Origin of the sequence: Undibacterium sp. Di27W, assembly GCF_049340345.1 — a bacterium.
Lineage (GTDB): Bacteria > Pseudomonadota > Gammaproteobacteria > Burkholderiales > Burkholderiaceae_D > Undibacterium.
Map to the genome: position 1 here is coordinate 57,229 of NZ_JBMPOS010000013.1, position 113,955 is coordinate 171,183.

Annotated in this window: 109 protein-coding genes (2 of these 109 cut by a window edge); 62 read left to right on the forward strand and 47 right to left on the reverse strand. The window is 50.1% G+C overall.

Features of this window, described 5'->3' with window-relative positions; translation table 11 throughout:
• Positions 1-1,425: the 5' portion of a DUF2138 family protein gene (locus ACO0LF_RS23315; protein WP_423018363.1), read on the reverse strand. The gene continues 168 nt to the left of window position 1, outside the view; only the first 1,425 of its 1,593 coding nucleotides appear in the window; it begins with the start codon at positions 1,423-1,425; its stop codon lies beyond the left edge, outside the window.
• A 561-nt stretch (positions 1,426-1,986) separates the two neighbouring features.
• Between ACO0LF_RS23315 and ACO0LF_RS23320 the strand changes: the two genes are divergently transcribed.
• Genes ACO0LF_RS23320 through ACO0LF_RS23330 form a run of 3 tightly spaced genes read left to right on the forward strand, consistent with a single transcriptional unit; the run spans position 1,987 to position 6,162 of the window.
• Entirely contained in the window at positions 1,987-3,576 is a 1,590-nt protein-coding gene (locus ACO0LF_RS23320) for a DUF2330 domain-containing protein (protein ID WP_423018365.1), read from the forward strand.
• A 55-nt stretch (positions 3,577-3,631) separates the two neighbouring features.
• Positions 3,632-5,320 (forward strand): DUF2330 domain-containing protein, encoded by a 1,689-nt coding sequence (locus ACO0LF_RS23325; RefSeq protein WP_423018367.1) that lies wholly within the window; start codon positions 3,632-3,634, stop codon positions 5,318-5,320.
• Positions 5,317-6,162 carry an RnfABCDGE type electron transport complex subunit D gene (locus tag ACO0LF_RS23330; RefSeq protein ID WP_423018369.1) on the forward strand — a complete coding sequence of 282 codons (846 nt, stop codon included), beginning with the start codon at positions 5,317-5,319 and terminating at the stop codon, positions 6,160-6,162. Before ACO0LF_RS23325 ends, ACO0LF_RS23330 begins: the two co-directional genes overlap by 4 nt.
• 31 nt (positions 6,163-6,193) lie before the next feature.
• Here the strand turns inward: ACO0LF_RS23330 and ACO0LF_RS23335 are convergent, their stop codons facing one another.
• Positions 6,194-6,850 (reverse strand): glutathione S-transferase family protein, encoded by a 657-nt coding sequence (locus ACO0LF_RS23335; RefSeq protein WP_423018371.1) that lies wholly within the window; start codon positions 6,848-6,850, stop codon positions 6,194-6,196.
• Between the two features lie 143 nt (positions 6,851-6,993).
• Between ACO0LF_RS23335 and ACO0LF_RS23340 the strand changes: the two genes are divergently transcribed.
• Positions 6,994-7,974, forward strand: coding sequence for a helix-turn-helix transcriptional regulator (locus ACO0LF_RS23340; RefSeq protein WP_423018373.1), 981 nt, complete (start codon positions 6,994-6,996; stop codon positions 7,972-7,974).
• 265 nt (positions 7,975-8,239) lie between these two features.
• On the opposite strand, the gene ACO0LF_RS23345 is transcribed toward ACO0LF_RS23340, so the two are convergent.
• Positions 8,240-8,863, reverse strand: coding sequence for a glycoside hydrolase family 25 protein (locus ACO0LF_RS23345; protein WP_423018375.1), 624 nt, complete (start codon positions 8,861-8,863; stop codon positions 8,240-8,242).
• Between the two features lie 230 nt (positions 8,864-9,093).
• Between ACO0LF_RS23345 and ACO0LF_RS23350 the strand changes: the two genes are divergently transcribed.
• The gene (locus ACO0LF_RS23350) at positions 9,094-9,252 is read left to right on the forward strand and encodes a DUF3096 domain-containing protein (protein WP_423018377.1); all 159 of its coding nucleotides are present in this window, start codon (positions 9,094-9,096) and stop codon (positions 9,250-9,252) included.
• A 200-nt stretch (positions 9,253-9,452) separates the two neighbouring features.
• Positions 9,453-10,205 (forward strand): substrate-binding periplasmic protein, encoded by a 753-nt coding sequence (locus ACO0LF_RS23355; protein WP_423018379.1) that lies wholly within the window; start codon positions 9,453-9,455, stop codon positions 10,203-10,205.
• Between the two features lie 101 nt (positions 10,206-10,306).
• Here ACO0LF_RS23355 and ACO0LF_RS23360 read toward each other — a convergent pair whose 3' ends face one another.
• Entirely contained in the window at positions 10,307-10,900 is a 594-nt protein-coding gene (locus ACO0LF_RS23360) for a hypothetical protein (RefSeq protein ID WP_423018381.1), read from the reverse strand.
• Positions 10,901-11,011: 111 nt separating this feature from the next.
• Between ACO0LF_RS23360 and ACO0LF_RS23365 the strand changes: the two genes are divergently transcribed.
• Positions 11,012-12,019: a helix-turn-helix transcriptional regulator gene (locus tag ACO0LF_RS23365; RefSeq protein ID WP_423018383.1), complete on the forward strand. Its 1,008-nt coding sequence runs from the start codon at positions 11,012-11,014 to the stop codon at positions 12,017-12,019.
• 71 nt (positions 12,020-12,090) lie between these two features.
• Here the strand turns inward: ACO0LF_RS23365 and ACO0LF_RS23370 are convergent, their stop codons facing one another.
• From ACO0LF_RS23370 to argF, 3 genes are all read right to left on the reverse strand, one after another.
• Positions 12,091-12,405 carry a pyrimidine/purine nucleoside phosphorylase gene (locus tag ACO0LF_RS23370; RefSeq protein WP_186954131.1) on the reverse strand — a complete coding sequence of 105 codons (315 nt, stop codon included), beginning with the start codon at positions 12,403-12,405 and terminating at the stop codon, positions 12,091-12,093.
• A gap of 81 nt (positions 12,406-12,486) precedes the next feature.
• Complete coding sequence (locus ACO0LF_RS23375) at positions 12,487-13,719, reverse strand: argininosuccinate synthase (protein ID WP_110257440.1); 1,233 nt, start codon at positions 13,717-13,719, stop codon at positions 12,487-12,489.
• Positions 13,720-14,019: 300 nt separating this feature from the next.
• Entirely contained in the window at positions 14,020-14,934 is a 915-nt protein-coding gene (gene argF, locus ACO0LF_RS23380; protein WP_423018385.1) for an ornithine carbamoyltransferase, read from the reverse strand.
• Between the two features lie 519 nt (positions 14,935-15,453).
• On the opposite strand from argF, the gene ACO0LF_RS23385 reads away from it, so the two are divergent.
• The 6 genes from ACO0LF_RS23385 (at position 15,454) to ACO0LF_RS23410 (ending at position 20,730) form a co-directional block, all read left to right on the forward strand.
• Positions 15,454-16,113 (forward strand): SGNH/GDSL hydrolase family protein, encoded by a 660-nt coding sequence (locus tag ACO0LF_RS23385; RefSeq protein ID WP_423018387.1) that lies wholly within the window; start codon positions 15,454-15,456, stop codon positions 16,111-16,113.
• 19 nt (positions 16,114-16,132) lie between these two features.
• On the forward strand, positions 16,133-16,789 hold the full coding sequence (locus ACO0LF_RS23390) for an alginate O-acetyltransferase AlgF (protein ID WP_423018389.1): 657 nt from the start codon (positions 16,133-16,135) through the stop codon (positions 16,787-16,789).
• A 20-nt stretch (positions 16,790-16,809) separates the two neighbouring features.
• The gene (locus tag ACO0LF_RS23395; protein WP_423018391.1) at positions 16,810-18,207 is read left to right on the forward strand and encodes an MBOAT family O-acyltransferase; all 1,398 of its coding nucleotides are present in this window, start codon (positions 16,810-16,812) and stop codon (positions 18,205-18,207) included.
• Positions 18,208-18,216: 9 nt separating this feature from the next.
• Positions 18,217-19,353 (forward strand): alginate O-acetyltransferase AlgX-related protein, encoded by a 1,137-nt coding sequence (locus ACO0LF_RS23400; RefSeq protein WP_423018393.1) that lies wholly within the window; start codon positions 18,217-18,219, stop codon positions 19,351-19,353.
• Positions 19,354-19,405: 52 nt separating this feature from the next.
• Positions 19,406-19,879 (forward strand): 2'-5' RNA ligase family protein, encoded by a 474-nt coding sequence (locus ACO0LF_RS23405; RefSeq protein ID WP_423018395.1) that lies wholly within the window; start codon positions 19,406-19,408, stop codon positions 19,877-19,879.
• Between the two features lie 107 nt (positions 19,880-19,986).
• Complete coding sequence (locus ACO0LF_RS23410; protein ID WP_423018397.1) at positions 19,987-20,730, forward strand: Sir2 family NAD-dependent protein deacetylase; 744 nt, start codon at positions 19,987-19,989, stop codon at positions 20,728-20,730.
• Positions 20,731-20,746: 16 nt separating this feature from the next.
• Here ACO0LF_RS23410 and ACO0LF_RS23415 read toward each other — a convergent pair whose 3' ends face one another.
• From ACO0LF_RS23415 to ACO0LF_RS23435, 5 genes are all read right to left on the reverse strand, one after another.
• Entirely contained in the window at positions 20,747-21,382 is a 636-nt protein-coding gene (locus ACO0LF_RS23415) for an SMI1/KNR4 family protein (protein ID WP_423018399.1), read from the reverse strand.
• A 40-nt stretch (positions 21,383-21,422) separates the two neighbouring features.
• The gene (locus ACO0LF_RS23420) at positions 21,423-21,905 is read right to left on the reverse strand and encodes a hypothetical protein (protein ID WP_423018401.1); all 483 of its coding nucleotides are present in this window, start codon (positions 21,903-21,905) and stop codon (positions 21,423-21,425) included.
• A gap of 89 nt (positions 21,906-21,994) precedes the next feature.
• Positions 21,995-22,900 (reverse strand): ribosome small subunit-dependent GTPase A, encoded by a 906-nt coding sequence (rsgA, locus tag ACO0LF_RS23425; RefSeq protein ID WP_423018403.1) that lies wholly within the window; start codon positions 22,898-22,900, stop codon positions 21,995-21,997.
• Entirely contained in the window at positions 22,900-23,253 is a 354-nt protein-coding gene (locus ACO0LF_RS23430) for a 4a-hydroxytetrahydrobiopterin dehydratase (protein ID WP_423003608.1), read from the reverse strand. The genes rsgA and ACO0LF_RS23430 overlap by 1 nt, the downstream gene beginning before the upstream one ends.
• A gap of 7 nt (positions 23,254-23,260) precedes the next feature.
• Positions 23,261-24,520: a M48 family metallopeptidase gene (locus ACO0LF_RS23435; RefSeq protein ID WP_423018405.1), complete on the reverse strand. Its 1,260-nt coding sequence runs from the start codon at positions 24,518-24,520 to the stop codon at positions 23,261-23,263.
• Positions 24,521-24,562: 42 nt separating this feature from the next.
• Between ACO0LF_RS23435 and orn the strand changes: the two genes are divergently transcribed.
• Positions 24,563-25,159, forward strand: a complete 597-nt coding sequence (orn, locus tag ACO0LF_RS23440) for an oligoribonuclease (RefSeq protein WP_423018407.1) — start codon at positions 24,563-24,565, stop codon at positions 25,157-25,159.
• 146 nt (positions 25,160-25,305) lie between these two features.
• On the opposite strand, the gene ACO0LF_RS23445 is transcribed toward orn, so the two are convergent.
• From ACO0LF_RS23445 to ACO0LF_RS23455, 3 genes are read right to left on the reverse strand one after another with little or no spacing between them, the layout of a single operon-like run.
• Positions 25,306-25,902 (reverse strand): DUF4410 domain-containing protein, encoded by a 597-nt coding sequence (locus tag ACO0LF_RS23445; RefSeq protein ID WP_423018409.1) that lies wholly within the window; start codon positions 25,900-25,902, stop codon positions 25,306-25,308.
• Positions 25,903-25,923: 21 nt separating this feature from the next.
• On the reverse strand, positions 25,924-26,379 hold the full coding sequence (locus ACO0LF_RS23450) for a hypothetical protein (RefSeq protein ID WP_423018411.1): 456 nt from the start codon (positions 26,377-26,379) through the stop codon (positions 25,924-25,926).
• The gene (locus ACO0LF_RS23455) at positions 26,376-26,732 is read right to left on the reverse strand and encodes an FKBP-type peptidyl-prolyl cis-trans isomerase (RefSeq protein ID WP_423018413.1); all 357 of its coding nucleotides are present in this window, start codon (positions 26,730-26,732) and stop codon (positions 26,376-26,378) included. The genes ACO0LF_RS23450 and ACO0LF_RS23455 overlap by 4 nt, the downstream gene beginning before the upstream one ends.
• Before the next feature lie 393 nt (positions 26,733-27,125).
• Here ACO0LF_RS23455 and ACO0LF_RS23460 point away from each other — a divergent pair, with 393 nt between their 5' ends.
• The 8 genes from ACO0LF_RS23460 to ACO0LF_RS23495 all read left to right on the forward strand — a co-directional run bounded on the left by ACO0LF_RS23460 (position 27,126) and on the right by ACO0LF_RS23495 (position 34,826).
• Positions 27,126-28,100, forward strand: coding sequence for a cytochrome D1 domain-containing protein (locus ACO0LF_RS23460; RefSeq protein ID WP_423018415.1), 975 nt, complete (start codon positions 27,126-27,128; stop codon positions 28,098-28,100).
• A gap of 43 nt (positions 28,101-28,143) precedes the next feature.
• Positions 28,144-28,914: a polysaccharide deacetylase family protein gene (locus ACO0LF_RS23465; protein WP_423018670.1), complete on the forward strand. Its 771-nt coding sequence runs from the start codon at positions 28,144-28,146 to the stop codon at positions 28,912-28,914.
• Positions 28,914-29,894: a sterol desaturase family protein gene (locus ACO0LF_RS23470; protein ID WP_423018417.1), complete on the forward strand. Its 981-nt coding sequence runs from the start codon at positions 28,914-28,916 to the stop codon at positions 29,892-29,894. Before ACO0LF_RS23465 ends, ACO0LF_RS23470 begins: the two co-directional genes overlap by 1 nt.
• Positions 29,891-30,703, forward strand: a complete 813-nt coding sequence (locus ACO0LF_RS23475) for an EI24 domain-containing protein (protein ID WP_423018419.1) — start codon at positions 29,891-29,893, stop codon at positions 30,701-30,703. Before ACO0LF_RS23470 ends, ACO0LF_RS23475 begins: the two co-directional genes overlap by 4 nt.
• A 12-nt stretch (positions 30,704-30,715) precedes the next feature.
• The gene (locus tag ACO0LF_RS23480) at positions 30,716-31,516 is read left to right on the forward strand and encodes a competence/damage-inducible protein A (RefSeq protein ID WP_423018421.1); all 801 of its coding nucleotides are present in this window, start codon (positions 30,716-30,718) and stop codon (positions 31,514-31,516) included.
• Between the two features lie 2 nt (positions 31,517-31,518).
• Entirely contained in the window at positions 31,519-32,865 is a 1,347-nt protein-coding gene (locus ACO0LF_RS23485) for a TAXI family TRAP transporter solute-binding subunit (protein WP_423018423.1), read from the forward strand.
• 111 nt (positions 32,866-32,976) lie between these two features.
• On the forward strand, positions 32,977-33,390 hold the full coding sequence (locus tag ACO0LF_RS23490; protein WP_423018425.1) for a hypothetical protein: 414 nt from the start codon (positions 32,977-32,979) through the stop codon (positions 33,388-33,390).
• Between the two features lie 143 nt (positions 33,391-33,533).
• The gene (locus ACO0LF_RS23495) at positions 33,534-34,826 is read left to right on the forward strand and encodes an acetamidase/formamidase family protein (RefSeq protein WP_423018427.1); all 1,293 of its coding nucleotides are present in this window, start codon (positions 33,534-33,536) and stop codon (positions 34,824-34,826) included.
• 57 nt (positions 34,827-34,883) lie between these two features.
• Here the strand turns inward: ACO0LF_RS23495 and ACO0LF_RS23500 are convergent, their stop codons facing one another.
• A complete protein-coding gene (locus ACO0LF_RS23500) occupies positions 34,884-35,141 on the reverse strand; it encodes a hypothetical protein (RefSeq protein ID WP_423018429.1) in 258 nt (85 codons plus the stop codon).
• A 42-nt stretch (positions 35,142-35,183) separates the two neighbouring features.
• Between ACO0LF_RS23500 and ACO0LF_RS23505 the strand changes: the two genes are divergently transcribed.
• Positions 35,184-36,008 (forward strand): helix-turn-helix domain-containing protein, encoded by an 825-nt coding sequence (locus tag ACO0LF_RS23505; RefSeq protein ID WP_423018431.1) that lies wholly within the window; start codon positions 35,184-35,186, stop codon positions 36,006-36,008.
• Between the two features lie 31 nt (positions 36,009-36,039).
• Positions 36,040-36,510 carry a type II toxin-antitoxin system RatA family toxin gene (locus ACO0LF_RS23510; protein WP_423018433.1) on the forward strand — a complete coding sequence of 157 codons (471 nt, stop codon included), beginning with the start codon at positions 36,040-36,042 and terminating at the stop codon, positions 36,508-36,510.
• 22 nt (positions 36,511-36,532) lie between these two features.
• Here ACO0LF_RS23510 and ACO0LF_RS23515 read toward each other — a convergent pair whose 3' ends face one another.
• Together ACO0LF_RS23515 and ACO0LF_RS23520 are read right to left on the reverse strand one after the other, a co-directional pair.
• Entirely contained in the window at positions 36,533-36,874 is a 342-nt protein-coding gene (locus ACO0LF_RS23515; RefSeq protein WP_423018435.1) for a hypothetical protein, read from the reverse strand.
• 114 nt (positions 36,875-36,988) lie between these two features.
• Positions 36,989-38,089, reverse strand: coding sequence for a threonine aldolase family protein (locus ACO0LF_RS23520; protein WP_423018437.1), 1,101 nt, complete (start codon positions 38,087-38,089; stop codon positions 36,989-36,991).
• 128 nt (positions 38,090-38,217) lie between these two features.
• On the opposite strand from ACO0LF_RS23520, the gene ACO0LF_RS23525 reads away from it, so the two are divergent.
• From ACO0LF_RS23525 to ACO0LF_RS23555, 7 genes are all read left to right on the forward strand, one after another.
• On the forward strand, positions 38,218-39,927 hold the full coding sequence (locus tag ACO0LF_RS23525) for a M14 family zinc carboxypeptidase (RefSeq protein ID WP_423018439.1): 1,710 nt from the start codon (positions 38,218-38,220) through the stop codon (positions 39,925-39,927).
• Positions 39,928-40,030: 103 nt separating this feature from the next.
• A complete protein-coding gene (locus ACO0LF_RS23530) occupies positions 40,031-40,246 on the forward strand; it encodes a hypothetical protein (protein WP_423018441.1) in 216 nt (71 codons plus the stop codon).
• Positions 40,247-40,272: 26 nt separating this feature from the next.
• On the forward strand, positions 40,273-42,030 hold the full coding sequence (locus ACO0LF_RS23535) for a GGDEF domain-containing protein (RefSeq protein WP_423018443.1): 1,758 nt from the start codon (positions 40,273-40,275) through the stop codon (positions 42,028-42,030).
• Positions 42,031-42,140: 110 nt separating this feature from the next.
• On the forward strand, positions 42,141-42,410 hold the full coding sequence (locus ACO0LF_RS23540; protein ID WP_423018445.1) for a hypothetical protein: 270 nt from the start codon (positions 42,141-42,143) through the stop codon (positions 42,408-42,410).
• Between the two features lie 223 nt (positions 42,411-42,633).
• Positions 42,634-42,900, forward strand: coding sequence for a hypothetical protein (locus ACO0LF_RS23545; RefSeq protein ID WP_423018447.1), 267 nt, complete (start codon positions 42,634-42,636; stop codon positions 42,898-42,900).
• Positions 42,901-43,017: 117 nt separating this feature from the next.
• Positions 43,018-43,845 carry an SAM-dependent methyltransferase gene (locus tag ACO0LF_RS23550; RefSeq protein WP_423018449.1) on the forward strand — a complete coding sequence of 276 codons (828 nt, stop codon included), beginning with the start codon at positions 43,018-43,020 and terminating at the stop codon, positions 43,843-43,845.
• Between the two features lie 328 nt (positions 43,846-44,173).
• On the forward strand, positions 44,174-44,566 hold the full coding sequence (locus ACO0LF_RS23555; RefSeq protein WP_423018451.1) for a hypothetical protein: 393 nt from the start codon (positions 44,174-44,176) through the stop codon (positions 44,564-44,566).
• Between the two features lie 111 nt (positions 44,567-44,677).
• On the opposite strand, the gene ACO0LF_RS23560 is transcribed toward ACO0LF_RS23555, so the two are convergent.
• The 5 genes from ACO0LF_RS23560 to ACO0LF_RS23580 form a co-directional block, all read right to left on the reverse strand.
• On the reverse strand, positions 44,678-44,893 hold the full coding sequence (locus ACO0LF_RS23560) for a DUF3820 family protein (RefSeq protein ID WP_423003232.1): 216 nt from the start codon (positions 44,891-44,893) through the stop codon (positions 44,678-44,680).
• A 4-nt stretch (positions 44,894-44,897) separates the two neighbouring features.
• A complete protein-coding gene (locus ACO0LF_RS23565) occupies positions 44,898-45,545 on the reverse strand; it encodes a DUF2242 domain-containing protein (protein WP_423018453.1) in 648 nt (215 codons plus the stop codon).
• A gap of 42 nt (positions 45,546-45,587) precedes the next feature.
• Positions 45,588-45,785 carry a hypothetical protein gene (locus ACO0LF_RS23570; protein WP_211324398.1) on the reverse strand — a complete coding sequence of 66 codons (198 nt, stop codon included), beginning with the start codon at positions 45,783-45,785 and terminating at the stop codon, positions 45,588-45,590.
• Between the two features lie 436 nt (positions 45,786-46,221).
• Entirely contained in the window at positions 46,222-46,932 is a 711-nt protein-coding gene (gene hutC / locus ACO0LF_RS23575) for a histidine utilization repressor (protein ID WP_423018455.1), read from the reverse strand.
• Positions 46,933-47,012: 80 nt separating this feature from the next.
• Positions 47,013-47,948 carry a LysR family transcriptional regulator gene (locus ACO0LF_RS23580; protein WP_423018457.1) on the reverse strand — a complete coding sequence of 312 codons (936 nt, stop codon included), beginning with the start codon at positions 47,946-47,948 and terminating at the stop codon, positions 47,013-47,015.
• Between the two features lie 150 nt (positions 47,949-48,098).
• On the opposite strand from ACO0LF_RS23580, the gene ACO0LF_RS23585 reads away from it, so the two are divergent.
• Positions 48,099-48,878, forward strand: a complete 780-nt coding sequence (locus ACO0LF_RS23585) for a 3-oxoacyl-ACP reductase family protein (protein WP_423018459.1) — start codon at positions 48,099-48,101, stop codon at positions 48,876-48,878.
• A 165-nt stretch (positions 48,879-49,043) separates the two neighbouring features.
• Complete coding sequence (locus ACO0LF_RS23590; RefSeq protein ID WP_423018461.1) at positions 49,044-49,850, forward strand: isocitrate lyase/PEP mutase family protein; 807 nt, start codon at positions 49,044-49,046, stop codon at positions 49,848-49,850.
• A gap of 130 nt (positions 49,851-49,980) precedes the next feature.
• On the opposite strand, the gene ACO0LF_RS23595 is transcribed toward ACO0LF_RS23590, so the two are convergent.
• Positions 49,981-50,466 (reverse strand): GNAT family N-acetyltransferase, encoded by a 486-nt coding sequence (locus ACO0LF_RS23595; RefSeq protein WP_423018463.1) that lies wholly within the window; start codon positions 50,464-50,466, stop codon positions 49,981-49,983.
• The gene (locus tag ACO0LF_RS23600; protein ID WP_423018465.1) at positions 50,463-50,870 is read right to left on the reverse strand and encodes a rhodanese-like domain-containing protein; all 408 of its coding nucleotides are present in this window, start codon (positions 50,868-50,870) and stop codon (positions 50,463-50,465) included. The genes ACO0LF_RS23595 and ACO0LF_RS23600 overlap by 4 nt, the downstream gene beginning before the upstream one ends.
• Positions 50,871-51,170: 300 nt before the next feature.
• Here ACO0LF_RS23600 and hutU point away from each other — a divergent pair, with 300 nt between their 5' ends.
• The 5 genes from hutU (at position 51,171) to ACO0LF_RS23625 (ending at position 60,422) form a co-directional block, all read left to right on the forward strand.
• The gene (hutU, locus tag ACO0LF_RS23605) at positions 51,171-52,874 is read left to right on the forward strand and encodes a urocanate hydratase (protein WP_423018467.1); all 1,704 of its coding nucleotides are present in this window, start codon (positions 51,171-51,173) and stop codon (positions 52,872-52,874) included.
• 217 nt (positions 52,875-53,091) lie between these two features.
• Positions 53,092-54,633 (forward strand): histidine ammonia-lyase, encoded by a 1,542-nt coding sequence (gene hutH, locus ACO0LF_RS23610; RefSeq protein WP_423003214.1) that lies wholly within the window; start codon positions 53,092-53,094, stop codon positions 54,631-54,633.
• Between the two features lie 89 nt (positions 54,634-54,722).
• The gene (locus ACO0LF_RS23615) at positions 54,723-55,331 is read left to right on the forward strand and encodes a HutD family protein (RefSeq protein ID WP_423018469.1); all 609 of its coding nucleotides are present in this window, start codon (positions 54,723-54,725) and stop codon (positions 55,329-55,331) included.
• Positions 55,331-56,554, forward strand: coding sequence for an imidazolonepropionase (gene hutI, locus ACO0LF_RS23620; protein ID WP_423018471.1), 1,224 nt, complete (start codon positions 55,331-55,333; stop codon positions 56,552-56,554). Before ACO0LF_RS23615 ends, hutI begins: the two co-directional genes overlap by 1 nt.
• Before the next feature lie 148 nt (positions 56,555-56,702).
• On the forward strand, positions 56,703-60,422 hold the full coding sequence (locus ACO0LF_RS23625) for a DUF748 domain-containing protein (RefSeq protein ID WP_423018473.1): 3,720 nt from the start codon (positions 56,703-56,705) through the stop codon (positions 60,420-60,422).
• A 177-nt stretch (positions 60,423-60,599) separates the two neighbouring features.
• Here ACO0LF_RS23625 and ACO0LF_RS23630 read toward each other — a convergent pair whose 3' ends face one another.
• The gene (locus ACO0LF_RS23630; RefSeq protein ID WP_423018475.1) at positions 60,600-62,234 is read right to left on the reverse strand and encodes a M28 family peptidase; all 1,635 of its coding nucleotides are present in this window, start codon (positions 62,232-62,234) and stop codon (positions 60,600-60,602) included.
• Positions 62,235-62,582: 348 nt separating this feature from the next.
• On the opposite strand from ACO0LF_RS23630, the gene ACO0LF_RS23635 reads away from it, so the two are divergent.
• The 4 genes from ACO0LF_RS23635 to ACO0LF_RS23650 all read left to right on the forward strand — a co-directional run bounded on the left by ACO0LF_RS23635 (position 62,583) and on the right by ACO0LF_RS23650 (position 67,488).
• Positions 62,583-62,975, forward strand: coding sequence for a response regulator (locus ACO0LF_RS23635; RefSeq protein ID WP_423003206.1), 393 nt, complete (start codon positions 62,583-62,585; stop codon positions 62,973-62,975).
• Positions 62,976-64,619: a diguanylate cyclase gene (locus ACO0LF_RS23640; RefSeq protein WP_423018477.1), complete on the forward strand. Its 1,644-nt coding sequence runs from the start codon at positions 62,976-62,978 to the stop codon at positions 64,617-64,619. It abuts the gene before it with no gap.
• Positions 64,620-64,775: 156 nt separating this feature from the next.
• Positions 64,776-65,657, forward strand: a complete 882-nt coding sequence (locus ACO0LF_RS23645; RefSeq protein ID WP_423018478.1) for a phosphatidate cytidylyltransferase — start codon at positions 64,776-64,778, stop codon at positions 65,655-65,657.
• Between the two features lie 28 nt (positions 65,658-65,685).
• A complete protein-coding gene (locus ACO0LF_RS23650) occupies positions 65,686-67,488 on the forward strand; it encodes a bifunctional alpha/beta hydrolase/class I SAM-dependent methyltransferase (protein ID WP_423018480.1) in 1,803 nt (600 codons plus the stop codon).
• On the opposite strand, the gene ACO0LF_RS23655 is transcribed toward ACO0LF_RS23650, so the two are convergent.
• Positions 67,436-68,056 (reverse strand): CDP-alcohol phosphatidyltransferase family protein, encoded by a 621-nt coding sequence (locus ACO0LF_RS23655; RefSeq protein WP_423018482.1) that lies wholly within the window; start codon positions 68,054-68,056, stop codon positions 67,436-67,438. The genes ACO0LF_RS23650 and ACO0LF_RS23655 overlap by 53 nt on opposite strands.
• Positions 68,053-69,246, reverse strand: a complete 1,194-nt coding sequence (locus ACO0LF_RS23660) for a phosphatase PAP2 family protein (RefSeq protein WP_423018484.1) — start codon at positions 69,244-69,246, stop codon at positions 68,053-68,055. The genes ACO0LF_RS23655 and ACO0LF_RS23660 overlap by 4 nt, the downstream gene beginning before the upstream one ends.
• Before the next feature lie 41 nt (positions 69,247-69,287).
• On the opposite strand from ACO0LF_RS23660, the gene ACO0LF_RS23665 reads away from it, so the two are divergent.
• The 3 genes from ACO0LF_RS23665 to ACO0LF_RS23675 all read left to right on the forward strand — a co-directional run bounded on the left by ACO0LF_RS23665 (position 69,288) and on the right by ACO0LF_RS23675 (position 72,818).
• On the forward strand, positions 69,288-70,382 hold the full coding sequence (locus ACO0LF_RS23665; RefSeq protein ID WP_423018486.1) for a hypothetical protein: 1,095 nt from the start codon (positions 69,288-69,290) through the stop codon (positions 70,380-70,382).
• Between the two features lie 2 nt (positions 70,383-70,384).
• On the forward strand, positions 70,385-71,104 hold the full coding sequence (locus ACO0LF_RS23670) for an SDR family NAD(P)-dependent oxidoreductase (protein WP_423018488.1): 720 nt from the start codon (positions 70,385-70,387) through the stop codon (positions 71,102-71,104).
• A gap of 340 nt (positions 71,105-71,444) precedes the next feature.
• Positions 71,445-72,818: a tetratricopeptide repeat protein gene (locus tag ACO0LF_RS23675; protein WP_423018490.1), complete on the forward strand. Its 1,374-nt coding sequence runs from the start codon at positions 71,445-71,447 to the stop codon at positions 72,816-72,818.
• 138 nt (positions 72,819-72,956) lie between these two features.
• Here the strand turns inward: ACO0LF_RS23675 and parC are convergent, their stop codons facing one another.
• A complete protein-coding gene (gene parC / locus ACO0LF_RS23680; RefSeq protein ID WP_423018492.1) occupies positions 72,957-75,284 on the reverse strand; it encodes a DNA topoisomerase IV subunit A in 2,328 nt (775 codons plus the stop codon).
• A 178-nt stretch (positions 75,285-75,462) separates the two neighbouring features.
• On the reverse strand, positions 75,463-77,454 hold the full coding sequence (locus ACO0LF_RS23685; RefSeq protein ID WP_423018494.1) for a DNA topoisomerase IV subunit B: 1,992 nt from the start codon (positions 77,452-77,454) through the stop codon (positions 75,463-75,465).
• A gap of 150 nt (positions 77,455-77,604) precedes the next feature.
• On the opposite strand from ACO0LF_RS23685, the gene ACO0LF_RS23690 reads away from it, so the two are divergent.
• Positions 77,605-78,432: a response regulator gene (locus ACO0LF_RS23690; protein WP_423018495.1), complete on the forward strand. Its 828-nt coding sequence runs from the start codon at positions 77,605-77,607 to the stop codon at positions 78,430-78,432.
• A gap of 102 nt (positions 78,433-78,534) precedes the next feature.
• Here the strand turns inward: ACO0LF_RS23690 and ACO0LF_RS23695 are convergent, their stop codons facing one another.
• Together ACO0LF_RS23695 and ACO0LF_RS23700 are read right to left on the reverse strand one after the other, a co-directional pair.
• The gene (locus ACO0LF_RS23695; RefSeq protein WP_423018496.1) at positions 78,535-79,704 is read right to left on the reverse strand and encodes a vWA domain-containing protein; all 1,170 of its coding nucleotides are present in this window, start codon (positions 79,702-79,704) and stop codon (positions 78,535-78,537) included.
• Positions 79,705-79,759: 55 nt separating this feature from the next.
• The gene (locus ACO0LF_RS23700; protein ID WP_423018498.1) at positions 79,760-80,353 is read right to left on the reverse strand and encodes a GNAT family N-acetyltransferase; all 594 of its coding nucleotides are present in this window, start codon (positions 80,351-80,353) and stop codon (positions 79,760-79,762) included.
• Positions 80,354-80,654: 301 nt separating this feature from the next.
• Here ACO0LF_RS23700 and rpsT point away from each other — a divergent pair, with 301 nt between their 5' ends.
• Positions 80,655-80,918, forward strand: a complete 264-nt coding sequence (rpsT, locus tag ACO0LF_RS23705) for a 30S ribosomal protein S20 (RefSeq protein ID WP_162040741.1) — start codon at positions 80,655-80,657, stop codon at positions 80,916-80,918.
• Between the two features lie 274 nt (positions 80,919-81,192).
• Entirely contained in the window at positions 81,193-81,447 is a 255-nt protein-coding gene (locus ACO0LF_RS23710) for a hypothetical protein (RefSeq protein ID WP_423018500.1), read from the forward strand.
• A gap of 87 nt (positions 81,448-81,534) precedes the next feature.
• Here ACO0LF_RS23710 and ACO0LF_RS23715 read toward each other — a convergent pair whose 3' ends face one another.
• Positions 81,535-82,080 carry a pseudouridine synthase gene (locus ACO0LF_RS23715; protein WP_423018502.1) on the reverse strand — a complete coding sequence of 182 codons (546 nt, stop codon included), beginning with the start codon at positions 82,078-82,080 and terminating at the stop codon, positions 81,535-81,537.
• 393 nt (positions 82,081-82,473) lie between these two features.
• Between ACO0LF_RS23715 and icd the strand changes: the two genes are divergently transcribed.
• Positions 82,474-83,727, forward strand: coding sequence for an NADP-dependent isocitrate dehydrogenase (gene icd, locus ACO0LF_RS23720; protein WP_110257378.1), 1,254 nt, complete (start codon positions 82,474-82,476; stop codon positions 83,725-83,727).
• Between the two features lie 101 nt (positions 83,728-83,828).
• Here icd and ACO0LF_RS23725 read toward each other — a convergent pair whose 3' ends face one another.
• From ACO0LF_RS23725 to ACO0LF_RS23735, 3 genes are all read right to left on the reverse strand, one after another.
• The gene (locus tag ACO0LF_RS23725; protein ID WP_423018504.1) at positions 83,829-84,470 is read right to left on the reverse strand and encodes a response regulator transcription factor; all 642 of its coding nucleotides are present in this window, start codon (positions 84,468-84,470) and stop codon (positions 83,829-83,831) included.
• Positions 84,470-85,834, reverse strand: coding sequence for a cache domain-containing protein (locus ACO0LF_RS23730; RefSeq protein WP_423018506.1), 1,365 nt, complete (start codon positions 85,832-85,834; stop codon positions 84,470-84,472). The genes ACO0LF_RS23725 and ACO0LF_RS23730 overlap by 1 nt, the downstream gene beginning before the upstream one ends.
• A gap of 177 nt (positions 85,835-86,011) precedes the next feature.
• Positions 86,012-86,215 (reverse strand): cold-shock protein, encoded by a 204-nt coding sequence (locus ACO0LF_RS23735; protein ID WP_162021162.1) that lies wholly within the window; start codon positions 86,213-86,215, stop codon positions 86,012-86,014.
• A 397-nt stretch (positions 86,216-86,612) separates the two neighbouring features.
• On the opposite strand from ACO0LF_RS23735, the gene clpS reads away from it, so the two are divergent.
• The 3 genes from clpS (at position 86,613) to ACO0LF_RS23750 (ending at position 89,560) form a co-directional block, all read left to right on the forward strand.
• Positions 86,613-86,921 (forward strand): ATP-dependent Clp protease adapter ClpS, encoded by a 309-nt coding sequence (gene clpS / locus ACO0LF_RS23740; protein WP_110257372.1) that lies wholly within the window; start codon positions 86,613-86,615, stop codon positions 86,919-86,921.
• Entirely contained in the window at positions 86,918-89,218 is a 2,301-nt protein-coding gene (clpA, locus tag ACO0LF_RS23745) for an ATP-dependent Clp protease ATP-binding subunit ClpA (protein ID WP_423018508.1), read from the forward strand. Before clpS ends, clpA begins: the two co-directional genes overlap by 4 nt.
• 75 nt (positions 89,219-89,293) lie before the next feature.
• Positions 89,294-89,560: a hypothetical protein gene (locus ACO0LF_RS23750; protein ID WP_423018510.1), complete on the forward strand. Its 267-nt coding sequence runs from the start codon at positions 89,294-89,296 to the stop codon at positions 89,558-89,560.
• A gap of 51 nt (positions 89,561-89,611) precedes the next feature.
• On the opposite strand, the gene ACO0LF_RS23755 is transcribed toward ACO0LF_RS23750, so the two are convergent.
• Positions 89,612-90,016: an OsmC family protein gene (locus ACO0LF_RS23755; RefSeq protein ID WP_423018512.1), complete on the reverse strand. Its 405-nt coding sequence runs from the start codon at positions 90,014-90,016 to the stop codon at positions 89,612-89,614.
• A gap of 9 nt (positions 90,017-90,025) precedes the next feature.
• Positions 90,026-90,892 (reverse strand): pirin family protein, encoded by an 867-nt coding sequence (locus ACO0LF_RS23760; protein WP_423018672.1) that lies wholly within the window; start codon positions 90,890-90,892, stop codon positions 90,026-90,028.
• Positions 90,893-91,160: 268 nt separating this feature from the next.
• Between ACO0LF_RS23760 and ACO0LF_RS23765 the strand changes: the two genes are divergently transcribed.
• Entirely contained in the window at positions 91,161-91,685 is a 525-nt protein-coding gene (locus ACO0LF_RS23765; protein WP_423018514.1) for an NADPH-dependent FMN reductase, read from the forward strand.
• 679 nt (positions 91,686-92,364) lie between these two features.
• Here the strand turns inward: ACO0LF_RS23765 and ACO0LF_RS23770 are convergent.
• Together ACO0LF_RS23770 and ACO0LF_RS23775 are read right to left on the reverse strand one after the other, a co-directional pair.
• Complete coding sequence (locus ACO0LF_RS23770) at positions 92,365-94,803, reverse strand: ABC transporter permease (protein WP_423018516.1); 2,439 nt, start codon at positions 94,801-94,803, stop codon at positions 92,365-92,367.
• Complete coding sequence (locus ACO0LF_RS23775) at positions 94,793-95,452, reverse strand: ABC transporter ATP-binding protein (RefSeq protein ID WP_423018518.1); 660 nt, start codon at positions 95,450-95,452, stop codon at positions 94,793-94,795. Before ACO0LF_RS23775 ends, ACO0LF_RS23770 begins: the two co-directional genes overlap by 11 nt.
• Before the next feature lie 297 nt (positions 95,453-95,749).
• Between ACO0LF_RS23775 and ACO0LF_RS23780 the strand changes: the two genes are divergently transcribed.
• Positions 95,750-96,490, forward strand: coding sequence for a response regulator (locus ACO0LF_RS23780; protein WP_423018520.1), 741 nt, complete (start codon positions 95,750-95,752; stop codon positions 96,488-96,490).
• Entirely contained in the window at positions 96,487-97,842 is a 1,356-nt protein-coding gene (locus ACO0LF_RS23785) for an ATP-binding protein (RefSeq protein ID WP_423018522.1), read from the forward strand. The genes ACO0LF_RS23780 and ACO0LF_RS23785 overlap by 4 nt, the downstream gene beginning before the upstream one ends.
• A 26-nt stretch (positions 97,843-97,868) precedes the next feature.
• On the opposite strand, the gene dut is transcribed toward ACO0LF_RS23785, so the two are convergent.
• The 7 genes from dut to ACO0LF_RS23820 all read right to left on the reverse strand — a co-directional run bounded on the left by dut (position 97,869) and on the right by ACO0LF_RS23820 (position 105,698).
• On the reverse strand, positions 97,869-98,318 hold the full coding sequence (gene dut, locus ACO0LF_RS23790; RefSeq protein WP_423018674.1) for a dUTP diphosphatase: 450 nt from the start codon (positions 98,316-98,318) through the stop codon (positions 97,869-97,871).
• 56 nt (positions 98,319-98,374) lie between these two features.
• Positions 98,375-99,577: a bifunctional phosphopantothenoylcysteine decarboxylase/phosphopantothenate--cysteine ligase CoaBC gene (gene coaBC / locus ACO0LF_RS23795; protein ID WP_423018676.1), complete on the reverse strand. Its 1,203-nt coding sequence runs from the start codon at positions 99,575-99,577 to the stop codon at positions 98,375-98,377.
• Between the two features lie 17 nt (positions 99,578-99,594).
• On the reverse strand, positions 99,595-100,122 hold the full coding sequence (lspA, locus tag ACO0LF_RS23800; RefSeq protein WP_423018524.1) for a signal peptidase II: 528 nt from the start codon (positions 100,120-100,122) through the stop codon (positions 99,595-99,597).
• 90 nt (positions 100,123-100,212) lie between these two features.
• Entirely contained in the window at positions 100,213-103,077 is a 2,865-nt protein-coding gene (gene ileS / locus ACO0LF_RS23805; protein ID WP_423018526.1) for an isoleucine--tRNA ligase, read from the reverse strand.
• 72 nt (positions 103,078-103,149) lie between these two features.
• Positions 103,150-104,127 carry a bifunctional riboflavin kinase/FAD synthetase gene (locus tag ACO0LF_RS23810; protein WP_423018528.1) on the reverse strand — a complete coding sequence of 326 codons (978 nt, stop codon included), beginning with the start codon at positions 104,125-104,127 and terminating at the stop codon, positions 103,150-103,152.
• Between the two features lie 138 nt (positions 104,128-104,265).
• Complete coding sequence (locus tag ACO0LF_RS23815; RefSeq protein ID WP_110257360.1) at positions 104,266-104,481, reverse strand: hypothetical protein; 216 nt, start codon at positions 104,479-104,481, stop codon at positions 104,266-104,268.
• A gap of 74 nt (positions 104,482-104,555) precedes the next feature.
• Positions 104,556-105,698 carry a methyltransferase gene (locus ACO0LF_RS23820; RefSeq protein ID WP_423018530.1) on the reverse strand — a complete coding sequence of 381 codons (1,143 nt, stop codon included), beginning with the start codon at positions 105,696-105,698 and terminating at the stop codon, positions 104,556-104,558.
• Between the two features lie 216 nt (positions 105,699-105,914).
• Here ACO0LF_RS23820 and ACO0LF_RS23825 point away from each other — a divergent pair, with 216 nt between their 5' ends.
• The 7 genes from ACO0LF_RS23825 to ACO0LF_RS23855 form a co-directional block, all read left to right on the forward strand.
• Entirely contained in the window at positions 105,915-107,693 is a 1,779-nt protein-coding gene (locus ACO0LF_RS23825; RefSeq protein ID WP_423018532.1) for a DUF885 domain-containing protein, read from the forward strand.
• 32 nt (positions 107,694-107,725) lie between these two features.
• Entirely contained in the window at positions 107,726-108,223 is a 498-nt protein-coding gene (locus ACO0LF_RS23830; protein ID WP_423018534.1) for a protein-tyrosine phosphatase family protein, read from the forward strand.
• A gap of 521 nt (positions 108,224-108,744) precedes the next feature.
• A complete protein-coding gene (locus ACO0LF_RS23835; RefSeq protein WP_423018536.1) occupies positions 108,745-111,543 on the forward strand; it encodes an Ig-like domain-containing protein in 2,799 nt (932 codons plus the stop codon).
• A 168-nt stretch (positions 111,544-111,711) separates the two neighbouring features.
• Positions 111,712-112,320 (forward strand): glutathione S-transferase family protein, encoded by a 609-nt coding sequence (locus ACO0LF_RS23840; protein WP_423018538.1) that lies wholly within the window; start codon positions 111,712-111,714, stop codon positions 112,318-112,320.
• A gap of 18 nt (positions 112,321-112,338) precedes the next feature.
• Positions 112,339-112,719, forward strand: coding sequence for a hypothetical protein (locus ACO0LF_RS23845; RefSeq protein WP_423018540.1), 381 nt, complete (start codon positions 112,339-112,341; stop codon positions 112,717-112,719).
• 76 nt (positions 112,720-112,795) lie between these two features.
• Positions 112,796-113,359: a hypothetical protein gene (locus ACO0LF_RS23850; RefSeq protein WP_423018542.1), complete on the forward strand. Its 564-nt coding sequence runs from the start codon at positions 112,796-112,798 to the stop codon at positions 113,357-113,359.
• Positions 113,360-113,401: 42 nt separating this feature from the next.
• Positions 113,402-113,955, forward strand: partial view of an ADP-ribosylglycohydrolase family protein gene (locus ACO0LF_RS23855; protein ID WP_423018544.1) — the 5' portion only. Its footprint extends 343 nt past the window's final position; only the first 554 of its 897 coding nucleotides appear in the window; the start codon lies at positions 113,402-113,404; the stop codon falls past the right edge of the window.

Genomic DNA, 113,955 nt, shown 5'->3' on the forward strand with positions numbered 1-113,955 from the left:
CAGGGCGGCATAAATTTCACGCTGAGCCATTTCTGACAAGGGGCGTGGTGTGATCAGGCCCAGGGTGCTTTGCGCGCCAGATGTCTGGTCAGCTACACTGGGATTGCTGCGGGCGATGGTATCGACCACTTTTTCTACCAGGCCACCATCGGGTGAGAACACCACAAAGTCGCCGCTGGCGGCCAGCGTAGCCATGCTCTTGGCATTGCGCCATAATTTCTGGTCTGGCTTGGCCTTGGTCGTGCCTTTGCCTGGTGTCGCTTGTTCACCGCTGGCTATCGCCCAGGTCGCCATGGCTTGCAAAGTGGCATCGCGGTTGGCGGTGTTCAAAGGCAGCTTGGTGATAAACACCGGGGAATACAAATTCGATTCGCGATACCAGCAAGCCAGGCCGGGGCCGGACAGTGGTGCCAGTGCCTGATCTGGCAACTTTGGCTTGGCATCTGCTTGTTTCAATACGGTATTGACCATATTCCAGTCAATGGGCACGGTGATGCAGGCGCTGGGGTTGGCTGGTGCGGCTGTCCACAAGGCAGGGTCAAGCAACTGGGCAGAAGAAGTCTTCTTGGAATCCAGCCAGACTGAAGTTGACCAGTTGCCACCGAAGTCAAAGCGCACTCCCTTGAAGCCAGATACAAAAGCGCCATAACCCAGGGCCATGGTCGGCGCACCTATCGCCATGGTATGTTTTGCAGTGTCCGCAGCCTGGGCTGGTGCAGGGGCGATATTGTCGAGATCAAATTGCAGCGACAATGCGCCATCATGTTCCAGCCATTTGGCAACAGCAGCACGGGCTTCTGTCACGACACCGTTTTTGTCATCAAATAAGAGGCCGGGATCAGACAAGACCACCACACGATCGCCCTGGCTGATCAGCAGCAGGGTACGACGTGGATTGACTTCCAGCGCCATGATCTGGGCCTTGCCATTACTGGTGCTGATATCGCCAGCCAGTTTGAGCTGGCCATCTTTCATCGCTACCTTGGCGGCTTCCTGCAAGGCTTTGTTGAACAGGCCCATGCGCATGACGACGGCATAGTGGCGCAAGGCACCTTTACCATCGCGCCAGAAAGCCACTTCTGCCGGTTCATTGAAAATGCTGGCATACAGCTTGTCTTGCCAGTCAAGGTCATGCTCATAGGCAATACGTTTGACAGCACCATTCAAACCCATGCGGTCTTCATTTTGTTCATAGTAGAAGGCCAGGTCTTCGGTCAGCACATCTTTGGCGATGGGCACTTGCAGCAAGTCACGCGGCAGTCTGGATAAACTGCTGGTGCGTATCAAGGCATCCGGTTGTGACATATCCACCATGAGGCGGGTGCCAACATAGTGATAATCCTTCAAATGCTTACTTAACTGGTAGGCGACAGCAGCAGCGGCAACTGTGACAACAGTGCCGGTGACGATCCAAATACGACGCATGAATTCTCCCTCGGGGATAAGGCTCTTTTATTGCACGGATACTATCCAAAGCTAGCTTGCAAGACAACAGTTGCGGCTGGCTATTTGGTAATTTTCTGTAAGCGTACGTATTAAGATTTGAATCGATGATTGTGCCACGAGAGAAAGAATAAATTATTTTTGTTGCAATAAATATTTTTCGCTTTTGATTGAATATTTCTTCTTGGAAAATATCCGTTCGGGAAAATAAAAACTGTGATTAGCTTTGCAAGCGCCGCAATATAAAATCAGCTCCCATGCTGCCCATGGGGGAAGTCAGTACAGATGTGTTGCATGACATTTCTGTTGGTCAAAAGAAGCCTGAGGATGCATGATTTGCTTCAGATCGTCTGGCCCGGATGAATATCCAGGCTTACAAATACATTTTGCCTTTTCCTGAGGATCTTTCCATGAGCAGAAAAAATGAGCAGCTTTGTTGACAGCGGATATTGTATAAAAAAATGGAATTTATTTTGTTGCAAGATATTTTTAGCCTATAGAATTGCTTTTCCATAGTGCAAAATAATCGCGGACGAGGAAATCATGACATTCATTAAATCCATGCTGGGTGCGGCGGTTCTCGCCCTGGTATGCGCCCCCGTTTCATCTGCAATGGCTTTTTGCGGGTTTTATGCTGGCAAAGCTGACGCCAGTCTGTTTAATGAAGCAAGCCAGGTGGTTATCGCCAGGGATGGTAAACGCACGGTCTTATCCATGTTGAATGATTACAAAGGGCCATTGAACCAGTTTGCCCTTATCGTCCCCACCCCGGTTGTATTGCAACAGGGCCAGGTGCGAATTGCCGAGCGGGCCAGCTTTGAGCGTCTGGATGCCTACTCCAGTCCGCGTCTGGCCGAATATCATGATGCCGACCCCTGCCAGTTTAGTTTTTATTGGGGGGAGGGCATAGAGCGTATTCAACCTATGGCGGTGATGTCTGCCCCTGCCCCGGCACCCTCAGGGTCTGCCCGTGATCGTGCGCTTGGCGTCAAAGTCGAAGCTAAATACACCTTGGAAGAATATGATATCGTCAGCTTGTCTGCCAAAAAGTCGGATGGTCTGGAAATCTGGTTGCGCGAAAATGCTTACAAGATACCCAAAGGCACTAGCGAAGCATTGCGCCCTTATATCAATCAGGGCATGAAATTTTTTGTTGCCAAGGTCAATCTCAAGGAACAGCTAAAAACCGGTTATACCCACTTGCGTCCTTTGCAATTTGCCTTTGAAAGCGAAAAATTCATGTTGCCCATGCGCCTGGGCATGCTCAATGCAGCTCCAGGCAAACAGCAAGATTTAATCATCTATATGCTGACCAGGCAGGGGCGCGTGGAAAGCAGCAATTATCGTACTGCCTACTTGCCTGCCAATAAAAATTTGCCACCATTTATCAAGACCAGGTTTCAGGATTTTTATAAAGCCATGTTTGATAACAGTACAAAATTGGAAGATTATCGCGTCGTTTTCACCGAGTATTTCTGGGACATGTCCTGGTGCGACCCTTGTGCGGACACGCCTTTAAGTCGGGATGAATTACGTAAGGCAGGGGTGTTCTGGGTGGATGGAGATGCAGACCAGGGTTTCGCCATGATGCAAAAACCCGCATCCGGTCAAAATTTTCCTGTCGTAAGCTCTACAAGCGGCGCTCAGCAAGCGATGTTGACCCGTTTACATGTGCGTTATACACCCAAAAGCTTTCCTGAGGATCTGATGTTCACCCAGACTCAGGACAAGCAAAACTGGCAAGCCCGTTACATCATACAAAACCCTTATGCGGGCAATGTGGCGGAGTGTAGTGAACGAGTTGGTAAATATGAGTGCGAATCCATGTGCAAAGAAAGAGTACCCCTGGTCTTGCGATCTGAGAATAAAAAAGAAGAATGGTTCCCAGCAGAGTACAAAAACAAGGGATGGGCTGAGTTACAGCAGCAATGCGTAAGGGCCTGCAAGGCATCCAAGCTAAATGCAATCAAGACTGCCACAGATTATTACCGCCGCGACTTACCTGAGCGCGTCATCAATGAGAAACAAACACTGGCGAACCTGACTGGCTGGGCTATGGCAGAGATTGATGCCATGCCAGGTGCCAAATTACAGTCAACGGGGGCATTGGAAGTCAGCAAAAGTCAAAAATAATAAAAAGTGATGTATGCGTTGTTAAATAGTGAGTTTATTTTGGGGGAAATAGAGAATGAAATTAATGAAAACGGTAATTCGTACCGCAGCGTGCGTCATGATGTGTGCACCGTTTTCTTCCGCCATGGCTTTTTGCGGCTTTTATGCAGGTAAGGCAGATTCCAGTTTGTTCAATGAAGCCAGCCAGGTCATCATCGCCCGTGATGGTAACAAGACTGTGCTATCCATGCTTAATGATTATAAAGGTGCCTTGAATGAATTTGCCTTGATTGTGCCTACCCCTGTCGTGCTCAAACAAGGGCAAGTCAGAATCGCTGACAAAGGGAGTTTTGAGAAGCTGGATGCATTTACCAGCCCGCGCCTGGCTGAATACCATGACCCAGATCCCTGCAAATTTAAATTTGAGTGGGGTAACGATGCCTCAATAGCGATAGAGATAATCGGCCACAGTATTAAGCGCCAGGAAAGAGAGTCCGCATCTCCAGTTGCCATACTGACCCACGGCGTAAAAGTTGAGGCCAGGTATACGCTGGAAGAATATGACATTGTCAGTTTGTCGGCAAAAGACTCTGATGGTTTGGAAATCTGGTTACATGAAAATGGTTACACTATTCCTAAAGGAACTAGTGCTGCATTGAAGCCTTATATTAATCAGGGCATGAAATTTTTTGTCGCCAAAGTCAATCTCAAGGAGCAGCTTAAAACAGGATATACACGTTTGCGCCCTTTGCAATTTGCATTCGAGAGTGAAAAATTCATGCTGCCCATGCGCCTGGGCATGCTCAACGCGGCACCTGACAAGACGCAAGACTTGATCGTGTATACCCTGACACGCCGGGGCCGGGTGGAAAGCAGTAATTACCGCACCGCGAACCTGCCGACGGACATGGAAATTCCTTACTTTATGAAGCCTAAATTCAAGGAGTTTTATAAAGCCATGTTTGACCAGAGCGCGAAAAAAGAAGATTTTCGGGTCGTCTTCACTGAGTATTTCTGGGACATGGCCTGGTGTGATCCATGTTCAAGCACGCCTTTGACCCGTGATGAGTTGCGTGATGCAGGCATGTTCTGGGTGGACGGTGATGCCGAAAAGGGCTTTCAGTTTATGCAGCAAGCCAGGCAAGGGCAGAGCATGTCTGTATCAAATCAATGGTCGCATGAGGCCTTGGTGACGCGCATGCATGTGCGCTATACACCAAATAGTTTTCCTGAGGATTTGATGTTCACCCAGACGCAGGATAAGCGTAACTGGCAAAGTCGCTATGTCATACACAATCCCTATGCTGGTGGCATGCCTGAATGTCGCGCGCGCCTGGACAAAATCGACTGCACAGATATATGCAAGGAGCCTGTAGATAGGGTGTACCACATCATGCATGATAAAAGTGAACCAGCCGCACAGATACTGCTACAGCAGCGTTATAACAAATATCGGGGCAAGACTGAGGCGCAATTACAGCGCAATTGCATCGATAGCTGTTTCGCCACTAAGGAAAATAGCATGAGGGATGTGGCTAGTTATTATCTACGCATAGTCCCGGAGCGCGTCAGCAAAGAAAAACTGACCCTGGCCAATCTCACAGGCTGGAGCATGCAAGAAATCGATGCACTTCCGGGTGCGCAACAATTTCCGCCTGATCTGGGGATGGGCGATGGCAAGCAAAATCCAGCCATGACCGCTCAAAATGCAAATTGGTGGCAGAAGCTATTGGCTATCAATGAGAAAAAGGCTGCGAAAAAATGAACGTATTGAAACAGCTGGACGCACGCTGGTTCCAGATATTATTTTTATCCAGTTTTTTATTATTGGGTGCTGTTGCCCGTGATTTTGCATTGACACTGCCGCAGATCGCAGCCTGCTTCGCCAGCGGTTTATCGACCCAGGCTCTATGGCAGTGGGGTTTGCGTTTACCAGGAAGACGGCAGTGGGGCGCTTATCTGAGTGCCATTATCAGTTGTTTTGGTATTTGCATCCTGGTGCGCTCGCAAAATTTGTGGGCACATCCCTTGCTCGCTTGTGTGGCCATGAGTAGCAAATATCTTTTAAGAGTAGGTAGGGCAGACTGTAAAAGCCATGTTTTCAACCCCGCCAATCTGGCTGCATTTGCTGCCTGGGCCTGGACCAGCGGTACTTGGCTGAGCCCTGGGCAATGGGGTGCCAGCAGCCTGACAGCACTGTGGTTTGTTGCCCTTGGCGGCCTGGTGACCCAGCGTATCTCGCGCTGGGATGTCAGTCTGAGTTTCCTGGGGAGTTGGGCGGTTTTGCTGGCAGCCCGCCTGATCTGGCTTGATTATGCCTGGGACCCGGGTGCAGCCATCTGGGTACAGCAAATGAGTAATGGGGCGACGCTGCTATTTGCCTTCTTCATGATTTCTGACCCCATGACGACGCCCCAGCACAGAGCTGCCAGGATGGCCTATGCATTCAGTGTTGCTCTTGCTGCGTTTGTCTGGCAATTTGTGTTGTTCAGACCACATGGCTTGATTGTGGTTTTATTCTATGCCAGTTGTCTGGTGCCAGCGATTAACTATGTTTTCAGGCGACCGCGCTTCGAGTGGCAACGCACTGCATTGCCACTGAACTGATGCTTTATTTGCCAACTATTTGTTGCCAGGCTCAGGCAACCTTTAGCTCATTGGCCAGACGCTCATGTTCGGCAGCCCAGGCGGCATCTATGGCAGCAACTTTGACAAAGGCGGGCCTGCTGCAGACGCGCTGGATATACTCCATGATGACCGGTGATTCAGGTACCAGCTTGAACATGGTGCCCCAGCGCAAGGCATTGCCCCAGAGTATGTCTGCTGCCGTCAATTGCTCGCCCAGCAGATACGGGCCCTTTTCCAGTTGGGTCTTGATGATGCCGAGCATGGTATCAAAGTCGCTGTAAGGGCACATGGATGGGGCTGCTGGTGGATGTTGCGCAAACTTGTCAACCAGCGCTGGCTCATAGCAGGCAGCGTAATACGCCATCCAGCGCAGATAAGGGCCGCGCAACTGGCTATCCAGGGCAGGGGTCAAGCCTGCTTGTGGGAACAGGTCTGCCAGGTATAAGGACACTGCCACCTGCTCGGTGATCAGCTCATCTCTATGCAATAGCGCAGGCACTTTACCCATGGGGTTGATGGCCAGGTAGGCGCTTTCTCTTTGTTCGCCAGCCTTCATGTTCAGTACATGCAATTGATAGGGCGCGCCCAGTTCTTCCAGCAAGATCAAAGCGCCAGTTGCGCGGGTTTGTGGTGCGTAGAACAGGGTGATGTTGTCAGTATTGCTCATGATAAGACCTTTCTTTTTATCTCGGTGGCGGAATTGCCGGGCCGTTGATATAAGAATATGCCTCTATACCTGACATCTTTTGTCAGGTTGGTTTACTATTCATTCATATCTTAAAAAATAAAGCAGAAAACCCTCATAAAGCCATGCGTGCCAGCCGACTCATTTCTATCCTGACTATCCTGCAAGCCCGCGGTTTTGCCACAGCTCCAGAATTGGCGGAAGAATGTGCCGTCAACCTGCGCACTATCTATCGTGATATCGATGCCATGAGCGAAGCAGGCATACCTATCTATAGCGAGCGCGGGTCTGGTGGCGGTTATCGCTTGCTGGATGGCTACCGCACACAATTGAATGGCTTGTCAGCCAAGGAAGCGGAAGCCCTGTTCATGAGCGGACTAGCAGGTGCGGCTACCGATATGGGGCTGGGTTCGGTCATGATGGCTGCGCAAAATAAATTATTGTCTGCCATGCCTGCCTCTTTGCGCGAAGGCGCACTGGAAATGCGTTCACGGTTTTATCTCGATGCTCCTACCTGGTTTTCTCAGTCTGAGCAACCACAGTATCTACCTCTGGTGGCAGACGCAGTCTGGGAGCAGAAACGCATACATATACGTTACCAGAGCTGGAAAGGAGTCAAGGAGCGCGAGGTCGAGCCCTTGGGCATGGTCATGAAAGGTGGTTCCTGGTATCTGGTTGCGCAGGTCGACGACATGCCGCGCACTTACAGGGTATCGCGCATCCAGGAAATCGCTGTACTTGATCAGCATTTCCAGCGACCCTGCAGTTTTGACCTGACCGCATATTGGCGTAAATCCACAGCCAGAGTGGAGCAGGATATGCATAAAAATACTGCGACCATACGTCTGTCACCCAGAGGCGTGAAATGGCGAGAAGCGTTCTTGTCACCCTATGTCTATTCTGAAATGCGCTTATCCAGTGAACTTGATGCAGAGGGCTGGTGTGCGGCGACGATACCGGTAGGTTCCATGCCCATGGCTTGCGCAGAAATCCTACGCTTTGGTGGCGATGCAGAAGTGCTGGAGCCGCCGGAATTGCGCCAAAAAATCATGGAAGCAATAGAGCAGATGCAGATGGTTTACAAGAAGACCCTGAGCGAATGCTGAATGAGGCTCTGGAACATGAATCAGCATGCCGTCTGCTGCTTGGCTTGCCTGAGCTATCTTGCGGACTGTCCACCCTGCACATCGGTACGAGGACAAACGATATCGTCAAAATACCGTATCCGCGCTTGGATATAGCGGTTTTCTCCAGTAGTAGCCTCAGATTGCCTGAGCATCTGCCATCCGGCAGTACCGGCAAATACATGAACATAAGCGTTGTTAAACAAACGGTCGCTACGTGCGCTTTCCCGCACTACTGCTATGCAATTTACTTGCTACTCGCCAAGGCCAATAAATCAGCCATGGAACCTGCAAAAATATCAGTATCAACACTCCCGCTCACGCCTGCGACTGTGCCCGACTCCGAGTTTTGCCAGAAGGTCCATTTACTCCAGCCATTGGGCAACTTGGGTTGTGCGACACCATATTGTGCAATCCACAAGGCGTATCTGGCAAAGCTATTGTTCATGTATTGATTCCAGAACGAGGGGCCAGTGTAAATCATGGGCGTGCGCCCCAGCGCCTGCTCTACCGTATTGAGCCAGGTCTGTACATTCGCGGCCAGGGTTGCGCTGCCAAAGTCGCCTTTATAGGCTTCGATATCGATGACTGGTGGCAAGTCACCCACCGCCAGGCTGCCTACAGCCTTGATGAAATTATTGGCCTGGCTTACCGGATCATCCGTGCTTTCATAAAAATGATAGGCACCACGCAACAGGCCTGCCGCCTTGATACCTGACCAATTGGTCTTGAATTGAGAGTCGACATAAGTATTGCCATCAGTGGCTTTGGCAAAGGCAAAGCCTATGCCAGCATTCTTGACGGCAGCCCAATTCACGCTCCCCTGATAATGAGATACGTCGATTCCTTGTACAGTCGTATTGCCCGCCATATTGTTCTCCTTAGCTAAGCTTGAATTTTGGATGAAACGGCAAATCAATAAGATAGCAGGATTGCATGAAATTATGCAAAAAACAAGATCGTTGCACCTGCTATCATCAATAACAAGGTGCATAGGCTGGTGAGGCTTGAACATCGCGAGACTATATGGAACTATATGGCTTGCATGGCAGAAATAATAGCCATACATTGTCGATTTGCTTAACCATCACATTGCTATTCATGAACATACACCTGACTCTCATGCCCGTCCTCGCTTTGCTTGCTGGTATTTGCATCCTGATTAAACCCAAGCTCGTCAGTTTCATCGTCGCACTTTATCTCATTGCTATCGGCCTTATTGGTATCCTGGGCCTGGGACGTATAGGTTTGCACTTGTAAGCACTCAACCAGGGGCAAACCTGAAACTGGGCTTGTCCTGCATGCTTGTGCGAGAGCCAAAGTGCATTCCTGCTTGCCTCGCAGCCTGCTATGGAAGTGCTACACTTTGACTAGCGTCTGCGCTTGAGCGCATTGCACTTGGTGGCAGTTGAGTGGAGGAGTGGGTGAAGCAATTTTATAGACTAACGATGCTGCTATGTATGTTCCTGCCCGCGTTAGCACAGGCAGGAACTTATCGCTGCGTATCGCTGGATTACCCACCCTTGATTTATAAAGATAGCGATAACCGTGTCAAAGGCTTCGCGGTGGATATCGTCAGTGCTGTTTTCAAGAACCTCGGGCATACGATAGAAGTTGAAATCTATCCCTGGGCCAGGTCGCTGGAAATGCTCAGGACTGGGGAGCGCGACTGCATCTTCACTATTTTCCATTCACAGGAGCGTGAGCAGTTTCTCGACTTCAGTGCAGAAGCGATCGTTCCACAAGTGGTTTATTTTTATACTAAAAAAGATAGCCCTATTGCTTTCAATGGGGATATAGCCAGCCTGGCAGATTTGCGCATAGGGACAGTGCGCAAGATCAGCTATGGTCAACGTTTTGACGATATGCGTGCCAGGCTAAAGCTTGATGAAGCTTACGAACTTGAGCAAAGCATGAAAAAATTGCTGATAGGACGGATAGATTTGTTCCCCAGTAATTATTACTCTGCCTCTCATTTGCTCAAGCTACCCAGGAATAAGGATTGGGCGGATAAAATTGTGCAATTACCCGTCGCCGTTGATGTCGTTCCCAGTTACCTGGCATTTGCTAAATCCAAAAAAATGACTTCACTGCGTGATAGCTTCGATCAGGAATTCAGGAAATTTCTGACAAAGGGGCAGTACCGGGATTTACTGATTAAATATCAGCTGGAAAACTCCCCCGAGCTGATCAGGTTTTTGCAAAACAGATAGTGACGTAAATATTATTGCTACAGGGCCGCGCAATCTGAGGGGCAGGCTTTGCGAGCCTGCCGCAGCTAGCTATCTGATGCCAAGTAATCAGCTCATGAGGGTCAGCTCGTTCTCGCCCAATCCATGATCCAGTTGTCTTCCCAGGTTTTGCCATCATCACGGGAAACCGCCTGTTGCCAGCGGCAAGTCGTGGCAGAGATATTGTCCCAGATGCCGCGCACCTTGATGGGCTTGCCTTCATCCTCTTCATCTGAAATAAATACACCAATGCCATTCTCAAAACCGCCGATGACACCCGGTGGTGCGAGCACGCCATTGCGCCCATTGACCCAGAAGTCTGACCATTGCCGGTTTTCCACATCCAGCGTGCGCAAGCCCATGCCGCTGAAATTGCGCGCCGGTATGCGCAGTTCTTCAACACTGACGACCCCGCCTAGTATGCTCCAGCAAGTGGCTTCCCCTTCAAATACATCCCATTCCCTGGTGGCTGGGTTTTTCAGACGACGGTGACTGATTTTCCATGAGCCGCTGAGGAAATCGAATTCGCCAGGCTTGCCATTGTGCTGTTTCTTGTCCATGGGTTTTGTGCTTTCGGTTGTGGCTGCCGCTGCATTGGCGGCTAATTGGCTGACGGCGATACCGGCTGCGGTTTGCAGCAAGACTCTTCTTTGTGGATCGTGGCTTGTTGCACTCATGGTATGTCTCCTTGATTGAGCTTGTGAATTGAGCTTGTTCTGAAAAGCTTGGCCATGATAGGCTGCAATTCTTGACAAAGAATGTCAGGAATTATTTCGGAGTAGTCATTTATGCGTGCCAGCCGTTTGCTTTCCATCATGATCTTGCTGCAATTGCGTGGCAGGGTGGCGGCCGAGACGCTGGCTGCTGAATTTGAGGTCTCGGTGCGCACTATCTACCGTGACATTGATGAACTCAGTGCAGCCGGTATCCCGGTACAAAGCGACCGTGGGCCACATGGCGGTTTTCAATTGATGGCAGGTTATCGCAGCCAGTTTACCGGCCTGGAAAACGACGAGGCCGAAGCCTTGTTCATGATAGGTTTGCCAGGGCCTGCTATTGCGCTGGGCTTGGGCAATGCTGCAACCCGCGCCAGCCGCAAGCTCATGGCATCGTTGCCTCCCAGCTTGCGCGAAGGTTCGCGCCGCATCGCTGATTGTTTTCATCTGGATACCAATGACTGGTATCGCAATGAGCCAAGTACTATAGAGTTACCGCGCATTGCCCGCGCCGTACTGGCGCAGCAGAAATTGAAAACCAGTTATGAAAGCTGGTCTGGCTTGCGGCAATGGCAAATGGAACCTCTGGGCCTGGTGCTCAAGGCAGGTGCATGGTATCTGGTGGCAAATAGCCAGAGTCGAGCCAGCAGCTCTAAAAAATTACGCATTTTCAAAGTCGTGCACATCAATGACATGCAAGTGCTGGAAGAGCACTTCGACAGACCTGATGATTTTGATTTGCCGGATTTTTGGAATGAAGCAACAGCGAGATTTGAAAAAGAACTCAGATCAAATACGGCACATTTGCGCGTGTCGACTACAGGTCTGGACAGGATAAGCAAACTGGGTGCCTTTGCAGCGCAGGCAGTCGAGGCGCAGCGGGATGCTAAGACTACCGCCCAGGATAGCGTATGGCAAACCATCACCCTGCCTATAGAAACCATAGAGCATGCGGCGCAAATGTTATTGGGAATAGGGCCAGAACTTGAAGTGCTTGCACCACCAGCATTGCGCCAGCGCCTGCGTGAACTTGCCTGGCAATGCTATCAATTGCAAGAGCAGACTGGTGCTCAGGATTAGCTTGGGTTTTAGCTTGCACGGTAATGATGAACCGCAGATAATTCTGCAGCCCATCAGGCTTTCATAGCGAATCAGGCAAAATGGCAGACATAATCGAGAGTCTCCAGTGTTTCAATCTCGAATTTTGCATTCGCAGGCACATTGAATTGCTGGCCGCCTTCATAAGTGGACCATTCAGCTTCATCATTGATGCGCACGCGGCATTTGCCTGCATTCAGTTCCATGATTTCTGCGACGCCGGTATTAAAAACCAGGCTGGAAGGGAAGATGATGCCCACGGTTTTTTTGCTGCCATCGGCAAACAATACAGTATGGGAAACGCATTTGCCATCAAAAAACAGATTGGCTTTCTTGACGACGCTGACTTGATCGAATTGGGTAGACATTTTTAAATTCCAAGAAAAAACGACCCGCGCAAATCAATGGGCGGGTCGGGATGGTGTAGTTATTCAGGTTTTATTGAAGCGTTACTGACCGCGTTTTGCACGGGCATTGGCTGCAATACGCATGCGCAATGCATTCAGCTTGATGAAGCCGCCAGCGTCGGCCTGGTTGTAGGCGCCGCCATCTTCATCAAAGGTCGCGATGTTCATGTCGAACAGCGAATCGGTTTTGGAATCGCGCGATACCGTGATGACATTGCCCTTGTACAGCTTCAGGCGCACCCAGCCATTGACTGTGTGTTGAGTATGATCAATCAGGGTTTGCAGCGCGACGCGTTCTGGTGCCCACCAGTAGCCGTTATAAATCAGGCTGGCGTAACGTGGCATCAGGTCATCTTTCAGATGGGCGACTTCACGGTCCAGGGTGATGGATTCTATCGCACGATGGGCACGCAACATGATGGTGCCACCCGGCGTTTCATAGCAGCCACGCGATTTCATGCCGACATAACGGTTTTCCACCAGATCCAGACGGCCTATGCCGTGCTTGCCACCCAGGCGGTTCAATTCTGTCAGCACGGTTGCTGGTGACATGCGTACGCCATTCAGGGCAACAATGTCACCGCGCTCAAATTCTACATCCAGGTATTCTGGCTGGTCTGGTGCAGCTTCAGGGCTGACTGTCCAGCGCCACATCGATTCTTCGGCTTCGGCACTAGGGTTTTCCAGGTGACGGCCTTCAAAACTGATATGCAAAAGGTTGGCATCCATGGAGTAGGGCGCGCCACCGTTTTTATGCTTCTGGTCGATTTCTATGCCTGCATCTTCAGCATATTTCATCAGTTTTTCACGGGACAGCAAATCCCATTCACGCCATGGAGCGATGATCTTGATGCCTGGCATCAGCGCATAGGCGCCCAATTCGAAACGTACCTGGTCATTACCTTTGCCTGTCGCACCGTGGGAAATGGTGTCAGCACCAGTTTCCTTGGCGATTTCGATGAGGCGCTTGGCGATCAGGGGGCGGGCGATGGATGTACCCAGCAGGTATTCACCTTCATACACCGTATTGGCGCGGAACATAGGGAAGACGAAGTCGCGCACGAACTCTTCACGCACATCATCGATAAAAATATTTTCAGGCTTGATGCCAAACTTGATGGCCTTGGCACGTGCTGGCTCCAGCTCTTCACCCTGGCCCAGATCGGCGGTGAAAGTGACGATTTCGCACTGATAATTATCTTGCAGCCATTTCAAAATGACAGAGGTATCCAGACCGCCAGAATAGGCGAGGACGACTTTTTTAGTATCGCTCATGATGTGCTTTCAAAAATAAACTAACTTTATACTGAAGACCTAAAAGCTCACCACAGAGACACAGAGGCACAGAGAAAATCATGAGAGAGCACATCATTCATTTACCTGCTTCTTTGTTTCGATGACAGAGGTTTATTTGATCTTACCTTTCCAATACAAATACGATTTAGCAGAGACAACAATTCATACTCAGAGGTTTAACTGATTAAAGAGTAAACGCTTTTCAACAAGATTTTCTCCGGTTTTTCCTCTGTGTCTCTGTGCCTCTGTGTTGAGAGGTCTTTCCAAAAAATAACCGTATCAGCGAATCTCGCCAACCACTAAATATTCCAGCAAGGCTTTTTGCACGTGCAGGCGGTTTTCGGCTTCGTCCCAGACTACTGACTGCGGACCATCGATGACACCGGCAGACACTTCTTCGCCGCGATGCGCGGGCAGGCAGTGCATGAACAGGGCGTCAGGATGGGCGCGGGCCATCTTGGCTTCATCGACTATCCAGCCATCAAAAGCCTTCAAACGTGCCTGGTTTTCATCTTCATAACCCATGCTGGTCCAGACATCGGTATTGACGAGGTCAACACCTGCGCATGCGTCGGATGGGCTGTCAAAGACGGTGTATTGCGATTTGTCTGCCGTCACCTGCGCCATATCCATGTCATAGCCTTTAGGCGTTGAGATATGCAAATGGAAATTAAATACCTGAGCTGCCTGCAACCACGAGTACAGCATATTATTGGCATCCCCTATCCACGCCACCTTTTTACCGGTGATGGAACCACGGTGTTCTACATAGGTAAACACATCGGCCAGTACCTGGCAGGGATGATGTTGATTCGTCAAGCCATTGATGACGGGCACGCGCGAGTTAGCGGCAAAGCGCTCTATCATTTCCTGCTCAAAAGTGCGGATCATGATGATATCGCACATGCGCGACATGACCTGGCCCGCATCTTCTACCGGTTCACCACGGCCTAGCTGGCTGTCGCGGGTATTCAGGTAAATCGCAGCCCCCCCCAGTTGATGCATGCCCGCTTCAAATGACAGGCGGGTACGGGTGGAATTTTTTTCGAACACCATCACCAGGGTTCTATCCAGCAAAGGGTGGTAGGTTTGATAAGCCTTGAAACGTTGCTTGATGATGCGGGCACGCTGCATCACGTATTCAAACTCGGACAAGGTGAAATCAGAGAACTGCAGGAAATGTTTGATAGCCATAAATAAAACGGGCAGCATTTACATGCCGCCGCTTGTCATAACTGCTTAATTATAAGGGATTAATCAGGGCTGCCCATATTAAATTCCGGGAACGGGCAAGTTTGATCCATATTACTTGGAGCTTGCCTGAAAAATAAGCTAGTCAGCCGCTTAATCTTCAGCTTGCTCAAGCTTAGCATTAAAAACAGATTCCCGCGCCAGACTAGTTCAAATTACATGTAAAGAGTACTTGCAGTTTCCCTGCTTAAATTAATTGCTTTAAAAAATGTATTTGTGAACTTTCGTCAACTAGCTGGAATTTCAAACTGGTTTGTTTAAACTAGATTTTATTGCTGTATTTGCATAAATATTTGTAGTCAGTCCCGAGTTCGGGCGCAATTCCAGTTGAATTGTAAGCAAATGCAATGAAATGTAAATAAATGCAATACTAAATTTCCAGAGTTCGCCCTATGCCTCTCAAGTGAGCAGGCCTGCAAACGGCGAATATTTTTTAAATGTATATTTAAAAGCAAACAAACTATGAGCGCACTGTTAGCCGGACTGACCGTCCTGATTATTGGCGATAGCCATATGTCCACCCAGGATTATCTCATCACCACCTTGCATGACGACTTGATGAGCAAAGGTGCTGTGGTGTATTCCTTTGGTGCTTGCGGTGTCGCTGCAGGTGACTGGATGGTGAAAAGCCAATCCCCTTGCGGTGGTGCCGTGCGTATCAAGGATGGCCCGGTAGAAGTAAAGACCGGCCAGGATGCCATGACACGACCTTTTAATGAACTGGTAAAAACATATAAACCAAATCTGGTTGTCGTCGTCAATGGTGACACCATGGCTTCTTATGCGGCCCCTGAATTGCCCAAGACCTGGATCTGGCAACAAGTCTCGCGCCTGACCAAGGGTATTAAAAATAATGCCGTGAACTGCGTGTGGGTTGGCCCTGCCTGGGGTACTGAGGGTGGTAAGTTCAACAAGACTTTTGCACGCGCCAAGGAAATGTCCGGTTATTTGTCCGAGATCGTCGCCCCTTGCACTTATGTCGATTCACTGACCTTGTCCAAACCAGGTGAATGGGCATCGTCCGATGGCCAGCATTTTGATTTGGCGGGTTACAAAGCCTGGGGTGCAGCGATAGGCAATGCCATCTCTTCACCAGCAGTTTTGCAAAACATCAAAAAATAAATACTGACTCTGACCATCCATGAAAAAGCTTATCCTCGCCTGTTTTACTTCTGCCTTGACGTTGGCGGCGCATGCCGACAATCCTTTGTATGAAACCGGACCTGCTCAGGATTCATCCTTTGTCAGGTTTCTCAATGCAAGCGAAGATAAGGCTAGTGTCGTCAATGGTGCTGCCAAAGTGGCATTGACAGCCCAGGGGGATGGTCGGGTGTCCCGTTTTTATCCAGTCAAGGCGGGTGCCAAGCTGGCTGCCAATGTCCAGGTTGGTAATGCAAAAGCGGTAGTGGAAGTGGTGGCGAAACCGGGCGAATTTGTGACCATTGCCATTGTCAGCAATGGCAGTGGCATAGAGGCTGTGGTCGTCAAGGACACGCCTACTGATTTCAATGCCAGCAAAGCTTCGGTCGCCTTATTAAACCTGGACAATTCCTGCGTTGCCGCCAGCTTGAGTGTCGCAGAAAAGAAGACTGCGATACTTGATACCGTCAAACCAGCCAGCCTGCAACGCCGCCTGGTCAACCCCATCAGCCTGAAGACACAGGCAATTTGCGATACCAAAGATGTGGGCAAGGCAGTCGACCTGGGGCAGTTGCAGCCGGGCGAGCGCTATAGTGTGATACTCATGCCTGGCAAAAAAGGTCGCCAGACTTTCTTTGTACGCGACACTACCTCCTGATCTGAGCAAGGGCCCTTGCCATGGTATTTGCGTCCCTGGAGTTTCTGACACTCTTTCTTCCCTTATTTTTTGCCCTATACCTCGTCACGCCCCAGCGTTTTCGTAATCACACCCTCTTGGTGGGGAGCTGGCTGTTCTATGCCTGGTGGACCCCCAAGTTCTTATTGCTGATTATTGCCCTGACGGTGCTGGCATGGGGTGCTGCAATACTGATAGACAAGAGCCAGGATGAGCGCAGCAAAACCCGCTTGATGGCGTTGGCTATCGTACTCAATCTGTCTTCCCTGGTCTGGTACAAATACACCAATATGCTGGTGTATTCGCTCAATACCATTTTGACCGGGCGCGACATGCCCACCATACCGTGGGAAAACCTCATGCTGCCGATAGGCTTGTCCTTCACGGTCTTGCATGCTATTTCTTATATTGTTGATGTGCGCCGCAAAACGGTGGATGCACAGTACAGCATCATTTCTTTCAGCGCCTATATGGCGATGTTCCCGCATCTGATCGCCGGCCCAATTGTGCGATACAAGGTCATCGACACCGAATTGCGTGAACGGGTTTTTTCCATCGACAAGTTCGCTGCTGGTGTGCGCCGCTTCATGGTCGGCTTTTCGATGAAGGTCCTGATTGCCGACACTTTGTCACCCATCGTGACCCTGGGATTTGGCTTGCATAATCCCAGTTTGATCGATGCCTGGACTGCCTGCGCCGCCTACACCCTGCAACTGTATTTTGATTTTGCGGGCTACAGCGCCATGGCAATAGGCCTGGGCCTGATGCTGGGTTTCGACTTCCAGGAAAATTTCAACAATCCCTATCTGGCGGTATCGATACAGGATTTCTGGCGGCGCTGGCACATGACCTTGTCGTCATGGTTGCGTGATTATCTCTACATCAGCCTGGGCGGTAACCGCGGTGGCCCAGCCCGCACCTATATCAATCTCTTGCTGACGATGGCAATAGGTGGACTCTGGCATGGTGGCGAGAATTGGAATTACCTGATCTGGGGCATTATCCAGGGCACGGCGCTGTGCTGTGACCGTGCATTTACCCAGCGTGGTTTGTCCATGCCTAATTATTTGTCGCGCACCCTGACCTTATTCGTCGTCATGCTGGCGTGGACAGTTTTCCGTTCTGAGAGTTTTGCTACTGCCACGGATATCTGGGCTGGTCAGTTTGGTATGCACGGTGTTGCCATGGGTGATGCTATTGCCCAGGCGCTGCGTCCCAGCATCATCCTGACCTTTGTGCTTGGCCTGATCTGCGTCGTCTATCCTGCCACCAAAATTGGCAAGCAGGGCGGCCTCGGTTTTGCGGGCTGGAGCATGACCTGGCCAGTGCTGACTTTTGCTTATGCTGTCGTGGTTCTGGCCGGGCAAAAAGCAATTCCCTTCCTGTATTTCCAGTTTTAGGAGATCATCATGAGTGAGTGTTTTAGTTTTGATCCCAAAAAAGCTGGCTGGACACGCTTTATCCCTGTTGCTGCCTTTGGCGTCATCATGCTCGGTGGCTTTGCTGTTACCCAGACATCCTTGCGCGATGTGCCAGAAGAAAAATGGGAAGGCATAGGCAAAATACACCGTCTGCTGGATGGCGAAGCAACGAGGCAGTTTTCAACCCAGTTGAATGAACACTTCCTGTTAAGCAAACCATTCGCAAAAATTGAACGTGGCGTGACATGGACAATCGCGGGTGATACGGGCGCGTCTGTACGTCGTGGCTGCGATGGTTGGTTGTTTTTATCAGATGAGCTGACCCCTTATGCGCATGCAGCAGAGAATGCAGCAGCCAGGGCCAGGATCATTACCCAGACCGCCGCTGACCTGCAAATGCGCGGCATCAAACTGGTGGTTGCCGTCGTGCCCGACAAAACTCGCATAGAAGAAGATCATCTGTGCGGTTTGCATCGTCCCGCAGCATTTGCCAATCGTTTAAATGACTGGGTCAGCACGCTGGCAACTAACAAGGTCGAAGTGCTGAACTTTGCACCGGCGCTGTCAGCCATGACAGGCGAGCGTTATTACCGCAGTGATTCGCACTGGAATGAGCGTGGCGCCAACCTTGCAGCGACAACCCTGGCAGACCGCCTGCAATCTTTGAAGCTCGTCGATAAGCCAGCAACTGCACCTGACCCCAAAGCCATACAAAGTAATACGACCGAGCGTTCTGGCGACCTCATGCGCGTCTCCAATCTTGAAGGCCTGCCAGCATGGATGCGCCCGGCAACAGAAGTAACCCAGGTCAGCAAGGTCGCACCGGTAGCAGTCGCCAGTGATGATTTGTTTGGCGATGCAGGCTTGCCGACCGTTGCCCTGGTTGGTACATCCTTTAGTCGCGCAGCAAATTTTGTCCCTTTCCTGAGCCAGCATCTCGGTGCCCCGGTTGCCAACCTGGCCAAGGATGGCGGGGATTTTGATGGCGCAGCTTACGCTTATCTGAACAGCAAAGAATTCAAGTCTCAGCCACCTAAAGTCGTGGTATGGGAAGTGCCAGAGCGCATGCTGCAAAAAACACTGACTGCATCAGAAAAAAAATGGTTGGAGACTTTTAAGTCATAATCCTGATTTGCTTGGGATTTGGGCCATGCTAAATTCACGTCAGCAGTTGAGCATGTTTGTACCTGTACAAGCCGCGATAGAGTTGGAACAAGTGCGGCGCGTAGTCGATCCTGTGCAAAGCAGTCTTATCCCGGCACATATAACTTTATGCCGCGAAGATGAACTGTGGGATTTACCTGCGGTCAGGAGCAGGCTGCAAAACTTGCACCTGCCTGCCATATCCCTGAGTTTTGCTCCTGCAGAAATATTTTACGAGCACGGCCTGATCATGCATTGCATAGCAGGAGAGGATGCATTTCTTCATCTGCGCGAGTTTGTGCTGGACTCAAAAAACATCAGGGCACAGCGCCCGCACCTGACTCTGGCTCATCCCGGAAACCCCAAGGCTCCCGGTAATTCCCTGGAAGTTACAAGCAGCCTGCCGGCACCTTTGCCGCTTGTTTTTCCCAGCATTTGTCTGATAGAACAAAGCGGCAATGATCCCTGGCGAGTTCTGGAAACTTATGAATTTAGTGTTGGTGCATGAGTTAGCTCCGGCGGCATTTTTTTCGACATATGATATGCTGAACTTTCACTTGATACCGTGGCGTTGGATTTCCACGGGAAACTCCCTTCAGCGCGCCAACATTGCTTATGAAAGCAGAAATACAAACAAATAAAATCGTCGTTTTGTTAGGCTCAGGGATTAGTGCTGAGAGCGGTATCCCTACTTTTCGCGATGCAAATGGCCTGTGGCATAACTATTCCTGGGAAGCTGTGGCCAGTCCGAGCGGTTGGCGCGCCCATCCCGAAGTCGTGCTGGAATTTTATAATGAACGCAGGTTGCAGGCAGCCGAGGCACAAGCCAATGCCGCACATCTTGCTCTTGCTGAACTTGAATCGGCTTATGAAGTTGTTGTAATCACCCAGAATATTGATGATCTGCATGAAAGAGCAGGTTCTTCAAACGTCATTCATGTACATGGGCAGTTGAATCACGCACGCGGCACTTCTGAAGCGCGCAGGCGTTATCGTATTGATGCGGCGCCTATACAATTGGGGCAATTCTGTGAAGACGGTACGCAACTACGCCCGGACATAGTCTGGTTCGGTGAAGATGTTGAATATCTAGAAGAATCCAGAAGGCATATCGCAACCGCTGCCAAGGTTCTCGTGGTCGGCACCTCATTGACTGTTTTTCCCGCGGCCTCATTGGTCAAGGCCGCGAGGGGCAGGGCAGAGAAAATACTGGTTGCGCTGGCAATGGACAAGTTGCCTTATGGCTTCAGGTTCATGCGTGGCAAGGCGAGCAGTATTGTTCCATTCTTATGCCAGGGCTGGTTGACCGAGCGCCAAAATGGGGGGCGGTATCCTGATTCATATACGCACGTTTCCTGACGAGAATGGGCTGTAATTAATACAGCCATTTCCTCACAAGCTCAGTGCCGTGGCGCTGGGCCAGCAGGTCTAGACCGGCTTCTTCATTCTCATGTATTTCTGCCAGGCAGCGTATCATCAGTGCATCCAGGTATTCTTCCACTGAGGTGAAGAAGGGGCTGAGCATGCTGCCATCATCGTGGTCAAAATAAAAGACTTCGTTGCTCCCACGAAGAAAGCAAAACATATTGCCGTTGCCCAGGTAGTCACCAAAGACTATCATGTCTTCAAACAGCTCCAGCACTTGCGCATCTTCGTGCTCCAGCATGTCAACTATGCCGGGGTATGCTTGGAGCAAAGGCTGGATAGTGGTATCGCCGTCAGGGCTGACACTGCATAATTTTTCTGCCAGCGACAATGCACCAAATTCACGATGGTAGGCCTTCAACGCAGGTGGTAGCGAGCAAGACAAACGCGTCTCCAGATCGAGAAGTTCAGCTTCACTCACTGGTGCGAAACGCGCCTGGCTAACATGCCCTTCCCATAATGCGGCGTAGGCGGTAATGACAGCACGATACCATGCTGGTCGGCTCTCTGAAGAGAGTTGTTCTGGCCAGCATAAATCGGGGCAGCCTGGAGGTGGCCAGTGATCAGTCGATAAATCATCTTGCATGGTGTTTCCTGTTTGGCGTGGCATGGTGCTCAGGTCTGGTTTAATTACACACTCTCTTGTCAGACTGACTCAATACTTTTGCCTGAGTGATTAGCAATTGATAGATGGGATAGGGCCAATGTTCAAAAATTTTCAGTTTGCCGCGCACAGGGCAACTGGATGTGGCAAAAATCTTGTTGGAGTCAGTTTGCATGTATCCCATCTTAAATTTGATATCTTCGGGAAAAGGATTGCTTACTTCCAGCAGCATGTCTTTTTGTTTTTCCATTTGCGTGAAGGTAAAAACCAGCGTGCGCTCAGGGTGTTCATTGGTGCTGACTGCCTGTTCCAGCTTGATTGCGCCGTCGATTATGCTTGCTTCTATGAAGACAGTCTCTCCAGGAAAAACTGAAATCAGACTGTTATTCATTAATAGAGGTACAGCATTACCGGCCTTGGCCTCAAATTGATGCGTGGGGTCAAGGTAAAGCTTGACGTCTGGTGTGCGGCATAAAGTCTGTTTGCACAGTTCTTCCAAACTCAAAGGGGCTGCGGCTGTCTGGGCGAATGACGGTGCAGCCGACAAGCAAGATAACAGGCAGATGAGCCCGGATATGAAAAGTCGCATATGCTTTAGTAACCTATGGTTTGCTTGGATTCATGCACCAGTTGTTCAAACATATCATGCCGCATGGTCGAAATTTCTCCATCCTTGACTGCTGCCAGGATTGCGCATCCAGGTTCGGTATGGTGGTGACAATTATAGAATTTGCATTTACCCAGGTGTGGCAAAAATTCTGGGAAGGCGCGTTCCAGCATGCCTTCGCTCAAGTGATGAAGACCAAATTCCTGGAAGCCTGGCGAGTCGATTACATAGGAGTTGGCATCCATGTGATACAGGCGGGTGAAGGTGGTCGTATGCTTACCGGTGTCCAGCGCCGCCGAGATTTCACGGGTGGCGATTTCCGCATCCGGGATCAGCAAATTGATGAGCGAAGACTTGCCCATGCCAGACTGGCCGATGAGGATGGTGCTTTGCCCCTGCATCAAATTGTGCATGAGCTGGCGCGTGCCTTCTGGGTCTGTTCTGACAGATACTTCATGTACTGGATAGCCAAGCTTGGCATACAGGCCTACGCGTTCCCTGGCCTTGGGCAGGGAGGTAGTGACGTCGACCTTGTTCAAGATCAGATGTGGTTTGATGCCGGCGGATTCTGCCGCCACCAGGGCGCGTGATACCAGGTCATCGGTAAAGCTGGGTTCTGTCGCAACGACGATCAGCAATTGCGTCAGGTTTGCTGCCAGCATCTTGGATTTATACTGGTCAGAGCGATACAGTAAAGTCTTGCGCGTGGTGATGGCTTCTATCACACCCTGGTTTTTGGATGTCAGGGCGTATTCAACGATGTCGCCTACCGAGACATCGCTTTTCTTGCCACGGGTGACGCAATGGAGCTTGACTTGCTCGCCGTCGATCTCGGCCTGCACCAGGTAATGGCGGCCATGGGCGGCAATGACTAAAGCCTGTGAACGCGCCATCAGGAAAAACTCTGCTGAAAAATCGCATCTATCTTGGCAGCGCAGATAAAGTCATTTTCTGAAATCCCACCCTTGCCATCATTGACGGTATGCGTATCAAATTTGATGACGCAGCGGTTGTAGGTGACTACCAGTTCCGGGTGATGGTCTTCTGCATGGATCACATAGGCAATCGCATTGATGAAGGCCAGGGTTTCGTAGTAATTCTTGAACTGGAAAGTCCTGACGATGCGCGGGCCATCTTGTGCCCATTCTGGAGTGGCAGCAAAGTAAGCTGGCAGGCTGGCGTCATCGAGGCCGGTTTCTGTGTGCTGGGATTTTTTCGCCAGCAAGTCTGTGGATTTAATCATGATATCTCCGTTATTGTGCAGCCAGCAGGTGGTTGATGCGCACCGATGCTGAGGGGTGTGAGTCATAAAACGCCGAATGCAGGGGATCAGGCGTCAGGGTAGATGAATTGTCGTCATACATCTTGACCAGGGCTGTGACCAGGTCATTGGCATTGGTATGTTTGGCGGCAAAGGCATCGGCTTCGAATTCGTGTTTGCGTGAAGTGATCGCACTCAGTGGTGAAAACAGGAAAGTAAACACCGGCAAGACCAGCATGAACAAAATCATCGCCATCGCATCATTTTGCGCCAGCAACATAGGGTCTACGCCCAGGCCAGTGTAGAACCAGATTTGCTCTTTAAAAAAGCCCAGCATGGCCATGAAAACCAGCGACAAGGCAAACATGACGACCATGCGTTTGATGATGTGTTTGAGTTTAAAGTGACCCAGCTCATGCGCCAGTACGGCTTCAATCTCATTGGGTGCCAGGCGTTCCAGCAAGGTGTCATAAAATACGATGCGCTTGGCACCGCCAAAGCCGGAGAAGTAGGCATTGCCATGACCGGAGCGTTTTGAGCCATCCATGACAAAGATGCCTTTCAAGGCAAAGCTGACGCGTTTGCTCAGGTTTTCTATACGTTCACGTACTTCTTCATTGTCCAGCGGCCAGAACTTGTTGAACAAGGGGGCGATCACGACCGGGAAAATCAACATGATCAACATCTGGAAAACGATGAAGAATGCCCAGGCATACAGCCACCACAAGCTGCCTGCCTTTTCCATCAGGGTCAGTATCACCCAGATCAGGGGCAGGCCCAGCACTGCGCCTATCAAGGTATTCTTGATCATGTCAGTGAAAAACAGGCCCAGTGTCATTTTGTTAAAGCCAAATTTTTCTTCCAGCACGAATTGTGAGTAATAGGTAAAGGGGAATTCGATCACGCTGCTAATGATGGTAAATGCCACCAGCAGGCAGATCTGATACCACATCCCAGGCCCAGTAAGCTTTACCAGGTGCACAGATAGCCATTGCAAACCACCAAACAGGGTGAAGCCAACCAGGACGGCGGCATTCAGTAGCAACATGATCATGCCCAGCTTGGTTTTGGCAATCGTGTAATCCGCCGCCTTTTGATGGGAAGCCAGACCTATTTTTTCTGCGAATTGCGCAGGAACGGCTGCACGGTGCTGCAGGATATGACGGATATGGCGAGAGGCCAGCCAGAACTGAATAATCAGGCTCAATAGCAGGAAGGAAACGAATAAAACCGAAAAAACGGATGAAATCATGGGAAAATGTGACATTCGATAAGTAATAGCCAAGGAAGAATTATGTCACAAGCGACCGACATTCAAACAAACACTGCAAATCCTGCCACGCCAGCCCGTCCAAATGAGTTGAACCTGATCTGGCTGGATATGGAAATGACAGGCCTGGACCCGGATACAGATCGTATCATTGAGGTGGCCGTGGTGGTAACAGATTCACAATTGAATGTGCTGGCAGAAGGCCCGGTATTTGCAATTCACCAATCCGATGAAACCCTGGACAAGATGGATAACTGGAACAAGGGCACGCATGGCCGCTCTGGCCTGATCGACAAGGTCAAAGCCTCTACCGTGACGGAAGCGGATGCTGAAGCAGCCCTGATCGCTTTCCTGAAGCCCTATGTACCTGCAGGTAAATCGCCTATGTGCGGCAATACCATATGCCAGGACCGCCGTTTCATGGCGCGTGGCATGCCCAAGCTGGAGGCTTTCTTCCATTACCGCAATCTGGATGTGTCGACCTTGAAAGAACTTTGCCGCCGCTGGAAGCCAGAACTGGCCTCAGGCTTTAAAAAGCATCAGAAACATACTGCCCTGGCAGACATTCTGGAATCGATAGAGGAATTGAAATACTATCGTGAGCATTTTATTAAGGAATAAATCTGTTTGAGATAGTGTTCTTAAAGCTTTGCCAAGCAATAGAAAATGCTCCCTTGCTATGAAGCGAAAGGGAGCATTTTTCTTATTTAACATATAATTAAGTGAGCAATTAGATGGCTAACTTAACGTCGTTAAACTACATCTGATTACATCTTTTTACCACCCAGATGTTCTACTGTCAATTCAGCAAATTTTTCATACAGCCAGCTCAGGCGCATTCCATCCTGGCCGCCAGCAAGGCCGCCCAGCGCGTAAGAGGCGCTGATTTCGAAGCGATTGATTTCCTTGCCTGTGGCATCTTTCAGGATAACGTCACCGACGATGTGGTCATTGCCAGCCATAAAGCCAAACATGATGGCTGTGAAAGCAGAGCGTACACGAAAATCTTTTACTAAAATCTCAACCGTATTGCTCGCTTCTGGATTGTTTTCACTCAACAGGTTTTGTGAAGACATCGCCCGTTTTACATTGTCAACCAAAGCATTTTGATCAAATTTTAAATTGTCGCTAACTTGTTTCTTCGCATCTGCTGACAAAGAAATAGAAATGGATTTAGCCGGGCGAGTCGAGAGATATTGTTTATTGCCGATATCTGCGTGCTTGACGCCTGACGAGCAACCAACCAGTGCAAATGCAATCAAACTTGTAGCGATGAGACGAGCGAACATGAATTTTTCCTTTAATAGCTTTAATAGCTTTAATGCTTTAATAGTTATATTGGCCGCAAAATTACGGCCCGTCATTAGACTAGAAAGCACTTATCTTTACAAGATGTTTAAAAAATAATTAATTTGCATAAAGGCGGGATTTTTAAGCTGTTTAGGCGGGATAAAAATCATTGAGCTTAGCTCAGGCAGTGTTTGCACAAAAATGGCAAAGAGTTTACTACGTCGAAAAAAACGCACTAAGCGTGCATTCGACAGGCGTGATGCTGCGGCAGTTTTATCTATCGAAAAGAAAATCCTGTCATTGCCAGCTTGCAAACAAATGCAGTGTTGTCTTATGGGAAAGGATTTCAGGCCGGGAATGTTGAATGAGGAGCGCAAACAATAAACGACTGTAGCAAGCGTCAGCGGGAGTGCGGCAATAGCAAGAATATGAACCTGATCCAGCTCGCGCTTAAGATTGTAAAACAGGTATTTAGATTGACAGCGCCAGGTACTTAAGTAATTGACGCTGCGTGTAACATGGTTGGATTGATAATCGCGATTGCGTATCAAACACCCAGCAATTCAACTTCAAATATCAGTGTTGCATTGCCAGGAATAACGCCACCAGCACCGCGCGGGCCATAACCCAGGCTGGAAGGGATAGTCAGCAGGCGGGTGCCGCCGACTTTCATGCCTTGTACGCCTTCATCCCAGCCCTTGATCACATGACCAGCGCCCAATGGGAAAGAAAATGGCTGACCACGGTCTTTGCTGGAATCAAACTTCTTGCCTGCGCTACCGTCAGGATTTTGCAACCAGCCAGTGTAGTGCACATCGACGTGGTTGCCGGCTTGTGCTTCTGCGCCTTCGCCAACTACTTTATCTTCGTATTGCAGGCCGCTTACTGTTGTGATTGTGCTCATTATTTTTCCTTGGTTTTGCGTTTTATAACGCTGTTTATTCAATTCCGGCCTGTTGTTTGCGCGCTTGGGCTGGTAGATGCAGTCCAAAGCGACAATCGCCGGATATCCTATAATTTATTGCTTTTTAGTAATTTTCAGGCTATCAATAACAGAGTGAAAATCACCGTTCTTCCATGATTTTTTGCATTACATCGAAAAAAGCTGGCGCAATTGTAGAGCAAAAGAAAAGACTTGGGACAGTACACTTTACTTTCTTGCTCTAAGAGCAACACGACTTGACTTGATTTTGAACAAATTAAGTAAAAAAGCTGAAAAACAATTGAAGGAAAGCTCTTTCCTTATTGTCATGCGCTGTAAAATGCCAGTTCGATTTATTTTTTGCGGTCTTCTTTCATGCGTAGTCGTATTTTGTTGTCGTCTTTGGCGTTTTCTTTCATTTCCGGTTTTTCAGCGTATGCTGCCCAGGCCAATGTCGTTGTGGTATTGAACTCGCGCGATGCAACCGTGAGCCTGCTTGATCAGACCAGCTATAAAGAAATCAGTACCTTTCCTGTCGGCAAGGAGCCTCATCATTTGATGGCCACGCCCGACAATAAGTCCCTGATCGTCGCCAATGCGGTGGGTAACGAGCTGGTATTTCTTGATCCCAAGAGCGGCCAGATCCAGCGTCGCGTGAAAGACATTGCAGACCCTTATCAAATCGGCTTTTCACCAGACCAAAAATGGTTTGTCTCAAACTCACTGCGCCTGGATCGTGTTGATTTCTATAAATTTGATGGTCAGGAAATGAAGCTGGTACAACGTGTGCCACTGGCCAAGTTACCTAGTCACATGGCTTTTGATGCGGCCAGTACCACGGTGTTTATTACCCAGCAAGGTAGTGACCAGGTTTCTGCGATTGATCTGGCCACCCAAAAAGTCAAATGGACTATCCCTGTCGGCAAGCTGCCAGCAGGTATATCCATGACACCTGATGATAAATACTTGCTGGTTGGTATCATGGGCAGCAATTATGTGGAAGTCATAGACTGGCGCACCCAAAAAACCGTGAAAAAGATCAAGGCGGGCGAGGGTACGCATAATTTCCGAGCCCTGGGTGACAAGCGTCATACCTTTGTTTCTAATCGCACCTCCAATGAAATCAATATCCTGGATCAGCAAACCCTGGAAATGGTAGGCAGCATCGCTGTACCTGGAGGGCCTGATTGCATGGAAGTCAGTGAAGATGGCAAAACCCTGTGGGCTACGCTGCGCTGGATCAAAAAAGTGGCCGTCATTGATATTCCTTCCCGCAAAGTCATCAAAATGATACCGGTAGGCCGCTCCCCGCATGGTGTGTACTTTGCCAACCGTGCTGGCAATATGTAAATTGTTGCGACCTGTGCATATGGCCAGATGGGCCATGGTGGCCATGTTGACTGTGCCTGTCATTAGTGTGGCAACTACTGTGGCAACAACCGTGGCAGGCAGCTGCAAGGGGACAATCTACCTGACGTTTGATACTGGCAGCCAGTCGCAGGCAGAATTGATCGCCGCGACCTTGCGTCGCCATCAAATCAAGGCGACATTCTTTCTGGCGAATGAAAAAACCGTACAAGGCGATTATTCGCTGGACATGAGCTGGTCACCTTACTGGAAGAAGCTGGCTGAAGAAGGTCATGCTTTTGGCAGCCATACTTTTGACCATGTATATGTCGTCGGTGATTTGCCAGAGGGACGTATCGCCGTCAAGCCGCAGTTTGGTGCGCATGCGGGTCAGACCCTGCAATGGACAGCACAAGAGTATTGCCAGGAGTTGCGTCGTGTCGACCAGCGGTTTTTTGCCTTGACTGGCAAGAAGCTCGATCTTTACTGGCGCGCACCTGGTGGCAAGTTGACACCCAACTTGCTCAAAGCCGGGCAGGCTTGTGGCTACCAGCATATAGGCTGGTCACCTGCAGGTTTTTCTGGTGACGAATTATCCAGCGAAAAATTCAGCAATCCCGTATTACTCAGAAATTTACTCGACAAGCTCAGGGATGGCGATATTTTCATGGCGCATTTGGGTATATGGTCACGCAAACAAGCTTGGGCACCAGAAAACCTGGAGCCACTGCTGAGTGGACTTGAGCAAAAATCCTTTTGTTTTGCTACCCTACGCGAACATCCCGCTTACCAAAATTTAAAGCAGCAGAAAAAATAATGACTATTTCCGATCTGTTCACAAGTCTGCAAGCCTGGATTTTTGAAACGATAGTACAACCCGCCATGTTCAATCTGGGGCTGGGTGAATTTGTGGAAGACTCCTATGAAGGTGTCGAATGGTTCATGCTCGGTGTTTTGCAATTGATCGTGCTGTTTATCATTTTGCGTCCGCTGGAAGCCTGGATGCCAGTGCATGAGATCAAGAACCGCTATGCGCGCTGGAATGACTTCATCTATACCGCTTTGCACAGGTTAGGCGCATTTTCCATCCTGGTGTTTTTCGTGCTTGATCCTTTGCTCGACCAGTTGACGGCTATTTTGCATTTGCAAGGCGTGAACCCCTTCAACCTGGAAAATATCTGGCCAGGCATGCTGCAATATCCTGTCTTGCTATTCCTGGTGTATTTGTTTGTGCTGGACTTTTTTGATTACTGGTATCACCGTGCCGAACATCAGTTCAACTGGTGGTGGGCCCTGCATAGTCTGCACCATAGCCAGCGTGACATGAATTTGTGGAGCGATAACCGTAATCACTTGCTGGATGATTTCATACGCGATATTTATATGGGCCTGATCGCCATTGTCATCGGTGTAGAGCCGGGGCAATACGTCATGCTGGTGATGGCATCACAAATGCTGCAAAGCCTGCAGCATGCCAATGTGCGTATACATTTTGGGCGTATCGGTGAATACCTGCTGGTGTCGCCCCGCTACCATCGCACCCACCATGCCATAGGCATAGGCCATGAAACCCATGGCAAGGGCACTCTGGGTGGGCATAATTTTGCAGTACTGTTCCCGATCTGGGATGTGCTGTTTGGCACGGCATTGTTCAGCAAGGAATTTTCTCTGACTGGTATACGCGATCAATTGGCTGCTCCTGAAGGCAGCGCGCGCAACTATGGCGAAGGATTCTGGTCACAGCAATGGCTGGGTCTGAAGCGCATGTGTGGATTTGACAAGGAAAAACAAACATGAATATGGCATCTGTCATGCGCGCCTGGGGCAGGGCAGTAGCGGCGCAATTACACTATCGTATGTTGTTGCTGACTATATTGCCATTTATGGTCGCCCTCATATTATGGGGTGTGATCATGTACTTGGGTTTGCAGGAAGCAATGGATTTTATCCAGACCTGGCTGACTGAACATGATGGTTTTGCGCGGGTCCGTAGCGTACTCAGCATAGTAGGGCTGCTCGCCCTGAAGATGATTGTCGCACCCCTGGTCGCCATGTGGGTGATGTTGCCGCTGATGATATTCACCTCCTTGCTGTGTATAGCCCTGTTTGCCATGCCTGCGATCAACAAGCATGTGGGTGGACGTGATTATCCAGATCTTGAGCAAAAGAATGGCGGTACTTTGTTGGGCAGTATCTGGCATTCCCTGTCTTCATTTGCCATCTTCGCCATCGTGTGGGTACTGACTTTGCCCCTGAATCTGATCCCATTTGTCGGCCTGGTTTTGCAACCGCTTTTGTGGGGCTGGCTGACGTACAGGGTCATGGTGTACGATGCATTGGCCCTGCACGCAGATGCAGAAGAAAGAAACAGTCTGATACAAGAACATCGCTGGTCTTTGCTTGGTATGGGTATCATCGCTGGCTTGTTTGGTGCCGCACCTGGCTTGTTGTGGCTGGGTGGCGCTATGTCTACCCTGTTTTTACCGGTGTTAGCGGGGGCGGCGATCTGGGTTTATGTATTGGTTTTTGTATTCACCGGCCTGTGGTTCCAGCATTATTGTCTTGAATCCCTGCAGCGTCATCGCACTGCGCAGCCTGCTGTATAAAAAGGAGAAATCGTGGCAATTGGTCTGATTATCGTTGGTGATGAAATTTTATCTGGCAAGCGTGAAGACAAGCATATGTCCAGGGTCGTCGCCTTGCTGAAGGCGCGTGGTATGCAGCTTGACTGGGTGGAATACATAGGTGATAACCGTGAGCGTATCACCGCTACCCTGAAGCGCAGTTTTGCCAGTGGCGACGTGGTGTTTTGCACAGGCGGCATAGGGGCGACGCCAGATGATCATACACGCCAGTGTGCGGCAGCAGCTTTGGATTTGCCAATAGTCTTGCATCCTGAAGCCAAGCTACTGATACAGGAACGTATCATGGATATCGCCAAAGAAAAAGGCGAAGTGGCTGACCTGACGACACCCGATCATTTACACAGATTGAAGATGGGCGAGTTCCCGCTGGGGGCAGACATCATCCCCAATCCTTTTAACAAGATCGCTGGTTTTTCCATACAAAACCACTTTTTCGTTCCCGGCTTCCCGGTCATGGCCTGGCCCATGCTGGAGTGGGTGCTGGATACGCATTTTTCTCATTTGTTCCATCAGCATGCTCAGTTTGAACAATCGGTACTGGTGTACGAAATTGCCGAGTCCATGGTGACCCCTTTGATGGAGCAACTGGAAGCAGATTTTCCGCTTATCAAAGTCTTCAGCCTGCCTACAGTAGGCAGCGCAACTGAGCGCAGGCACATAGAGCTAGGCGTCAAGGGCGATGAGCAGCAAGTACCTGTCGCCTATGAAAAAATGCTGGAAGGCTTGCAGCAATTGAAGGCGGAATTCATTCCTACTCCTGCCAAGACTGCATGACAATGCAAAAAATAAAATTCACCCTCTTTAATCTACGTGATTTGCTGGTCGCTTTTGGCCCGGTTACGCTGATGGTGGTGATAGTCTGTGGCGTAGGTTACTGGCTGGTAGACCCGGCCCCGCCGCGCGTGATCGATATTTCCAGTGGCCAGGAAAACGGTTCCTATGAGCGTTTCGCCAAACGCTATGCGCAGGAGCTGCAAAAAAATCAGATCACCTTGCGCCAGCAATATTCGCAAGGGTCTGAGGAAAATCTGAGCCGTATCAGTGACCCTGAATCTGAAATTGAAGTCGGTTTCGTGCGCAGTGGTTCTACCGATGAAGCCCTGGCGCATGAGCGCGGCCTGATATCGCTGGGCAGTCTGTTCTATGAACCTATCTGGGTGTTTTATCGCAGCCCCAAGGAATTCACTACCATCAGCCAGTTCAAGGGCAAGACTGTCAATGTTGGCCCAGATGGCAACGGCGTCGCCAAACTGTTCAGCCAGATTTTAAGTGTCAACAGCATGTCAGAAGAAGATGTGAGCATACAAAAACTGGCAGATACTCCAGGTACAGTCGCCTTATTGGATGGCAAGGTCGATGTACTGATCTTCAGTTCAGCCAGTGATTCACCCTTGGTGCAAATGCTGTTGCAAACACCAGGCATACGCCTGTTTGATTTTGTCCAGGCAGAAGCTTATACAAGGCGCTTCCCTTTCCTGTCGCATGTCATCCTGCCGCGTGGCATTGTCGATATAGGCAAGGATATCCCTGCTCATGAGTATCATTTGATCGCACCAACAGCAACCCTGGTCGCGCATGAAAGCCTGCATCCGGCCCTAATGGGCCTGTTGCTGCAAGCCGCGCACAGGATACATAGTGGTGCCGACTGGTTCAGTCGCCAGGGTGAATTCCCATCTGACAAATATACAGAAATACCGGTAGCGCATGAGGCCGAGAAATTCTATAAAAACGGCCCGCCCATGTTGCAACGCTATTTGAGTTTCTGGCTCGCCAATTTCATAGAGCGCATGTGGGTAGTCATCGTCGCTCTTGGTGCCTTGTTCTTGCCATTGTCCAAGATCATCCCGCCCTTATATGTATGGCGGATACGCTCACGGATTTACCGCTGGTACGGACAATTGCGGCTGGTCGAGCAGGCGATAGAAGAAGTCGCGCTTGAAGACAGACATAGCATCGCAGAAAAACAATTGCGCCAGTTGGATGAGATAGAAGAAAAGGTCAACCGCATCACCATACCGCTGTCCTATGCGGAAGAACTATATGGTTTGCGTAGTCATATCGCTTTTGTGCGATCAAGGGTGCAAGCCATGCTAGCTGCATCCATGGAGCAGGCGGCGCAGTAATGGGACTGTACTTCCAATAAGGATTTTCAAGGCAAATTTATGCTTAAGCAAAAAACTACCAGTGGAAGCAAATTTGCCGTACCTCGCTTATATAGACTACTTTTAAAGAGCATGGCTGCAGTTTTGTGTCTGATATTTCTGATGCTGGTGTGTGGCCCCTGGCTATTGTATGCATACGGTTTGTCAAACATCGTCGGCAGGCCCGAGCCCGCAAAAATTGCAGTGCTCAGCCCTGAAAACAAAGCACTGATCTGGAAAGAAATGCAAGAGCATGGGGCTATACAAGTAGAGGTCTTAACGCCCTATGACATATATTCTCTGCTCCTGGATAAGCCCTATTCTGTTGGCTCAAACTTAGCCTGGTATGTCGCCAGAAACTATAATTACGATCACCTGCAAGACCGCCGCATGGTGAATTGGCACATCTCTGGCGAGGCACTTACTGTGTGGCTGACGCGGCACTGGAGTAGCGATGAATTGCTGGCCAAGGCACTGGAAATTCGTCAAAGCAGGGTGAAACCATAAATTCATCATGCGTTGGCAGTGCAAACTACGGGACTGCGTTTGCAGTCTGTGCATGACAATTGGCAGTTCATCGCATTTAATGAGGGCTGATGCCAGAATAATTTAGTATCGCAGCTACATTTAATTTCTTCACTGGAAAAAACATGCTGCGATACGCGATGTTATTGATCTTTCTTGTTCCCTGTCTGGCGATTGCAGCGGATGAAGAGCACTGGTTATTGCAAGTCGATAGATGGGGTAACCGTTCTTACCAGACCTTGAGCATTCATGTAGACGGCAGCAGTATCAGCGGCAAACTTGATGGTGACCAGCTTATTGGTACGCGCACCGCCAAAGGCATAGCGTTCACGGTAACGGACGCTGACAAGGCAAAGTATTCTTACACTGGCACCTTCAGCAAGAATGCCATGCAGGGCACAGCAGACTTTCCCGACACCAATAATCCGCAAGCGAGGGCCTCGCATACATTCAGCGCACGCAGGATACCTGATCGCCCCGCCGGAGCGGCCCGCCAATACGATTTTAAGCCCACCGATTATTCTAACGAATTCAGCCCGCATCGCTTGCCGGTATTGACTATCTGGCCCGGTGATACCGTGAAGACCAAGACCATAGATTCTGGTGGCGTCGATGAAAATGGTATCACCAAAGCCTTGTATGGCAATCCACAGACTGGCCCGTTTTTTGTCGCTACTGCCGAAGCAGGTGATACGCTGGTCATCCATCTTAAACGCTTGCGCCTGAATCGCGATTATGCCGACAGCCTCGACAGTATCGTCGACAGGGCAATGGGTACAGCACTGGCAGCCAAAGCCACACATCTTGGCAAGCCCATACGCTGGAAGCTGGATAGGGAACGTGGTCTGGCAAGCCCAGAAAAACCGACAGAAGGCTTGCGTAATTTGAGTTTGCCAGTGCGCCCTATGCTGGGTGGGCTGGCGGTTGCGCCTGGCAATGGTTCTCCACCTATATCCACAGGTGACACTGGGCGCTTTGGTGGCAATATGGATTTTAATGAAGTCGTTGAAGGTAACACGGTCTATCTGACTGTGCAGCAACCTGGTGCCTTGTTGTATCTGGGTGATGCCCATGCCTTGCAGGGGGATGGCGAGACTTCGCAGTATGCACTGGAGACATCCATGGATGTGGAATTTACCGTGGATGTTATTAAAGGGAAATCTGTCAATACACCAAGAGTAGAGTCACCAACCCAGATCATGGTATTGGGGCAGGCTGGTTCACTGGATGATGCTCTGCGGGTAGCAAGCAGCGGCATGGTGCAGTGGCTGCAACAGGATTATGGGCTCAGCCTGTCAGAGTGCGCCCAAATTTTGGGCAGCGCAATCCATTTCAGCATTCCCAATCTGGCGGGGCGCAGCGTAGGTGTGGCAGCAAAACTCGACAAGACTGTGCTGGCAAACCTGCGCCGTCAATGAGGGCAATGACCAGGGTGCTGGCTTGCCTCATTGACGATCTGCATGGCCGGAGCCTGATTACGACTGATGTGTGGCCAGCATGTCACGCAGGCCAGGGTCTGCAATAGCGAATACATCAAATATACCCAGAGCCTTCAAGGCGGGCAGGGCTTCGACGACGGCTGCTTTTGCATCAGCGCGTACATCTGCTGAACTGTCTGGCTGCAGATAGGTCTTTGCATTGACCACGAAGGCAGCGACCGTGCCTTTTCGGATGGTCAGACCGTCGATGGTGGTTGTATTGATGTTGTCTGGCAGTATGTCTTCGGCTTTCATGTTGTTTCCTTGTGGGTGAATGGAGACTGAAGTTTGCGCTTCATGAACGAAAGTCGCTTGCGATATAATGCCAACATGTATCGAACTGAGGCCAAGCCCTTACCCCTGATTAATCCTGAGCACGCCAATGCGGATGGCGGGGCGCTTGCCTACGCTGTCTCCAGCAAGGCCCATGCGAGGATGACGCCAGAACACAGCCATGCCCGCGGTCAGTTGCTGGCAGCAACGGCAGGCGTGCTGGTGCTCGAAGCAGAACAGCAGCATCTGCTTGTGCCTCAGGGTTATGCCATCTGGCTGCCACCGTTTATCCCTCATGCCTTGCGTACCAGCCATTTGTTCAATGGCTGGAGTGCCTATCTGGCACCTTCAGAAATGCTGCCTGCCAAAACCCAGGTGTTTCCAGTATCCGGTTTATTGCGTGAAGCGGTTTTACGCGCAGCCAGCTGGAGTGTCAGCGATCAGTTGAATACAGCTCAAGAGCGTGTGCTGGCCGTTATTGTCGATGAAGTAGCGAACTTGCCGCCTCAGGATTTTGTACTCGCCATGCCTACCGACCGCCGCCTCGTCAAAATCGCCAGTGCATTATTGGAAAATCCTGGAGATCCGCGCCCCATGCAAGAGTGGGCGACATGGGCTGGCATTGCGCCACGCAGCATGTCCCGCCATTTTGCTGACGAAACAGGCATGAGTTTTTCTGACTGGCGGCAACGTGCCAGACTCATGCGGGCGCTGGAATTGCTGGCAGCAGGGGTTGCAGTTACCAGCATCGCGCTGGAACTGGGTTACGATAGTCTGAGCGCCTTTATCGCCATGTTCAAGCGGCACTTTGGTGTGCCACCGAGCCAGTTTTCGGCAGGCGATCAATGAGTTCTCTTCCATTAACATCATAAGGCAAGATATGCTGATCAAACATGAATTTGAAGTCAGGGCGAGCGCCAAGTATCTGTTTGACCTGACCCAGGATTACACCCTCAGGCAAGAATGGGATACCTTGACTACCGAATCCTATCTGTTGAACGCAAAACAGGCCGCGGTAGGTGCGCAGGCACGCTGCATAGACGGCAATGGTCTGGCGATGGACATAGAATATGTGTCATACAAGCCAAATGAAGTGGCCGCCGTGAAAATGGTGAGCGGCCCCTATATTTTTGATCAATTCGCAGGTGGCTGGCATTTCAAGGCCTTGTCGGATGATCTGACCCGTGTGCGCTTTTCGTATAACATCACGGCGAAACCACGCTGGCTGTCGTGGCTGCTGACACCAATACTGTGCCTGAAATTCAAGCGCGAAACAGAAAAGCGCATCGTCGCCCTGACTGCCTACGCTGAACAGCAATTTGCTGCGCATCCTCAACTAAGTGAAGCGTAAGCGTATCTGCCATCAGCAGACTTCAATACTGCTGGCTCATGGAGTGTTCTTTGCTTTTGCGGGGCGATTTGCTCAAGCTGGGTTTTAGCTGGGCATCGGTAATCTTGAAGGTTTCTCTTTTATCTCCCATCAGGGCACGCAATTCCTTGATGCTGAGATCACTGATTTCATGCATGGTAATCATCAGTGATGGCCCTACAGGCAAGCGCAGGTGACGGATTTTGCTGATCACTGGCGGTGCCACATCCAGCATTTTAGCCAGTGCCGCATCATTCTTAAGATGCAGGCGTTTGATCAGGGTATCAAACAGGCGATTGGGGTCATACTTGATTTTATCCGACTGTAGATTGAGTAGGTTGATCATTATTCCTCCGTAAGTTTTCTTAATTCATGAAGCAAGCCCAGCCAGCTTAATGAGTTAAAAAATCCCTGTATGTACGATAACTCACATAGTGGAGGAATTGTAAGCCGCGCTGTTTTAGCCCTGGTCCTGCAAGGCCCCAGCCAGTAAGCGCAGAGCTTGCCTGAGGGCGTTGTCATCCAGCGCCAGCAAATTGTCCCCTACATACCACTCAAACATGCACTGTCCCGGCAAGGCTGTGTGTACCGTATTATTGAACAGCCATATCCCATGCTCTTGCGCGATACGATTGCGGATGGCGATGGCATTCTCCCTGTCGACAGGCAAGTACAGATGCAACATATTGCATTGTGGTGTGGCTGGATTAGCTTTGAACTGCGGATAGGCACGCAACTCTTCATATAACCACTGCGTGCGTGCAAAGCAGGCGGGCACGGCAGCCAGCCTGGCGTCAAACTGCATGGCTGCTGCCACTACATAGGGGCTGCGGCGGAACACGCTACCGCCTTGTCTGTGCATCCACACCCTTGCCTTGGCAATGAAGTCGGCGCTGCCCAGTAACATGGCACCACCCAGGCCGCCTATGCCTTTGTAGAAGGAGACATAGGCAGTATCAAAGCCTGCTGCCACCTCGGCCAGGCTGCGGCCATAACCAGCGGCAGCTTCCCACAGGCGTGCGCCATCCATATGCAGATGAATGTCTTGTTCGCGGCAATAGGCCTTGATGTCGTCCAGTTCTTCCCATGCAGGCAATTGCCCACCTATCTCACGCATAGGCAATTCATACTGGGCTGCAGCGATTTTTTCTGGCTGGGCCTGCAAATCTTTCTTTGTCCATGGGCGATGCGGATTGCCAATTTGCAGGGCCTGGAAATGCTGCAACAACTGATAATTACTGCGTTCATGTACAAGTATGTGGGAACTGGCATGCAGGGCCACCAGCGAGCTGCCCCTTTCTTCACAGGCCAGGCGCAGGGCCGTGACCTGGGTCAGGGTGCCAGTGATGCAAAACAAGCCTGCTTCCATGCCCAGCAAGGCAGCCACTTTTTTTTCAAAGTCTTGGACCAGTTCACCTTCGCCATAAGTGTCATGCTGTACTTGATGTTCCTGGCACCAACTGGCCATCTGCGTAAAGCTCTGTGCCGGTGTGATGGCCTTGTGGCCGGGCAGGTGGATAGGACAATTCAGGCGCAGTGCGCTTATTTCTGCATCAGTCAAGAGAATCTCCAGCGGTTTATAGGAAGATAAAGCACATTTTGTTTCAATCAAGCACCAGTATGCCATGCCAGTTTGCTGACTTGTACGCTAGAATTACGGAATATATTTACTTAACATCGGCGCAACGCATGTCATCACCTACAGCCAATACTGCCAGCTTCATTACACCCTATGAGGCCGGTAATCAAAACCAGACAACTACCTGGGAAGCCTGCATACAGTTTTATCAGGATCTTGCTGTGCAGTTTCCGGCTGTCTTGCAGTTTGGCCAGATCGGTGTTTCTGACAATGGCAAGCCCATCCATGCCGGTATCGTTACGGCGGATGGTGTGTTTGACCGCGCCCGTATCAAGCAAGAACAGCGCCCCATTTTTTTCAATAATAATGGCATACACCCCGGCGAACCTGAGGGCATAGATAGCTGCATGGCCCTGGTGCGCGACTTTTGCGTTGAGCCTGAGCGCCTGGCTGCATTGGGCAAGACAGTGTTCCTGTTTATCCCAGTGTATAACGTTGATGGTTGCCTGAACCGCCAAAATACTTCACGCGTGAATCAGGATGGGCCTGAGCAATTTGGCTTTCGCGGCAATGGCCTGCACCTTGATCTGAACCGTGACTTCATCAAATGCGATAGTGAAAACGCCCAGGTCTTCAACCGCTTTTTTAGCGAATGGAGCCCGGATGTCATGGTCGACACCCATACCTCGAATGGTGCGGACTACCACTACACCATGACCCTGATACAAACCCAGGCCGACAAGCTCGGTTATGGACTAGGTCCATTTTTGCGCAATACCATGTTGCCCGCCATCTATACAGAGATGCAGGAACGTGGCTGGCCAACTTGCCCCTATGTGAACCCGGTCAAGGACAGCCCTGACCATGGCATAGAAGATTTCCTGGAAACCCCGCGTTTCTCTACCGGTTATGCAGCTCTGCATCACACCATAGGTTTCATGCCCGAGACCCATATGCTGAAACCCTATGCCGACCGTTACGCCTCCATGCGCGCGCTGGTAGAAACGGTCTTGGCATTCACGGTGGCGAATGCAGCACAGATACAGGCTTTGCGTGCCCAGGCCCGCCTGGCTGCCAGCCAGCCCCAGCAAGTGGCCGTGCATTGGGTGGCGGATCATGAACAGGCTTCCAGCTTCTTGTTCAAGGGTTACCAGGCTGTCTACAGCCCCAGTGTGCTCGGCAATTACACCCGCCTGTCCTATGACCGTAGCCAGCCCTGGGAAAAACCGATTGCCTATTACGACCACTTTGTCGCTGACATCCAGGTCACGCAACCCAAGGCTTATCTGATCCCCCAAGCCTGGCGCGCCGTCATAGAGCGCCTGCAATGGAATGGCGTGCAAATGCACAGGCTGGAAGCCGATACCAGCATGCAGGCCGAGGTATATCGCATACAGTCTGTGCAATCACGCCCTCATGCCTATGAAGGTCATATGTTCCACGACGATGTGCAATTGCAGGCTTTTGGCGAAAAGGTTACGGCCCATGCTGGTGATTATCTGGTCTCACTCGACCAGCCGCAGGCTCGCTATATAGTCGAAACCCTGGAGCCACAGGCGCACGACAGCTACTTCCGCTGGGGCTTCTTTAATAGCGTATTGGAAAAGAAAGAAGCTTATTCAGACTATGTATTTGAGGACACCGCTACCGACATTTTGAATACCGAACCAGAAGTAAAACAGGCTTTCGAGCAATGGAAGCAGGCACACCCGGAGTTACTCAGCAATCAACAAGCTGTACTGAACTTCATTTTCAGCCTATGCGCCAGATTCAAAGAACCAGAATGGCGTCGCTACCCAGTGTTGCGAATAATGTATTAATTTTTTGAAAATTGTTACAGGTTTTTACAAAATCATAATAGAATCCCCCTCGGGATTCCCCCCCTGTTTTATTATCTGAGAAATTACTGAAAGGTCATACATTATGTCTAAATTGCTTGAGTATTTGAATACACTGGATAAAGATGCGGAAGCACGTGCGGCGCATGCCAAGGACCCAAGTGCAGCGATGCAAAGCTTTGGTTTGAATGAGCATGAGCAGAAAGCGTTGTTATCTCGCGATAAGACGGTTGTTGCTGGTTCCTTAGGGCTTGATACGGATGATTTACCAGCAATTGATACTCTAGAATCACCATATTAAAAATAAGATTTTCCGCGGCACTTGCAATGATATTTCGACAAATTAGTCTTGTACTTTTCTTCCTATGGCTGTTTGTCGGAAGCATTTCTTTAGCGGGTGCCGCTGACACGGAAAATGTAAGCATTGATGATTTGCTTATTCTTGTCGGTAAGGAGTTGCGCACATCCCCAGAAAAAGCCTCAGATGTGCTGCTTAAACTACAAAGTTTGCAATCATCCTTTTCTCCGGCACAAAAAAATAGCTTCTACATTTTAAGTGCTTCTGTCCTTGGTTTTAAAGGACGACACAAAGAGCGAGTGGAACTCGTCCTTTCTTATATCGATCATGTTTCAGATCCAGATTACCGTGTTCGTTTTTTATATCAATTGTCATCTGGATATACCCAGTTAGGTGAATACGAAAATGCATTAATGGCAATGAATCAGAGTATTTTATTATTGCCAAAACTGACTAATATTCACGCCAAGATGGATACCTTGCAATCTGCGGTAACTCTACTCAATTCTTTGCGAGCATATGATGAGGCCCTTGCTTACGTCGATAGATTTCTGGCGTTGGATAAGGCTGATGGTCAATCAAATGTGAAGTGCATAGGAACGGCAAGTCAAATTGAAATTAATTTTTTGCGTGGAGAGCGTCAACGGGCAAGGTCGTTGATGTCACAAGGCATACAAGACTGCGATCAGGTTGGTGGCAAAGTAATATCTCAGATATTACGAGCCTTGGCCGCTATTGATTTGATTGACTCGGGAAATTATTTGCAGGGAAAAGGTGCAGGGATCGCCTTATTGGCAGAATTCTCTGAAGTAAATAAAAGCTCCGATTATAAAACTCAGCTTGAAGAAGCCTTGGCACGTGCTTTTTTAAATACGGGTAATTTGGAACAGTCTGAGCGTTATGGACTTATCGCCTATGAGCATGCGAAGGCAGGTAACGCAGTCCAGTTAATGGAAAAAACTGCTGAAACCATGGCAAGTATTAAGCGTGCACAGGGGCAGTACTCAAGTTCTTTAGAGTTTTATGAAGCGGCCCTGGTCTTGAAGAATCGGGTTTTAGACGATCAACTGCATAAAAACCTGGCCTTTCAGCGTGTCAAGTTTGACACTCAGGATAAAGCCAATCAAATGAGCTTGCTTGAGCAAAAAAACAAAATCCTGGCAGTTGAGCGTGAACTGGAAAAAAAGAATAATCAAAATCTTTTGCTCTTGATTGCTTTGGCGATAATCATTCTCGTTGTTTTGAGTTTATGGCTGATCAAGACTTTGCAACAGAAAAACCAGTTCCGCCAATTTTCTCAGACAGATGGGCTCACCCAGGCAGCCAATCGCATGCACTTCATCAGCTTTGCTAATGAGGCATTCAAAATGCGCACGGGCAGCGTCAGCGTTATCCTGTTTGATATGGATTTATTCAAGAATATCAATGATACCCATGGCCATGCCACTGGTGACTGGGTGCTGAAAAGTGTCAGTGAAACCGTCAAAACGCATTTGCGTAAAGTCGACTTGTTTGGACGACTGGGCGGTGAAGAGTTTGGTATTTGCATGCCAGACTCCAGCCAGGCATCAGCCCTGCAATTGGCAGAGCGTTGCCGCATGGCGATTGCGATGATAGATACCGAACCTAGCGGCCGTATTTTTTCTTTATCAGCCAGTTTTGGTGTGGCAACCGTAGATGGCAATGGGCTACGCAGTTTTGATGAAACTTTGGAGGCCGCCGACAAAGCCTTGTACAGGTCCAAGGCCGAAGGCAGGAACTGTGTGAATGTCTACAGGCAAGCCTGATTCACCCTTTGCTTTTTCAATAGTTGTTGAAAATTTATTTCAATTCTCTTAATGTGTTGACGTAAAATCATCCTTGGTATCACCCCTAGTTTGCTAACCAAGGAGAAAGTATGTCCAAGCTATTAGATTATCTGAATGCGCTCGACACCAATGCTGTCCTTATTGATGCGCATAAAAACGATCCACTTAAAGCAGCCAGGGAATTTGGTTTATCCCCGGAGGAACAATCTGCTTTAGCACAGCAAGATAAGCAAAGAATTGCAGCATTTCTCGACATCCCTTTTCGTGATTTTGATGCGATTGATTCACTTGTGGGCCATTTTGATGCTGCAGTCAATCAAAAAACAGTTAGTGTTTCTGAGGTTGAACTTGTCGATTAGTTGAAATACTAAATTTCAACATATAGCTGATGAGCCAGGTTCAATCAGGTGACTTGGCTCATTTATTATGCCCTTGAAAGCTTTGGTTTAAAGCAAAGGACTCATATATTCAAGCTCACTGTCATATCATCATATTGTTGAAAATATATTTTCCCTTGTCTTAAAATTAAGCATAAAATCCTTAGCAGTATCTAACCTAGGTTTTGCTAATCAAGGAGAAAGTATGTCCAAGCTATTAGATTATCTGAATGCCCTCGACACCGATGCTGCTCTTATCCAGACACATAAAAATGATCCTGAGCAGGCAGCCCGTGATTTTGGCCTGTCTGTAGACGAACAAATGATTATGTTGCGTCAAGACAGGCGTGAAATCTCTGCTTTCCTTGATATTCCATTCAGGGATTTTGATGCGCTGGATTCTATCGTGACGCGATTTGATCACGAAGATAGTGGCGTGTCACTTGAAATGGAAGAGACTCTGGCTGAATAGATTTGCTTACTGTAACAAATACTTTTTCTATATTTCATGAATAGAGCCTGGCGGGATCTTTGTTCCAGGCTCTACTCAAGTTAAGTTTTTTTTCTTTATATTCAATCTCAAAAATCTATGACAATTCAAAAACAAGGTTCACTGGTCTGTGTTGGTACTGGCATGCGTATGGCGGGCCAATTGACGCCGATTGCGCAAAGTTATATGGAATCTTTCGATATCGTCATTGCAGCAGTGCCCAATATTTTTACGCGTAAATGGTTGCAGGGTGTGGCCAAGGAATATGTCTGCCTCAATGATCATTATGATGACACCAGAGTCGATGGCAAGACCAGGCGTGATACCTACAGGCGTATGGCCGATACTATTTTGAAAGAAGTGCGCGCTGGCAAAAAGGTATGTGCGGCTTTTTATGGCCACCCAGGCATATTTGCCTGCATCTCGCATTTGGCCATTGCCGAGGCGCGAGAAGAGGGGTATGAGGCGCATATGGAGCCTGGTATTTCTGCGCTGGATTGCTTGGTAGCCGACTTGGGGATAGACCCGGGCAGCCATGGTATGCAGTCGATGGAATCGACACAGTTCATGATTTATAAGCGCACTCTGGACCCTACTGCCTTGCTGGTGTTGTGGCAGGTTGGCATTGCTGGTGACTTGACCTTGAAGCGCTTTGATACAGAACCAGCACATTTGCAAATCCTGGTAAATAAACTGGCGCAGTATTATCCGCTGGATCATGAAGTCATTTTGTATGAAGCAGCCACGGATCCCCTGGAAAAAACACGTATAGACAAGTTGCCTTTGGGTGATTTGCCCAAGATGAGTTACCGGCAAATCACGACCCTGGTAATACCACCGGCGAAACCCCTGGAAAAAGACCAGGCGATTATTGATGAACTCAATGCCCTTGCCGCCTTGAGGGCACAGGTTCAGCAAGCGGCTTGATAGCTCAAACTATGACTGGCAAGGATATGACCAGTCATAATGTGAGGAAACTTGCACCTTAAAAAGCCTTTCACGGCGAGCGCTGATTGCGCCATCTGTGAAGGGCTTTTTGTTGTCAGCTCATTATGCAAAGGCATGCAAAGGTATGTTAAAGCAGGCATACCAGTGATAAAAGTATCTAAATGTACTTAAATAGCTAATTTGTAAATATATTTGCTATTGCTGGCAGGTTACAAATATCTGCTTTCAATTTGATTTACACTTATTTAGAATTGGTCGCGTGAGACAAAATGGTTTGTCAACATGTTGGGGGATACTGATGAAAAAAATGATGAAAAACACTTTGTTAGGACTGGCTTTGGTCGGCGGCATGTCGGTGGCCTTTGCTGAAGGCGTGGACACCTCGGTTGACGGCATTTTCAATGCCCTGACAACGACGAGCAATTTGCAAGCTACTGTCGATAGTCTGGTTGCTGGTGGTGCCAATCCACAATCCATCGTTTCTGTGGCTGCTGCTGCAGGCATACCGCTGGATACAGTCAAGGATTTGCAGGTCTGCGTGAATTCTTCTGCACCTGATGCAACAGTATTGAGCGCTTCCTGCATGAGACAGCGTAGTCTGGTGACTGCCTATGCAGCTGGTGTGAATGACCCTATGAAATACTTGCCAGCAACTGCGGCAGGCAAGCGTCAAAGCAAAGATACCAGCAAAACCAACTAATACGATGTAGTTCGGTTTTGCCATTGAAAAAGGCGGGCATGTCACATGTCCGCCTTTTGTCATTCTGGCCTGGCAATCTCAGGCTTGCCTTAGCCATCCTGATTTGTATTGTTATGCTTTCTTCCTGAGCGGCGCCAGCAATTCACCGAGATTATTGTGATCAATCTCATACATCAGTTCCAGCAGGCGGCCAATTTCACCTTTGGGGAAACCTTCTCGCGCAAACCAGCCCAGGTAATTGCCAGGCAAGTCAGCGATGACGGTATCTTTATATTTACCGTAGGGCATTTTAAAACTCAGCAGTCTTTGCAGGTCATCTGCTTGCATGGTCTTAATCCTCTGACTTTTTACCGGATTCTGCGGGTGGTGTGCTGCTTGCTGCCTGGCTTGCGCTTGCTGGTGGTGCAGGGGGGGCTGTTACGGTTTTCTTTTCTTCCTCGGTTTCCTGGATATAGGGTACGCTATCCAGATAACGGTCCAGCAATTCAAAGAATTGCTCGTAGAACTGGCCGGTAGGTATGGTTTCGCTGGCGACTTTGACCAGGGCGTCATCAGTAGAGCCAAAGGGCAGGGAGACTGAGCCTATGGCGCTGACACCGATGCTGGCGGAAGTATTACTCTTTTTCAGCGAATAGCGATCACGCACGGCATTGGCAAAGACGGTGGTGCTGTTGCTGCCCTTGCTGTCTGCCACGCAGACGACATTGAATTCTATTTCTGCATGGATGTCGGCTTCTGGCTGGTACTTCCTGCGGCCTTTGAGGACTGAGGGTTTCCAGTCGCTGATGACATAGCCCTGGCTCAACAGGGCACGGCGCGCGGCTTCGCAGGCACTTTTTTCAGTACCAGGAAAACTACGGGTAAATACGCCGGTAGCACCAAATTCTTCATGCTGCAGGCCAGCGTGCTTGGTAGTAGTGCAGGCGCTTAACAAGGCCAGAGTGAGGGCGAGTGGTACAAATAATTTGCGGTGAATCATTTTTATTTCAATATGCTGGTCGAGGTGAGCTTGTGCGGGCATTCATGCCAGCGCTTCTTTTGCCGCCTCTTCTGGTGTTAATCCATCAAAAAACAGATCCGTGAACCATTCTATCTGTTCCTCTATATGGTCTTGCGCCTGGTTGACGGTAGCACCGCCAGCAACGAGGAAGCCTTCTACTTCGGTGCACCAGGCAATCAACGCCTCGGTTTCCGGGTCCAGTTCATTCTTTTTTGCCATGATGTTTCTTTCTTGCTTATAGGTGCTTATAGGAGTCTAGGCCGTATTTTAACTTGCCAGCACCATGGAGGTGTGACGGCTGCATTAAATACCAGGCAACAGGTGCCAGGTTATTAAGATATAACGCGGCGGTGGAGGATTTGGGTGACAAATATTGTAGAGAATTTTAAGACCAAAGAACTCACCACAGAGCAAGGAAAGACTGCTTGCAAGCAGTCTTCGTTGCACAGGCGAGGAGCATGCTCCTCGAAACCCCTGCTGCACCACTGAGACACAGAGTTTTCACAGAGAAATTCTGTTGAGTTTATTTCGCGCCTTAGGAATTTCTTTGCGCATGAATACAGGTAGTTCATCGTTAGATAAATAAGCTTAGCTTATTTATACGCTTTTCTCTGTGCGCCTCTGTGCAAACTCTGTGTCTCTGTGTTGAAAGATCTTAGAAACTCCCGGCAAACTGATAACGCTTACCCGGATGCCACATAGTCACGCTGGTGGCGATCATGTCGCGGGAGCGGGTGGTTCTGTGCAAGACCAGGCAGGCTTCCTTGGCTGAGATATGCAGCATCTCAGCGATTTGCCGGGGCGGCAGCACGGCTTCTATGCTGTAATCAACGCCTTGCAAGGGGGCCACTGCCACCAGGTATTCATTCGGTGTCATGGTGCTGAAGTCTTGTTGCAGGTATTCTGGCGTCACGCTGGAATTGACCCAGCGGTCTTCGACCTGTATTGCCACTTCGTTTTCAAAGTGGACAATGACAGAGTGAAATAAAGAATGACCAGGCTGTACCTGGAATTCTGCTGCCAGTTGCTCGCCTGCGACTTCTGCCTTCAGTTCATGTAATTCACTGCGGTGGGCATGGCCGCGTGAACGAATTTCTTCAGCGATACTTTTAATCGCCACCAGCGTCGCCTGGTATTTTTGTTGCGCCACATAGGTGCCGGAGCCTTGTATGCGTGTCAGGATTTGTTCACTGGTCAGTTCGCGCACGGCGCGGTTGACTGTCATGCGCGAGACACCAAACTGGCTGGCCAGCGCAGTTTCGGCAGGGATGGCATCACCTTCTTTCCATTTGCCTGACTGGATTTCCTGGAGCAGGGTATCTTTGATGACTTGAAAAGCAGGAATTTCTGGCTTGCTGGGTTTCACAGGATAGGTGACATGGAAGTAATGGGTGCCTGCATTTTCTCATAGCAAGTCAGCGATAGCGAATATATTGACCAGCACTGTCATTTTTTGCGCGGCAGGGCAGAAAATTTGCTGGCAATATCGAGTTCACGGAAGCGCATAAGGATGAAATCAACAAACAGCCTGGTCTTGGCAGGCATGAGTTTGCTGCTGGCATAGTAGAGTGAAATCGCGCCTATATCTGCATGCCATTCCGGCAGCAGGCGCAGTAATGCACCACTTTCTAAAAAGGGCAGGGCATGCAGCCTGGGGACCATGGCTACTCCTAAATGCAGCAGAGCTGCATGACACATCGCTTCGGGGTCGTCCATGATGATGCGGGTCTTGAGTTCCATCGTTGCTTCTTCGCCCTTAGCATTGCGCAGTGTCCATGAGCGCAACCTGCCGCTTTGAGGTGAGCGGCGCATGATGCCATCCAGGTCTGCCAGGTCAGTGGGTTTTGCTGGTATTTTGTGCTTGGACAGGTAGCCAGGTGAAGCCACCGGTATCACATGCGCCCGCCCGATCTCACGCGCAATCACCCCCGGCACCAGCTCTATGCCGCCGCCGATGGCGACGTCAAAGCCCTCTGCGATCAGGTCTACGCTGCGGTTGTCAAAATGCAGGTCGGGAACCACATCAGGGTAGGTGTTAATAAAATCATTCACCGCTGGTAAAACATAATCACGACCAAAGGCCAGTGCCAGGCTGATTTTCAATATGCCTGCTGGTTTGCCTGCAACGTTTTCTACATTTGCCAGGGCCGCTTGTATGCTGTCCAGCCCGCCACTGACCTGGGCCAGGAATACTTCTCCTGCCTCAGTCAGCATCAGGCTGCGTGTGCTGCGCTGGAACAGGCGTATCCCCAGGCGTGATTCCAGCTTGGCGACATTCTTGCTGACCGCTGCTGGTGTCAGCCCCAGATTGCGCGCTGCCTGCGAAAAACTGCCTGCTTCTGCACTGCGCACGAAAGATTCTATGCTGGACAGTGTTTCCATGATTTCTCCTTATTTTTCCCGATTACTTTCAACCTTTGGTTGAAAGTAATGTAATCGATTATGGACTATTTGTAATTGATTTTGAAGCGCAAAATAGCCTCATCCAATAAGGGATTAGAGAAATTCAACCGAAGCAAACAGGAGAACGACATGACACAAGTACTCGACACACAACAAGCAAACACATCCAAAGCAAACCTGGCCGGTAAAACAGCCCTGGTCACTGGCGGTTCACGTGGCATAGGTGCGGCGATTGCGCGCAAGCTAGTGGCTGACGGAGCTGCCGTTGCCATCACCTATTCCAGCAGTGCGCAGCAGGCAGAGCAACTGGTGGCAGAGCTACGTTCAGCCGGTGGCAAGGCGCTGGCTATTCGTGCTGATGCGCAAGATGCCGATGCCGTCAGGCAGGCTGTTGCAAGAACAGTGGCAGAATTTGGCAGCCTTGATATTCTGGTCAACAACGCAGGCGCGCTGGTTGCTGGCGGCATCGCTGACATCAGCATGGAAGACTATCAACGTCTGATCGCCGTGAACGTGACGGGCGTGTTTGTTGCCTCGCAAGAAGCGCAGCGCCATATGAAAGAGGGCGGCCGCATCATTAACATAGGTAGTGTCAATAGCGATTATGTGCCCGTAGCTGGCCTGTCGCTGTACGCCTTGACCAAAGGTGCAGTAGCCTCATTCACCCGCGGTCTGGCACGCGATCTGGGCGCACGTGGCATCACCGTCAATAATGTACAGCCCGGCCCGGTTGATACAGAAATGAATCCGGCCAACGGTGCTTTTGCCGACACCATGCGCAGCTACATGGCGACTGGCAAATACGGTACAGGTACACAGATCGCCAGCCTGGTTGCTTACCTGGCGAGTGAAGATGCGGCATTCATTACCGGTGCCAACCTCAAGGCGGATGGCGGCTTTGATGCCTGATATGGTAAGTAAAGATGTATGAACAAAGAGTCGGGTTGCCTGCAGGCTTGTGCAGCGCAGCCCGGCTTTTTTTGTGTGACAATGATGGCCGAATCCGGCGGGATATATCCTGTCGCATTGCGTAAGATTTCGATGTTTTTTACCTGATTAACATTTGGAGTTTTCATGACAGCCACAAGTTTTAGTAAATTCAACGAACTGCACCAGGGCAGTACACCCTTGTTGTTACCCAATGCCTGGGATGCCGCCAGTGCTATCCTGTTTGAGCGTGACGGTGCCACAGCGATTGCCACGTCCAGTGCATCGCTGGCCTGGGCGCTGGGCTATGCTGATGGTGGCACTGTGCCACGTGCAGAATTGCTGGCAGCTGTGCGACGCATCATGCGTGTCATCAAAGTGCCTTTGTCGGTGGATATTGAAGATGGCTATAGTGACGATGTCGACACGGTTGCCGACCTGGTAGCAGACTTGCAGCAGTATGGTGTGACTGGCATCAATCTTGAAGATGGTGGCGGCACACCTGAATTGCTGGTCGCAAAAATCAAGGCCATACGTAGCAAGCTGGCTGGTGCTGAATTCTTCATCAATGCCAGGACAGATGTTTATCTGCGTGGATTGGCGAGTGGAGATGCCGCCCTGCAAATGGCAATCAGCCGTACGCAAGCCTACCAGGCTGCCGGAGCCAGTGCTGCGTTTTTGCCCGGGCTTTGCGACGCTGCGGTAATTTCTGCAATTGCCCAGGCACTTGACATCCCTGTCAACATCATGGCCGTGCCTGGCATGCCGGACATTAATCAATTGTTTGCTGCCGGTTGCCGTCGTTTTTCACTGGGACCTGTAGCTTTCCAGCTTGCTTATCACCACGGCAGGGAAGGTGTGCACCAGTTTTTGCATCAGGGGCAGACAGCTTCATTATTCAAACATGAGCTCAGTTATCCATATATGAATGCAGCCTTGAATATTGATGGCTGAAATGAGCAACTGACAAGGTGCTGAAAAACAGATCATCCACGCTGGATGATCTGCTGAAAAGTTATCCATGCTGCTTCGGCCCAGCGCCTTGTTGGGGCAGCAGATGCCATGCTGATTTTGCTTGATAAATTCAGGGCCTAAGCTGCAGCACCCATGCTTCCCAATCCCTTACCGGTTCACCACCCAGCTGTCTGTAAAACCGCTTTGCATTGCTATTGCCTGGCAGCACATCCCATTTTAATCTGCCACAACCATGCTGCCTGGCGGCAGCTATCACAGCTAGCATCAAGGCCCGGCCTACGCCAAGCTGGCGTGCCGGTGCGGTGACATATAATTCCTTGAGTCGGCAGTCTGGACGCAGGTCATAAGTGAAAGCAACTTCGACGAGGGCTGCATAAGCCAGCAAGTCCCCTGCTGCTGTCACTGCCACATACGCCCTGAATTGTGGTTGCTCTGCATCCAGGCCGCGTGCCAGTAAATCCTCGACGGTGACGCTAAATTCAGCCAGGTAGCCTTCAAAAGCGGCCAGTTCACGCATCAGTTGCAACAAGCCTGCCGCGTCAGCGGCGAGGGCAGGGCGTATGCAGAATGTCGATGGTCCCGTGATGGCACTCATGCCAGTTCGTTGACTTCTGTCGTCAGGCTAAAGCCTTCATCCAGCCAGCCAGTGATGCCACCCACCATGATCTTGACCGGGCGACCCAGTTGCGCCAGCTTGATGGCTGCACGTGCTGCGCCATTGCAATGTGGACCGGCGCAGTAAGTCACAAACAGAGTATCGGCTGGATAGCTGGCCAGTTTCGAGGCAATGATCTTGCCCCTGAGCAGGTTGATGGCACCTGGTACATGGCCCTTGGCATAAGACTCTGGGCTGCGTACATCCAGTATGACAAAGTCGGCATTGCCGCCAGAGAGTGCGTCATGAGTATCCCAGCAATCGGTTTCAAAGCGCAGGGTATCTGCAAAATGGGCGATGGTTTCTGCGCTGCTGGCTGCGGCGACTTCAGTAACGATGGACATGGGTTTTGCCTTTCATGTTGTGGTTGAAGATGTGCTCATTGTCTGTCTTGCGGACTTATCAGGGTAGTGGCGTTAACGGCATGATCCGGTAAGATCCCGCCAAAGTGTGGGGCGAGCACATTTTTTAAAATACCTCCGTATTTTTCGCTTGCAAAAGTTGTATATACAACTTAAACTTTCTTCCACTGATTGAGCTTTGTCTGGCTTTTTGCGTTTTTGTGCACTTGGCCGGATTTTTATATTTGCGCGGTATTCCTGCTGTTTTACCGCTATCCTGTATGTAAAGATTGATGGAGAGAGATGATGAATAACGATCCACGCTGGGATGCCAGCCGCGAAATCCACGCCCCACGCGGCCCGGAAAAAACCTGCAAGACCTGGGTAGCCGAAGCGGCCTACCGCATGATTCAGAATAATCTTGACCCTGCAGTGGCAGAAAACCCCAAACATCTGGTGGTCTACGGCGGCATAGGCCGCGCCGCCCGTAACTGGGAATGCTATGACCAGATCCTGGCATCACTCAAAGAACTCAATGAAGATGAAACCCTGCTGATACAGTCAGGCAAACCGGTAGGCGTGTTCAAGACACACGAAGATGCACCCCGGGTGCTGATCGCCAACTCCAACCTGGTGCCAAAATGGGCCAACTGGGAACATTTCAATGAACTCGACCGCAAGGGCCTGTTCATGTATGGCCAGATGACTGCCGGTAGCTGGATATATATTGGTACGCAAGGCATCGTCCAGGGCACTTATGAAACCTTTGCCGAGGCAGGTCGCCAGCATTTCAATGGTGACTGGGGTGGCCGCTGGATACTGACAGCTGGCCTGGGTGGCATGGGCGGCGCGCAACCTTTGGCTGCCAGCTTTGCCGGTGCGGTATCCCTTAACATCGAATGCCAGCAATCCAGCATAGACTTCCGTCTGCGCACCCGTTATGTCGACAAGCAAGCCAAGGATCTGGATGATGCTTTTGCTCTGATTAAACATCATTGCGACCGTAAAGAGGCTGTGTCGATTGCCTTGCTCGGCAATGCCGCAGAAATATTGCCTGAGCTGGTCAAGCGCGCAAAAGCGGGTGGCATGAAACCTGATCTGGTAACAGATCAAACCTCTGCCCATGATCTTATCAATGGTTACCTGCCTATAGGCTGGACAGTGGCCGAGTGGAAGGCTGCGCAACAAGATGCTGCACAACATGCAAAACTGACTGCCGATGCCTCGCAAGCCTGCGCTGTGCATGTGCAAGCCATGCTGGATTTCCACGCCATGGGTATACCGACAGTTGATTACGGTAATAATATCCGTCAGGTGGCTTTTGACACCGGCGTCAAGAATGCCTTCGACTTCCCTGGCTTTGTGCCTGCCTATATCCGCCCCTTGTTCTGCGATGGTAAAGGCCCATTCCGCTGGGTAGCCTTGTCTGGTGACCCGGAAGATATCCGCAAGACCGATGCCAAGATCAAGGAACTGTTCCCTGAGAATAAGGGTGTACACAAATGGCTGGAGATGGCTGGTGAGCGCATTGCCTTCCAGGGTTTGCCAGCACGTATTTGCTGGCTGGGCCTGGGTGAGCGCCATATCGCTGGCCTGGCATTCAATGAAATGGTCAAGAATGGCGAATTGAAGGCACCGATTGTCATTGGCCGTGACCATCTGGACACAGGCTCAGTCGCCAGCCCCAACCGCGAAACCGAAGGCATGCGCGATGGTACGGATGCCGTCTCCGACTGGCCATTGCTGAATGCATTGTTGAATACTGCAGGCGGTGCCAGCTGGGTATCGCTGCATCATGGCGGTGGCGTGGGCATGGGTTACTCTCAACATTCTGGCATGGTCATTGTTGCTGATGGTACTGAAGCTGCGGCGAAGCGCCTGGCGCGTGTGCTGGTCAATGACTGCGGTTCTGGCGTCATGCGCCATGCGGATGCGGGCTATGAGCAGGCTGTTGCTTGTGCTGAGCGTGAGGGATTGAATTTGCCTATGATTAAAAACGGTAAATAAGTACAAGTCTGACGCTGAACGTGAAGACGCGACATTAAACGTAGGTTGGGCTACGGTTTGCCAGCCCAACACTCAGCGTTTAAAGAACGTATCTTTATCGAAGGCCCAGTGTTGGGCTGATGAGGCGTAGCCTAGCGAGGCCCGGCCCAACCTACACACGACACTGTGTTCCAGCCTGCGCTGGAATGACGACATTAAAAGTATTCAGGAAAAACACATGAGTAATCATTTTGAAATTCAACCCGGCCAATTCACACTGAGCGATTTGCGCTCTATCTGGATCAAGGCCCAGCCTTTGAAGCTGGCAGAATCTGCCTATGCAGCTATCAATGCATCATCCGCCACCATCGATAAAATCGTTGCCAAAGGTGACGCGGCTTATGGCATCAATACCGGTTTTGGCAAACTGGCCAAGACTCGCATCCCTGATGACCAGCTGGAACTTTTGCAGCGCAATCTCATCTTGTCGCATTCCGTTGGTTCTGGCGAATTTATTTCTGACGAGATCGTGCGCCTGATCCTGGCGATGAAGATCGCCAGTCTGGCGCGTGGTGTGTCCGGCATACGTGCTTCTGTGATTGACAGCATGATCGCCATGTATAACGCCGGCATCATGCCGACTATCCCGGTCAAGGGCTCGGTCGGTGCATCCGGTGATCTGGCACCTTTGTCGCATATGACTCTGGCTATGCTGGGTGAGGGTGATGCGCGCGTCAATGGCAAACTGGTGCCAGCCAAAGAAGCACTGGCCGCTGCCGGTATCAAGCCTGTTGTTCTGGCAGCCAAGGAAGGTCTGGCACTCATCAATGGTACGCAAGTGTCAACTGCGCTGGCCTTGAATGGCCTGTTCCTGGCAGAGCGTTTGCTGGAAGCGGGCACCATTACTGGTTCCTTGTCAGTCGATGCTGCCAAGGGCAGTGATGCCCCGTTTGATGCGCGCATCCATAGCAGCCGCGGCCAGCCTGGTCAGATCGCAACCGCACAGATTTATCGCAGCCTGCTGGAAGGCAGTGAAATTCGTCAGTCCCACCTTGTCAATGACGAGCGCGTGCAAGATCCATATTGCCTGCGTTGCCAGCCACAAGTCATGGGTGCCTGCCTCGACATCATCAATAATGCAGCACGCACTTTGCTGATAGAAGCCAATGCGGTGACGGACAATCCGCTGGTGTTCGTGGAAACTGGCGAAGTCATTTCTGGTGGTAACTTCCATGCAGAGCCTGTGGCTTTTGCGGCAGATACCCTGGCACTGGCAATTGCAGAGATAGGTTCCATCTCTGAGCGCCGCATTGCCTTGCTGATCGATTCCTCGATTTCTGGTCTGCCACCTTTCCTGGTGCCTTCCTCCGGCTTGAATTCTGGTTTCATGATTGCTCACGTGACAGCAGCGGCGCTGGCATCTGAAAACAAATCACATGCTCACCCATCCAGTGTGGACAGTATTCCGACTTCGGCCAACCAGGAAGATCATGTCAGCATGGCGACCTATGGCGCACGCCGTTTGCATGAAATGGCCCACAATACGGCGACCATCGTTGGCATAGAATTGCTGGCCGCAGCACAGGGTGTGGACTTTCATGCACCTTTGCAAACATCGGCGATGTTGAAGCAAGTACATGCGCTTTTACGTGAAAAAGTGGCTTTTTATGATAAAGACAGGTTCTTTGCCCCTGATATAGAAGCTGCAAAAGCGCTGGTCGTTGAAGGCCATTTGAGCGCACAATGTCAGCAGTTGTATCAAAATCTGTATTTGGCCTGATTCTGCTTGAAGCTTAGCAGTTTGTATTAAGATAGTGGCTCTCTCATCTGAGAGGGCCATTCTGTATTTTGCTGAAAGCTTTTGGATATATGCGCAAGTGGACAAAACAAGACTACCAAACCATGCCCTGGAAAAATGGCGGTGGCAGCACGACTGAGCTGGCGATATTTCCAACGGGCGCAGGTCTCGATCATTTCGTCTGGCGTTTCAGTACTGCCGAAGTCAGCAGCAATGGCCCGTTTTCGCATTTCGCCCAGATAGACAGGACGCTCGCGATTTTGTCTGGTGAAGGCTTGATACTGCATAGTGATAACGAGCAGGTTCATGGGCCTAGTGTCTTCCTTAAACAAGACAGCCTGCCGCACCAGTTCAGTGGCGAGACCCCCATCAATGCCGAACTCTTGCATGGTACCGTGCTGGACCTGAATATGATGACGCGGCGCGATGTCTGCACCCATCACATGCAAAGACTTGAAGCAGGCAAGCATTTCATTGAAGCCAATGATGCCCAGCAGCTTTTGCTGTTCTGTGCCAAGGGTAGTGCCCGTCTGGCGACAGGTGAGACTTTACAAGACTATGATTGCTGCCTGTTTGAAGAAGAACATGAGCATCAGGGTATAAGCCTGAACCTGCATGCGGATGAAGACGCGGTACTGTATCTGATACGCATACAATTTCTGAGCATGGGTGACAGCTGATGAATGCGACAGCTTTATCCTGGGATAGCCTGTGGACCAATGTTCACCTGGCCCGTATGAGCGATGGCTATGGCGAAATCAGGGAGGCTGCCATCGCCGTCAAGGATGGCAGGATTGCCTGGCTGGGCAAGCAAAGCGAATTGCCTGCTGGGTATGTCGCCGCTAAAACCCATGATGGCAAGGGCTGCTGGTTGACCCCCGGCCTCATTGATTGCCACACCCATCTGGTCTACGCTGGTAACCGTAGCAATGAATTTGAAGCACGCCTGAATGGCGTTGCCTATGAAGAAATCGCCAGACAGGGTGGCGGCATCAATGCCACCGTGCGTGCTACCCGTGCTGCAAGTCAAGATGAATTACTGGCTGTAACCCTGCCACGCCTGCATGCGATGCTGGCCGAAGGTGTCACAACGCTGGAAATCAAGTCTGGCTATGGTCTGGACCTGGAAACCGAAGCCCGCATATTGCGTGTGGCCAGACGCATAGGACGTGAATTTCCGGTGCGTGTCAAAACCACATTTCTGGGCGCGCATGCCTTGCCGCCAGAGTATGCAGGCAGGGCTGATGAATACATCAAACTGGTGTGCGAGCAGATGTTGCCTGCTCTGGTAGCTGAAGGACTGGTCGATGCCGTTGATGTGTTCTGTGAAAAAATAGGCTTTACGCCAGCCCAGACAGAACTGGTATTCCAGGCGGCACAAGCATTCGGCTTGCCAGTCAAGCTGCATGCTGAACAATTATCTGATCAGGGCGGTGCCGCATTGACAGCAAAGTACCAAGGTTTGTCGGCTGACCATCTGGAATATTTATCAGATGAGGGTATCGCCGCCATGGCGGCCAGTGGTACGGTGGCTGTGCTCTTGCCAGGTGCTTTTTACTTTTTGCGCGAAACCAAATATCCACCTCTGGCTGCCTTGCGTGCCGCTGGCGTGCCGATTGCGCTGGCAACTGACTGCAACCCCGGCACATCACCCATGACTTCACTGTTGCTGACCATGAATATGGCTTGCACCCTGTTCCGCATGACACCGCTGGAAGCTTTGCAAGGCGTGACTTGCCATGCAGCGCAAGCGCTGGGCTTGAGTGCTGAGGCCGGTAGCCTGGCAGTGGGCAAGGCGGCAGATTTCGCACTGTGGGATATCGCCAGACCGGCGGATCTGGCCTACCACATAGGGGGCAATCCTTTGCAGGCCAAGGTGTTTGCGGGCAAATTGCTGGCTTAGCAGGCTCAAAATCTTTGCTGATTGACATTCTTTAACCCCGCATGCGCGGGGTTTTCTTTTTATCGCAGTCACTGGCGACTATAATCTTGTTTGGAACACAAACGCAGCAGACTCACCAGACGACATCATGACCACAATAAAACAGAAAATGACTAACGCAAACCAACGCTGGCATCTAGGGCGCTGGGCTGCAGGCTTTATCGGGCTGCTGTTATTGCTGGTGGTATTGAGTTGGGTTTTTCTGCCCGGCATAGTCAAACGCATCGCCACAGAACAAGTGCAACAGCAAATAGGCCGCAAGCTGGACATGGCGGATATTCGCTTTTCACCTTTCAGGCTGGCACTGACTATAGAGGGCTTGAATTTATATGAAGCTGACCAGCGCACACCCGCAGTCAAGGTCAGGGAACTGGTTCTGAATTTGTCACTGGCATCGCTGTTTCGTCAGGCCCTCATCGTTGATGAAGTCAGGCTCACAGAGCCTTACGTGCATATTATCCGCACCCCAGGTGAGGGTTATGGACGCTACAACTTCAGCGATGTCCTGGAGAAAATTGCAGCCATGCCCAAGAGCGAATCAACCACACGCTTTTCGCTGGCGAACCTGCAACTTGCCGGTGGCCGTATAGAGATAGATGACAAGGTCGTCAATGAACAATTCAAGATAGAAGCTTTGCAAATCGGCGTGCCCTTTGTGTCCAACTTCCCTAATCAGGTAGAGAGTTTTGTTGAGCCTCTGTTATCGGCCAAGGTCAATGGTTCAAACTTTGTACTCAAGGGCAGGGCCAGGCCATTCACGAATAGCCTGGATACTTCACTGGCGATCGATTTGGATAAGCTGGATCTGACACAATATTTGCCCTATGTACCCGCGGCCTTGCCAGTGAAAATTCAGAATGCAAAATTGTCGACCAAACTGGATTTGATTTTCAGTCGCAAGAATGCTCATGCAGAATTACTGTTGGCAGGTGACGTGCATCTGGATGAGCTGCATGTCAATGATAAGGCAGATGCACCATTGCTGAAGCTGGGCAGTCTGCATGCGCAAATCAAACAGGTGAATGTCATGACAGCCGCAGCCAGCATCAGCAAGCTGGAGTTGTCAGCGCCAGAAATCTGGCTGGATATCAATCAGCAGGGGCAACTGAACTGGGCCAGCCTGGCTGCGCCGGCTAGCCCAGCCAAAGATGGCAAAGCAAATAATAAGAATGCAACAGTGCCAGCAGTGGCCAGCGCCTCTGCCTCCGCTTCAGCATCGTCTTCAGCAGCGAGCGTGGCAAAACCTGTCACAGTCTTGCAGCAACTGGCAGAGCTGCAATTGTCAAAAGGGATAGTGCATTTCCGTGATGCCAAGCATGCCAACCCCGCACAGACCGTCAATCTCAAAGATATCAGCTTTAGCGCGCATGGACTGTCATCTTCAGCCGACGCCAAAGTTGCGCCTTTCAAGCTTGCACTGAGTGGCGAAAATGACGAAAGTCTGAAACTGGAAGGTGAGATGCAAGCACTGGCTGGCACGGTCAAAGCACAACTGGCGTTAAGCTCCTGGTCACTGGCCACTTACCAGCCTTTGCTGAGCAATTATTTACTCGCAAGCGTCAGCGGTAAATTTGACGTGAATGCGCAATTGCAAGTGCAAAAAGGTCTGGTGCAAGTCGATGATCTGGGCATGAAACTGAGTCAGTTTGCCATCAAGCCCAAGTCTGCTGATGATGGTATTTTCAACCTGAAAGCATTGACGGTAGATAAGCTGACTCTGAACATGGAGAGCAGGCAAGTCAATATAGGCAGTATATTGTTTGATGGCCTGGTGACCGATGTATTGCGCGATGAACAGGCGGTATTGAATTTTAAAAAATGGCTGAAATCTGGTGCAGGCACAAATCAGGCCGCACCTGAGGTAGCTGGCAATAATGCGGCAAGCACTGCAACTGCTCCTGCATGGAAAGTCAATTTGGCCGCCCTGGATTTCAAGGATAGTGCTGTCAGCTACAACGATAAATCCATGTCGCCAGAAGTAAAAATCAAGCTTGATGGTTTTAGCCTGCATGCAGAAAAACTCAGCAGCGATATGTCGCAGCCAGTGAAAATGACTTTGCAGACCAATATAGGTAAAAAGTCTAAGCTGATTCTTGATGCAACAGCATCCAGCCAGTTAAAAAATATCAGCATGAATCTGGATGGTCAAGGTTTGCCTGTGTCGGCATTATTCCCCTATGTATCACCCTATGTGAATGCTGCGCTGACACGAGGCCGGGCAGATATCAAGGGTAAATTGAACCTGACTAATGTGCTTGATAGCAGCAGGCAGATCAATTATGAAGGCATGCTGGCATTGAATGATTTTCACCTGCTGGAAAACGGTGCAGACGAAGATTTCCTGGAATGGAAGAACATCTCCATGGATGGCATCAGTGCCCAGATTGGTGGCGACAAACAGTTAGTCAACCTGAAAAAACTCGCCCTCAATGACTTTTATGCGCGTGCCATTTTGTCTGCCAGGGGCAAGTTGAATATACAAACCATACTCAGCACCAAGAAGGCAGATGCAGAAGAAGCTGAAGCAACAGCTCAGGCCACTCCGACAGATGATGCAGCCAAAGCTGTCACCAGCAAAACTGCGACATCGACTATCGTCACCGTGCCCTTGCCCGCCAAGGTGGAAAAAGCCAACCCGATTGCTATACGCATAGCGCAGACCACGCTGAAGGGCGGCAATATCAATTTCACCGACAATTTCGTCAAGCCCAATTACACCGCGAATCTGACTGGTGTTGCCGGTACCATAGGTGCGATAGCCTCAGACAATCCTCAGCCTGCAAGCATAGAACTGACAGGCAAGGTTGATGATGATGCGCCACTGCTCATATCCGGTGCTTTGAATCCTTTGTCCAATCCGATTTTCATGGATGTAAAGGCCAGTGCAAACGGTCTGGAATTGACTCGCCTGACACCGTATGCTGCCAAGTATGCAGGTTATGTCATAGAAAAGGGTAAGCTGTCGATGCAGGTGTCTTACCGCATAGAGAACCAGCAATTACAGGCAGAAAATGATGTGCGGCTTGATCAGCTGACTTTTGGCGAAAAAGTGGATAGCCCGACCGCGACCAAATTGCCCGTCATGCTGGCCGTGGCCTTGTTACGCGATAACCAGGGCAGGATAAATATTAATTTACCGATTACCGGCTCCCTGTCTGATCCGCAATTTTCAGTCGGTGGCATTATCTTCAAGGTGTTCATGAACGTGATTACCAAGGCCGTGACTTCGCCATTCGCCTTGCTGGGTTCCATGTTTGGTGGCGGTGAAGAGCTTGCTTATACCGAGTTCTTGCCAGGTCAAACCAGCCTGACTCCCGAGGCAACAGCCAAGCTTGACAACCTGGCCAAGGCACTTAAAAACCGCAGCGCCTTGAAACTGGACATCATAGGCCGGGTAGAGCCAGCGACTGACAGTGACGGCATACGCCAGATATTGCTGCTGCAAAAAATGCGCGAATTGAAATGGAAAGACGTGCATCAAAAAGACCGCACGATCAAAAAAGAAGATATCGTTATTACAGATGTTGAAAAAGCCAAGTATGTAGAAGAAGTCTATCAAGCCGAAAAATTCACCAAGCCACGCAATGCGGTTGGCATGGCCAAAACCCTGCCAACCGCAGAAGCCGAAAAAATGATACTCGCCAATACACAGGTCACGCCGGATGCCTTGCGCAGCCTGGCGCAAAAACGTGCAGATAATGTGCGTGATTATCTGGAAGATGTTTCTGGTATTGAACGCGAAAGATTATTCCTGATTGCTCCCAGACTCAATGCCGATGGTATCAAGGACAAGGGTAGTCCGAGTCGGGTGGATTTTTCGCTGAAATAACTTAAAATAGCTTAAGCGAGATGAAAGCAGCGCAAAGTGATTGCCTGCTGTAATGAGGTGGCGCGTTGATGCTGTCGCAGTAGTTGCAGTAGTTGCAGTAGTTGCAGTAGTTGCAGTAGTTGCAGTAGTTGCAGTAGTTGCAGCAGAGATTGGTACATGAGCTCTGCTGCATCCCTGTTACTGCGCTGCGCGCTTCGCTGTTCGCTTATATATCCCACCCTTTTTCCAGACTGGCATCGCTGTATCGTTAGCCACCGCATAACCCAGATTCAAAGTAAATTGCGCCTGTTGTAGCATGCCGCCTAAATCCCAAGCTGGGTTGTAGCGATCGCGCGGGGTGTGGTAGTCTTTTTTGAATGCTTTCATTTGAGCAGCCTCTTGTTCAGCATCGTGATCGAAGGCAAATGATCCATCACCAGAAAACACGGCAGAGCCAACATTGAACGCCGGAACCCCCGCCCGCACAAAGTTGAAATGGTCGGCGCGAAAGAATGCGCCCCCTAAATCGGCAACCGGTGGCGCAATACGCAAGCCCATTTTTTTTGCAACCGAGGTGGCACTGCTAAACAGACTGCTGTGTTCACTGCCTGCCACACCTATGTCCTGGGTTTTTCCGACAAAATTCATGCTGTCCAGATTCAGATCGGCCGCAGTTTTTGCCAGTGGCCATAATGGCTGTTGAACATAAAATGCGCTGCCTAGCAAGCCCTGTTCTTCCGCCGCAGGCCATAAGAAAATCTGTGTGCGTTTCGCTGGATGTGCCACCGCAGCTTGTGCCATGGCCAGCAATGCCGCAGCACCGGAAGCATTGTCCACGGCACCATTCCAGATTTGTGCGGGTTTGCCAGGTTCTTGCACTATGCCCAGATGATCCCAGTGTGCGGAATACAGTACTGCCTCATGTTTCAGTTTTGCGTCTTTGCCAGGCACCATGCCTATGATGTTTTGCTGCTCCACTTTACGTACAGTACTGCGCAATGTGACATGTATCCTGGCATCGATGGCGACCGGTTTGAATTCACGGGTTTCGGCTTGTGCACGCATTGCATCCAAATCTTGTCCCGCAGCGGTGAACAGCGCTTTGGCAGTATCTTCCTGTATCCAGCCTTCCAGCGCATTTCCATTGTTCCCAAGACTGAAACGTTCGTGGCTAAAAGATGTTTGTGGCACGTTCCAGGCGTAGCTGGCAGAGGGCAAAGTATGTATCAATAGCACACCGGCAGCGCCCTGGCGTGCGGCTTCTTCAAACTTGTAGGTCCAGCGGCCATAATAGGTGAGTGCTTTTCCGGCAAAACGATTTGGCTCCGCTACTGTTGGCTGAGGATCGTTAACCATCATGATCAACAACTTGCCTTTAAGGTCTATGCCTTTGAAATCATCCCAATGTTCTTCTGGTGCACGCACACCGTAGCCGACAAACACCAGAGTTGCATTGAAATCATTGTCGGCTTTGCCGTTGGAAGAACCATATACAATCTCAGCCCCCATGGCTGGCGAGAGGCTGGCTTTACTTGTTTCAAAACGGAGTTGGCTACTGTTGAGAGTCTGGCTGCCTAGCAGCGTCACAGTTTGGCGGTAGCCATTTGCTCCTGGTATTTGCACCAAACCCATAGCCGCTGCTTGTGCTTCCAGGTAGTGCACTGCAAGATCGCCGCCGCGTTGGCCAGTTCCACGTCCTTCCAGCAAATCGTCAGATAAAAATGCCAGATGCGCACGCAAGGGCGCTTCTTGTACTTGCTGTGCCAGTGTCGGATGATGGGGGAGCGCAAAATGTAAAGCCAGGCTGGATATGGCGGTCAACGCGAAGCGCATCAGTACTCCTGTGAAGTCTATAAATTGATTTGATTGGTCGCCAGATCATATTACATGGCGGGTATTTTTAGAGGCCAAAGGCCCGCAGCAACAGGAAAACAGTCCTGTTGCCCTTAATTACTTGCTATGTAGCAATGATAATCTCGATTGGTTTGGCGTATGAGCGAACAATTATTTAAAAAATACATTTCTCGTGGAAACAAAAAAGTGGATTTATGCCCTGACTTGTTGTCGACGGCTCTTAGAATGATGATTATTCTGATAATGAACAGGATTTACTGTTGTTTTGCGAGTAATCTTGATTTATCCTGAAGCTATCTGTTTTATCTATCGCAATAAGGAGTAGCAATGACTTCTGCAACGCTCGCCAGCATTTTGTATGTTGAAGACGATGCTGATATACAAACCGTGGCACAGATTGCTCTGGAAGTGGTAGGTGGCTTTAGTCTAAAGACTTGTAGTTCAGGCGCGCAGGCTATTGCTGAAGTCAGCGCTGGCTTTGTTCCTGATCTCTTGCTTTTAGATGTCATGATGCCAAATATGGATGGTCCTACCACCCTGGCTGAATTACGCAAATTGCCTATCACAAAAACAACACCCGTTATTTTCATGACTGCCAAGGTGCAGTCGTCGGAAATGGAATTTTATAAATCGCTGGGCGCCATAGGCGTGATTGCAAAACCGTTTGATCCTATGGAACTATCAATTCAGGTGCGGGGCTTATGGCAGGAGAAAGCCTAAATGTCTGACAAAAATGATAGCCTGCAAGAAAAATTGCGTGCTCTCGAGGCTATTTTTTTACAAAAACTGCCTTCCAAATTTGATGAAATCACGCAAACCTTGCAAAAAGTAGTGGAACAACCAGAGGACAAAGAGTCCATGGTTGTCTTGCACCGGCACCTGCATACCATGGCAGGTTCTGCCGGCACCTTTGGCTTTGCCGAAATCGGCGCACAGGCCCGGGTATTTGAATCCACCCTGAAACCTCATCTTGAAGGTAAAGCCTGGCAAGTCGAGGAATTGAAGGCTTATGCCGCTGAGGTCAATCGCTATTTTGAATATGCTTTGCAGCACGACAATGTACCAGTTAATGGTGTTGCCGAAAGCGTGCAGGAAGAAGAGCGTGACAGCAGTGACCCTCATCTGATTTACCTGGTTGACGAGGATGAAGCGCAAAATCAGGAAATCACAGTACAACTTGAGCATTTCGGTTATGAGATAGTGCGCATCAATCACCTGGGCGCGCTGGCCAAGGCTGTCGCCACACGCAGGCCGCATGTCATCGTCATAGAACTGAGCTTCCCGGAAGGCAAGGTTGCCGGCGCTGAGGAAATTTCGCGCATCAAACAGATAGAGCGTTTCCGTATTCCTACTGTCTTTGTCTCGCGCTCCAGCAGTTTTGATTCACGCTTATTGGCAGTGCGTGCCAGTGGCGATGGTTATTTCACCAAGCCTGTTGATGTCGTCGCTCTGACTGAACGCATAGAAGCCCTGTTGCAGCTTGATGAAAACAAGGGTTACCGCGTCCTTATCATCGATGATGATGCTGTCACCTCCAAGTTTTATGGAGCGATTTTGCGTGATGCAGGCATGAATGTCTATCTGCTCAATGACCCTACGCAGATATTGACAGTCATGACGGATTTTCGCCCGGAATTGCTGCTCATGGATATCTATATGCCAGTATGCAGCGGGGTGGAGTTGTCACGCCTGATCAGGCAAGACAATTCCTATGTCGATGTGCCTATCGTATTTTTGTCCAGCGAAGCTGATCTCAGCAAGCAGCTTGATGCAGTCAGGGCCGGGGCTGACGATTTCATCACCAAGCCGGTAGCGCCGGAATATCTGAAATCATCCATTGCTTCCAGGGCTGAGCGCTATCGTTCTTTGCGCGCCCTCATCATGCGTGATGGGCTGACAGGTTTGTTTAATCACACTGCCATCAAGGAGCAATTGTCTTCCGAGATATCACAGGCTGGCCGCACCGGTTCACCGCTGGCATTGGCCATGATAGACCTGGATAACTTTAAATATATCAATGATACCTATGGCCATCCTGCTGGTGACCAGGTCTTGCGCACCTTGGCCAGACTCTTGCGCCAGCGTCTGCGTCGCAGTGACATCGTTGGCCGTTATGGTGGCGAGGAATTTGCCGTGATCTTCCCGGACACTAACGCGACTACCGCCCGTCGGGTACTTGATCAAGTCAGGCAGGCATTCACCAAGATACAGCAGCATTGTGAGGGCGGACACTTCTCCGTTAGTTTCTCGGGCGGCGTGGCTGATCTTGAATCTACTCTGGATGCAGACGAGTTATTTGATATTGCCGATGCAGCCATGTATGTATCAAAGCAAGAGGGCAGGAACCGCATCAGCCTGGCCTGATCTTCTGCTGCGACATAAGGGGCCAATCAACTTGGCCTGTTATGTTTTCCAAGCAGGGTAGACCCTGCTTGTTTCCAATACTTACATATTCAAAAAGCAAACACAGACTGAGTTCGGTGTACACTGGAATATCTTCATTGTTGTTCAGGTTGATTAGTGTTTCCAAAATTTCTTCTGGGTAACCCTACTCTGGGTGCCATGTTGATGCTCTACCTGCTTCTGGCTTTCGCAAGTGTTAGCGTGGGCAGGCATAGCTCGCCCGAGAGCCAGTTACGCAAACAAGTCAATGCCTGGTGGTTTCTTTTTCCTGTTGTCAGCCTGAGTCTGCTTTTATATCCTGTGGGCCCACTATTGATGGCCCTGCTGATCGTGGTATTGGCTGTGCGTGAGTTATCCCTGCACTATACCGGGCCACGCTGGCGTTTCCTTTTGCCTTGCCTGATACTCGTGTTGCTGCAAGTTGCCTTGCAATATGTAGACAGTTTTGATTCCAGCCTGATCTTGCCTGCCTTGCTGTGCCTGCAAGCCTTGCAGTTTTTCATCTGGCGACGACGCAATCAATTACTCCTGATGTTGTTCTTGCTGCTTTGTTATGGCTTGAGCTTCATGCTGGAACTGTTGACCTTGCCATTTTCTAACGAAGTCAGGATGGCCTGGTTTTTTTACCTGTTTGTCGTCACTGCCTTGAATGACATCGCCCAGTTTGTCAGCGGCAAAATCTTTGGCAAACAAACCATAGCTCCCACCATCAGCCCGAATAAAACGGTACAAGGTTTAATGGGTGGTGTGGCAGTTTCCATGTTCGTTTCACTTGGTCTTGGCATGTACCTGCATTTGGCCAGCACCACTTATTTATTGCTGATGGGCATTTTGCTGTCACTTGGTGGTTTCGCCGGTGACCTGATATTTTCAGCTGCAAAACGCTATCTGAAGATCAAGGATTTTTCTGAATTGATACCCGGTCATGGTGGCATACTGGACAGGGTGGATAGCCTGGTCTTGACCGCTCCCTTACTGTATCTGGGTCTCCTGTTCTGAAAAATGAATATTTAATAAAGGACTATGCATGACAACAGAATTGCAAACAAAATGGCTGTGCAGTGAATCTGGCTTTGATAGCCACGACAGCACTCGTTTGTTTTACCGCATCTGGCAACCACTGGCTATCCCCGCAAAGCAAGAGCAAAAGGCGCTGATATTTTTACACCGTGGGCATGAACATTCTGGTCGCATAGGCCCATTGGTAGAGCAATTTGGTTTTACCAATGACTGGGCATTTGCCTGGGATGCGCGCGGCCATGGCAATTCGCCGGGCGAGCGTGGTGATGCGCCAGATTTTCAAACCATGGTGCGCGATTTTGACAGCTTCATCCATCATATTCAGCATAGTTATGGCATAGCCAAAGAAAACATGCTCATCGTGGCTAACAGTGTAGGGGCAGTGATTGCTGCTACCTGGCTGCACGACTATGCGCCGCGTGTGCGCGGCGTGGTCATGGCGGCTGCGGCATTTGATATCAATCTGTATGTACCATTGGCCAAGCCAGCGCTACGTTTTGCCACCTGCTTCAAACCTGACTTATTTGTCACCAGCTATATACGCTCATCCATGCTCACGCATTCTGCTGAGCAGGCCAAAGCCTATGATGCCGACCCGCTGATTACCAAGAATATTTCTGCCCGTGTTTTACTGGATCTGGCGGATACTGCCAAGCGCGTGGTGCAGGATGCCCAGGCGATCGATGCACCCGTGCTGATGCTGGTCGCTGACAAGGATTATGTCGTCAAGCAGGCACCGCAAAAGCAATTCTTTGAGAGTATCTCATCTACCTTGAAACGCTATGTCCTCATAGAAAACTGCCATCACGCGATTTTTTATGAGAGCGAAAGCCAGGTGCAGCAAGCTATACAGGCCGCCAAGGATTTCATCGTTGAATGTTATGCCAAAGAGCTATTGCCCTTGCCGCATTACTTCAAGGCTGATACCTTAAGCCAGAGCGCGCGTCAGTACCAGGCACTGCAGCAAGACAAATTAGGTGGTGCGCTGGAAAACGCTTTTTACGGCGTGCAAAAATTCATGCTCGATCACTTAGGCAAACTCAGTAATGGCATGCGCATAGGTTTGGAACACGGCTTTGATTCCGGTGCATCACTCGACTATGTCTACCGTAACCAGGCCGGTGGGCGTTTGCTGATCGGTGGCACGATAGACCGTGGCTATCTGGATGCGATAGGCTGGCGCGGCATACGCCAGCGCAAGGCGCAGATGCAGCAGACTTTATCTGACCTGATACAGCAATATCCGGCAGACCAGCCTGTGCGCATACTTGATATTGCTGCCGGTGGTGGCCGTTATGTGCTGGAAACCATCAAGCGCTTCCAGAACCGCGATATAGAAGTCAGCCTGCGCGACTTTGACCAGGCCAATCTGGATCAGGCCAAATTGCTGGCAGAACGTTTGCAGTTGAAAAACAAGATCAGCTACCAATGCCGCGATGCCTTTGCTGCCACCAGTTATCCGGCGGAAGAAGATGCCTATGACATCGTCATCGTATCTGGCTTGTATGAACTGTTCAGTGACAATGTGCTGGTACTGGCATCCCTGCGCGGCATACAGCAACAATTGAAAATCGGCGGTCACCTGGTCTACACCGGCCAGCCATGGCACCCGCAGTTATTGATGATCGCCAAGACCCTCAATAGCCATCGAGGCCAGTCATGGCAAATGCGCCCACGTCCACAGGCTGAGATGGATGCCCTGGTTGCCAGCATAGGTTGCAAAAAAATTGCTACCCAGCTCGGTATAGCTGGGATATTTACGGTGTCGGTGGCGCAGCGTGATGCGGCAATGCCCGTTTTATCCGATTGAACAAAGTCCAGAACAAGAGCAGCAGGACTATCATCAACACGGCATTCAGCCAGATGGCTGGCAGCTGAAACGCCACTAGTAGGGCCAGCAAACCAAAGGCAAAAGCGCGATCGCTTTTGCCCATGGGTCCATCAAAACGGCGTTTGGAACCTGCCAGCAAGGCAGCAACGCCAGCAAACTCTGTCAACAGCGCCAGCATGGCGACTGCCATCAGCAAAGGCGCTTGTATCCCCGTCACCAGGGCAAAAGGCAAGACCAGGGCCGCATCCGAGACCTGGTCGCCAAGCTCATTCAGAATGGCTCCAAAAGCTGTTTTTTGCTGGGTGAAATTCGCCAGCATGCCATCAATCGCATTCAGTGCCATACGTACAAACATGAAAACCGGCAAGCCCAGCCACAAGCTTTTATTTTGCGGATAACAGGCGAGAGCAATCCCGTAAGCAATGGATAAGACCATCGCCAGCAAGGTCACCTGGTTGGGCGTGACATGTCGATTTGCCAGACCAGCCAGCAAGGGTTGTAGCAATTGCTGGAAGCGCGGCTTCAACTGGTAAATGGAAAAGCTCATGACTTGCTTAGTACTCCTTGTGACATATACAGTTTGGCCAGCAATATACATCGGCTATAACCCATGGCGCAATGCAGGTAGACCGTTTTGCCATCAGCGATTTCTGCGCGCAGGCGCTGCAAAATCTCTTTCATTGCTTCGTTTGTTGGTGTCGTCAAATCCAGCAGGGGGAAATGCCAGTAACCATGGCTACGCAAAGCCGGGGTTTCGCTGAGTTCATTTGCCAGGTCTATGATGCTGCAATCCGATGGCAGTTGTGCTGCTTCTTTGGCACTCAGGCGGCGGCCTACTAGTAATTGCTCAGTCAGTTTGATAATCACAGGTTTGCGTCGCTCGCGCCACACCACGGCATACCAGGTCAACTGGTAACCAATCAGATAGGGTGCATACATCAGCCATATCCACCAGGGATGCCGCCCCTTTTTCTTATGCAGGAAATACCGGTCACCACGGTAGTAAGCCGTGCTGACCAGCAGCAGGCTGCATGCAATATACAGGGCAAACAGATTGTGCCTGGCGATGACACCTGTAATCAGGAGCAGGCTGGCAAATATCAGGTAATAGAAGGCGACCTGCGGTTCCGTCTTTTTCGGTGTGACCAGCAGTATGCAAAGCCAGCCCAGCAAGAGACCGGCAAGCACGTCCAGCAGATGGTGCTGATAAGTGAACAGGGTAGAGGTGGCTGTCAGTAATAACCAGGCTGCCAGGGTAATGCGCAGCGGGGTAGATCGCACATGTCTGTGCAAGGCGGTCCAGAATAAAACGCAGTAAGCAACATGCAAGGATGGCAATTGATTATACGGCTTATCCATCAACGCCAGATAATCATATAGATAGACGCACCATGCAGATGAAATGGCAGGTCGGGGCCAGCTGAATTGCAAGGGGTAGAGCACAAAGATGAAGGCCGCTATGATCGTTGCTAACAGCAGGCGCTGGCTGAGCAAGCGCAATTGATCCTGGCTGCGGACCATGAAGAAGGCCAGGCAAAAAAACAGACCAGAACTCAGGTAGGGCAAGATCATCCATTGTAAAAACGGGATGGAAGCCTCAAATGGCAATACAGCATGACGATTGACGCCCAAATGCTGTGCCAGCGCATTGGCGGTCAGATAACACAGGGCAAACGTCAAGGAATTCAGCAACAAATGACGCAAGCGGTGTTGCACAGTTGCAGGAGTGGACGGCATTTATGATGCGTATGGTCTTAACAGTGTGATATTTTAGCAGGATGAATCAAGTTAAAAAATATAAACGCTGCATGGTATTTGCAGGTGGTGGTTTTCGTTTTGGCATTTATCTGGGAATGTACGCAGCAGCCTGTGAGGCTGGCCGTGCGCCGGATCTACTGCTGGCCAGTTGTGGTGGTGCCATCGCAGCCAGCATTATTTCGGGTTTGCCGGATGATGCTCAGCGCAAGGCCTGGCTCAGCTCAGAAGACATGTACCATTACTGGAGTGGCCTGCAATCCTCACCCAGGGCAGGCATAGTCCGCACCCTGGCCCTGGCTGCCCGGCGTGGTTTTTCACGCGGCTCTGCTGCGACCATACCCGATCTGTTCAATGAATACCTGTTTGAAATCCCGCCAGAATTGCCTTTGCCCAAGCTCGCAGCCAGCGAACAATCAGTCGCCACCGCCATCATAGGTGGCAAACTGCTGTTTGATGAAAGCGAAGTCGGGCAACCGCGCGGCCAGCGCAAATTATTTGCGGAAACCGTCTTTTGTGAGCCCAGGGCCGCGGCTTTGCTGGATGGCATGACTTCACCGCTGGCAGACTCCCGCTGGGGCGAGCATGCCATTGCAGAAGAATTGTTATGCGATGTGCAAACGCCAACCAGTCTGGCGGCACGCATTTCCATCACGGACATGTTTTACTTCCGTTGTCACGCCCATGCCAATGGACATTATTTTGGTGGCGTGCTGGACTTGTTCCCCATAGAAGTGGCCAGACGCCTGGCTGATGAAGTCATGATGGAATTCAAGCAAAGCTTCGATCAGGCTTTTTCCATCCCTGCCTGGCGCACAGTCCTGGGCCTGGATGGCAATGCCCGCCTGCGCTATGTGAATGGCCAGCCTGTTGATGTGCGCATCGATACTTCAGACGTGGCGACAGTACTCAACAAGGAAGCCGTACAAAAGAAACTGGATTGGCGGCGTAACCGCATCACTTTGCAAATGCCCAAAAATCATGCCACCTATGTCGCCTATATGGAGGCCCAATGGCAATATGGCTATGCACGCGGCATGGAAGCCTTTACCCGCGAGGCCGCTTATGATGAAACCATGATACGCAGCAGTGATAAATATAGCCGGGGCATGGCCTGAGCATGAATATCATGGTGATAGGCGGCACCAGTGGCATAGGGCTGGCCCTGGCACGCCACTATTTACAGCGCGGCGACAGGGTGGCAGTCTGTGGCCGCCATCTGCAACGCCTGCCTGCTGATTTGCATAGTGCAGTCAGTTACCAGCTCGATATCGCAGACCGCAGCAGTTTGTCGCAAGCCATCGATGACTTTGCTGCACAAGGCCTGGATATGCTGATCGTCTCTGCAGGCATCTACTTCAATACCCGCAGCCATTTGCTGGATGAGGCAGCTACCCTGCATATGTTGCGCACCAATGTCAGCGGCCTGAGTCATGCGTTTGAACTGGCTGCTGAAAAAATGCTCCCGCAAAAATCAGGGCAACTCGTCGCCATTTCATCGATCGCAGGGCTGCTGCATGATTATCCTGGTGCATCCGTCTATAGCGCAAGCAAGCGCAGCGTATTGAGTTTATGCGATACCTACCGCATTGCGCTAAAGCCGTTTTCTATTGCTGTGACGGCGATAGTGCCTGGTTATATTGATACCGCAAAACTGAGGGCCTTGAATGAGGGTGATGCCAGTCATAAGCCTTTTATCATGTCTGAGCAGAAGGCGGCGGCGCTGATCGTGGATGCGATTACTGCGCGGCGCGACAGGGTCGTGTTTCCCTGGCAGATGAAGTGGCTAATTGCGACATTGAATCTGTTGCCGAGGTGGGTGTTGAAGTTAAGGAAGTAGGGCATCTTTTACAGATGCCTTTCATGTCAAATGCAACAGCCTTAGTGGCGTCATTCCTCCATATCTTAAGCAGGAATCTAATGGCGTTCACCGCATTCTGTGCAGGTTCATTTATCTCAGATGCCTAGCCAGGTTGACCTTTGTGCTGCACTTCAATTCTCTTGCGAAAGGATCTCGAGCAATAAGGCGAGATTTCTTTCCAATAGAGGTCCTGTGCGTATAGGAATTGCAAAAATCAAAAGCAGCATCAACTTGAGTCTCAAAAAATCTTTATAATTTGGCACATGATTTTTTTGTAGATATCGCAATCCATACGACATATGCCAAATTGAGAGAAGAGATGATTAAAGAAAACATTGATGTCAAAATGATCGAATGCCGCATTTCAGGGCGTAGCTTATTGCGGGCAATTTGCCTGGCATTCTTGATGTACAGCGCAGCGGGCATGTCGACTGCAAGTGAAAAAGATACGAAGCCCGGAAGCAGTGTAGTACTTGATGAGGCGAAGATTCATGACATGCGTGAGAAAGCCATCAAGGGCGATGCAGATGCTCAATATCAAATGGGTCTGATGTATGCAACGGGCAAGGGCGCTGCTCAAAACTATGATGAGGCATTGAGATGGTTTCGTCCTGCGGCTCAGCACGGCTCTGCAAAGGCCGAGACATCTATGGGATTTATGTACGCCAATGGATTTGCTGTCACGAAGAGTGATGCCCAGGCGCTGTATTGGTATGAAAAGGCTGCGAATCATGGCGACCCTGTCGCACAAAATAATTTAGCAATGCTGTATGACCAGGGGATAGGAAATCAGCCGCATTCCAGGGACGCCAGCAAGGCATTGAAGTGGTATCGGAAAGCAGCAGAACAAGGCGTAGTCGCTGCTCAGGCACGTCTGGGCTTCATTTATATGATAGGTGAAGATATCGCCAGGAATGGCGATGAAGCATTTACCTGGATGAGCAAGGCCGCAAGACAAGGGCATCTGGAATCGATGGCCAATCTGGGTTATTTATATGAGCAAGGTTTTGGTATAAAACAAAGTTATGCTGAAGCCTTGAAATGGTATCAGACTGCTGCCAATGCGGGCTCTCCTATGGGTGAATTCAATATTGCTCACTTATATCAGGAAGGTCTGGGTGTAGAAAAAGACAGTGCGTTGGCCCTGAGCTGGTATAGAAAAGCGACCGATCATGGAATGGCGGAAGCGTGGACGCGTTTGGCGAGTGCCAGCCGTCGTGGTGAGGGAACGATAAAAAATCAAGCTGAAGCAGTCAGGCTGTACCGGATTGCAGCCGATATGGGCAGCGTCAACGCGCAGCATGATCTTGGTCTTGCTTACATGGCTGGCGATGGCGCCCCGCAAGATGATATAGAAGCGGAAAAGAGGTTTGAACAGGCCGCTGATCAAGGTGACGTCGAAACACAATTTCTGCTTTTTAAGTTTTATCTTGACAGGTATGACAGGAATGGAAATCTTGGGGCAGAGTCTTTCTTTAAAAAATCTGCCAACTCAGTCAAAGCCTATAAGTGGCTTTTGATTGCAAAGTCAAACTCGATAAAAGATTGCAAGGTTTGCAAAACTGCTGACAGTTATTTACAGATAGCTGATTTAGCCATGACAGCAAAAGATATCAAGCAAGCAAAGGACTATGTAATCGAATGGAAGACAAGATTTTCGAAAAGGCCACGAAAAGAAATATTGCCGCTCTAGTCAAGTATTGTCAGCGCATTTAGTGGCATGCCCGCTTTTATCGAAAACTTTAAAAAGTAAATCGTCCAGGACACTTAGGTCATGGACGATTTTCAATGTGACATTCAGCGAATACTACAGATCAAGCGAAAACAGCCATTACTCTTTCACCGTGATCTTCTGCAAACCACTAGCCTTGATCTTCGCTTCCAGAGCCTTGCCTTTACGCGCACGCTTGCCGATATGGATGCCTAGGCCTGTTGCACTGAGATTGACTTCCTGAGGTTTGCCGCCACGGCCTATGCCGAGCACGCGTACACCGCGCTGGCTGATGGCCTGGGCTGATACGAGGCTTTCCTTGTCTTCCAGTTCCATCAAGATCACACCACGGCCACCGCTGGAGAGTTGCTTGATTTCTGCCAGACCAAAGACCAGCAAGCGGCCTTTTTCTGACAAGCAGGCAATTGCGCTGGCGTCGTCAGTAACTACTGTAGGTGGCAATGGCTGGTCGGCTTCTTCCAGTGTCATGAAGGCTTTACCGGCTTTCATGCGGCCTATCATGTCGCCGACTTTGGCGGTAAAGCCATAACCAGCAGTGGATGACAGCAACAGGCAGATATCAGCACTACCGGCAAAGTAATGCAGGATTTTGCTACCAGCGGCCAGGTCTATCAGGGTGGTGATAGGTACACCGTCACCACGCGCACCAGGCAGGGCAGAGACCGCGACGGAATACACGCGACCATTTGAGCCAAACACCAGCATCTGGTCTACCGTGCGGCATTCAAAGGTGCCATACAGACTGTCGCCAGCCTTGAAAGTGAACTGGCCATTGTCATGACCGTGACCAGTACGTGCACGTACCCAGCCTTTTTCCGAGATGACCACGGTGACTGGTTCATCAATGACTTTTTGTTCGACAGAAGCTTTGGCTGCTTCTTCGATGACAGTGCGGCGGGCATCGCCAAATTGCTTGGCGTCAGCTTCGATTTCCTTGATGAGCATGCGCTTCATTGAGGATGGGTTTTCCAGCAAATCATGCAGGCCCGCTTTTTCTTTGCGTAATTCATCCAGTTGCTGCTGTATCTTGATCGCTTCCAGGCGTGCCAACTGGCGCAAGCGAATTTCAAGAATATCTTCAGCCTGCACATCCGACAGCTTGAAGGCAGCAATCAGTGCAGGCTTGGGATCATCAGATTCACGGATGATGCGTATGACTTCATCAATATTCAGCAATACTGCTTCACGACCTTCCAGGATATGGATGCGGTCATCGACTTTCTTGAGGCGGAACTGTGTGCGGCGTGTGACGGTGGTAAAGCGGAAGGCTATCCATTCGCTGAGGATGTCGAGCAAACCTTTCTGGCGTGGACGGCCATCGCCACCTATCATCACCAGATTGATCGATGCCGAAGTTTCCAATGAAGTATGCGCCAGCAGCATTTGCATGAACTCGGCCTGGTCCTGGTTCTTGGATTTTGGTTCCAGTACCAGGCGTACAGGCGCATCCTTGCCGGATTCATCACGCACGGTGTCGAGCACAGACAGGATGACCTGTTTCAATGCCGCCTGTTCTGGCGACAGCGTCTTTTTACCCAGCTTGATCTTGGGATTGGTCAGCTCATCAATTTCTTCCAGCACTTTTTGTGACGAGGTGCCAGGCGGTAGTTCAGTGACCACGGCTTGCCATTGGCCGCGCGCCATTTCTTCTATCTTCCAGCGGGCACGCACCTTCATGCTGCCACGGCCTGTTGCATACATATCGGCGATGGTAGATGCTGGGGTAATGATTTGCCCGCCACCCGGGAAGTCCGGGCCGGGAATATATTCCATCAACTCGGCATGCTTCATAGCCGGGTTGCGTATCAGGGCCACGGCGGCTTTGGCGACTTCAGTCAGGTTGTGCGAAGGGATTTCTGTCGCCAGACCAACTGCAATACCGGATGCACCATTCAGCAAGACGAAGGGTAGGCGGCTGGGCAGTAATTTTGGCTCTTCGGTAGTGCCGTCATAGTTAGGCTGGAAATCGACTGTACCCTGGTCGATTTCATCCATGAGTAACCTGGCGATGGGTGTCAGACGCGCTTCTGTATATCGCATCGCCGCTGCACCGTCGCCGTCGCGTGAGCCGAAGTTACCCTGACCATCAATCAAAGGATAGCGCAGCGAGAAATCCTGCGCCATCCGTACCAATGCATCATAGACAGACTGGTCGCCATGTGGATGCAGCTTACCCAGTACATCACCAACGACAGCGGCAGATTTGCGTGGTTTGGCTGCAGAGTTCAGGCCCAGCTCATTCATTGCATACAAAATGCGGCGTTGCACGGGTTTTTGACCGTCGCACACATCGGGCAGGGCACGGCCTTTGACGACCGAGATGGCGTAGTCAAGATAGGCGCGTTCAGCAAAGGTCGCCAGGGTCAGTGTTTCACCATCGCCAGGTGGCGGTGGAGTTTGATCAAATAAATTCGCTTGTTCGCTCATGATTCTTTTTCGTATTTTTGATGCTGTTATATTCCATATAGCTGTTCAGAAGTTGCTGAGTAAGCGTAGCGAGCGGCGTTAGTTTGACGTATTTGCAACCCGGAAACGCAGCCGTACGAAAGTACGGCGAGTATCGCAGGCTCAAAATCACGTCGCGCTTAGCTTAATCAGCGGCTTCTTATATGTCGGCTTCAACTGCGTTACCATGCTCTTCTATCCAGGCTCGGCGGGCGGCGGCTTCGCCTTTGCCCATCAGCATATTGAAACGGCCTTCAGAAAAGATCTGATCAAACTCACCCAGAGAAACTGGCAACAGACGACGTGTGTCGGGGTTCATGGTGGTTTCCCATAACTGGCTAGCATTCATTTCACCCAGGCCTTTGAAGCGGGAGATTGCCCAGGCGCCATCCTTGACACCGTCCTTGCGCAATTTGTCTTCGATAGCGATAAGTTCGCCTTGATCCAGTGCATAGATTTTCTGTGCCGGTTTCTTGCCACGTGCAGGCGCATCGACGCGGAACAAGGGCGGGCGCGCCACGCAGATATGGCCACGCGCAATCAGTTGCGGGAAATGGCGGAAGAATAGTGTCAACAGTAAAACCTGAATGTGCGAACCATCAACGTCCGCATCAGAGAGTATGCAAATTTTGCCGTAGCGCAGATTGGTAAAATCAACGATCTCATTCACACCATGTGGATCGACGCCGATGGCAACGGCGATATCATGGATCTCATTATTGGCAAACAGGCGGTCGCGCTCAGATTCCCATGAGTTCAAGACCTTGCCGCGCAGTGGCAAGATCGCCTGGAATTCCTTGTCGCGGCCCATCTTGGCAGAGCCACCGGCAGAGTCACCCTCGACCAGGAAGATTTCATTGCGGGCAATGTCATTCGATTCGCAATCGGTCAGCTTGCCTGGCAAGACGGCCACGCCTGAGGATTTTTTCTTTTCCACTTTCTGGGCAGAGCGCAGGCGCGATTGTGCTTGCTTGATGACCAGTTCAGCCAGTTTCTTGCCATATTCCACGTGGGAATTCAGCCACAGTTCCAGTGGTGGCTTGGTAAAAGAAGATACCAGGCGCACTGCATCGCGTGAATTCAGCCTTTCCTTGATCTGGCCCTGGAACTGTGGGTCGAGTACCTTGGCGGACAAAACGAAGGATACGCGGGCAAATACGTCTTCCGGCAAGAGCTTGACACCCTTGGGCAGCAGGGAATGCATCTCTGCGAAACTCTTCACTGCACCAAACAGACCTTCGCGCAAGCCGGATTCATGCGTACCGCCAGCGGGCGTAGGGATGAGGTTGACATAGGATTCGCGGACGACATTGCCTTCCTCCGTCCAGGCCACTACCCAGGAGGCACCTTCGCCTTCAGCAAAGCCGTCACTGTCGGAATTGGCAAACTGCTCGCCTTCAAACAGCGGGATCAGTGGTTCGCCATGGGAAGACTGCGCCAGCGCTTCGGTCAGATAGCCGCGCAAGCCCTGGTCATATTGCCAGGTCTGGCTTTCACCGGTTTTGGCATTGGTCAGCGTGACCTTTACACCAGGCAGCAACACTGCCTTGGAGCGCAACAGGCGCTGCAATTCGCTTTGCGGGATATTGGCACTGTCAAAATACTTAGCATCTGGCCAGATGGTGACGCGAGTACCGCTCTTTTTTTCACCGCGCGCCAGAGGCTGGCTGCGCAGCGGTTCTATCACATCGCCATTGGCAAAAGTCAGGTTATGCAAACCTGCTTCGCGCCAGACTGTGATTTCCAGGCGCTTGGACAGGGCATTAGTGACTGAGACACCAACGCCATGCAAGCCGCCGGAAAAGGCATAGGCACCGCCAGAACCTTTGTCGAACTTGCCCCCTGCATGCAGGCGGGTGAAGACGATTTCCACGGTAGGCACGCCTTCTTCAGGGTGCAAACCGACTGGAATACCACGGCCATCATCTTCTACACTGATACTGGTATCAGCATTGATGGTCACCAGAATGTTTTTACAATGCCCACCCAGCGCCTCATCCGAGGCATTGTCGATGACCTCTTGTATGATATGCAGGGGATTTTCGGTGCGGGTATACATCCCCGGTCTTTGTTTGACCGGCTCCAGGCCTTTGAGTACTCGGATGGATGATTCGCTATAGTCTGACGGAGAAGTATTTTTTTTAGTGGCCATGCGAATGAAAATCTGTTGTTTTGGTTAATTTTTTGATGATGTTTTGCAATTTTTTTGCGAGGCTGGCAGAATTAAGCTGTATTCTTGCAGCGTTTTTGCAGCTATTGTAGCTGCAATGATCGAAGCTGCAATGTGTAAGATGGAAAAACGATGCCAACAAAAACTCCAACGATCGCGATCCGACTGCTTGGATTTTCTCCAAAAGAGGAAGAAACCTTCTCAACCGTTCTTGCCGTTCTCCGCGAGAAGGGCTATCGCTATCTGGTTTTAAAAACCGGTAGTCTACAAGATCCTGACATTCATATAGTCAATGCAGAAGATTTAAAAGCACTGGCCACCTTGTCCGACCTCAATCTGGGCGGAGCGCAGCCAGTATTGCTCATTGGTAAGACCGATGTCAATTTACATTATCAATCCATGCCACGCCCCATACGCTGGCGCAAGTTGTTTGATGTCCTCGATGAATTGATAGACCGTCGCCAGCTCTTGCTGACCACCTTAAGTGCTTTCGGTGAGGTGGCTGTGCCTGAGCGCCGTCTGCGTGAACGCCTGGACCTGGACCTGACCGACCCCAGCGAATATCAAAAAATGCGCCGCCCCAGCGTACCACGTGGCGGCATCATGATCGTCGACAAGGATATGCGTTTTCGCGAATATGTCGCCATGATCATGGATAAATATGGCATCACTGTGACTTTGGCCTGTGATGAACGTAGTGCCCTGATGCTGGATAAAAATAATCGTCATGCCATGACGATGATTAATTCTTCAACCCCGGATATTGATCCGTATCGTCTGTGCGCCGAGTTAAAAAAGCAAAATACTGACCGTAGGACGACAGTAATCTTTCTGGTAGACAAGAGTTTTAATTATAAATTAGCTAATGCACAACAGGCAGGGTGTGAAGGCTTTTTGACCAAGCCTTTGTCGAGGAAGCAGGTTTTGTCGACCATACAGAAGTTTTTGCAGTTGCGGTGAGGGTAGGGGATTCTTACCCGTCATGGTCTGAAGTCCCGGTTTTCTGATGCAATAAGATAAGCTTTGCCAGTGCCATCTGGCGAAGCTATTTTTTTGCCTGCCTCATTTGCTTAGCAATCGCATTCCTCGCTCCAGCCCTTCTATCGTCACCGGAAACATACGATTGCTCATAATCTGCTTGATGACAGAGATAGATTGCCGGTATTGCCACAGTCCTTCAGGTTCAGGGTTCAACCAGATGTATTTGGGGAAGGCTGAGGTAAAGCGCTGCAACCAGGTCGCCCCGGCTTCTTCATTGTTATATTCCACAGAGCCGCCAGCCTGCAGGATTTCGTAGGGGCTCATGGTGGCGTCACCAACGAAGATGACCTTGGTGTCCGGCGTATATTTGCGCAAGACATCCCAGGTCGGGAATTTTTCTGCATGACGGCGGCGGTTGTTTTTCCACAGATAGTCATAGACGCAATTGTGGAAATAAAAGAATTCCATATTCTTGAATTCGGTCTTGGCAGCAGAAAATAATTCTTCAGTCTGGGCGATGTGGTCGTCCATGGTGCCACCTACATCCAGCAGCATAAGCACTTTGATATTATTCTTGCGCTCAGGCTGCATCTTGATGTCGAGGTAACCGGCATTGTTGGCGGTGGCCTTGATCGTCGCATCCAGTGCCAGTTCTTCTTCTGCACCCTGGCGGGCGAATTTACGCAGGCGGCGCAGGGCGACCTTGATATTGCGGGTGCCGAGTTCGCGTTCAGCGTCATAATCACGGAAAGCACGCGCTTCCCACACCTTGACGGCGCTGCGGCCACCGCCTTTGCCACCTATGCGTATGCCTTCCGGGTTGGTGCCACCATTGCCAAAGGGGGAGGTGCCACCTGTGCCTATCCACTTGCTACCACCTTCGTGGCGTTCTTTTTGTTCTTTGAATAATTCCTGCAACCTGTCCATCAGCTTGTCATAGCCAAATTTCTCTATGGCGGCTTTTTGCTCATCGCTCAGTTCGCGCTCCATGCGCTTCATGAGCCAGTCCAGCGGGATGTCGGGATGCTTTTCAAAGATAGTATCTATGCCTTTGAAGTAGAGGCCAAAGGCTTTGTCGAATTTGTCGTAATGCGCTTCATCCTTGACCATGATGGTGCGCGCCAGGAAATAGAAGTCGTCGAGTGACATGCTGATCAAGCCTTTGTCCATGGCCTCCAGCAGCATCAGGAATTCCTTGATGGATACCGGGATCTTGGCGTCTTTCAGGGTAAAGAAAAAATCGATCAGCACTTGTCATTCTCCATTCGCTTACTAGTATTGCACTTTGTACGTTACGCTGTGTACATTACGCTTCGTATTTGGTTTGCATATATTGCAAATTCTTTTTCACACCCGCCCATTCAGAATTCAGGATGCTATATACCACCGTATCACGGATGCGCCCATCAGGCAAAATCATGTGATTACGCAAGACGGCATCGCGTTTTGCACCCAGGCGCTCTATCGCAGCCTGTGAGCGGCGGTTGAACCAGTCAGTGCGAAACTCCACGGCGATACAGCCAAACTCTTCAAAGGCATGACCCAGGAGCAGCAGCTTGCATTCGGTATTCACCGGGCTGCGCTGCACGCGCTGCGCATACCAGGTGTAGCCTATCTCCAGGCGTTTGTTATTGATATCCATATTACAGTATCTGGTGGTGCCGACTATCTGGCCAGTCGCATTTTCGCGGACGACGAAGGGGACAGCTTTTTGCTGTTGTTGCATGTCCTGGGCGATATTGAGCCAGTTCTGGGTATTTTCTGGAGAGGGGACTGAGGTAAAAAACAGCTTCCATAACTCGCCATCGGCTGCCGCGGCCTGGATGTCGGCCAGGTGATGTTGTTCCAGCGGCTCCAGAGTGACGTGTTTTCCCTTTAAAGTAATAGCTTTGCAGTGCATGTTCATCCTTTTGGCGGTGGTATTAGGCAGAAAAAGTGCATAGATAGTAAAATCTATCAGTTTGCTTAGTTTTGCATCCATCACAGCACGCGCATAGATACAGTCGTGCAGATTTTGAGCATGACAGTTGCGCAAATCTCACTCAAAAAGCAGAAAGATAGCTGCCTGTTGCAAGAATCGACAGGAAAGCTTGCTATCAAAAATAAATCCAGTTATACTGCAAAGCTGTATAGAATTTTGCGGCGTGGCATTTGAATCAAATGTTTTGACCTCGTCGCTTTGACCACGTTTAGGAAATCTCATGGCAAATACCGCACAAGCACGCAAACGTGCTCGTCAAGCAGTTAAACTGAATGCACACAACTCCAGCCAGCGCTCCACGCTGCGCACAGCGATCAAAGCTGTTCGTAAAGCGATCGAAGCTGGTGATAAAGCTGCTGCAGCAACAATTTTCCAAAGCTCCGTATCGGTTATCGACCGTATCGCTGACAAGAAAATCATTCACAAAAACAAGGCAGCTCGCCATAAGAGCCGTCTGGCATCTGCTTTGAAAGCACTGGCTTAATTTTAAGCCTGCTTCTAAAGTTGCAAAGCCGGTAAATTTTACTGGCTGCCTGAAGTGAAAAAAGCCGCAATTTATTGCGGCTTTTGCTATTTCCATTTTTACTTTGTGTTTTCTTCTGTGCCTTGCATATCTTGATATATCGCAGCTTGCTATCCTGGCTGCTGTATTCAGGTCATTGCAGATAGTTTTCAGGCAGTTTGCAGGTAGTTTTTAGGCGTTAAAAAAGGCAGGACTAAGCCTGCCTTGCTTCTGTACTGAAAAGCGACAGAATTACATGGATGCAGAAGCGGATGCAGATGCTGCTTTTTTCTTGGATTTCTTGGCTTTTTTTGCTGGCTTGGAAGCATCTGTCGATGCGGCTGCAGCAGCGGATGCGGCTGGAGCTGATGCTTTAGCTGAAGGAGCAGATGCTTGGGCGAAAGCAGTAGAAGCAAACAGACCTACTACCAGAGCGGCGATCAATTTTTTCATTTTGGTGTCCTTCATAAAGTATTGGTTAAGAGTGATTCATTTGAATCAAGGTCAATAACGCAGCCAGTGAATTGGGCGTTGACAGGAATTCTAATTAATTTATAACGATTATGGATTTTTTTCTGAATTTCTGTGCAAACATTATTTAAATTTTAACTTCCTGCCATTCGCCGGGTAATAAAGGGTGGGTTTCCAGTGAAAAACCACCTATGCTGATACGCACCAGGCGCAGGGTAGGCAGGCCCACCGCAGCCGTCATGCGCCTGACCTGGCGATTTTTTCCTTCTGATAGAGTCAGACATAACCAACTGGTAGGTATGCTTGCCCTGTCGCGTACGGGTGGGTTGCGTGGCCATAACCATGCTGGCGGATGGATATGTTTGACTATGCATGGCTGAGTTGTAAAATCACCGAGGTCCAGGGGTTGGCGCAATTTTTCCAGGGCTGCGCCGCTGGGTGTGCCTTCGACTTGCACCAGATAAGTTTTGGGTTGCTTATGGTCGGGATGGCTGATGCGGTTTTGCAGCTGGCCGTCATCAGTCAGTAATATCAATCCCTCACTATCGGCATCCAGCCTGCCTGCCGGATAGATATGTGGGATGTTGACATAGTCAGCCAGGGTAGGGCGGCTGGGGTGAGCCGAAAACTGGCACATCACATTAAATGGTTTGTTGAGTAAAATCAGTTTCATGGCAATATGGTAACCGTAAAATGCATAGCGACAAACTGGAGTGAGGCTGCTTGCGGTAGTGCAGTGAAACGGGGTTTATATTTTTTATATGGCTCCTATATATAGCTCCCATATAAAGCTTTTATATATGGCTTTTGTATGGCAATAAGTAAAAGACTGGTTTCTTAAGCTGATGATATTTTGTATTTTCAAATGTTTCAGTATGAGAAAGCCATGGCCACCGCATCGGCAGCAAAGCTGACAAACTGATGGCATACGGTAAAATAGTAGTGCATAATACGAAATGATGGTCTTGTGTCTTATAGAAGAGTGATTGCTCTACAAAATATACGCATGCAAGACAAATGATGAGAAAAGCGCCACCCGCTTGATCGCCCAACTACGGAGAAAACGATGTATCAACATATTCAAGTACCTGCTGAAGGTAAACAAATTACCGTCAATGCTGATTTTTCATTGAATGTTCCTGACAATCCTATCATCCCTTTTATCGAAGGCGATGGTACTGGTGTTGATATCAGCCCGGTCATGATCAAGGTCGTTGATGCGGCCGTAGCGAAAGCCTATGCAGGCAAGCGCAAAATCAGCTGGATGGAAATCTATGCTGGTGAAAAATCCACTAAAGTCTACGGCCCTGACGTCTGGCTGCCAGAAGAAACACTGAAAGTCTTGAAAGACTACGTTGTTTCCATCAAAGGCCCATTGACTACGCCAGTAGGCGGCGGCATCCGTTCCCTGAACGTGGCCCTGCGTCAAGAGCTGGACCTGTATGTCTGCCTGCGCCCAGTACGTTATTTCAAAGGCGTGCCATCCCCAGTGCGCGAGCCAGAAAAAACTGACATGGTTATCTTCCGTGAAAACTCTGAAGATATCTATGCTGGTATCGAATTCGCTGAAGGCTCTGACCAGGTTAAAAAACTGATCAAGTTCCTGACAGAAGAAATGGGCGTCAAGAAAATTCGCTTCCCAGAAACTTCTGGTATCGGCGTCAAGCCAGTATCCCGTGAAGGTACAGAACGTCTGGTACGCAAAGCCATCCAGTACGCAATCGACAATGACAAGCCATCTGTGACTATCGTCCACAAAGGCAACATCATGAAGTACACCGAAGGTGGCTTCCGTGACTGGGCATATGCTCTGGCGCAAAAAGAATTCGGCGCTGAATTGATCGACGGCGGCCCATGGTGCAAATTCAAAAATCCTAAGACAGGTAAAGAAATCACTGTCAAGGATTCCATCGCTGATGCATTCCTGCAGCAAATCCTGTTGCGTCCAGCAGAATACAGCGTTATCGCAACACTGAACCTGAACGGCGACTATATCTCTGACGCGCTGGCAGCTCAGGTCGGTGGTATCGGTATTGCTCCAGGTGCCAACCTGTCTGACTCTATCGCCATGTTTGAGGCAACTCACGGTACAGCACCTAAGTATGCTGGTAAAGATTATGTGAACCCAGGTTCGTTGATCTTGTCCGCAGAAATGATGTTGCGTCACATGGGTTGGCTGGAAGCGGCTGATCTGTTGATCAGCGCGACAGAAAAAGCCATCACTGCCAAGAAAGTCACTTATGATTTCGCCCGTCTGATGGAAGGCGCGACACAAGTGTCTTGCTCCGGTTTCGGCGATGTCATGATAGAAAACATGTAAGACGGATTCGGCAATCACTTGCCGGTGACTAAAAAGCCGACCTGATGGTCGGCTTTTTTATTTGTTGTGCCAGCAATCCCGGGCTGCTTGGCCGGGATTGCTCATGCAATCACATTATTCAAGGCATAACGTATCAAATCCGCCTGGCCTTCGATATTGAGCTTGCGCTTGATATTCAGTCTATGGGTTTCCACTGTCCTGACGCTAAGCCCCAACTCCCTGGCGATATGTTTATTGGATTTGCCGGTGGCAATGCTTTTCAAAATACCTTGTTCTCTTTGCGTTAGCATCTGGCTGGCGTCGTTATTGGCAGATTGCTTTTTCAATCCTGAGCTGAAGTACGTTCCACCTGCGATGACAGTATCGATGGCTTCGATGATTTCGACTGCTGGTGCATCCTTGAGTACATAGGCGCGGGCGCCTGCCTGCATGGACTGATTCACATATTCAGTCTTGTCATGCATGGACAACATGATGACGGCGATATGCGGATATTCCGCCTTGAAGCGCGCCGTCAGGCTGATGCCATTGCCAGTGCCGAGATTGATATCCATCAGGATCAGGCTGACAGGCTTGCTGGCAGCGATGGCCAGTGCTTCCTCTGCCGTACCTGCTTCGCCAGCGATGATGATGCTGGCGATGGTCTCCAGCCTCGCCCTGAGCCCATCCCTGACCAGAGGGTGATCGTCGATCAGTAGCAACTGAATTTGTGGCGCTGCATGGACCGTTAAATTCTCGGTCATTAATTTTCTCCATTTGATAAGCTGGCGGTCACGGTCGTGCCGTCAGTGCCGGATTGTAATTCCAAACGGCCATTGATTGCAGCCAGGCGCTCACGCATATTGCTCAAGCCTATGCCGCGATGCGGGTGATTCGCCACGCCTTTGATATCAAAGCCGCGACCATCGTCGCTGATGACGAGCTTGACACCTTCTGCATCATTGAGTATTTGCAAATTGACATGGCTGACTTGCTGGGCATGCTTGTGTATATTCGTCAGTGCTTCCTGGGCAACCCTGAACAGCACGGTGTTGCTGATTTCATCAAGGGTATGGAAGTCACCGGCAGCATGAAAGCTGACTGGCAAGCCACTGTCATGTTCAAACTCATCTGCCAGATGCTCAAAGGCGGCCACCAGGCCCAGATCATCAAGCAGGGCGGGGCGCAGATTATGCGAGATACGCCGGACTTCACTGAGGGCTTCGTTGAGCTGATCGGTAGCGCGGGAAAACGAGCCCTTCGCTGCTTCCGGCCCCGCCATGCCCTGAGTCAGCTTGACCTGGCCAGATTCTATCTGCAGCTTGACTGACACCAGTAACTGGCTCAGGCCGTCATGCAAGTCGCGCGACAGGCGTGCCCGCTCATCCTCTTGCGAGCTGACGACACTTTGTGCCAGTACTTTCAACTTGGCTTCTGCCAGGCGCGATTCAGTGATATTCAGGGCCAGGCCGGACAAGGCGATCAGCAGGGCGCTGATAATGGCAATACCAGCAATCCACGACATGGTGCGCTGTATGTTTTTTGCCACTTGAATGTCAATTTTGTTCAAAGCCTCGTCGACGTCATCGAGATAAATGCCAGTGCCCAGCATCCACCCCCATTGTTCCAGCATGACGACATAACCCAGCTTGGGCATGAGTTTTTTTGTGGATGGCTTCATCCACATATAGCGTATGGCTCCGCCGCCAGACTTGGCTTTGTTGATCAGATCGCGGATGGTGAAATTACCCTGCGGATCAGTCATGCTCCATAAGTCCTTGCCGACCAAATCAGTCTGGCGCGGATGCATGAGGTTTTTGCCTTGTAAATCATAGATGTAAAAATAGCCATCATCGCCAAAATCCAGGGCTGCCAATATCTTTTTGGCCTCCTCCTGAGTGGCAGGGCTTTGTTGTTTGCTATTGTATAAATGGGCAATTGCCGCTCTTCCCAGGGTGACATAATGCTTGAGTTCAGCTTCTTTACTGGAGACGTAGGCTTGCTCTACCGTGCTTCTTTGTTGTTTGGCCAAAAAAGTGGCTTGATAAAACACTGCCATCGCGATACCTGAAAATGCCAGTAATAACGGTGCTACTGCCAACAAGATAATTTTGTGCCTGAGCTTCATTCAGAAAATGGGGTTTGCGCTTGGTAAGGGTCTCTACTGTAGCCTTGAAGGCGGTTCATGCACAATTTAAAATTTGATAGAGGTATTTGATGGAAAGATTAATGAGGGGATTTGACGAAAAAAAACCCCGCAATTGCGGGGTTTTTTAAAAAACCAGAATCTGAGAAAAATCAGAGATTAAGGATTTTGAATGTTGGAAGCTTGCTTGCCTTTAGGGCCTTGCGTGACTTCGAACGTTACTTTTTGACCTTCTTTCAGGGTCTTGAAGCCGTTCATCTGGATTGCGGAGAAGTGGGCGAACAAATCCTCACCACCGTCATCCGGAGTGATAAAGCCGAAACCTTTGGAATCATTGAACCACTTGACGGTACCTGTTGCCATAATGCATCTTTCAAATAGAAACTAATCACACGAGCCGTAAAAGCAAGAAACCTAGCACTATGCTACCTCCCCCTTGACCTGCTCACTTCATATTGACGATTTAATACTTTATTTGTCAATAAATATCATTCTTGGCGGAAAAAAAGCTAAAGTCAAGAAACTTCTGGTTACAAATGAAGTAGTTTTGCAGTACTGTTGTATTTTTACTTAATGACAAGAAATTCCTCCTGTTCTGAAGATGAAGAAATTGTTTTGTCGTTGAAACTTGATCTGAAGGAATTAATCACCATCTGCGAACAATGCAGAAAGGGCGTAACATTGACCAGAGAGAAAATTAAGCCGTTTTTATTCGCTTATTATTTGTCTCTGAAATGAATCAACGTACTAGAATATACGTATGGGAAACAAGCAAGAAAACGGTACGATACTGGAACGCCAGGCGCAGAAGTTAAAACCGCCCTCCATGTATCAGGTTATTTTACTTAACGACGACTACACTCCTATGGAGTTTGTGGTGGCGATCGTTCAGGAATATTTTAATAAGGATCGTGAGACTGCAATGCAGATCATGCTCAAAGTACACAGGGATGGCAAAGGGATATGCGGTGTTTATTCCAAGGATATTGCACTGACCAAAGTGGAACTCGTTTTGACGCACGCCCGTAAGGCAGGACACCCCCTGCAATGTGTGATGGAGGAAGTATGATTGCGCAAGAACTGGAAGTTAGTCTGCATATGGCCTTTGTGGAGGCCAGGCAGGCTCGTTATGAATTCATCACGGTAGAGCACCTGCTGCTCGCCTTGCTGGATAACCCTTCTGCTGCGGAGGTCTTAAGGGCCTGTGCAGTCAATATTGAGGATTTGCGCAAAACCCTGGGTAATTTCATCACAGATAATACCCCTACAGTGCCGGGTACGAATGAGGTGGATACTCAACCCACGCTGGGTTTCCAGCGTGTGATACAGCGCGCCATCATGCATGTGCAGTCGGCATCGAATGGTAAAAAAGAAGTGACTGGTGCAAATGTGCTGGTCGCCATCTTTGGTGAAAAAGACTCGCATGCTGTGTATTATTTACATCAGCAGGGCGTAACTCGTCTTGATGTGGTCAACTTCATTTCGCACGGTGTGCGTAAAGACAGCCACAATGAGCCGCCAAAATCACCTGAAGGCACGGAAGAAAACCAGGCAGAAGCTCAAGCCAAAGAAAATCCGCTTGATCAGTTCACGCAGAATCTGAACAAGCTGGCCGCTGAAGGCAAGATAGATCCGCTGATCGGTCGCGACAATGAAGTTGAGCGCGTGATCCAGATTTTATGCCGTCGCCGCAAAAATAATCCTTTGCTGGTGGGCGAGGCTGGAGTCGGCAAGACCGCTATCGCTGAGGGCCTGGCATGGCGTATCACACAAAGCGATGTACCTGACATCCTGCAAAATGCCGTGGTCTATTCTCTGGACATGGGTGCTTTGCTGGCTGGCACCAAATATCGTGGCGACTTTGAGTTGCGTCTCAAAGGCGTGCTCAAACAATTGAAAGATACGCCCAACGGCATATTGTTCATCGATGAAATCCATACCATCATCGGTGCTGGTTCAGCGTCTGGTGGTACGCTGGATGCGTCCAACCTCTTGAAACCAGCCTTGTCCAGCGGACAGCTGAAATGCATAGGTGCGACCACATATACAGAATACCGCGGCGTCTTTGAAAAAGACCATGCCCTGGCGCGTCGTTTCCAGAAGATTGATGTCAACGAACCAACGGTAGAACAAACCGTGCAGATTTTGCGCGGCTTGAAATCCAAGTTTGAAGAGCATCACAACGTCAAGTATTCAGCCTCTGCACTGACGACTGCGGCAGAATTGTCGGCACGTTTTATCAACGATCGCCATTTGCCTGACAAGGCGATTGATGTCATTGACGAGGCGGGTGCTGCGCAACGTATTTTGCCTAAGTCCAAGCAAAAGAAAACCATAGGCAAGGCCGATATCGAAGACATCATTTCGAAGATCGCCCGTATTCCGCCGCAAACGGTTAATCAGGATGACCGCAGCAAGCTGCAAACCATAGAACGCGACCTGAAAAACGTGGTCTTTGGCCAGGAACCTGCGATTGAAGCACTGGCTTCGTCCATCAAGATGGCACGTGCTGGCCTGGGCAAGACGGACAAGCCTATAGGCTCTTTCCTGTTCTCCGGTCCTACCGGCGTCGGCAAGACCGAGGTCGCCAAGCAATTGGCCTTCACTCTGGGTATAGAGCTGATACGTTTCGACATGTCGGAATACATGGAGCGTCATGCCGTCAGCCGTTTGATCGGTGCGCCTCCGGGTTATGTGGGCTTTGATCAGGGTGGTTTGATGACTGAGGCCATCACCAAAAAACCGCATGCAGTGCTGTTGCTCGATGAAATAGAAAAAGCCCATCCTGATGTTTTCAACATCTTGTTGCAGGTCATGGACCATGGCACGTTAACAGATAACAACGGTCGCAAAGCAGATTTCCGCAATGTGATCATTATCATGACGACCAATGCGGGTGCTGAAAGTTTGCAAAAACGCTCTATCGGTTTCAACGACAGCAAAGAAGCTGGCGATGAAATGGCGGATATCAAACGCATGTTTACGCCTGAGTTCCGTAACCGCCTGGATGCCATAATCAGCTTCCGCGCACTCGACGAAGAGATCATTTTGCGTGTCGTCGACAAGTTCCTCATGCAACTCGAAGAGCAATTGCATGAGAAAAAAGTCGAAGCGACATTTACTGATAATTTACGCAAGTTCCTCGGTAAAAAAGGCTTTGATCCCTTGATGGGCGCACGACCTATGGCGCGTTTGATACAGGATATGATACGTAAAGCCTTGGCGGATGAACTCTTATTCGGTAAGCTGGTAACAGGCGGACGTGTCATTGTCGACCTTGATGATAAAGACCAGGTCAAACTGGAATTTTCAGAAGGCGACGCCACCCCACCAGAGGCATCTCAAGAGGTGGTCGAAGTCGAATAAATCCACCCTTGTTTGCCCCGGCCTGGTCCGGGGCATTTCATTGTAGCGGTAGTTTTTTGCGTGATGGAGACAAGTATGGCAGGCCTGACACTTCCCACATATGTACTTGAATACACAACCAAGACCATAGACGCAGTCCTATCCCAGACCGCCCTGGAAGGAAATGAAGTCGAGGTTGATGTCTATGAACGCAGCGATGTCAGCAAGAAGCATGTTGCGCTGGGCAAGCGACTGAAAGGGGACAGTGATATGTTCCGCGTCTCAGTCGGTGCTCATAATGACGACTGGAATTACACTATCCTGCGTGAATCTGCAGGGCGCAGCCGCAAACTGAAAAAGTAGTTATCAATGTAAAAAGCCCGGACAGATAAAACTGAGCCGGGCTTTTCATAGTCAGCCTGCGCTGGTTTCTATGATCGGTGAGCTGGTGATGGTTTTATGCACCGGGCATTTTGCCGCGATGGCAATTAATCTCGTGCGCTGTTCTTCAGTTAAGCTATCACCGTGTAGTATGACTTGTTTCTTGAAGATATCCTGCACACCTTCCTTGTGATGCGTCAAGTTGACTTCGACTTTGTCTAATGGCCATTGATGCTGGTTTGCATACCAGCGTACTGTCATTGCCGTGCATTCACCCAGGGCCGCCGTCAATAAATCAAAAGGGGCAGGGCCGAGGTTGCCGCCGCCAGCCTCCAGTGGCTCGTCACCTTTGATCAAATGGCCGGAAACATTGATGTTTACTGCAAAAGTGTTCTCGCCTGTTTCTGCGACATGGGCAGAGATGGTTTGATCTGACATTTAGATTTCCTATTCTGGTAATGGGATGAATTCGTCGTCGCCGGGGACTTTGGCAAAGCGCCCGTTTTTCCAGTCGTTTTTGGCTTGCTCTATGCGGGCTTCGGAAGTGGAGACGAAATTCCAGTAGATATAGCGTTGTTCTGGCAAGGTCGCGCCACCAAGTAAAACCAGGTGAGCATCGCTGGTGGCGGTGATGGTGACATCTGCACCTTCAGCAAAGACTGGCATGGTGCGCTCTGCGATGGTTTCACCCTCTACATGCACATCACCTGAAATCAGATAGAGGGCACGTTCTGCATATTCTGCAGGTACTTGCAATTGTGTGCCAGCAGGCATTTTTGCTTCCACATAAAACAAAGGGCTAAAAATCTTGACGGGGGCAGTATGACCGTAGGCAGAGCCCGCGATCAATTTCAGTGCCACATTATTGATGATAAATGCTGGCAGGCTGTCTGCAGCATGATGATGAAATTCTGGCTCAATTTCTTCAAATTCCTTGGGCAAGGCCACCCAGCTTTGCAAACCATGGGTGGTGCGTGTTTGCGCCCTTTGCTCAGGACTATTGCGTTCTGAATGGGTGATGCCACGCCCGGCGGTCATCCAGTTGACATCGCCAGCCAATATCTCTTGTTGGGAACCGAGGCTGTCGCGGTGATACATGCCCCCTTCAAACAGATAGGTAACAGTTGCCAGCCCTATATGGGGGTGAGGGCGCACATCCATGCCTTGCCCGGCTTCGAACTGTGCCGGTCCCATATGATCAAGAAAGATGAAAGGGCCAACCAAATGGCGCTTGGCAAATGGCAGGATGCGCCCGACAGTAAAACCGCCCAGGTCTTTACTGCGTGCAGGTATGGTCAGGCTGATGAGACTCATGATGACTTTTCTATGAAAATTTTCTACGATGTTGGTGTCGTACCCGACGGAGGGCAGGATGGCATATAGCAAAGTCATTTGCGTGTATGCCAGTCATCACTTTTCAGGTGATGTAGTTTAGTCAGCATTTTAATCCAGATTACTGATTCAGGTTTTATCCTGTTTAACTGGTTAATGTAGAGAGGAAGAGTGTCTATCCTGGCTTACAATGTCTCGAGTGGATTGTTTGTACAAAATCCGAATCCCATTCTTTATCAAGGATATCTTTATGAAATTACTCGCTTTCGCTGCCAGCAGCAGCAAAAAATCTGTCAACAAGCAATTGGTCACCTATGCTGCCAAACTGCTTGCAGGTGCCGAAGTGGAAGTGCTGGATTTGAATGATTATGAATTGCCTTTGTTCAGCGTCGATAAAGAAGCTGACCTGGGCAAGCCTGCCCTGGCCCTGGCATTTCTGGACAAGATCGCCGCCAGCGATGCCCTCCTGATTTCATTTGCTGAACACAACGGCTCTTACAGTGCTGCCTATAAAAACCTGTTTGACTGGTGCTCACGTGCCAATGGCAAGGTTTTCCAGGGTAAGCCCGTGGTTATGATCTCGACTTCTCCTGGCGCGCGTGGCGGTGCCAGTGTATTGGCTGCTGCGACTGGCTCAGCCCCATTCTTTGGCGCAGACCTGAAAGCCAGTTTGTCGATTCCGGCTTTCTACGATAATTTTGATGTGGAAAAACAGGAATTGAAGAATGAGGAATTGAAGGCTAAATTGGTGGCGGTGTTGGCTAGTTTCACCTGATTTCTTATTGTTCATGTTTGAACAGGTTTACCGCCTTACTATCTGGTTGATTGCAGCCATTTATGTGTTGATGGCAGCGGTATTATTGTGGGCAGGTACGTAACCAGACCAGTATCTGATTTATGTGCGTGGCATTACTGAGGCGCTGTCATATCCATTCTTGCCGGTGTTGATGGCATTGCTGATGCTGGCAGCGCTTTAAGCGAAGTTTGCCTGGGCATCGCGCTCATATTCTTGGGGACGGATCTGGAAATTATTGCTTCGCTTTATCGTAGATACCACTTTTGTACTGCTCACTGGTATAACAATGATGCATGCGTCACCTTATCATGCCTGTTTTTTTGGGGCTGTTTTTTCGTTGACGCTATTGGTTTTGCTGGCACTGTTACTATTGAGCGCACTGGGCTTATACAAGAAATGCATTTGCAAGACATAAGTCTCATCACATCAATCAAACCAGGCAACTTGCGCAGAGTGATACCGTTTTTATCTGCCACATCATTACGGGGGCATATCAAGCCCCCGTAATGATATTGAATGCTAGCTGCCGTGCACGATTCTGTGTAACAGCCTCAAATCAAAATGATGTGCCACGATGAATAAAGTAATCAGACAAACAATAACAGTGATTGCAATAGTGGTAGATTTTTTCATATGGGTCTTTCGGGTTTTAAGTGGTTTACTGGGCAAAACTGGCATGGATACTGAGGCGTGAAGCTTTCCAGGCAGGATAGGCAGTAGCCAGGGCAGCTCCACTGCTGACGATCAATAGCCATATCCATAAAGATTTTTGTGAAATGACCAGAGGGAAGGCTTCGTCAAACAGCAGATTGCCCAAAAACGCGCTGATGCCTGCTGATAAAGGCAGGGCCATGGCAACGGCAATACCAAAACTCATCAGGGCGATCAACAAACCTTCTGCCATGACGCTGCGTATCACTACACCCGGACTGGCACCGATACTGCGCATGATGCCAAATTCACGGGTGCGTTCGGCTACATTGCTGCTCATGGATGAACCCAGGCCGAGTACGCCAACCAGCGCCATCAGGATGGAAATAAACAGCAAGGCATTGACCAGGAGATCAAAGTGATCATCGACTTCCTGGCGCAGCATGGTTTCCGTAATGCTGGCGCTGACACGTATTCCCTGCCTGGTCAGGGCCGCTTCAATTTGCCTGGTCCTCGCATCTATCGTCTTTGCATCATGCGTATCCAGGACTACACGAAAGCTTTTGTAAAGCTCAGCCTGGCTGCTTAATTTGGCGTAGGTGGCAGGTGAGACGTAAGCCATGGCGCCAGTCATTTTCTGTCTGGCGATGCCGACCACACGCAAGCTGGCTGCCTTGTCCCTTACTCCCAGAGTGATGGTGTCGCCAACGGCAAATCTGGGAAATGATTCCAGCGCCTTATTATTCAAGACGACAGTATCCAGTGCATCGCCTGCATTAGCCGGTACTTCACTTAACCATAAGCCACTTTGCATGCTCAAACTGATCAATTCGCTGCCATCTGGAATTGCCATCACATTGAGCGAGCCGTGGCCGCCGTCGGGATAGGTTCTTTCTATATTCAAACCATCTGGCCTGTGCCTTGCCACGCTGCTGCTACTCCAGGCTTCGACCTTGTTCACGCCAGGCACGGCCGCGATGATGCTGATAATTCCAGCCTTGTCTGCTGGCTTGCCCAGATATAGTTCAAGATCATAGTGGCGTTCTGTGGCTGCTTCTATCAGGTGTTCCTGCGACGCTTTCCTGACATTAAGACTGCTGATAAACATTGCTCCGGCCGTGGCCAGCAAAGCCAGTGTGAGCAACAAACGGCCACGGCTCCTGAAGCTGTTCCTGAGACTGTAAAGCAAGGACATGGTGATGCTGCGGTTCAGGCCAGGCAAATGATATAGCCATTGACCAAAAGCATTTTCCGTGAAAAATTTCCGTTTGCTACCAAAGTCCGTCATCGCAATATGCGCACTGACTTTGCCTGCCCTTGATACCGGCACTGCTGCCATGCAAAGCGGGACGATGACTCCTGCAAAAACCAGGACCAGATAAACATAGCCAGGAACTTCTCCACTACTCATCGTAAAATTAAGTACGTTTCCCAAAATCAGCTGCGAGAAGGCACGCCCTGCAGCCAGGCCGGCTGGGGCACCCAGGCAAGTCGCCAGCACGCCTATGATGAATACGAAACCGAGATATAAGGACATGATTTGCGAGAACCGGGCGCCTATGGTTTTCATCACACCAATCTGGCGTATCTGTTGTGCCAGCATACTGTCTATGATGCTGGCGGTGAGTACGGCACTCAGTAGCAAGGCGATGCCGCTAAACACCAGCAACATTCCCAGCATCGAAGTCATGATCAATTGATGTGGGTGTTCGCCCGGTGGCGGTATCCTGATGCGCTCCACTACATGGCCTTGCTGCTGTAGCCACAGTGCGAGCTTGCTGGCTTGCTGTTCGATAGCATCTATATCAAACGCTTTTTCGCTGACGCTAATTTTCAAGTCATGCATGCCATCCTTGATACCGAGGCTTGCCAGGGTTTCGGGCGCAGCGTAAGCGAAGGCAGACATGCTTGGCACTGGCACGCCCGGGTCACGCGCACTGCCGGAGATCGTGATTTGACGCTTGCTGCCATCGGCCATTTTCAACTGCAGCACATCGCCTATGTTGAGTTTCAATTTCTTCAAAGAGTCTTTTTCCAAAAGCAGTGTGCCCGGTGCTGGTGGCCAGGCCCCATTTTCTGGAAAAATGCTATTGATGCGCATATCTTTAAAGTCATCGACGATCATCAAGTTGAGCGCTTGCGAGCGGCCATCGGTCATTTGTATATCCGCATTCACTTTTGCACTGGCCTGCGCAGCAGCTATACCAGGGAAATTTCGTATGGCCTGGACTAATGCAGCATCTATATTGTCTATTTTCAGTGTGGCTGAGGCTGGGTTGGTGGCCAGATAATTTTGCCGGATTTCACGTGTCAATATGCTGTAGCTGCCTAGCATGGTGGCAAGGCCAAATACACCAGCGGCGATGGCCAGTATCATCATGGCTGTACGGCCAGGCATTAATTCTGCGTCACGCGCGAGCTTCATCCAGCGGGGCTTAAGCAACATATTGCCTCCCGCAAGCTGCTGCAGAGGCAGACTCTGGCGCATTGCGAAACTCGCCATCCGCCATGGTGACGCTGCGGCTAAAATAATGGCTGTAGTCGCGCTCATGGGTCACCATCAACACGGTTTTTCCTTCTGCCGTCAATTGCGCGAATAATTGCATGATGCTATTTGCTGTTTCCGTATCAAGATTGCCGGTAGGTTCATCTGCCACCAGAATCTGTGGATTATTTGCCAGTGCCCGGGCAATCGCTGCGCGCTGTTGCTGGCCGCCTGACAAGGCGCTCGGCAATTTATCGGCTTGCTCGCTTATTCCTAATTTTTTCAATAAATGAAGGGCATGCGGCCTGCGCTCACGCGGCAGGTAGTTATTACAAAAATCCATGGGAAGCATGACATTTTCAGCTACGGTAAGGGTAGGGAGTAGCTGAAAAAACTGGAAAACAATGCCGATATTTTTGCCGCGCCAAGTGGCCAGCTCGCTTTGTTTTAAAGTATGCACTGGGGTGTCAGCAATCAATATTTCGCCTGAATTGATGCTGTCTATCCCTGTCATGACATTCATCAGCGTCGATTTTCCGCTGCCTGATTTGCCGATAATGGCAACAAATTCGCCTTCACGTATCTCCAGGCTGATGTTTTTCAGGGCCATGAATGGGCCTGATGCGGTCTCGTATTTTTTGCATATGTCTTTTAATACGATCAATGGTCTTGCTATTGTTTGTATTGGCATTTTCTTTTTTCCATATATTGGATAGACGCATTTGCCAGCGGAATACTGTGCAGCTGTGCGGCCGGGGCTATTTAAAGCCTGCGGTGTTTCTGTTGTGTGTCATTGCATAGCATTTCTTGCAACGCTGTGTTTCCAGGAATGTGCAGAAACAATCGAGAAACAAATATGGACAAAAAATCTGCCGCCTTGATCAGTAAATCAGTTATAAAGCAAACTATGGAGAAAGCAGATCATTTACTGATCGTCGATGACGACGAAGAAATTCGCGATCTATTAAAGCGCTACCTTGAAAAAAGTGGTTTCAAGGTGAGCGTTGCCGCGAATGGACGGCAGATGCGTAACGTACTCGCCATGGGTGGCATAGACTTGATCGTGCTCGACTTGATGATGCCGCATGAGGATGGGCTTAGCCTGTGCCGTGAGCTGACGGCAACCCAAGTGCAACCAGTGCCTATCTTGATGCTGACAGCCAGAAATGAAGAGGCAGACCGCATTCTGGGTCTGGAAATGGGCGCCGACGATTACCTGACCAAACCCTTTGCAACACGCGAATTGCTGGCACGCATACGCGCCATCTTGCGCCGTGCCAGAATGATCCCCATACAATTACGCGAAACCAGTGCTGGGCGCAGGCTAGGTTTTGGTATATGGATTCTGGATACCAATGCCCGCCATTTAATTGACGCGAGTGGTGCGATCGTTTCCTTAAGTGGCGCCGAATATCGCCTGTTAAGGGTTTTTCTCGATCACCCGCAACGGGTACTGACGCGCGACCAATTACTCAACCTGACACAAAACCGCGATGCCGATTATTTTGACCGCTCCATCGACATACTGGTCAGCCGTTTGCGCAAGCGCCTGCGTGACGATTCACGTGAGCCGCAATACATCAAGACGTTGAGAAGTGAGGGCTATATTTTTTCGAGTACGGTGGAACACCGGGAAGATGTGTCATGACTGCGCTGAAACAAAAATTCCTGGCTATCTGGCCCAATTCCTTATTTTCACGACTGGCCTTTGTGTGGATACTGGCTTTATTGCTTGGTCATCTTATCAGCAATGTATATGGCTACATTTCTGTCCATGAAGATCAAATTTCCCGCACCGACTATTATCTGACAAAAGATTTATCAGTCCTGTTGCCAATTCTTGACACTGCTACACCATCAGAGCGCAAGCTTTGGCTGGAGAAAATGCAGCGTCACGCTTACCGCTATGAGCTAAGCGCGGTTTCTCAGGGTTACCTGGCCACATCAACGAGTAAATGGACAAATCCGCATCGCCACCATGGTTTGGCCGATCCGCTCAAGCAAGAACTGGCTACACGCTATTCAGCGCGCAGCTCGGCAGGACTTGCCGCAGGAGAGATGGGGTGCTTGTATTTTTCACTGAAAGATGGAACGGTATTGATCGCCATTCTTAACAAGACGATCTGGCCTATAGACTGGGGTGCCGGCGCTGTCTTTGTACTGCAAATGCTTGCCGTGATCGTTTTCACCTGGCTGGCTGTAAAACAGGCGACCCGGCCTTTGCAGCGTTTGGCCACGGCAGCGGATGCGCTGGGCGCATCTTTGCATGGCGAAGCCATACCAGAAGATGGCCCCAGCGAAGTTGCCAGGGCAGCGGCGGCATTCAATGCCATGCAGGGACGCATCAAAGAACATTTAGCTGAGAGGGTGCAGATACTTGCTTCGATCTCGCATGATTTACAGACGCCCATTACGCGCATGCGCTTGCGTACTGAGCTGATGGATGACGGCAGTTTGCAAGAAAAAATTTTGTGTGATCTTGATGCCATGCAACAGCTGGTCGAAGAGGGCATTACCTATGCACGTAGCGCGCAAAGAACAACAGAAGCAATATGTCGGGTCGATATTGATGCCTTACTTGATAGCCTGGTCTGTGATTATGTAGATGCCCATCAGTCAGTGCGACTGGAGGGAGAAATTGGCATGATACTTTATTCCCGGCCTAATATACTCAGGCGTATCATGATTAATTTGATAGATAATGCCGTGAAATTTGCCGGCGATGTGGAGATACAACTTACCAGGATATCCTCAGCGCAGATATCGGTGTCGGTATTGGATAGAGGGCCAGGGATACCAGAAAAGGAAATGGCTGCAGTATTGCAGCCATTCTATCGCGTGGAAAATTCGCGCAACCGCAAGACTGGTGGGACCGGTCTGGGTCTGGCCATCGCTCAACAATTAGCACTTGCTGTCGATGGCTCCATTGTTTTGCGTAATCGTGACGCTGGTGGCCTGGAGGTCAAGCTGATTTTTCCAGCGGTAGCAGAAGAAAAGTAAGCATGCGATTTGCCAGTAATTCAGATTCAATGCTTGCCGGTGCTGCCAAATCCGCCCTCACCACGCTCACTCTGCCCAAATTCATCAACGATATTGAAGCCCACCTGTAACACCGGCACGATGATGAGTTGTGCCAGCCTGTCCATAGGCTGCAGGGTGAATTCTGCCTGGCCACGGTTCCAGGTTGATACCATCAGCTGACCCTGGTAGTCAGAGTCAATCAAGCCAACCAGGTTGCCCAGTACGATGCCGTTTTTATGGCCCATGCCGCTACGTGGCAAGATCATGGCGGCGTAGCCTGGGTCAGCGATGTGAATCGCCAAACCGGTAGGGATCAGCACGGTTTGGCCAGGTTGTATGGTGATGGCCTCGTCTATACAGGCGCGCAGGTCCAGGCCAGCGCTACCCGGTGTGCCATACGATGGCAGGAAGTCCTTCATGCGGCTGTCGAGGATTTTAAGGTCTATGTTTTTCATGTTCTTGAATAAAGTAATGCTCAAAGAGAAAGGCTCTTTGAGCAGGTATGGAGGCTTTACATCAGGCTGGTGCGCAAGGCAATTTCTGCCACCAGTTGTGCAGCCAGGGTTTGCTTGTCGGCAGCAGGCAGATTGGTATGACCATGGTCATCAAACAGCACCAGTTCATTCTCGTCCTTGCCAAAGGTTTGATGCCCTATATTGCCTACCAGTAGCGGGATATTTTTCTTTTGACGCTTGGCGGAGCCATATTGCAGCAGGTTCTCTGATTCGGCAGCAAAGCCTACGCAATATGGCGCATTTGGCAGGGCTGCTACGCTGGCGAGTATGTCGGGGTTGGGGGCGAATTGTAATTGTGGCGTGTCGTTGGCACCGGTCTTTTTGAGTTTTTGCGCGCTGACATTGGCTACCTTCCAGTCGGCGACGGCAGCCACCGCGACAAATATATCCTGTTTTTGCTGGATCTGCGCCATCACGGCATCATGCATTTGCTGGGCAGTTTGCACATTGATGCGACGTACACCATAGGGTGCTTCAAGCGCAGTCGGGCCAGAAACCAGGGTGACGATGGCACCTGCTTCCCAGGCTGCCTGGGCTATCGCATAACCCATTTTGCCTGAGGATAGATTGGTAATGCCCCGCACAGGGTCTATCGGTTCAAAGGTGGGACCAGCAGTGATCAGTACATTCTTGCCAGCCAGGGTCTTGGCCTGGAAGCCAGCGATGATTTCTGCCAGCAATTGATCTGCTTCCAGCATGCGGCCCATGCCGGTTTCACCACAAGCCTGGTCGCCCGCAGCAGGGCCCATGAGCTGTATCCCGTCAGCCTTGATCTGTTGCACATTGCGCTGGGTAGCAGGGTTTTGCCACATTTCCACATTCATGGCAGGTGCTATCAGCAAAGGCAGGCTGGCCGGGCGGGCAATGCACAAAGTAGACAGTAAATCATTACAGGCACCATGCGCCAGCTTGAAGATAAAGTCAGTGCTGCAAGGAGCAATGACGATGGCATCAGCATCGCGCGTCAGGTCTATATGCGGCATATTGTTATTGATGCGCGCATCCCACTGGTCGGTATATACCGTATTACCTGAAAGGGCTTGCATGGTCACTGGCGTGATGAAATGGGCGGCAGATTCTGTCATCACCACTTGTACATTTGCACCAGCCTTGCCCAGCGCCCGTGTCAGCTCTGCAATCTTGTAGCAGGCTACGCCACCCGTCAGGCCCAGAACGATTTTTTTACCAGCCAGTCGCAGACTCATGGTGCTATTCCTTATTTTTTGACACGACGTAATTCATCCAGGATGAATAATGCCGCACCCAGACAAATTGCGCTGTCAGCGACGTTGAAAGCCGGGAAGTGATAAATTTCCTGATAATGAAAATCCAGGAAATCGATGACATGGCCATACATGACCCTGTCTATAACATTACCAAGAGCGCCGCCCATGATCAAAGACAAGGCAGTGCAAAACAGTTTTTGACTTGCATGGCTTGCTATCAGATAGGTGATATAGGCTGCGGCGATCAGGCCTATGGCAGTAAAGAGATAGCGCTGCCAGCCTGTTTCTGCTGCCAGGAAACTGAAAGCCGCTCCCTTGTTATACGCCAGAGTCAGGTTGAAAAATGAAGTGATGCTCAGGGTTTCGCCATAAGTAAAGGCTTTGCTTATCGTGATCTTGCTGACCTGGTCCAGCAAAATGACTATGGCGGCAAATCCCAGCCAGAGTACCGTAGCTGAGCTGGAAGCCAAAGAGCCTGATGAGCGGCCAGAAGCGGTGCTGCGTTTTTTGGTTGCCATGGTGGAGAAATGTTATTGAGACGGAAGGAGTTAGGCTCAAAAGTGAAGCTCAAAAGTGAGGCTCAATACAGAGCCTCACCGGATCAAAAATCAGGCAAAGCGACGTGCTTCGCCACTACCAAACAGATTGCTGACGCAGCGTCCACACAGGCCAGCGTGCTCAGCATTGCTACCTACATCCGCACGATAATGCCAGCAGCGCTCGCATTTTTCGTATTTGGATGGCGTGACAACTACCGCTTCTTCTGCTTCGCTGGCAACTTGTTCCACACCTGCCGCTGAAGTGATCAGCGTGAATTTCAAGTCATCGGCAAAGCTGTTCAATACATCAAACTTGCTGCCGCTGGCCTTGATCGTCACTTCTGCCTGCAGCGACGAACCTATGCCACCAGCTACACGTACTTCCTCGAGTTGCTTGGTCACGTCCGTGCGCACTGCACGCAGGGCGGCATACTTTGTCAGCAAGGCTTCTGCATCGGCGATTTCTGGCAAGTTGTAATAAGTTTGCGTGAAGATGGTTTCATCGCTGTCTTTGTAGGCATCGGCAGCAGCAAAGAATTGCCATGCCTCTTCAGCAGTAAAGGACAACATCGGTGCCATCAGGCGCAACAGTGATTGCGTGATATGCCAGATAGCCGTCTGTGCGGAGCGGCGTGCATGCGAAGTTACACCGCTGGTGTACAGACGGTCTTTCAGGATGTCGAGGTAGAAACCACCGAGATCTTCTGAGCAGAATGATTGCAATTTGCTGACCACAGGGTGGAATTCAAAAGCATCAAAATGCGCCAGGATATCTTTTTGCAATGCTGCCATATTGGCGACGGCATAGCGGTCTATCTCCAGCAATTCATTGATCGCAACAGCATCTTTTGCTGCATCAAAATCAGAGGTGTTGGCGAGCAAGAAGCGCAAGGTGTTGCGGATGCGGCGATAGGCTTCCGTCACACGTTTCAGGATTTCGTCAGAGATCGACAATTCGCCAGAGTAATCAGATGACGCTACCCACAGACGCAAGATGTCTGCACCCAGAGTATCGGATATTTTTTGCGGTGCCAGTGTATTGCCCAAGGATTTGGACATTTTTTTGCCTTCGCCATCAACCGTAAAACCGTGTGTCAGCAAAGCTTTGTAAGGCGCGCGGCCATCCAGCATCGACGCAGTCAACAGCGAAGAATGGAACCAGCCGCGATGCTGGTCTGAGCCTTCCAGATACAGGTCTGCCGGGAAGGCGGATTGCTCTTTATGCGAACCGCGCAAGACGGTCTGATGCGTCACGCCAGAATCAAACCACACGTCCAGCGTATCGCGATTCTTCACATACATGGCAGCTTCATCGCCGAGCAAATCAGCAACTTCGATTTTTTGCCAGGCTTCTATGCCTTCTTTTTCTATGCGCAGGGCGATCTGTTCCAGCAATTCTGGTGTGCGTGGATGCAATTGGCCAGTTTCCTTATGCAGGAAGAAGGCCATAGGCACACCCCATTGACGCTGGCGTGACAGTGTCCAGTCAGGACGGTTGGCGATCATGCCATGCAGGCGTGCCTTACCCCATGCCGGGAAAAAGGCCGTGTCGTCGATGGCTTTCAATGCTGTCTGGCGCAAGCTGTCGCCGCCCGCTGTGGGCGTATTGTCCATGCTGGCAAACCACTGTGAAGTGGCGCGGTAGATGATCGGTGTCTTATGACGCCAGCAATGCATATAGCTATGTTCAAACATCTTGAATGAGAACAGGGTGCCCGCTTCACGCAGTTTATCGCAGATAGGCTTGGACGCTTCCCAGATCGTCATGCCAGCAAAGAATGGCAGGCTGGACGCGAATTTACCGTCACCCATCACAGGGGCGATGATGTCATCATCTTTCATGCCATGTGCTTTGCATGACTGGAAATCTTCGATACCGTAAGCTGGCGCAGAGTGGACCACGCCGGTACCGGTTTCTGTGCTCACATATTCACCCAGATAGACTGGAGAAAAACGGTCATAGCCAGCATCCAGTGCTGACAATGGATGTTTGAATTTGATTTCAGCCAGGTCCGCACCCAGGCAAGTCGCGATGACTTCTCCTGTCAGACCGTAATTGGTCAGGCTGGCTTCGACCAGGTCTTTTGCCAAGATCAGCAAGATGTCTTCACCTTCACGCTGGGTCTTGACCAGGGCGTAAGTGATCTCTGGATGCATGTTCAGCGCCTGGTTGGACGGGATGGTCCATGGCGTTGTGGTCCAGATGACGCAATAGCCTTTGTCCAGTGGTAACTTGTCTAGTTTGAAAGCGGCAGCCAGCTTGTCATGCTCGGCAAACGGGAAACCAACATCGATGGATGGATCGCGCTTGTTTTCATATTCAACTTCAGCTTCCGCCAGGGCAGAGCCGCAATCAAAACACCAGTTGACTGGCTTCAAGCCGCGATAGACATAGCCTTTTTCCAGCAGTTTGCCGAGTGCACGCAATTCATCGGCTTCATTGCCAAAGGCCATGGTTTTGTAGGGATTATCCCATTCGCCCAAAACACCCAGACGGATGAAGCCAGCTTTTTGTTTTTCTATCTGCTCATTTGCATATACACGTGCCTTGGCATGCACTTCTGCCACTGGCAGGTTTTTGCCAAACAGTTTTTCAACCTGGATTTCGATAGGCATGCCGTGGCAGTCCCAACCAGGTACATACGGCGCATCAAAGCCAGCCATGGTGCGGGCTTTAACGATCATGTCTTTCAAGATCTTGTTGACCGCGTGACCCAGATGGATATCACCATTGGCATATGGTGGGCCGTCATGCAGGATGAATTTCGGACGGCCGGCAGATGCCTTGCGCACGCGTTCATAGATTTTCTTGTCTTGCCATTCCTTGACCCACTTGGGTTCGCGCTTGGCCAGGTCGCCGCGCATAGGGAAGGTGGTTTCGGTCATATTGACCGGGTATTTACTGGCAGTTTTTGCCGCTTTGTTTTCAGACATAATGAGTTTTCTATTTTTAAAATCGGGATGAAGTCACAACACACTACAAGGAATTAAAACGATGTGTGAGCTTCAAATTCGGTCAGTGGCAGAGCGGGCAGGGCGGTGGCTGTCGGCAAAATAGGCACGAGCCTGTTCAGCATCCTTGTTGATGGCCGCAGTCAGGGTAGGCAGGTCTATGTATTTTTCTTCGTCGCGCAGCTTTTTCAAAAACTCTATCTGCACGACTTTGCCGTAGGCATGACCGCTGTAATCGAATACGTGGGTTTCCAGCAGCACGCGGCCACTGTCATCGACAGTAGGGCGCACACCCAGGCTGGCCACCGCAGGCAAAGGCTGGTCAGCCAGACCATGTACTTGTACGATAAAGATACCATTCAGGGCAGGGCGGTGATGTGCGATACGCAGGTTAAGCGTAGGAAAGCCTATGGTGCGACCCAGCTTTTGGCCGTGCACCACATGGCCTGAAATGCGGTAAGGGTGGCCGAGCAAGGCTTCTGCCTCATCAAAATCACCACTGGCCAAAGCCAGGCGAACTGCCGATGAAGAAATGCGCACACCCTTGTTTTGTACTGAAGGCAGGGTTTCAACGCTAAAACCAAAACGCTGGCCCGCTTCAGTCAGAGTAGCGATGTCGCCAGCGCGTTTGGCGCCAAAGCGAAAATCTTCACCGACCATGACCCATTTCACATGCAAGCCATCGACCAGCACTTTTTCTATGAAATCTTGTGGGGACAATGCCGCAAAGTGGGCATTGAAGTGTTCAACGATGACACGGTCAACCCCCGCAGCCTCCAGCGAAGCCATGTTGTCGCGCAAATTGGCGATACGAGTTGGAGCCTTCGACAAGTCACCCAGCATCTGGGCAAAGAAAGCACGCGGATGTGGCTCAAATGTCATCACGGCAGCTTCTATGCCCAGACGTGTGGCGGCATCCCGCAAACGGGCAAGCAAAGTCTGGTGGCCCAGATGCACGCCATCAAAATTGCCTATCGCCAGTGCACAGGGGGCACGGGAGGCTGCATTTGGGAGTCCGCGAAATACCTTCATTGTTTCCAGAAAACTGCTGCAAAGCCTTGGATTATAAATGTTTTCGTCTGGCTATAGACTTGATCTGAGGTGGAAATGCAAATTTCACAAGGGATTAATTCGTGAAATCCTTACATTTCTCAGCATTTGGCGTATGAATCAATGATGATGTGACCACAAAACATCGTTGGAGCTCAGATAAGACTGTACAGCCTCCTTGTTGCCAGTCGCATGTTTCATGATTTCACCGCAGTTGCAAATGCCCTGATAAGGCTGGATGTGGGAACAGGCAGAAACTTTTTGCAGGAAAACCTGGACGGATTTGCTGCAATTTTTGCATTTAAAGGTCAGGATGCGGGCAGGTTTGTTGATCATGATGCTAATTTTCTAAACAATTAATTAATTCATGTGGTCAGTGTCTTGATAGCCACTGACCACAAATACAGCTGCTATTTTAATTTCAAACGCCACAATGAAGTAACTTCTTTGACGCGCGCTGCGTGCAAAGGGTCATTTTCATCAGTGGATTTTGGGTGGCGCGGCTTGATCTCTGTCTTACCTGCGACTATCAGACCACCGGCAGCTATCCAATCCTGCAGTTCCGTGGTGCCACGCAGACCCAGGTGCTCGGCAAAGTCTGACATGACCAGCCAGGCTTCGCCCTGCGGCTCCAGATGCTCTGCCACACCAGCCAAAAAGCCGCGCAACATGCGGCTGTCGGGGTCATATACGGCGTATTCTATCGGCGAATTAGGACGTGCTGGCAACCATGGCGGGTTACAGACTATCAGGGGAGCAAGGCCAGGCGGGAACAGGTCTGCATGCATCAATTCGATTTGGCTGGATAAACCCAGCCTGTCTATGTTTTCACGGGCGCAGGCGAGGGCGCGCTGGTCCTGGTCGGTTGCGACGATCTTCTTGACGCCACGTTTGGCCAGCAAGGCAGACAGTACGCCAGTACCCACACCGATATCAAAAGCCAGTGTCGTCGATGGCAGCGGGGCTTTCGCCAGCAAGTCTATATATTCACCACGTACTGGTGAGAACACCCCATAGTAAGGATGGATTTTTGCACCCAGCGCGGCGATTTCCACACCATTCTTGCGCCATTCATGCGCGCCTATCAGGCCTAGCAATTCACGCAGAGAGGCTACAAAGGCAGTGCTGGGCTCACCATAGACTTCCTTGCATGCTAGTGTGACATCCGGTGCACGGCGCAAGGTGATACGGTAGTCGGCTTCAAAGGGGATCAAGACCATGGCCAGCACGCGCGCTCTTTGCGATTGCGCCTGGCGGTGCAGATTGAATGCTTCTTTGGCAGATTCAGGTACTTTGGCCTTTTTACTGGCCTTGGCCGGTTTTTTATCGATGCGACGTGCCAGCGCCTGTAATAGCTGCTTGGCATTGTGATAGTCGCCGCGCCATAGCAAGGCCGTACCTTCGCAAGCCAGCTTGTAGGCGATTTCCACATTCATGCGGTCATCGGCAATTTGCACGCGCTTCGGTGCCGGTGCACCACTTTCGGAATGCCAGCGGCATGAGCGCGCTTCATCGTTTTCTGTCCAGTGCAATTCCGGGAAAGGCTTGTTCATGTTTTCTTTGCGGGTAGTCGGGGCAGGGCTGTCGCGCCTTGCCAAGGCTGGAGTGTAACAAATAAAAGCTGGCGCATGAGGTTTAAGCTTGCGAGCTGGCCGATCTGATATTTTTTATAAGCTTTCTTTGCTGCTCATTAAACAAAAATACATGTAGTCATCACCAACTTATGTTAACCTCTTGCGTCTTAATATATTAAGCCTGCGAGATTCGTCATGCCCCAACTTTTCCGCCCAGTATTGATTGCCAGCTTACTTTCTTCTTTTGTTCTTGCCGGGCCTGTCAGCCTTGCTGCTCCAGTGACAATCAGCAAACAAGCAGACCAGAGCTTTGCCCTGGTCAAGACAGCTTTCCTGAAGGCACTGTGGCAGCAAGACCCGGATACGGCGATGTCGGCAGGTCGGTACGAGGATGCCAATAAGCTGGTTTTGCCAGATCAGGCAAGCCGTGATGCTTATATCGCATTTGTTGACAACTGGCTGGCACAGACAGGCAAGCTGGATGCAGAAAAATTGTCGGCGAAAGAACAGACCGACCTGGCACTGATACGCAATTACCTGAATGGCACTCGTTGGTATCTGACACAGTTCCGTGAATTTGAATGGAACCCGTCGCAACACAACATCGCTGGTAGTTTTGATGCCATCCTCAATACTGATTTTGCGCCAAAAGGCAAACGGGTATTGGTCGCCATCCAGCGTTTGCAAGCCGTGCCAGCCTATTATGCTGCGGCCAAAGCTAGCATAAAGAATCCCACGCCCGAGCATACCCGCCTGGCGATCAAGCAAAGTGCCGGTGCCATTTCTGTATTGGCAGAGCTGGAAAAAACTGCCAGCCAGGAAAAACTGACAGCAAAAGACAAGACAGCCCTGGACGAAGGTTTGAAAAACGCCCGTACTGCGGTCGGTGACTATGTACAGTTCCTGGAAAACCTGGAAAAGAAATTTGACCCTGCAACTGCGCGTTCATTCCGCATAGGCAAGGACTTATATGAGGGCAAATTCACGGCAGATATCCAGTCCTCGCTGACTGCAGAGCAGACTTATCAGCGCGCCCTGACAGCCAAGGAAGAAGCGCACAATAATATGGAAAAACTGGCCGACCAGCTCTGGGATAAAACCATGGGTGCGCAAGCCAGGCCTGCAGATCGCGTCAAGAAAATCGCCATGGTCATCGATAAACTGTCAGAAAAACATGTGGCAGCGAAGGACTTGTACCCGGAAATCCGCCAGCAATTGCCGCAGCTGGAAAAATGGATACGTGAACACGACCTGGTCAGCCTGGATCTCAAGAAGCCCCTGGTCGTACGTGAAACGCCAGAGTACCAGCGCGGCGTGACAGTTGCTTCGATAGAAGCGCCAGGCATCTTCAGGCCGAATGACAAAACCTATTACAATGTCACTCCTTTCGATGGCCAGCCAGCCGAGCAAATTGAAAGCACCCTGCGTGAATACAATCACTGGGTCTTGCAGATATTGAATATCCATGAAGCCATCCCAGGTCATTACACTCAACTGCAGCATGCCAATAAATCGCCCTCAGTGATCAAGACCCTGTTTGGCAATGGTGCCATGGTGGAAGGCTGGGCTGTGTATAGCGAACGCATGATGCTGGAGTCTGGCTATGGTGGCAACACGCCAGAGATGTGGCTCATGTATTACAAATGGAATTTGCGTGCCGTCTGCAATACCATCCTCGATTATCAGGTACATGTGCTGGGCATGACAGAGGTGGAAGCCAAGGACTTTTTGACGAACCAGGCTTTCCAGACCAAGGCAGAATCTGACGGTAAATGGCTGCGTGTGCAATATACCTCGGTGCAATTGACCAGCTATTTCAGCGGTTATAGTGAAATACTGGAATTTCGCGAACAGCTCAAAAAACAGCAGGGTGACAAGTTCAAACTCAAACAATTTCATGAGCAATTCCTGAGCTACGGCAGCGCGCCAGTGGGGATGATCAAGAAGTTGATGTTAAAAGATGCGCTAAAGTAGGCGCATCTTATCGATCTCAGAAAGCTTCATCCATGCGCCCCGACATTTACAAAGTTAATCAGTTAGGCCTGGGTTTCCTGGCCGTCATGGCCAAGCCTGTCGCGGGCGAATGGATAGCAGATGAATTTCGCGGAATAGCCCAGTTTGGTATTAACAGGCTGGTGTCTCTGCTTGAGACGCATGAAATTCGTGATTTGGGTTTGCAAACTGCGCCTGACTTATGTGCACAAAATCAGGTCGAATTTGTGCATTTCCCCATCAAGGACAGAGGTTTGCCGTCTTCCTTTTCTGCCACGCAGAAACTGGTGACGCAATTGCATGATGATGTTGTAAACGGGAGTAATACGGTGATCCATTGCCGTGCCGGGATAGGGCGGACTGGATTGCTTGCCGCGGCAGTATTGATACGACATGGGCTTGATGCTGAGGCTGCGCTAGCCATGATCAGCAAGGCCCGTGGTGTCATTGTTCCTGATACCGAAGAGCAAATCGGCTGGCTGAAGAAATATCAGGCCGCATTGCGAGCCTGAAACAGCAAATCCTGTTCTCCAGACATTTATTCCTGTCCTTTTTCGGATAAATATTTCATCAAAGTAATTTAAATTTCCCTGCGGAAAAATATTTCCTCGTCTGTTTTGGTGCACTTGCAGCAATTTTGGTGCAAAACTCATGGAAATGCACAAAACAGATAAGCAAGAGTGGTTTTTTCACAAATATGTTAAAAAAAGTCAAACCCGGGTAACAAAACTGACATAAGCGAATGTTAATCTAGTAATCGTTTGCGCAAACGATTGCTTAATTCAACTGTCGTTAAATCTCGTTTCTAGGAAGCTGCAAACAGCATGGTGGTAAGAAGAATAGGTAGAGATGTACAAGAATGGCTACTTACAGATATCTGAACAAGGCTGGAATAAAAGAAGCGAGAGAACACAGTGCTGCGATCACATGCACTGGCGTAAATTGGTTTTTTCTCTGTTTTGAAGATTTCAACTGAATGAAGATGTATGTGGGACAGCCACACATATCCATAATCATTCAGGGGAAATTTTTCATGCAAGATCTACATAAAGCCAGCAAACTAAAAACGCTGGCCTTACAGATGGGCCTTATTTTTACAGTCAGTTTTGCCATCATGCCTTCTGCCCAGGCATCGATCCCGGATCATCATGAATTTGATGCCAGCCTGCACGTACCATATCGCTCTGATGCCAAGGCGGGTGCCGAGTCCCGTTATTTTACGATGGAGTTCGAATATCCTTATGTCAGCAAAGAGCAGACAGTTACCTGGCGTCTGGAATTATTAGGTGCAGATGGCCGCGTAGTTGATCGCTGGTATGGCACGGAAAAATTATTCAAAAAAACCGTGACTGCACAAATGTTCTGGAGTGGCCGCGGTCCCACTGGTGCCGCGTTGAAGGATGGCATCTATCAAGCCAGGCTGACTGCCAAGGCGACTGACACAGCCCTTATACAGGCTGCTCCTGCCAGCGATGTTGCTACAACGGTAGAGCGCGCCCTGGCCAAACATGACAGCGAAATCATCACGCAAAGCTGGCCACTGCAAGTAGGTAATGTGGCCGCACCTAAAATGCCTGGCTTCGCAGGCCTGGCAACCAAGGCCAGCAAGTTGGCTGCTGCATCAGCTAAGGCGACACGTCCAGCCGTGGCTGGCATGGCACCACCACCGGCACCTGCCACAGGTTCACTGCCTTACACCATCTATTACGGCAACCTGCATAGCCAAACCAATCATAGTGATGGCGGTGGTGAGCTGACTTCATGTACTGGTGCACAAAACCCGCAATCTGCTGCGTATGGTCCTACCGATGCTTATCAGTATGCCTTGAACAAGGGCCTGGATTTCCTGATGACGTCTGAACACAATCATATGTATGATGGTTCTGATAGCACTAATGCCTCAGCCAATCCTGTTACTGCCAAAAACCTGTTTCAATCTGGCTTGACAGCTGCCACCAGTTTTAATTCCGGCCATGCTGGTTTTCTGGCAATTTATGGTCTGGAATGGGGTGTCATCAATAACGGTGGCCACATGAATATTTTCAATTCCAGTGAGTTACTGGGTTGGGAATACAATAGCAGCAACCAGTTGATCGCTGATACGCTGACTGCTAAAAACGATTACGCTGGCCTGTACACCTTGATGCGCCAGCGTGGCTGGATAGGCCAGTTCAATCATCCATCCAGTAGCGGTCAATTCATCGTCAATGGTACTGCCCTGGGATATACCGCTGATGGTGACCAGGCCATGGTCGCTTGCGAAGTCTTGAATAGCTCAGCCTTCTCGACCAATACCACAGAGACAGAAACCAGCCGCAGCAGCTATGAAGGTGCTTGCAACAAAGCACTGGAAGCTGGCTACCACGTTGCCTTTACGACAGACCAGGATAATCACTGTGCCAACTGGGGCGCTTCTTATACCAATCGCACAGGTGTTTTGTTGGCCAACGGTGCCGCTCTGAATACGGCAAACTTTATCGAAGCGATGAAGGCCCGCCGCATCTTTGCCACGATGGACAAGACTTCGCAAATCGTCTTGACCGCCAATGGTCATATCATGGGTGAACGTTTCACCAACAGCGGCGCACTGACTCTGGTCAGCAATTTTGCCAGCACCAGTGGCCGCACTGCCTCGACAGTCGCGATTTACGAGGGTGTACCTGGCCGTAATGGCACGGTCACGCAAATGTCCAGCACGGCGACCACGACTATTACACCTACAGTGGGTGAGCATTTCTATTATGCAAAAATCACCCAGGATGATGGCAATATCCTGTGGTCTGCGCCTATTTGGGTAACGCAGTCAAATAGCGCCGATACCACGCCGCCGACAGTCAGCGCAGGCGAATCTGGCAGCAGTGGCACTATCACCCTGTCCGCCAATGCAACGGATAATGTTGGTGTCAGCAGAGTGGAGTTTTATGTTGACGGTGCACTCAAAGGCACAGCCACCAGCACCCCCTATAGCGTAGCCTTGAATTCGACAAGCTTAAGCAATGCCAGTCATAGCCTGGTCGCCAAAGCCTATGATGCTGCCAATAATGTAGGTACTTCATCGGCGGTCAGCTTCACCATCAATAATCCTGTCAGTGATACGACGCCACCTACGGTCTCGGCCAGTGAAAGCGGCAGCAGCGGCAACATTACTCTGTCAGCTACAGCGACAGATAATGTAGGCGTGACCAAGGTAGAGTTTTATGTTGATGGAACATTGAAGGCAAGCAGTACGACTTCACCGTATTCAACGACTTTAAATTCGACTTCGCTGTCAAATGCCAGCCACAGCCTGGTTGCCAAAGCCTATGATGCCGCCAATAATGTGGGTACTTCATCGGCAGTGAGTTTTACTGTCAACAATAGTGTGTCTACGCAGTTGATCACTAATGGTGGGTTCGAGAGTGGTGCCAGTTCATGGACTGCCAGTTCCGGTGTGATCAGCAATAGTGGGTCAGAAGTCTCGCGCACGGGCAGCTACAAAGCCTGGCTCAATGGTTATGGCAGTGCTCACACTGATACCTTATATCAGCAAGTGACTATCCCCGCTGCGGCAAGCTCAGCCAGCCTGAGTTTCTGGTTGAAGGTCAGCTCGGATGAAACCACGACAACGCAGGCTTACGATACCCTGAAACTGCAAATACAAAACAGCAGCGGCACGGTATTGGCGACATTGGCGACTTATTCCAACCTGAATAAGGGCAGCACCTATGTCAACAAGACCTTTGATCTGAGCAGCTATAAAGGCCAGACCATACGTGTGTATTTTGTCGGGGTGGAAGGTAGTGTGACGGCGACTTCTTTCCTGCTGGATGATATATCGCTCATCGCCCAGTAAATACTTCTGAACAGATTGTTCAAGTCGAAAAAAGAAACCCGCCAGGCCTGGCGGGTTTTTTTATGCATATGATGCAAAATTGTTTTCAATCTGGGCTAAGGGGGGCACGATAATCTGCTTTAGCAAATCGCGGTAAGATATGCCATCCAATGAACGCTGAGGTCAATTATGAAGATCAGGTTTTATCATGCGCCAGACGCCAACTGCTGCGAACGCTTGTTATGGATACTTGATTACAAACAAATCGATTACGAGCGCATTGATGTCGGCTTGGGTGATGTTGGCGAGCAAGTCAGATTGCTGAATCCCTTTGCCCGCGTGCCAGTGATGGAGGTGGATGGAATCGCTTTAAGTGAATCCATGGCCATGGCAGAATTTATAGAAGAGATCGCTCCCAGTCCAGCTTTGCAATACCAGGCAGCCTTTGCCCGAGCACAGGTGCGTGAAATTTGCGAGGCAGTTAACTCATCCATACATCCACAGCAAAACGGTAGCACGGTGCGATTTTTCCATCCCGACTGGAGCAGGGAGCAGATGCGTCCGCTAAGAGCAAAGTGGCTGTTGATGAATCTGCAAAAGCTGCAGTCACGTTTATGGCTGGGCAGTCAGTTTGCCGTTGGTACACAATTCACTCAGGCCGATATTTTCGTCGCCATCATCTATCGCAAGGCCGTGGACCTTGGGGTGACAGTGACTGATTTGCCTGACTATGAACATTATTGGAAATTTTTAATGAGTCATGAGTCAATCCGGCTCAGTTGCCCTGTTGCGTCATGAGCCGTTAAAAGCTGGCGTATGGCAAAATCCAAATTAAGACGATTGAAAATAGGGGGGGACAGTTTTCTCTGGACTGTAAAGGCGACACATCTACCACGTACCGTAACGATGATTGACTATCCTGTGCATGTGAAATTCACTGCCTTTCTCGAAACACATAAGACGTCGGCTCTGCATATCCATTTTCACACCAGCGCGACCGTGATGGGTAACTGGCTGATATCTGGAATTGGTGAAGTCAATTTACATCTCCCCAGCTTTGCGCGTTTGCTGATACTCGCTGGACTGGAGCAGGGCTGGAAAGCCTCGCGCCAGACGCTCAGTATAGAAGATGGCCTGCCGATTTTGAAAGATGCGGGATATAGCATCAAGGATGCTTGCGATCGTGCAGATGCATAATCAGGACAGTTAAACTAGTAAAAAATCAATTCAATCAACATTTCAAGCAAGATGTTTTTATTAAGGAAGTCAGATCATGCACCGCTATTTATTCTCTTTCGCCCTTTTTTGCATTGCTGGCAATGCTATGGCAAGTGTCCATGAAAATTCAATTAATGTCACATTTCCCGATAAAGTGGCGACACTGACTTTCAGCGAAAAGAAAGAGTTTCCCAAGAAAGAACTGGGAGTGAATATCCGCTATCAGGGCATTGGTCCAGTTGTTGGGTCAATTTATATTTATAACTCTGGACTCAGCCAAATCCCGACTGGTGTCGGTTCACCCCTCATTCATCAGCACTTTATCCAGGTCATTAATGAAGTCAAGCAGCTTGCAGCAATGGGGCAAGTCAAGGCAGTTAATCTGACTGGAGGGAGCACTATTTCAAATTTTAAAGGCTGCGGCCCACAATTCATGTGGCGCGCTTATGAATTGGATATGGGAGACAAGGTTTTATCGTCTTACACTTATTTGACAGGATTGAATAATAATTTTGTCAAATTGCGCCTGAGCCACTTGAAAGGAGACATGCAAGGCAAGCGAGAACTTGAGCAATTTGTGGAAGAACTTCGTAAGCTTCTAGGAAATTGTAGAGACTAGTCATTTTTATTCTTCTCGCACCAAATAAAAAGTATTTGAATAATGAAATCATTAGAACGCGCACTGACATCACTGGAAGGCTTGTCCATAGGCGACGCTTTTGGCCAGTGTTTTTTTCAAACGGAAAATCAGTTACTGCTTGCCCAGGGGCAGCAATTGCCTGACGCTCCCTGGTACTTTACCGATGACACAGAGATGACATTGTCTATCGTGCGTGTATTGCGTAGCCACGGTGAAATTGATCAAGACATACTCGCAAAAAGCTTTGCGAAGCACTACAGCTATGACCGTGCCTATGGACCATCCATGCACAGGGTCCTGGCTCGTATCAACGACGGAGAAGCCTGGCAAGATGTGGTTGCCAGTGCGTTTGAAGGCCAGGGGTCTTATGGCAATGGCGCAGCCATGCGCGCTGCACCGCTTGGGGCTTACTTTGCAAATGACCTGACATTGCTGATGAAACAGGCCAGCTTGTCTGCCGAAGTAACACATGCTCATCCTGAAGGAATAGCAGGAGCGGTTGCAGTTGCACTGGGTGCAGCCCAGGCTTGCCTTTACAGAAATGCCGGGATAAGACCCACGCATGCAGAATTTTT

Bases quoted from the DNA above. Each gene is read 5' to 3' on its own strand.
- ACO0LF_RS23840 (WP_423018538.1), top strand. From the start codon at position 111,712: ATGAAGATCAGGTTTTATCATGCGCCAGACGCCAACTGCTGCGAACGC.
- ACO0LF_RS23470 (WP_423018417.1), top strand. From the start codon at position 28,914: ATGACTATTTCCGATCTGTTCACAAGTCTGCAAGCCTGGATTTTTGAA.
- ACO0LF_RS23475 (WP_423018419.1), top strand. From the start codon at position 29,891: ATGAATATGGCATCTGTCATGCGCGCCTGGGGCAGGGCAGTAGCGGCG.
- ACO0LF_RS23465 (WP_423018670.1), top strand. From the start codon at position 28,144: ATGTTGACTGTGCCTGTCATTAGTGTGGCAACTACTGTGGCAACAACC.
- ACO0LF_RS23500 (WP_423018429.1), bottom strand. From the start codon at position 35,141: ATGAAAGCCGAAGACATACTGCCAGACAACATCAATACAACCACCATC.
- ACO0LF_RS23485 (WP_423018423.1), top strand. From the start codon at position 31,519: ATGCAAAAAATAAAATTCACCCTCTTTAATCTACGTGATTTGCTGGTC.
- clpA (WP_423018508.1), top strand. From the start codon at position 86,918: ATGATTGCGCAAGAACTGGAAGTTAGTCTGCATATGGCCTTTGTGGAG.
- ACO0LF_RS23400 (WP_423018393.1), top strand. From the start codon at position 18,217: ATGAGTGAGTGTTTTAGTTTTGATCCCAAAAAAGCTGGCTGGACACGC.
- orn (WP_423018407.1), top strand. From the start codon at position 24,563: ATGTCACAAGCGACCGACATTCAAACAAACACTGCAAATCCTGCCACG.
- ACO0LF_RS23540 (WP_423018445.1), top strand. From the start codon at position 42,141: ATGTCCAAGCTATTAGATTATCTGAATGCGCTCGACACCAATGCTGTC.
- hutH (WP_423003214.1), top strand. From the start codon at position 53,092: ATGAGTAATCATTTTGAAATTCAACCCGGCCAATTCACACTGAGCGAT.
- ACO0LF_RS23715 (WP_423018502.1), bottom strand. From the start codon at position 82,080: ATGAAACTGATTTTACTCAACAAACCATTTAATGTGATGTGCCAGTTT.
- ACO0LF_RS23675 (WP_423018490.1), top strand. From the start codon at position 71,445: ATGATTAAAGAAAACATTGATGTCAAAATGATCGAATGCCGCATTTCA.
- ACO0LF_RS23515 (WP_423018435.1), bottom strand. From the start codon at position 36,874: ATGATCAACCTACTCAATCTACAGTCGGATAAAATCAAGTATGACCCC.
- ACO0LF_RS23615 (WP_423018469.1), top strand. From the start codon at position 54,723: ATGCGCAAGTGGACAAAACAAGACTACCAAACCATGCCCTGGAAAAAT.
- ACO0LF_RS23590 (WP_423018461.1), top strand. From the start codon at position 49,044: ATGACAGCCACAAGTTTTAGTAAATTCAACGAACTGCACCAGGGCAGT.
- ACO0LF_RS23845 (WP_423018540.1), top strand. From the start codon at position 112,339: ATGGCAAAATCCAAATTAAGACGATTGAAAATAGGGGGGGACAGTTTT.
- ACO0LF_RS23830 (WP_423018534.1), top strand. From the start codon at position 107,726: ATGCGCCCCGACATTTACAAAGTTAATCAGTTAGGCCTGGGTTTCCTG.
- ACO0LF_RS23570 (WP_211324398.1), bottom strand. From the start codon at position 45,785: ATGGCAAAAAAGAATGAACTGGACCCGGAAACCGAGGCGTTGATTGCC.
- ACO0LF_RS23330 (WP_423018369.1), top strand. From the start codon at position 5,317: ATGAACGTATTGAAACAGCTGGACGCACGCTGGTTCCAGATATTATTT.
- ACO0LF_RS23765 (WP_423018514.1), top strand. From the start codon at position 91,161: ATGAAATTACTCGCTTTCGCTGCCAGCAGCAGCAAAAAATCTGTCAAC.
- ACO0LF_RS23555 (WP_423018451.1), top strand. From the start codon at position 44,174: ATGATGAAAAACACTTTGTTAGGACTGGCTTTGGTCGGCGGCATGTCG.
- ACO0LF_RS23385 (WP_423018387.1), top strand. From the start codon at position 15,454: ATGAGCGCACTGTTAGCCGGACTGACCGTCCTGATTATTGGCGATAGC.
- ACO0LF_RS23365 (WP_423018383.1), top strand. From the start codon at position 11,012: ATGCGTGCCAGCCGTTTGCTTTCCATCATGATCTTGCTGCAATTGCGT.
- ACO0LF_RS23405 (WP_423018395.1), top strand. From the start codon at position 19,406: ATGTTTGTACCTGTACAAGCCGCGATAGAGTTGGAACAAGTGCGGCGC.
- ACO0LF_RS23735 (WP_162021162.1), bottom strand. From the start codon at position 86,215: ATGGCAACAGGTACCGTCAAGTGGTTCAATGATTCCAAAGGTTTCGGC.
- ACO0LF_RS23595 (WP_423018463.1), bottom strand. From the start codon at position 50,466: ATGAGTGCCATCACGGGACCATCGACATTCTGCATACGCCCTGCCCTC.
- ACO0LF_RS23340 (WP_423018373.1), top strand. From the start codon at position 6,994: ATGCGTGCCAGCCGACTCATTTCTATCCTGACTATCCTGCAAGCCCGC.
- ACO0LF_RS23625 (WP_423018473.1), top strand. From the start codon at position 56,703: ATGACTAACGCAAACCAACGCTGGCATCTAGGGCGCTGGGCTGCAGGC.
- argF (WP_423018385.1), bottom strand. From the start codon at position 14,934: ATGGCTATCAAACATTTCCTGCAGTTCTCTGATTTCACCTTGTCCGAG.
- ACO0LF_RS23345 (WP_423018375.1), bottom strand. From the start codon at position 8,863: ATGGCGGGCAATACGACTGTACAAGGAATCGACGTATCTCATTATCAG.
- parC (WP_423018492.1), bottom strand. From the start codon at position 75,284: ATGAGCGAACAAGCGAATTTATTTGATCAAACTCCACCGCCACCTGGC.
- ACO0LF_RS23665 (WP_423018486.1), top strand. From the start codon at position 69,288: ATGAATCAAGTTAAAAAATATAAACGCTGCATGGTATTTGCAGGTGGT.
- hutI (WP_423018471.1), top strand. From the start codon at position 55,331: ATGAATGCGACAGCTTTATCCTGGGATAGCCTGTGGACCAATGTTCAC.
- ACO0LF_RS23490 (WP_423018425.1), top strand. From the start codon at position 32,977: ATGGCTGCAGTTTTGTGTCTGATATTTCTGATGCTGGTGTGTGGCCCC.
- ACO0LF_RS23785 (WP_423018522.1), top strand. From the start codon at position 96,487: ATGACTGCGCTGAAACAAAAATTCCTGGCTATCTGGCCCAATTCCTTA.
- ACO0LF_RS23825 (WP_423018532.1), top strand. From the start codon at position 105,915: ATGCCCCAACTTTTCCGCCCAGTATTGATTGCCAGCTTACTTTCTTCT.
- ACO0LF_RS23565 (WP_423018453.1), bottom strand. From the start codon at position 45,545: ATGATTCACCGCAAATTATTTGTACCACTCGCCCTCACTCTGGCCTTG.
- ACO0LF_RS23630 (WP_423018475.1), bottom strand. From the start codon at position 62,234: ATGCGCTTCGCGTTGACCGCCATATCCAGCCTGGCTTTACATTTTGCG.
- ACO0LF_RS23580 (WP_423018457.1), bottom strand. From the start codon at position 47,948: ATGGAAACACTGTCCAGCATAGAATCTTTCGTGCGCAGTGCAGAAGCA.
- ACO0LF_RS23505 (WP_423018431.1), top strand. From the start codon at position 35,184: ATGAACGAAAGTCGCTTGCGATATAATGCCAACATGTATCGAACTGAG.
- ACO0LF_RS23730 (WP_423018506.1), bottom strand. From the start codon at position 85,834: ATGAAGCTCAGGCACAAAATTATCTTGTTGGCAGTAGCACCGTTATTA.
- ACO0LF_RS23750 (WP_423018510.1), top strand. From the start codon at position 89,294: ATGGCAGGCCTGACACTTCCCACATATGTACTTGAATACACAACCAAG.
- ileS (WP_423018526.1), bottom strand. From the start codon at position 103,077: ATGTCTGAAAACAAAGCGGCAAAAACTGCCAGTAAATACCCGGTCAAT.
- ACO0LF_RS23370 (WP_186954131.1), bottom strand. From the start codon at position 12,405: ATGTCTACCCAATTCGATCAAGTCAGCGTCGTCAAGAAAGCCAATCTG.
- ACO0LF_RS23815 (WP_110257360.1), bottom strand. From the start codon at position 104,481: ATGATCAACAAACCTGCCCGCATCCTGACCTTTAAATGCAAAAATTGC.
- ACO0LF_RS23530 (WP_423018441.1), top strand. From the start codon at position 40,031: ATGTCTAAATTGCTTGAGTATTTGAATACACTGGATAAAGATGCGGAA.
- ACO0LF_RS23445 (WP_423018409.1), bottom strand. From the start codon at position 25,902: ATGACGGGCCGTAATTTTGCGGCCAATATAACTATTAAAGCATTAAAG.
- ACO0LF_RS23550 (WP_423018449.1), top strand. From the start codon at position 43,018: ATGACAATTCAAAAACAAGGTTCACTGGTCTGTGTTGGTACTGGCATG.
- ACO0LF_RS23545 (WP_423018447.1), top strand. From the start codon at position 42,634: ATGTCCAAGCTATTAGATTATCTGAATGCCCTCGACACCGATGCTGCT.
- ACO0LF_RS23690 (WP_423018495.1), top strand. From the start codon at position 77,605: ATGCCAACAAAAACTCCAACGATCGCGATCCGACTGCTTGGATTTTCT.
- ACO0LF_RS23355 (WP_423018379.1), top strand. From the start codon at position 9,453: ATGTTCCTGCCCGCGTTAGCACAGGCAGGAACTTATCGCTGCGTATCG.
- ACO0LF_RS23320 (WP_423018365.1), top strand. From the start codon at position 1,987: ATGACATTCATTAAATCCATGCTGGGTGCGGCGGTTCTCGCCCTGGTA.
- lspA (WP_423018524.1), bottom strand. From the start codon at position 100,122: ATGGCAACCAAAAAACGCAGCACCGCTTCTGGCCGCTCATCAGGCTCT.
- ACO0LF_RS23685 (WP_423018494.1), bottom strand. From the start codon at position 77,454: ATGGCCACTAAAAAAAATACTTCTCCGTCAGACTATAGCGAATCATCC.
- ACO0LF_RS23820 (WP_423018530.1), bottom strand. From the start codon at position 105,698: ATGAACAAGCCTTTCCCGGAATTGCACTGGACAGAAAACGATGAAGCG.
- ACO0LF_RS23810 (WP_423018528.1), bottom strand. From the start codon at position 104,127: ATGAAGGTATTTCGCGGACTCCCAAATGCAGCCTCCCGTGCCCCCTGT.
- rpsT (WP_162040741.1), top strand. From the start codon at position 80,655: ATGGCAAATACCGCACAAGCACGCAAACGTGCTCGTCAAGCAGTTAAA.
- ACO0LF_RS23650 (WP_423018480.1), top strand. From the start codon at position 65,686: ATGACAACAGAATTGCAAACAAAATGGCTGTGCAGTGAATCTGGCTTT.
- ACO0LF_RS23375 (WP_110257440.1), bottom strand. From the start codon at position 13,719: ATGAGCGATACTAAAAAAGTCGTCCTCGCCTATTCTGGCGGTCTGGAT.
- ACO0LF_RS23325 (WP_423018367.1), top strand. From the start codon at position 3,632: ATGAAATTAATGAAAACGGTAATTCGTACCGCAGCGTGCGTCATGATG.
- ACO0LF_RS23760 (WP_423018672.1), bottom strand. From the start codon at position 90,892: ATGAGTCTCATCAGCCTGACCATACCTGCACGCAGTAAAGACCTGGGC.
- ACO0LF_RS23495 (WP_423018427.1), top strand. From the start codon at position 33,534: ATGCTGCGATACGCGATGTTATTGATCTTTCTTGTTCCCTGTCTGGCG.
- ACO0LF_RS23770 (WP_423018516.1), bottom strand. From the start codon at position 94,803: ATGTTGCTTAAGCCCCGCTGGATGAAGCTCGCGCGTGACGCAGAATTA.
- ACO0LF_RS23395 (WP_423018391.1), top strand. From the start codon at position 16,810: ATGGTATTTGCGTCCCTGGAGTTTCTGACACTCTTTCTTCCCTTATTT.
- ACO0LF_RS23510 (WP_423018433.1), top strand. From the start codon at position 36,040: ATGCTGATCAAACATGAATTTGAAGTCAGGGCGAGCGCCAAGTATCTG.
- ACO0LF_RS23755 (WP_423018512.1), bottom strand. From the start codon at position 90,016: ATGTCAGATCAAACCATCTCTGCCCATGTCGCAGAAACAGGCGAGAAC.
- ACO0LF_RS23350 (WP_423018377.1), top strand. From the start codon at position 9,094: ATGAACATACACCTGACTCTCATGCCCGTCCTCGCTTTGCTTGCTGGT.
- ACO0LF_RS23585 (WP_423018459.1), top strand. From the start codon at position 48,099: ATGACACAAGTACTCGACACACAACAAGCAAACACATCCAAAGCAAAC.
- ACO0LF_RS23335 (WP_423018371.1), bottom strand. From the start codon at position 6,850: ATGAGCAATACTGACAACATCACCCTGTTCTACGCACCACAAACCCGC.
- ACO0LF_RS23525 (WP_423018439.1), top strand. From the start codon at position 38,218: ATGTCATCACCTACAGCCAATACTGCCAGCTTCATTACACCCTATGAG.
- ACO0LF_RS23560 (WP_423003232.1), bottom strand. From the start codon at position 44,893: ATGCAAGCAGATGACCTGCAAAGACTGCTGAGTTTTAAAATGCCCTAC.
- ACO0LF_RS23850 (WP_423018542.1), top strand. From the start codon at position 112,796: ATGCACCGCTATTTATTCTCTTTCGCCCTTTTTTGCATTGCTGGCAAT.
- ACO0LF_RS23775 (WP_423018518.1), bottom strand. From the start codon at position 95,452: ATGGCCCTGAAAAACATCAGCCTGGAGATACGTGAAGGCGAATTTGTT.
- ACO0LF_RS23535 (WP_423018443.1), top strand. From the start codon at position 40,273: ATGATATTTCGACAAATTAGTCTTGTACTTTTCTTCCTATGGCTGTTT.
- ACO0LF_RS23835 (WP_423018536.1), top strand. From the start codon at position 108,745: ATGCAAGATCTACATAAAGCCAGCAAACTAAAAACGCTGGCCTTACAG.
- ACO0LF_RS23660 (WP_423018484.1), bottom strand. From the start codon at position 69,246: ATGCCGTCCACTCCTGCAACTGTGCAACACCGCTTGCGTCATTTGTTG.
- ACO0LF_RS23410 (WP_423018397.1), top strand. From the start codon at position 19,987: ATGAAAGCAGAAATACAAACAAATAAAATCGTCGTTTTGTTAGGCTCA.
- dut (WP_423018674.1), bottom strand. From the start codon at position 98,318: ATGAAAAACATAGACCTTAAAATCCTCGACAGCCGCATGAAGGACTTC.
- ACO0LF_RS23700 (WP_423018498.1), bottom strand. From the start codon at position 80,353: ATGCACTGCAAAGCTATTACTTTAAAGGGAAAACACGTCACTCTGGAG.
- ACO0LF_RS23390 (WP_423018389.1), top strand. From the start codon at position 16,133: ATGAAAAAGCTTATCCTCGCCTGTTTTACTTCTGCCTTGACGTTGGCG.
- ACO0LF_RS23710 (WP_423018500.1), top strand. From the start codon at position 81,193: ATGGATGCAGAAGCGGATGCAGATGCTGCTTTTTTCTTGGATTTCTTG.
- ACO0LF_RS23415 (WP_423018399.1), bottom strand. From the start codon at position 21,382: ATGCAAGATGATTTATCGACTGATCACTGGCCACCTCCAGGCTGCCCC.
- ACO0LF_RS23435 (WP_423018405.1), bottom strand. From the start codon at position 24,520: ATGATTTCATCCGTTTTTTCGGTTTTATTCGTTTCCTTCCTGCTATTG.
- ACO0LF_RS23780 (WP_423018520.1), top strand. From the start codon at position 95,750: ATGGAGAAAGCAGATCATTTACTGATCGTCGATGACGACGAAGAAATT.
- ACO0LF_RS23635 (WP_423003206.1), top strand. From the start codon at position 62,583: ATGACTTCTGCAACGCTCGCCAGCATTTTGTATGTTGAAGACGATGCT.
- ACO0LF_RS23640 (WP_423018477.1), top strand. From the start codon at position 62,976: ATGTCTGACAAAAATGATAGCCTGCAAGAAAAATTGCGTGCTCTCGAG.
- rsgA (WP_423018403.1), bottom strand. From the start codon at position 22,900: ATGGCGCGTTCACAGGCTTTAGTCATTGCCGCCCATGGCCGCCATTAC.
- ACO0LF_RS23460 (WP_423018415.1), top strand. From the start codon at position 27,126: ATGCGTAGTCGTATTTTGTTGTCGTCTTTGGCGTTTTCTTTCATTTCC.
- hutU (WP_423018467.1), top strand. From the start codon at position 51,171: ATGATGAATAACGATCCACGCTGGGATGCCAGCCGCGAAATCCACGCC.
- ACO0LF_RS23455 (WP_423018413.1), bottom strand. From the start codon at position 26,732: ATGAGCACAATCACAACAGTAAGCGGCCTGCAATACGAAGATAAAGTA.
- ACO0LF_RS23655 (WP_423018482.1), bottom strand. From the start codon at position 68,056: ATGAGCTTTTCCATTTACCAGTTGAAGCCGCGCTTCCAGCAATTGCTA.
- ACO0LF_RS23360 (WP_423018381.1), bottom strand. From the start codon at position 10,900: ATGAGTGCAACAAGCCACGATCCACAAAGAAGAGTCTTGCTGCAAACC.
- ACO0LF_RS23725 (WP_423018504.1), bottom strand. From the start codon at position 84,470: ATGACCGAGAATTTAACGGTCCATGCAGCGCCACAAATTCAGTTGCTA.
- clpS (WP_110257372.1), top strand. From the start codon at position 86,613: ATGGGAAACAAGCAAGAAAACGGTACGATACTGGAACGCCAGGCGCAG.
- ACO0LF_RS23670 (WP_423018488.1), top strand. From the start codon at position 70,385: ATGAATATCATGGTGATAGGCGGCACCAGTGGCATAGGGCTGGCCCTG.
- ACO0LF_RS23600 (WP_423018465.1), bottom strand. From the start codon at position 50,870: ATGTCCATCGTTACTGAAGTCGCCGCAGCCAGCAGCGCAGAAACCATC.
- icd (WP_110257378.1), top strand. From the start codon at position 82,474: ATGTATCAACATATTCAAGTACCTGCTGAAGGTAAACAAATTACCGTC.